This window comes from Bacillus sp. NTK071, from assembly GCF_017303315.1.
Lineage (GTDB): Bacteria > Bacillota > Bacilli > Bacillales > Guptibacillaceae > Guptibacillus.
The window spans coordinates 1-115,343 of sequence record NZ_JAFKOI010000007.1; the positions used below are offsets into that span (position 1 = coordinate 1).

Annotated in this window: 109 protein-coding genes and 1 other annotated feature (1 of these 110 running past the window's edge); of the genes, 38 read left to right on the top strand and 71 right to left on the bottom strand. The window is 40.1% G+C overall.

Annotated features, from left to right (window positions below; all coding sequences use genetic code 11):
- The 13 genes from JI666_RS12330 to JI666_RS12390 all read right to left on the bottom strand — a co-directional run.
- A partial coding sequence (locus JI666_RS12330) for a hypothetical protein (RefSeq protein WP_206892212.1) occupies positions 1-1,355 on the bottom strand: 1,355 nt, incomplete at its 3' end.
- Between the two features lie 241 nt (positions 1,356-1,596).
- Entirely contained in the window at positions 1,597-2,349 is a 753-nt protein-coding gene (locus JI666_RS12335) for a putative hydro-lyase (RefSeq protein WP_206892213.1), read from the bottom strand.
- A 16-nt stretch (positions 2,350-2,365) separates the two neighbouring features.
- Positions 2,366-3,709 (bottom strand): acetyl-CoA carboxylase biotin carboxylase subunit, encoded by a 1,344-nt coding sequence (gene accC / locus JI666_RS12340; protein WP_206892216.1) that lies wholly within the window; start codon positions 3,707-3,709, stop codon positions 2,366-2,368.
- Positions 3,710-3,720: 11 nt separating this feature from the next.
- Positions 3,721-4,194 carry an acetyl-CoA carboxylase biotin carboxyl carrier protein gene (gene accB / locus JI666_RS12345; RefSeq protein ID WP_206892218.1) on the bottom strand — a complete coding sequence of 158 codons (474 nt, stop codon included), beginning with the start codon at positions 4,192-4,194 and terminating at the stop codon, positions 3,721-3,723.
- Positions 4,195-4,210: 16 nt separating this feature from the next.
- The gene (locus tag JI666_RS12350) at positions 4,211-5,164 is read right to left on the bottom strand and encodes a 5-oxoprolinase subunit C family protein (RefSeq protein WP_206892220.1); all 954 of its coding nucleotides are present in this window, start codon (positions 5,162-5,164) and stop codon (positions 4,211-4,213) included.
- Entirely contained in the window at positions 5,157-5,930 is a 774-nt protein-coding gene (locus tag JI666_RS12355) for a LamB/YcsF family protein (RefSeq protein ID WP_206892222.1), read from the bottom strand. Before JI666_RS12355 ends, JI666_RS12350 begins: the two co-directional genes overlap by 8 nt.
- Before the next feature lie 2 nt (positions 5,931-5,932).
- A complete protein-coding gene (pxpB, locus tag JI666_RS12360) occupies positions 5,933-6,661 on the bottom strand; it encodes a 5-oxoprolinase subunit PxpB (protein WP_206892231.1) in 729 nt (242 codons plus the stop codon).
- A gap of 112 nt (positions 6,662-6,773) precedes the next feature.
- Positions 6,774-8,006, bottom strand: coding sequence for an NRAMP family divalent metal transporter (locus JI666_RS12365; protein ID WP_136946264.1), 1,233 nt, complete (start codon positions 8,004-8,006; stop codon positions 6,774-6,776).
- A 138-nt stretch (positions 8,007-8,144) separates the two neighbouring features.
- Complete coding sequence (locus JI666_RS12370) at positions 8,145-9,521, bottom strand: sigma-54-dependent transcriptional regulator (protein WP_206892232.1); 1,377 nt, start codon at positions 9,519-9,521, stop codon at positions 8,145-8,147.
- Entirely contained in the window at positions 9,522-11,204 is a 1,683-nt protein-coding gene (locus JI666_RS12375) for a sensor histidine kinase (protein WP_206892233.1), read from the bottom strand.
- Positions 11,204-12,613 (bottom strand): sodium:solute symporter family protein, encoded by a 1,410-nt coding sequence (locus tag JI666_RS12380; RefSeq protein ID WP_169525216.1) that lies wholly within the window; start codon positions 12,611-12,613, stop codon positions 11,204-11,206. Before JI666_RS12380 ends, JI666_RS12375 begins: the two co-directional genes overlap by 1 nt.
- 530 nt (positions 12,614-13,143) lie before the next feature.
- The gene (locus tag JI666_RS12385; RefSeq protein ID WP_206892234.1) at positions 13,144-14,304 is read right to left on the bottom strand and encodes a galactokinase; all 1,161 of its coding nucleotides are present in this window, start codon (positions 14,302-14,304) and stop codon (positions 13,144-13,146) included.
- A complete protein-coding gene (locus JI666_RS12390) occupies positions 14,301-16,556 on the bottom strand; it encodes an alpha-galactosidase (protein WP_206892235.1) in 2,256 nt (751 codons plus the stop codon). The genes JI666_RS12385 and JI666_RS12390 overlap by 4 nt, the downstream gene beginning before the upstream one ends.
- 231 nt (positions 16,557-16,787) lie before the next feature.
- Here JI666_RS12390 and JI666_RS12395 point away from each other — a divergent pair, with 231 nt between their 5' ends.
- A complete protein-coding gene (locus tag JI666_RS12395; protein ID WP_206892236.1) occupies positions 16,788-17,663 on the top strand; it encodes an AraC family transcriptional regulator in 876 nt (291 codons plus the stop codon).
- A gap of 43 nt (positions 17,664-17,706) precedes the next feature.
- Here the strand turns inward: JI666_RS12395 and JI666_RS12400 are convergent, their stop codons facing one another.
- Both JI666_RS12400 and JI666_RS12405 read right to left on the bottom strand, forming a co-directional pair.
- The gene (locus JI666_RS12400) at positions 17,707-17,958 is read right to left on the bottom strand and encodes a hypothetical protein (protein ID WP_206892237.1); all 252 of its coding nucleotides are present in this window, start codon (positions 17,956-17,958) and stop codon (positions 17,707-17,709) included.
- Positions 17,959-18,024: 66 nt separating this feature from the next.
- Positions 18,025-19,614: a solute:sodium symporter family transporter gene (locus JI666_RS12405; protein ID WP_206892239.1), complete on the bottom strand. Its 1,590-nt coding sequence runs from the start codon at positions 19,612-19,614 to the stop codon at positions 18,025-18,027.
- A 257-nt stretch (positions 19,615-19,871) separates the two neighbouring features.
- On the opposite strand from JI666_RS12405, the gene JI666_RS12410 reads away from it, so the two are divergent.
- Positions 19,872-20,198, top strand: coding sequence for a YciI family protein (locus JI666_RS12410; protein ID WP_206892241.1), 327 nt, complete (start codon positions 19,872-19,874; stop codon positions 20,196-20,198).
- Positions 20,199-20,209: 11 nt separating this feature from the next.
- Here JI666_RS12410 and JI666_RS12415 read toward each other — a convergent pair whose 3' ends face one another.
- Both JI666_RS12415 and JI666_RS12420 read right to left on the bottom strand, forming a co-directional pair.
- On the bottom strand, positions 20,210-20,710 hold the full coding sequence (locus JI666_RS12415; protein WP_286170789.1) for a GNAT family N-acetyltransferase: 501 nt from the start codon (positions 20,708-20,710) through the stop codon (positions 20,210-20,212).
- 11 nt (positions 20,711-20,721) lie between these two features.
- Positions 20,722-21,462 carry an alpha/beta hydrolase gene (locus tag JI666_RS12420; protein ID WP_206892244.1) on the bottom strand — a complete coding sequence of 247 codons (741 nt, stop codon included), beginning with the start codon at positions 21,460-21,462 and terminating at the stop codon, positions 20,722-20,724.
- 138 nt (positions 21,463-21,600) lie between these two features.
- On the opposite strand from JI666_RS12420, the gene fbpA reads away from it, so the two are divergent.
- Entirely contained in the window at positions 21,601-21,759 is a 159-nt protein-coding gene (fbpA, locus tag JI666_RS12425; protein ID WP_349769328.1) for a Fur-regulated basic protein FbpA, read from the top strand.
- A 34-nt stretch (positions 21,760-21,793) separates the two neighbouring features.
- Here fbpA and JI666_RS12430 read toward each other — a convergent pair whose 3' ends face one another.
- From JI666_RS12430 to JI666_RS12455, 6 genes are all read right to left on the bottom strand, one after another.
- On the bottom strand, positions 21,794-22,645 hold the full coding sequence (locus tag JI666_RS12430) for an alpha/beta hydrolase (RefSeq protein WP_206892245.1): 852 nt from the start codon (positions 22,643-22,645) through the stop codon (positions 21,794-21,796).
- Positions 22,638-23,198, bottom strand: a complete 561-nt coding sequence (locus JI666_RS12435; RefSeq protein WP_206892246.1) for a GNAT family N-acetyltransferase — start codon at positions 23,196-23,198, stop codon at positions 22,638-22,640. Before JI666_RS12435 ends, JI666_RS12430 begins: the two co-directional genes overlap by 8 nt.
- Positions 23,199-23,239: 41 nt before the next feature.
- Positions 23,240-23,767 carry a DinB family protein gene (locus tag JI666_RS12440; RefSeq protein ID WP_286170791.1) on the bottom strand — a complete coding sequence of 176 codons (528 nt, stop codon included), beginning with the start codon at positions 23,765-23,767 and terminating at the stop codon, positions 23,240-23,242.
- 253 nt (positions 23,768-24,020) lie between these two features.
- The gene (locus tag JI666_RS12445; RefSeq protein ID WP_349769329.1) at positions 24,021-26,033 is read right to left on the bottom strand and encodes a penicillin-binding transpeptidase domain-containing protein; all 2,013 of its coding nucleotides are present in this window, start codon (positions 26,031-26,033) and stop codon (positions 24,021-24,023) included.
- A gap of 65 nt (positions 26,034-26,098) precedes the next feature.
- The gene (locus tag JI666_RS12450; protein ID WP_206892247.1) at positions 26,099-26,971 is read right to left on the bottom strand and encodes an SMP-30/gluconolactonase/LRE family protein; all 873 of its coding nucleotides are present in this window, start codon (positions 26,969-26,971) and stop codon (positions 26,099-26,101) included.
- A gap of 103 nt (positions 26,972-27,074) precedes the next feature.
- The gene (locus tag JI666_RS12455) at positions 27,075-29,060 is read right to left on the bottom strand and encodes a hypothetical protein (protein WP_206892248.1); all 1,986 of its coding nucleotides are present in this window, start codon (positions 29,058-29,060) and stop codon (positions 27,075-27,077) included.
- Positions 29,061-29,349: 289 nt separating this feature from the next.
- Here JI666_RS12455 and JI666_RS12460 point away from each other — a divergent pair, with 289 nt between their 5' ends.
- Positions 29,350-30,702, top strand: a complete 1,353-nt coding sequence (locus tag JI666_RS12460; protein ID WP_206892249.1) for a dipeptidase — start codon at positions 29,350-29,352, stop codon at positions 30,700-30,702.
- Between the two features lie 60 nt (positions 30,703-30,762).
- On the opposite strand, the gene JI666_RS12465 is transcribed toward JI666_RS12460, so the two are convergent.
- From JI666_RS12465 to JI666_RS12475, 3 genes are read right to left on the bottom strand one after another with little or no spacing between them, the layout of a single operon-like run.
- Positions 30,763-31,101, bottom strand: coding sequence for a hypothetical protein (locus JI666_RS12465; protein ID WP_206892250.1), 339 nt, complete (start codon positions 31,099-31,101; stop codon positions 30,763-30,765).
- A 40-nt stretch (positions 31,102-31,141) separates the two neighbouring features.
- Positions 31,142-31,237, bottom strand: coding sequence for a hypothetical protein (locus JI666_RS12470; RefSeq protein WP_414635142.1), 96 nt, complete (start codon positions 31,235-31,237; stop codon positions 31,142-31,144).
- A 19-nt stretch (positions 31,238-31,256) separates the two neighbouring features.
- Positions 31,257-31,586: a potassium channel family protein gene (locus tag JI666_RS12475; RefSeq protein ID WP_206892251.1), complete on the bottom strand. Its 330-nt coding sequence runs from the start codon at positions 31,584-31,586 to the stop codon at positions 31,257-31,259.
- Between the two features lie 230 nt (positions 31,587-31,816).
- Here JI666_RS12475 and JI666_RS12480 point away from each other — a divergent pair, with 230 nt between their 5' ends.
- Positions 31,817-32,284, top strand: coding sequence for a nucleoside deaminase (locus JI666_RS12480; RefSeq protein ID WP_206892253.1), 468 nt, complete (start codon positions 31,817-31,819; stop codon positions 32,282-32,284).
- Between the two features lie 301 nt (positions 32,285-32,585).
- On the opposite strand, the gene JI666_RS12485 is transcribed toward JI666_RS12480, so the two are convergent.
- Complete coding sequence (locus JI666_RS12485; protein ID WP_206892255.1) at positions 32,586-33,923, bottom strand: cyanophycinase; 1,338 nt, start codon at positions 33,921-33,923, stop codon at positions 32,586-32,588.
- Positions 33,924-34,214: 291 nt separating this feature from the next.
- Here JI666_RS12485 and JI666_RS12490 point away from each other — a divergent pair, with 291 nt between their 5' ends.
- Both JI666_RS12490 and JI666_RS12495 read left to right on the top strand, forming a co-directional pair.
- Positions 34,215-34,973, top strand: a complete 759-nt coding sequence (locus tag JI666_RS12490) for an MBL fold metallo-hydrolase (RefSeq protein ID WP_206892256.1) — start codon at positions 34,215-34,217, stop codon at positions 34,971-34,973.
- 161 nt (positions 34,974-35,134) lie between these two features.
- Positions 35,135-35,422 carry a hypothetical protein gene (locus JI666_RS12495; protein ID WP_286170793.1) on the top strand — a complete coding sequence of 96 codons (288 nt, stop codon included), beginning with the start codon at positions 35,135-35,137 and terminating at the stop codon, positions 35,420-35,422.
- Positions 35,423-35,542: 120 nt separating this feature from the next.
- Here JI666_RS12495 and iadA read toward each other — a convergent pair whose 3' ends face one another.
- The gene (gene iadA / locus JI666_RS12500; protein ID WP_206892258.1) at positions 35,543-36,709 is read right to left on the bottom strand and encodes a beta-aspartyl-peptidase; all 1,167 of its coding nucleotides are present in this window, start codon (positions 36,707-36,709) and stop codon (positions 35,543-35,545) included.
- A 17-nt stretch (positions 36,710-36,726) separates the two neighbouring features.
- The gene (gene yfcC, locus JI666_RS12505; RefSeq protein ID WP_206892259.1) at positions 36,727-38,238 is read right to left on the bottom strand and encodes a putative basic amino acid antiporter YfcC; all 1,512 of its coding nucleotides are present in this window, start codon (positions 38,236-38,238) and stop codon (positions 36,727-36,729) included.
- A gap of 178 nt (positions 38,239-38,416) precedes the next feature.
- On the opposite strand from yfcC, the gene JI666_RS12510 reads away from it, so the two are divergent.
- Entirely contained in the window at positions 38,417-40,459 is a 2,043-nt protein-coding gene (locus JI666_RS12510) for a sigma 54-interacting transcriptional regulator (RefSeq protein WP_206892263.1), read from the top strand.
- 94 nt (positions 40,460-40,553) lie between these two features.
- Here JI666_RS12510 and JI666_RS12515 read toward each other — a convergent pair whose 3' ends face one another.
- Positions 40,554-40,982 carry a flavoprotein gene (locus JI666_RS12515; RefSeq protein ID WP_206892264.1) on the bottom strand — a complete coding sequence of 143 codons (429 nt, stop codon included), beginning with the start codon at positions 40,980-40,982 and terminating at the stop codon, positions 40,554-40,556.
- A gap of 145 nt (positions 40,983-41,127) precedes the next feature.
- Between JI666_RS12515 and JI666_RS12520 the strand changes: the two genes are divergently transcribed.
- Positions 41,128-42,702: a peptide chain release factor 3 gene (locus JI666_RS12520; protein WP_206892266.1), complete on the top strand. Its 1,575-nt coding sequence runs from the start codon at positions 41,128-41,130 to the stop codon at positions 42,700-42,702.
- 20 nt (positions 42,703-42,722) lie between these two features.
- On the opposite strand, the gene JI666_RS12525 is transcribed toward JI666_RS12520, so the two are convergent.
- On the bottom strand, positions 42,723-43,070 hold the full coding sequence (locus JI666_RS12525; protein ID WP_286170794.1) for a winged helix-turn-helix transcriptional regulator: 348 nt from the start codon (positions 43,068-43,070) through the stop codon (positions 42,723-42,725).
- 124 nt (positions 43,071-43,194) lie between these two features.
- Here JI666_RS12525 and JI666_RS12530 point away from each other — a divergent pair, with 124 nt between their 5' ends.
- The 3 genes from JI666_RS12530 (at position 43,195) to JI666_RS12540 (ending at position 45,156) form a co-directional block, all read left to right on the top strand.
- A complete protein-coding gene (locus JI666_RS12530) occupies positions 43,195-44,019 on the top strand; it encodes an STAS domain-containing protein (RefSeq protein ID WP_206892268.1) in 825 nt (274 codons plus the stop codon).
- 294 nt (positions 44,020-44,313) lie between these two features.
- Positions 44,314-44,517 carry a hypothetical protein gene (locus JI666_RS12535; protein ID WP_206892274.1) on the top strand — a complete coding sequence of 68 codons (204 nt, stop codon included), beginning with the start codon at positions 44,314-44,316 and terminating at the stop codon, positions 44,515-44,517.
- Between the two features lie 33 nt (positions 44,518-44,550).
- Complete coding sequence (locus JI666_RS12540) at positions 44,551-45,156, top strand: STAS domain-containing protein (protein ID WP_349769336.1); 606 nt, start codon at positions 44,551-44,553, stop codon at positions 45,154-45,156.
- Positions 45,157-45,425: 269 nt separating this feature from the next.
- Here JI666_RS12540 and JI666_RS12545 read toward each other — a convergent pair whose 3' ends face one another.
- The 4 genes from JI666_RS12545 to JI666_RS12560 all read right to left on the bottom strand — a co-directional run bounded on the left by JI666_RS12545 (position 45,426) and on the right by JI666_RS12560 (position 50,105).
- Positions 45,426-45,863 carry a cell wall hydrolase gene (locus tag JI666_RS12545; RefSeq protein WP_206892279.1) on the bottom strand — a complete coding sequence of 146 codons (438 nt, stop codon included), beginning with the start codon at positions 45,861-45,863 and terminating at the stop codon, positions 45,426-45,428.
- A 109-nt stretch (positions 45,864-45,972) separates the two neighbouring features.
- On the bottom strand, positions 45,973-46,326 hold the full coding sequence (locus tag JI666_RS12550) for a DUF2200 domain-containing protein (protein WP_206892282.1): 354 nt from the start codon (positions 46,324-46,326) through the stop codon (positions 45,973-45,975).
- Positions 46,327-46,587: 261 nt separating this feature from the next.
- The gene (locus JI666_RS12555) at positions 46,588-49,020 is read right to left on the bottom strand and encodes a bifunctional diguanylate cyclase/phosphodiesterase (RefSeq protein ID WP_206892284.1); all 2,433 of its coding nucleotides are present in this window, start codon (positions 49,018-49,020) and stop codon (positions 46,588-46,590) included.
- A gap of 83 nt (positions 49,021-49,103) precedes the next feature.
- A complete protein-coding gene (locus tag JI666_RS12560; protein WP_206892285.1) occupies positions 49,104-50,105 on the bottom strand; it encodes a tryptophan--tRNA ligase in 1,002 nt (333 codons plus the stop codon).
- Between the two features lie 44 nt (positions 50,106-50,149).
- Positions 50,150-50,395: a binding site (T-box leader), on the bottom strand.
- Positions 50,396-50,540: 145 nt separating this feature from the next.
- Here JI666_RS12560 and desB point away from each other — a divergent pair.
- Positions 50,541-51,596 (top strand): Delta(10) desaturase DesB, encoded by a 1,056-nt coding sequence (desB, locus tag JI666_RS12565; RefSeq protein ID WP_206892288.1) that lies wholly within the window; start codon positions 50,541-50,543, stop codon positions 51,594-51,596.
- A 109-nt stretch (positions 51,597-51,705) separates the two neighbouring features.
- On the opposite strand, the gene JI666_RS12570 is transcribed toward desB, so the two are convergent.
- Positions 51,706-51,825, bottom strand: a complete 120-nt coding sequence (locus tag JI666_RS12570; protein WP_084006477.1) for a YjcZ family sporulation protein — start codon at positions 51,823-51,825, stop codon at positions 51,706-51,708.
- Positions 51,826-51,994: 169 nt separating this feature from the next.
- Between JI666_RS12570 and JI666_RS12575 the strand changes: the two genes are divergently transcribed.
- The 3 genes from JI666_RS12575 to arsC are packed head-to-tail and all read left to right on the top strand — an operon-like array spanning position 51,995 to position 54,094.
- A complete protein-coding gene (locus JI666_RS12575) occupies positions 51,995-52,339 on the top strand; it encodes an ArsR/SmtB family transcription factor (protein ID WP_206892289.1) in 345 nt (114 codons plus the stop codon).
- A 13-nt stretch (positions 52,340-52,352) separates the two neighbouring features.
- The gene (gene arsB, locus JI666_RS12580; protein WP_206892292.1) at positions 52,353-53,648 is read left to right on the top strand and encodes an arsenic transporter; all 1,296 of its coding nucleotides are present in this window, start codon (positions 52,353-52,355) and stop codon (positions 53,646-53,648) included.
- Between the two features lie 23 nt (positions 53,649-53,671).
- On the top strand, positions 53,672-54,094 hold the full coding sequence (arsC, locus tag JI666_RS12585; protein WP_206892294.1) for an arsenate reductase (thioredoxin): 423 nt from the start codon (positions 53,672-53,674) through the stop codon (positions 54,092-54,094).
- A gap of 216 nt (positions 54,095-54,310) precedes the next feature.
- Here the strand turns inward: arsC and JI666_RS12590 are convergent, their stop codons facing one another.
- Together JI666_RS12590 and JI666_RS12595 are read right to left on the bottom strand one after the other, a co-directional pair.
- On the bottom strand, positions 54,311-54,598 hold the full coding sequence (locus tag JI666_RS12590; RefSeq protein WP_206892296.1) for a putative quinol monooxygenase: 288 nt from the start codon (positions 54,596-54,598) through the stop codon (positions 54,311-54,313).
- Positions 54,599-54,703: 105 nt separating this feature from the next.
- Positions 54,704-55,021, bottom strand: coding sequence for a hypothetical protein (locus tag JI666_RS12595; protein ID WP_206892297.1), 318 nt, complete (start codon positions 55,019-55,021; stop codon positions 54,704-54,706).
- Positions 55,022-55,178: 157 nt separating this feature from the next.
- Between JI666_RS12595 and JI666_RS12600 the strand changes: the two genes are divergently transcribed.
- Positions 55,179-55,478, top strand: coding sequence for an MTH1187 family thiamine-binding protein (locus JI666_RS12600; RefSeq protein ID WP_211201501.1), 300 nt, complete (start codon positions 55,179-55,181; stop codon positions 55,476-55,478).
- An 83-nt stretch (positions 55,479-55,561) separates the two neighbouring features.
- On the opposite strand, the gene JI666_RS12605 is transcribed toward JI666_RS12600, so the two are convergent.
- Positions 55,562-55,732, bottom strand: coding sequence for a hypothetical protein (locus JI666_RS12605; protein WP_206892299.1), 171 nt, complete (start codon positions 55,730-55,732; stop codon positions 55,562-55,564).
- 70 nt (positions 55,733-55,802) lie between these two features.
- Complete coding sequence (gene bcbE / locus JI666_RS12610; RefSeq protein ID WP_206892302.1) at positions 55,803-57,005, bottom strand: bacillibactin exporter BcbE; 1,203 nt, start codon at positions 57,003-57,005, stop codon at positions 55,803-55,805.
- Positions 57,006-57,242: 237 nt separating this feature from the next.
- Between bcbE and spxA the strand changes: the two genes are divergently transcribed.
- From spxA to JI666_RS12635, 5 genes are all read left to right on the top strand, one after another.
- Positions 57,243-57,638, top strand: coding sequence for a transcriptional regulator SpxA (gene spxA, locus JI666_RS12615; RefSeq protein WP_136946307.1), 396 nt, complete (start codon positions 57,243-57,245; stop codon positions 57,636-57,638).
- 149 nt (positions 57,639-57,787) lie between these two features.
- Positions 57,788-58,204 carry a universal stress protein gene (locus JI666_RS12620; RefSeq protein WP_206892303.1) on the top strand — a complete coding sequence of 139 codons (417 nt, stop codon included), beginning with the start codon at positions 57,788-57,790 and terminating at the stop codon, positions 58,202-58,204.
- Between the two features lie 190 nt (positions 58,205-58,394).
- Complete coding sequence (locus JI666_RS12625) at positions 58,395-59,378, top strand: zinc-binding dehydrogenase (RefSeq protein ID WP_206892304.1); 984 nt, start codon at positions 58,395-58,397, stop codon at positions 59,376-59,378.
- Positions 59,379-59,498: 120 nt separating this feature from the next.
- Positions 59,499-60,161 (top strand): DUF4396 domain-containing protein, encoded by a 663-nt coding sequence (locus JI666_RS12630; RefSeq protein ID WP_206892305.1) that lies wholly within the window; start codon positions 59,499-59,501, stop codon positions 60,159-60,161.
- A gap of 338 nt (positions 60,162-60,499) precedes the next feature.
- Entirely contained in the window at positions 60,500-61,780 is a 1,281-nt protein-coding gene (locus JI666_RS12635) for a histidine--tRNA ligase (protein WP_206892308.1), read from the top strand.
- Between the two features lie 51 nt (positions 61,781-61,831).
- On the opposite strand, the gene JI666_RS12640 is transcribed toward JI666_RS12635, so the two are convergent.
- The 4 genes from JI666_RS12640 to JI666_RS12655 form a co-directional block, all read right to left on the bottom strand.
- On the bottom strand, positions 61,832-62,641 hold the full coding sequence (locus JI666_RS12640; protein WP_206892310.1) for a MeeY/MeeF family manganese export membrane protein: 810 nt from the start codon (positions 62,639-62,641) through the stop codon (positions 61,832-61,834).
- A gap of 453 nt (positions 62,642-63,094) precedes the next feature.
- On the bottom strand, positions 63,095-63,826 hold the full coding sequence (locus tag JI666_RS12645; RefSeq protein ID WP_206892312.1) for a class I SAM-dependent DNA methyltransferase: 732 nt from the start codon (positions 63,824-63,826) through the stop codon (positions 63,095-63,097).
- Positions 63,827-63,970: 144 nt separating this feature from the next.
- A complete protein-coding gene (locus tag JI666_RS12650) occupies positions 63,971-65,332 on the bottom strand; it encodes a DUF4179 domain-containing protein (protein ID WP_206892313.1) in 1,362 nt (453 codons plus the stop codon).
- Complete coding sequence (locus JI666_RS12655; protein WP_206892314.1) at positions 65,313-65,846, bottom strand: sigma-70 family RNA polymerase sigma factor; 534 nt, start codon at positions 65,844-65,846, stop codon at positions 65,313-65,315. The genes JI666_RS12650 and JI666_RS12655 overlap by 20 nt, the downstream gene beginning before the upstream one ends.
- Before the next feature lie 235 nt (positions 65,847-66,081).
- On the opposite strand from JI666_RS12655, the gene JI666_RS12660 reads away from it, so the two are divergent.
- The 6 genes from JI666_RS12660 (at position 66,082) to JI666_RS12685 (ending at position 72,895) form a co-directional block, all read left to right on the top strand.
- Complete coding sequence (locus JI666_RS12660) at positions 66,082-66,720, top strand: spore coat protein (protein ID WP_206892315.1); 639 nt, start codon at positions 66,082-66,084, stop codon at positions 66,718-66,720.
- Positions 66,721-66,722: 2 nt separating this feature from the next.
- Positions 66,723-67,196, top strand: coding sequence for a PDZ domain-containing protein (locus JI666_RS12665; RefSeq protein ID WP_206892321.1), 474 nt, complete (start codon positions 66,723-66,725; stop codon positions 67,194-67,196).
- Entirely contained in the window at positions 67,183-67,647 is a 465-nt protein-coding gene (locus JI666_RS12670; protein ID WP_206892323.1) for a hypothetical protein, read from the top strand. The genes JI666_RS12665 and JI666_RS12670 overlap by 14 nt, the downstream gene beginning before the upstream one ends.
- Positions 67,648-67,900: 253 nt before the next feature.
- Positions 67,901-68,572 carry a YwrJ family protein gene (locus tag JI666_RS12675; RefSeq protein WP_206892326.1) on the top strand — a complete coding sequence of 224 codons (672 nt, stop codon included), beginning with the start codon at positions 67,901-67,903 and terminating at the stop codon, positions 68,570-68,572.
- A gap of 268 nt (positions 68,573-68,840) precedes the next feature.
- Complete coding sequence (locus JI666_RS12680) at positions 68,841-72,056, top strand: M36 family metallopeptidase (protein WP_206892328.1); 3,216 nt, start codon at positions 68,841-68,843, stop codon at positions 72,054-72,056.
- A gap of 329 nt (positions 72,057-72,385) precedes the next feature.
- Positions 72,386-72,895, top strand: coding sequence for a GNAT family N-acetyltransferase (locus JI666_RS12685; protein ID WP_206892329.1), 510 nt, complete (start codon positions 72,386-72,388; stop codon positions 72,893-72,895).
- A 51-nt stretch (positions 72,896-72,946) separates the two neighbouring features.
- Here JI666_RS12685 and JI666_RS12690 read toward each other — a convergent pair whose 3' ends face one another.
- The 4 genes from JI666_RS12690 to JI666_RS12705 all read right to left on the bottom strand — a co-directional run bounded on the left by JI666_RS12690 (position 72,947) and on the right by JI666_RS12705 (position 78,762).
- Entirely contained in the window at positions 72,947-75,403 is a 2,457-nt protein-coding gene (locus JI666_RS12690; RefSeq protein ID WP_206892330.1) for a S8 family serine peptidase, read from the bottom strand.
- 187 nt (positions 75,404-75,590) lie between these two features.
- The gene (locus JI666_RS12695; protein ID WP_206892331.1) at positions 75,591-76,229 is read right to left on the bottom strand and encodes a response regulator; all 639 of its coding nucleotides are present in this window, start codon (positions 76,227-76,229) and stop codon (positions 75,591-75,593) included.
- On the bottom strand, positions 76,204-78,054 hold the full coding sequence (locus tag JI666_RS12700) for a GAF domain-containing sensor histidine kinase (RefSeq protein ID WP_206892332.1): 1,851 nt from the start codon (positions 78,052-78,054) through the stop codon (positions 76,204-76,206). Before JI666_RS12700 ends, JI666_RS12695 begins: the two co-directional genes overlap by 26 nt.
- A gap of 387 nt (positions 78,055-78,441) precedes the next feature.
- Entirely contained in the window at positions 78,442-78,762 is a 321-nt protein-coding gene (locus tag JI666_RS12705) for a YnfA family protein (protein WP_206892333.1), read from the bottom strand.
- Positions 78,763-78,949: 187 nt separating this feature from the next.
- Here JI666_RS12705 and JI666_RS12710 point away from each other — a divergent pair, with 187 nt between their 5' ends.
- Entirely contained in the window at positions 78,950-80,542 is a 1,593-nt protein-coding gene (locus JI666_RS12710; RefSeq protein WP_206892335.1) for an ATP-binding protein, read from the top strand.
- Positions 80,543-80,642: 100 nt separating this feature from the next.
- Here JI666_RS12710 and pruA read toward each other — a convergent pair whose 3' ends face one another.
- From pruA to JI666_RS12755, 9 genes are all read right to left on the bottom strand, one after another.
- Positions 80,643-82,190, bottom strand: a complete 1,548-nt coding sequence (pruA, locus tag JI666_RS12715; protein WP_206892336.1) for an L-glutamate gamma-semialdehyde dehydrogenase — start codon at positions 82,188-82,190, stop codon at positions 80,643-80,645.
- 33 nt (positions 82,191-82,223) lie between these two features.
- Complete coding sequence (locus JI666_RS12720) at positions 82,224-83,141, bottom strand: proline dehydrogenase family protein (protein ID WP_206892337.1); 918 nt, start codon at positions 83,139-83,141, stop codon at positions 82,224-82,226.
- A 297-nt stretch (positions 83,142-83,438) separates the two neighbouring features.
- The gene (locus JI666_RS12725; protein WP_349769330.1) at positions 83,439-84,725 is read right to left on the bottom strand and encodes a PucR family transcriptional regulator; all 1,287 of its coding nucleotides are present in this window, start codon (positions 84,723-84,725) and stop codon (positions 83,439-83,441) included.
- A 201-nt stretch (positions 84,726-84,926) separates the two neighbouring features.
- Positions 84,927-85,718: an SDR family oxidoreductase gene (locus JI666_RS12730; RefSeq protein ID WP_206892338.1), complete on the bottom strand. Its 792-nt coding sequence runs from the start codon at positions 85,716-85,718 to the stop codon at positions 84,927-84,929.
- Between the two features lie 31 nt (positions 85,719-85,749).
- Positions 85,750-87,906: a TRAP transporter permease gene (locus JI666_RS12735; protein ID WP_211201502.1), complete on the bottom strand. Its 2,157-nt coding sequence runs from the start codon at positions 87,904-87,906 to the stop codon at positions 85,750-85,752.
- 10 nt (positions 87,907-87,916) lie between these two features.
- A complete protein-coding gene (locus tag JI666_RS12740; protein WP_206892340.1) occupies positions 87,917-88,417 on the bottom strand; it encodes a DUF1850 domain-containing protein in 501 nt (166 codons plus the stop codon).
- Positions 88,410-89,402 (bottom strand): TAXI family TRAP transporter solute-binding subunit, encoded by a 993-nt coding sequence (locus JI666_RS12745; RefSeq protein WP_206892342.1) that lies wholly within the window; start codon positions 89,400-89,402, stop codon positions 88,410-88,412. Before JI666_RS12745 ends, JI666_RS12740 begins: the two co-directional genes overlap by 8 nt.
- A 280-nt stretch (positions 89,403-89,682) precedes the next feature.
- On the bottom strand, positions 89,683-90,381 hold the full coding sequence (locus JI666_RS12750; protein WP_206892343.1) for a response regulator: 699 nt from the start codon (positions 90,379-90,381) through the stop codon (positions 89,683-89,685).
- Entirely contained in the window at positions 90,356-91,978 is a 1,623-nt protein-coding gene (locus tag JI666_RS12755; protein ID WP_206892344.1) for an ATP-binding protein, read from the bottom strand. Before JI666_RS12755 ends, JI666_RS12750 begins: the two co-directional genes overlap by 26 nt.
- Positions 91,979-92,089: 111 nt before the next feature.
- Between JI666_RS12755 and JI666_RS12760 the strand changes: the two genes are divergently transcribed.
- Complete coding sequence (locus JI666_RS12760; RefSeq protein WP_206892345.1) at positions 92,090-93,145, top strand: DctP family TRAP transporter solute-binding subunit; 1,056 nt, start codon at positions 92,090-92,092, stop codon at positions 93,143-93,145.
- A gap of 16 nt (positions 93,146-93,161) precedes the next feature.
- The gene (locus tag JI666_RS12765) at positions 93,162-93,488 is read left to right on the top strand and encodes a DUF3870 domain-containing protein (protein ID WP_206892346.1); all 327 of its coding nucleotides are present in this window, start codon (positions 93,162-93,164) and stop codon (positions 93,486-93,488) included.
- A 34-nt stretch (positions 93,489-93,522) separates the two neighbouring features.
- On the opposite strand, the gene lhgD is transcribed toward JI666_RS12765, so the two are convergent.
- The 3 genes from lhgD to JI666_RS12780 form a co-directional block, all read right to left on the bottom strand.
- Positions 93,523-94,728 carry an L-2-hydroxyglutarate dehydrogenase gene (lhgD, locus tag JI666_RS12770; RefSeq protein ID WP_206892347.1) on the bottom strand — a complete coding sequence of 402 codons (1,206 nt, stop codon included), beginning with the start codon at positions 94,726-94,728 and terminating at the stop codon, positions 93,523-93,525.
- A gap of 17 nt (positions 94,729-94,745) precedes the next feature.
- The gene (glaH, locus tag JI666_RS12775) at positions 94,746-95,678 is read right to left on the bottom strand and encodes a glutarate dioxygenase GlaH (RefSeq protein ID WP_414635143.1); all 933 of its coding nucleotides are present in this window, start codon (positions 95,676-95,678) and stop codon (positions 94,746-94,748) included.
- Between the two features lie 282 nt (positions 95,679-95,960).
- The gene (locus JI666_RS12780) at positions 95,961-96,569 is read right to left on the bottom strand and encodes a TetR/AcrR family transcriptional regulator (protein WP_206892348.1); all 609 of its coding nucleotides are present in this window, start codon (positions 96,567-96,569) and stop codon (positions 95,961-95,963) included.
- Positions 96,570-96,764: 195 nt separating this feature from the next.
- Between JI666_RS12780 and JI666_RS12785 the strand changes: the two genes are divergently transcribed.
- Entirely contained in the window at positions 96,765-97,931 is a 1,167-nt protein-coding gene (locus JI666_RS12785) for an MFS transporter (protein ID WP_206892349.1), read from the top strand.
- A 40-nt stretch (positions 97,932-97,971) separates the two neighbouring features.
- On the opposite strand, the gene JI666_RS12790 is transcribed toward JI666_RS12785, so the two are convergent.
- Together JI666_RS12790 and JI666_RS12795 are read right to left on the bottom strand one after the other, a co-directional pair.
- The gene (locus JI666_RS12790) at positions 97,972-99,381 is read right to left on the bottom strand and encodes an MBL fold metallo-hydrolase (RefSeq protein ID WP_206892352.1); all 1,410 of its coding nucleotides are present in this window, start codon (positions 99,379-99,381) and stop codon (positions 97,972-97,974) included.
- Positions 99,382-99,618: 237 nt separating this feature from the next.
- Positions 99,619-100,971 carry a S8 family peptidase gene (locus tag JI666_RS12795; RefSeq protein ID WP_206892353.1) on the bottom strand — a complete coding sequence of 451 codons (1,353 nt, stop codon included), beginning with the start codon at positions 100,969-100,971 and terminating at the stop codon, positions 99,619-99,621.
- A gap of 263 nt (positions 100,972-101,234) precedes the next feature.
- Between JI666_RS12795 and JI666_RS12800 the strand changes: the two genes are divergently transcribed.
- The 3 genes from JI666_RS12800 to JI666_RS12810 all read left to right on the top strand — a co-directional run bounded on the left by JI666_RS12800 (position 101,235) and on the right by JI666_RS12810 (position 104,653).
- On the top strand, positions 101,235-101,714 hold the full coding sequence (locus JI666_RS12800) for a site-2 protease family protein (RefSeq protein WP_206892354.1): 480 nt from the start codon (positions 101,235-101,237) through the stop codon (positions 101,712-101,714).
- A 404-nt stretch (positions 101,715-102,118) separates the two neighbouring features.
- Positions 102,119-103,513, top strand: coding sequence for a sodium:solute symporter family protein (locus tag JI666_RS12805; RefSeq protein ID WP_206892355.1), 1,395 nt, complete (start codon positions 102,119-102,121; stop codon positions 103,511-103,513).
- 39 nt (positions 103,514-103,552) lie between these two features.
- Positions 103,553-104,653: a M24 family metallopeptidase gene (locus JI666_RS12810; RefSeq protein ID WP_206892356.1), complete on the top strand. Its 1,101-nt coding sequence runs from the start codon at positions 103,553-103,555 to the stop codon at positions 104,651-104,653.
- Positions 104,654-104,710: 57 nt separating this feature from the next.
- Here JI666_RS12810 and JI666_RS12815 read toward each other — a convergent pair whose 3' ends face one another.
- Positions 104,711-105,346 (bottom strand): YczE/YyaS/YitT family protein, encoded by a 636-nt coding sequence (locus tag JI666_RS12815; protein ID WP_206892357.1) that lies wholly within the window; start codon positions 105,344-105,346, stop codon positions 104,711-104,713.
- Between the two features lie 312 nt (positions 105,347-105,658).
- The gene (locus JI666_RS12820) at positions 105,659-106,471 is read right to left on the bottom strand and encodes an STAS domain-containing protein (RefSeq protein ID WP_286170796.1); all 813 of its coding nucleotides are present in this window, start codon (positions 106,469-106,471) and stop codon (positions 105,659-105,661) included.
- 358 nt (positions 106,472-106,829) lie between these two features.
- Between JI666_RS12820 and JI666_RS12825 the strand changes: the two genes are divergently transcribed.
- Positions 106,830-107,030, top strand: a complete 201-nt coding sequence (locus JI666_RS12825; protein ID WP_048310643.1) for a cold-shock protein — start codon at positions 106,830-106,832, stop codon at positions 107,028-107,030.
- A 54-nt stretch (positions 107,031-107,084) separates the two neighbouring features.
- Here JI666_RS12825 and JI666_RS12830 read toward each other — a convergent pair whose 3' ends face one another.
- The 6 genes from JI666_RS12830 to JI666_RS12855 all read right to left on the bottom strand — a co-directional run bounded on the left by JI666_RS12830 (position 107,085) and on the right by JI666_RS12855 (position 113,420).
- On the bottom strand, positions 107,085-107,501 hold the full coding sequence (locus tag JI666_RS12830) for an RDD family protein (protein WP_206892360.1): 417 nt from the start codon (positions 107,499-107,501) through the stop codon (positions 107,085-107,087).
- A gap of 39 nt (positions 107,502-107,540) precedes the next feature.
- Positions 107,541-107,906 carry a cupin domain-containing protein gene (locus JI666_RS12835; protein ID WP_206892362.1) on the bottom strand — a complete coding sequence of 122 codons (366 nt, stop codon included), beginning with the start codon at positions 107,904-107,906 and terminating at the stop codon, positions 107,541-107,543.
- Between the two features lie 265 nt (positions 107,907-108,171).
- Complete coding sequence (locus JI666_RS12840) at positions 108,172-108,411, bottom strand: hypothetical protein (protein WP_206892364.1); 240 nt, start codon at positions 108,409-108,411, stop codon at positions 108,172-108,174.
- Between the two features lie 201 nt (positions 108,412-108,612).
- Positions 108,613-109,437: an MBL fold metallo-hydrolase gene (locus JI666_RS12845; protein ID WP_206892368.1), complete on the bottom strand. Its 825-nt coding sequence runs from the start codon at positions 109,435-109,437 to the stop codon at positions 108,613-108,615.
- A gap of 173 nt (positions 109,438-109,610) precedes the next feature.
- Complete coding sequence (ltaS, locus tag JI666_RS12850) at positions 109,611-111,578, bottom strand: lipoteichoic acid synthase (protein ID WP_206892369.1); 1,968 nt, start codon at positions 111,576-111,578, stop codon at positions 109,611-109,613.
- Between the two features lie 417 nt (positions 111,579-111,995).
- Complete coding sequence (locus JI666_RS12855; RefSeq protein WP_206892603.1) at positions 111,996-113,420, bottom strand: MDR family MFS transporter; 1,425 nt, start codon at positions 113,418-113,420, stop codon at positions 111,996-111,998.
- 319 nt (positions 113,421-113,739) lie between these two features.
- On the opposite strand from JI666_RS12855, the gene JI666_RS12860 reads away from it, so the two are divergent.
- Both JI666_RS12860 and chrA read left to right on the top strand, forming a co-directional pair.
- A complete protein-coding gene (locus JI666_RS12860) occupies positions 113,740-114,042 on the top strand; it encodes a PadR family transcriptional regulator (protein WP_206892370.1) in 303 nt (100 codons plus the stop codon).
- Positions 114,043-114,060: 18 nt separating this feature from the next.
- Positions 114,061-115,248, top strand: coding sequence for a chromate efflux transporter (chrA, locus tag JI666_RS12865; protein WP_206892371.1), 1,188 nt, complete (start codon positions 114,061-114,063; stop codon positions 115,246-115,248).
- Between the two features lie 56 nt (positions 115,249-115,304).
- Here chrA and JI666_RS12870 read toward each other — a convergent pair whose 3' ends face one another.
- Positions 115,305-115,343: the end of a PP2C family serine/threonine-protein phosphatase gene (locus tag JI666_RS12870; RefSeq protein WP_206892372.1), read on the bottom strand. 756 nt of this gene lie beyond the right edge of the window; only the last 39 of its 795 coding nucleotides appear in the window; its start codon lies beyond the right edge, outside the window; it ends in the stop codon at positions 115,305-115,307.

Consider the following 115,343-nt stretch of genomic DNA (forward strand, 5'->3'; position numbering starts at 1 on the left):
GTCGCTCCTGTTACACCGGTAGTACCTTTTGCTCCAGCTTCTCCCGTGGCTCCCGTATTTCCTGTTGAACCGGTTGGCCCAGTTGCTCCGGTCGAACCTGCTACTCCTGTTGATCCCGTGGCTCCAGTTGCTCCAGTCGAACCCGCTACTCCTGTTGATCCCGTGGCTCCAGTTGAGCCGGTCGCTCCTGTTACACCGGTAGTACCTTTTGCTCCAGCTTCTCCCGTGGCTCCCGTAACACCTGTTGCTCCAGTTTCTCCGGTGACTCCGGTTGACCCGGTGGCCCCAGTAGATCCGACTGTTCCCGTTGCTCCTTTTGTTCCAGTGGCTCCAGTTGCCCCGGTTGTTCCGGTAGCTCCTGTTACACCAGTAGTACCTTTTGCTCCAACTTCTCCCGTGGCTCCCGTAACACCTGTTGAACCGGTTGGCCCAGTTGTTCCGGTGACTCCGGTTGTTCCTGTAGCTCCCGTGGCTCCTGTCGAACCTGCTACTCCTGTTGATCCGGTTTCTCCCGTTGAGCCGGTCGCTCCTGTTACACCGGTAGTACCTTTTGCTCCAGCTTCTCCCGTGGCTCCCGTATTTCCTGTTGAACCGGTTGGCCCAGTTGCTCCGGTCGAACCCGCTGATCCCGTTGATCCCGTGGCTCCGGCTGAGCCCGTCGCTCCTGTTACACCGGTAGTACCTTTTGCTCCAACTTCTCCTGTGGCTCCCGTAACACCTGTTGCTCCAGTTGGCCCAGTTGTTCCTGTGACTCCGGTTGTTCCTGTAGCTCCAGTCGAACCTGCTACTCCTGTTGATCCCGTGGCTCCTGCTACACCGGTAGTACCTTTTGCTCCCGTTTCTCCCGTGGCTCCCGTAACACCTGTTGCTCCGGTTTCTCCCGTTGAGCCCGTCGCTCCTGTTACACCGGTAGTACCTGTTGCTCCCGTTTCTCCCGTACTTCCTGTTGAACCGGTTGATCCTGTTCGTCCCGCTTCTCCTTGTGCTCCTCTTTCTCCAGTCGATCCTGTCGTTCCCGTGGCACCAGTATTCCCTTTTGCTCCAGCTTCTCCAGTAGTTCCCGTGCCCCCCGTAGGTCCTGTCGCTCCTGTTGCACCCGCTGCCCCTCTTGCTCCGGTTGCTCCGGTTGCTCCGGTTGCGCCTGTTGGTCCGGTTGATCCGGCTCCTCCTTCACCTGTTGCTCCTGTTGCTCCTGTTGCTCCTGTTGCTCCTGGTTCAACAGGGAAATAACAATTGCCACACCCACATGAACAACCGCCGGAAGACGTATCGATAAAATTAACTTGCTTGCGATTATAACAGTTGCTTCCACAGTAAGGACAATAAGTATAATTATTACCACCGTTATATCGCATAATTTCACCCTCTTTATATCTATTTTTATTCTTTAATTTTTAAAATGTGAAATAATAGAATACTTATATAATAAAATATATTAATCATTGTGAACCTTAGAAATTGGCAGTTCTCCATCTGCTAATTCAGCTTAGCTGTTTAACATATTAAATTACGTACTAATTCGCGTATTAACTATAAAAAAAGCCTACATCATATATATGATGTAGGCTCCTCTTTGCATCCAGCACTTCTCTTATTTTATTCTTCTTGATCCGTTATCAACATATGACCCGGCGCATGCGTAATCATGATTTCGGGCTTTGCATTCAACCCTACATACTGTGGCGTTACACCGCATGCCCAGAAAACAGGAATCCGTTTACCTTCTTCAAAAGGTGTGAATTCTCCGTAGTCTGGTTGTTCTAAGTTATGAATGCCAATTTCGGTAGGATTGCCGATATGAACTGGTGCTCCATGAGCATGTGGAAACTTCGAAGTAATTCGAATGGTATCTTCTAATTCCTCTTTCTTGATTGCTCGCATACTCACGACCATTTCACCTTTAAAGCTACCAGCTTCCTCACACGATATAGATGTTTGATACATTGGAACAACTTTCTTCATCTCTTGATGAAGTAAACTAATCCCTGCTTCAGCTAATGCTTTCTCGAATGTGAAGCTACATCCTAGCAAAAAGGTTACAAAGTCATTCTCCCACACGTCTTTTAGATCATGCGTTTCTCTCTCTAGATCTCCGTACTTGTAAATACGGTATTTAGGGAGATCTGTTCGAATATCTGCATCCGCAATCCTCGGGACAACTTGACCTGCCTCAAGCACATCAACAACCGGACAAGGCTTTGGATTACGCTGGCAAAATAAGAGAAACTCAAATGCGTACTTTGCTGGGAGTGAGATCATATTCGCTTGGAGATAACCATCGCATACCCCTGAAGTCGTTCCATTTTCAAGGTTTTCCCTGTATTTAAGACGCTGTTCTTTAGGATGCATCCTCATCTCTCCTCTTTTACAGTTCGTAAATCTCTAGGAACTTTGTATTAAAATCACCTTCAACAAACTTTTCATGATGTAACAGTTTCAGATGAAATGGAATCGTTGTTTTCACTCCTTCAATCATGAATTCACGGAGTGAGCGTTTCATACGAAGCATAGCTTCTTCACGTGACGCGCCATATGTAATAAGCTTAGCTACCATTGAATCATAAAATGGAGGGATCACATAGCCTGGATAGACTGCAGAATCCACACGAACACCGAAGCCTCCTGGAGGGACGTACTTTTCTACTTTTCCTGGAGACGGCATGAACCCATTATCAGGATCTTCCGCGTTAATACGACATTCCATCGCCCATCCGGTTAAGTTTACGTCTCCTTGTGAGAAAGATAATGGTTTGTTATCCGCTACTGTAATCTGCTCTTTAATTAAATCAACACCTGTTACCATCTCTGTGACAGGATGCTCAACTTGAATACGAGTATTCATCTCCATAAAATAGAAATGCCCGTCCTTGTCAAAAATGAACTCAACAGTTCCTGCACCTGTATAATTTACTGCCTTTGCAGCTCGAACGGCAGCTTCTCCCATTTCTAAGCGAACAGATTCATTAAGCGCGGGTGATGGAGTCTCTTCAACTAATTTTTGCATCCTTCTTTGAATAGAGCAGTCCCGTTCACCTAAATGAACCACATTTCCGTGGCGATCTGCTAAAATTTGAATTTCAATATGTCGGAAATCCTCAATGAATTTCTCAATGTACACTCCCGCATTGCCAAATGCTTTCGCTGCTTCCTGCTGAGTAACATTAATGGCTTTGATTAATTCCTGCTCCTCTTTGACGACTCGTATCCCTTTACCACCGCCACCAGCAGTTGCTTTAATAATGACTGGGTAACCCATCTCATTTGCAAGTTCAACAGCCTCTTCTTTGCTATCGATAATACCACTGGATCCGGGAACAATTGGGACGCCTGCTTCTTGCATCGTCTTTCGTGCAATATCCTTAATCCCCATTCGTTTAATCGCATGCTTACTTGGACCAATGAAGATAATCTGTGAGTCTTCACATACCTCGGCAAAGTCTGCATTTTCCGCAAGAAATCCGTACCCTGGATGAATCGCATCTACACTAGCATTAACTGCTATTGTCATTATATTTGAAACGTATAAATAGCTGTCTTTCGAAGAAGTAGGTCCAACGCAATAGCTTTCATCCGCTAATTGCACATGCAGAGCATCACGATCGGCTTCTGAATAGATCGCAATCGCCTCTAGCTCTAGTTCATGGCACGCGCGAATAATGCGAACAGCTATTTCTCCACGATTAGCGACTAACACTCTATTGATTCCCATATGACCCTCTCCTATTCTGCTTTCACTTTGAATAGCGGTTGACCGAATTCAACAAGATCTCCATTTTGAACGAGTATATCTATGATTTCTCCGTTCACATCTGCCTGAACGTCATTAAACATTTTCATCGCTTCGAGAACACATACAACAGTATCTTCGCTCACATAATCACCAACATTTACGAATACAGCGTCATCAGGAGATGGTGATGCATAGAACATACCAACCATTGGTGAAGTAACCGTATGCGTCTTACTTTCTTCCTCTAGTGTTGTTTTCACAGGCTCAGACGCAATGTCCTCCTGCCCTCTCTCCTTCACAATGTTTGGAACCTGTTCAGTTGATGAGTCTTGGTTATTACTCTCGCCATTAGGGTTCTGGTTTTTCACTTTTACTACGAAACTCTCATGCTCGTAATGCACTTCATCTACTGTAGATCCGTTCACATATGTAATAATTTCAATAATTTCTTTTGAATTTAACACTTCACATTCCCCTTTACTAACGAAGATTAGAAACCTTCTCTAATGTGCGAATCAATCGATCGTTGTTTTCATATATTTCTTGAGCTTCTTCCACAGATACTTCACGGAAGCGAATTTTGCAACCAGGCATCGCTTGTGAAAGATACGGAATGTCTCCTGAAATAACGGTTGCGATTCTCGTATATCCCCCCGTCGTCTGGCGATCAGCCATTAGAATAATCGGCTGTCCATTTGCCGGAACTTGTATCCCACCAAGCGGAATCGCTTCTGAAATAATATCAGCTGACGTTTCGTGTGCTAATTTTGGTCCTTCTACGCGAAAGCCCATTCGATCTGATTTAGGTGTTACTTCATAAGTTGATGATAGAAACGTCTGAACGGCTTCTTCAGAGAAAGCATGATGATGAGGGCCCATCACAACACGAATCTCCATTTCTTTCGAATAGGTTGGAACCTCATCTCGATGTAACGCTCGTCCACTCTTTCCGCTTATTGTCCCTGTACCATAGAGAACATCACCTTTTTCAAGGGCACGTCCTTCTAATCCACCTATACCAGCTTTTAAATAGGTAGATTTACTTCCCATCACAAATGGAAGATCGAATCCTCCTGCGAGGCTAATGTAAGCGCGAGCGCCTTCAAGTGGCTGTCCGAATTCAAGGGTATCTCCTTCGTTCACTTCAAAGCTTTTCCACATCTGCACTTTCTCACCGTTCACTTTTGGAGAGAGATTGCCTCCACAAATCGCGATAACAGCATTTCCTATTATTGCTAGTTTTGGCCCCATCACCGTCACTTCGAGAACCGCTTCATCCCTCTGATTTCCGACTAGAAAATTAGCAATGTTCATGGCGAAAGAATCCATTGCACCTGAAACAACAATGCCATACTGCTGGTATCCGACTCGACCATGATCTTGTATCGTCGTTAAAAGTCCTGGTTTAGTGACTTTGAAGATGGCATTAGACATTGGCATTCACTCCAACAGATTGAATTCGAATTCCTTCTTCTTCTAAGCGGTTCTTCAACTGCTGCACAAATCGAAGGGCTTCAGGTTCGTCCCCATGAACACAAATGGTATCAGCCTGAATTGAGATATCCTGTCCATCTACAGCCGTTACTTTCTGTTCGTTCACCATTCGAATGACCCGTTCAACTGCAGTATCAGCATCATGTATCATCGCATTCGGTTCTAATCTAGGCGTTAACGTACCATCGGGCTGATATGTACGGTCTGCGAATACTTCCTCTGCAACGGATAAACCGACTTCTTTCCCTTCACGAACGAGTTCACTTCCAGCTAACCCATATAACACAAGTTCTGAATCCACAGAATAGATAGCGCTTGCAATCGCGTTTGCAATTGTAGCGTCTTTTGCTGCTCGATTGTAAAGCGCACCGTGTGGCTTTACATGTTGCACACGTGCTTGGTGAACATTCGCGATACCCTGAATCGCTCCAACTTGATAAGCAACTAGATTAAATACCTCATCAGCAGAGAGGTTCATATCACGACGCCCAAAGCCACCGAGATCAGGAAATCCTGGATGTGCACCAATTCCTACTCCAAGGGAATGTGCTAACTTCACTGTTTTCATCATGACATTGTGGTCGCCTGCGTGATACCCGCAAGCGATATTAGCAGATGAAATAAACTCAAGTACATTCTCATCGTTTCCGATCGTATACGCGCCAAAGCTCTCTCCTAAATCACTATTTAAATCAACTGACTTCATTTTTATCCCACCTTTTTCTCCTCTGTTTGAACAACGTATTCACCACGTTTGATTGCTTCTTCAATTTCCTTATATTCCTCTTTGTTAATCGACACAAATCGTAAATAATGGCCTGACTCCAATAGAATTGGTTCTTCACTTGATGGATCATATAGTTTAACTGGCGTTCGACCAATGATTTGCCAACCACCTGGAGATTCGAGTGGATATATACCTGTTTGAGAACCTGCAATTCCAACTGATCCAGGATGAATCTCCGCACGGGGATCAACGCGTCTTGGAGTTGCAATCTCCTCTGGCATTCCTCCTAAATAAGGGAATCCAGGAACAAAGCCCATCATGTAGATAAGATAGTCCTTATTAGCATGAACGTTAATCACATCTTCCTCACTCATACTGTTGTGTTCGGCCACAAAAGATAGATCTGAGCCTTCTTCTCCATAATAAGTTGGGATGATATAAACAAGAGAAGCAGACGCTGCTTCTCTTCCATGTTGTTGTTCACTCATCGCTTCGAGCTTTTCTTGTAATACTCCGTACGATATTTTGTTTGGGAGATAATAAATCGTTAATGTTGTATAAGCTGGAACCCATTCCACAACACCGTCAATAGGATGGTTATTTAGATCTTCAGCAAACATTCTTATCTTCTGATTTGTTTCTTCTGAAATCTCGGATCCGAATACAAGTTGAATACCTGTATCTCCGAGTGGATGATAATCAAGTTTCACAGATGTTCCTCCTAACCTTTAAGAAATGCTTTTTGTATACTTTGTTGCTATAAGAAGTGTGGTTCTCCATATAAAAATCATTTAAAAACAACAATTTTTTCATAATAGAGCCTTAAGAAAAGAGCATTGGTACTTTGTCAATTAGGGTCACAATCGCTAAATAAGCTGTGATTATAAAGACAAATCCACCGAAAATCGTTAACCACATCGGATGCTTATAGTCACCTACAATTGACTTCTTGTAAGCAGCGATTAAGAGTGTTCCTAACGCAACCGGCAAAATTAATCCATTGAACGCTCCTGCAAGAATCAGTAATAGCACTGGCTTACCGATAAAGGCAAAGATAATTGTCGATACCAAGATAAATCCGATCGTAACGCCTGAATGATGGCGATCCACCTTTTTCGATAATGTACGTAGAAAAGATACAGATGTATAAGCTGCCCCAACGACTGATGTTATTCCTGCTGCCCATAACACAATCCCAAACATCTTATATCCAATTGCGCCTGCTGCCTGTTGGAAAACTGATGCAGGTGGGTTAGACGGGTCCAATTTGAATCCTGTCGCCACAACACCTAGTACTGCTAGAAATAGAAAGACACGCATAATAGAAGCAATTAAAATACCTGATACCGAGCTTTTTGTTACTTGATGAAGGTTCTCTTTTCCTGAAATACCAGCATCTAGCAATCGATGCCCTCCAGCAAACGTAATATAACCGCCAACTGTACCACCAACTAACGTAATAATGGCAAATACATCGATTTTATCCGGTGCGAATGTATGAACAATTGCGTCACCCACTGGCGGATTACTTTGGAATGCTACATAAAGTGTGAGTAGAATCATTAACCCACCAAGAATGCGAGCGATTTTATCCATCGCAACGCCTGCTTCTTTCGATAGGAAAATTCCGATTGTAATAACGCCTGTAATTGCTGCCCCAATTCTTGGATCAATGCCGAACAAAACGTTCATACCAAGTCCAGCACCACCAACGTTACCGATATTAAAGGCAAGACCACCGAGCGCTACTGCAAATGCTAAGAAGTACCCAAGCCCAGGTACGACCATGTTCGCTATATCTTGTCCTCTTTTTTTCGATACCGCAATAATCCTCCAGATATTCGCTTGTACACCAATGTCCAGGATAATGGACATTAAGATAACAAACCCAAAGCTTGCGAGTAGCTGCTCTGTAAAGACAGCTGTTTGTGTTAGAAATCCTGGACCAATTGCAGATGATCCCATTAAGAATGCAGCGCCAAGTATGACACCCCATTTACTTTTCGTTGGACCGTTCTCTAATGGTTCAATTGGTTTTTTATTTTCAATTCCCATCAAATACCCCCTTATGACTATCATTTAACTTATAGCTGAAACGATGCAAACTATCTCTTACCTCTACGATATCACGTAATTTTCAGAAAATAATACAAGATTCCGCACAAAAAAACCGCCCATATCGGGCGATTTCGCTCACGTTATATTATATTTTTCAATTCTGCGTTGTAACGCATACCGACTAATTCCTAGCAGCTTCCCTGCCTGTGTGATGTTCCACTTTGACTCTTGAATCGCTTTTTCAATATACTTCTTTTCGATTGATTCGATATGATCTTCTAGAGAAAATGATTCGTCAAAGACAACATCATCAATCGACTTCGACCCTTCAACATTGCCCTCCACAGGATTAAGAAAGTCAAAGTGATGAGCAGCTAACTCACTTTCCTGATGCAATATGGCAATTCGTTCAATTGTATTCTTCAGCTCTCTTACGTTTCCCGGCCAACCGTAATTTAATAACCGCTTTTTCGCGTCAGCTCTTAGTATTGGTGTTTCTTTCCGCATCTGCTGACAGAATTCATCAAGGAAATGTTCCGTCAGCATCACGATATCGCGATCTCTTTCGCGCAATGGAGACAATCTAATCGGAACAACATTCAACCGGTAATAAAGATCTGACCGAAATTCCTTCTCCTCAATCATTTCTTCAAGCGAACGATTCGTAGCAGCGATTACACGAACATCCATTTCAATATCGTGGACACTTCCAATGCGCTTAATCTTTTTATCTTCCAAAAAGCGCAGAAGCTTTACTTGAATATCCAGCGATAGATCGCCAATTTCATCAAGAAAGAGCGTGCCGCCATCTGCCCACTCCATCAAGCCTACCTTGGGATCCGAATGATCGGTTACTCCATTTTTCTCTCGACCGAATAATTCAATCTCTATTAAGTCTGAGGGTATACTTGCACAGTTTACTGCTACAAACGGTCCATCAGCCCGTTTACTTTGTTGATGAACACTTCTTGCAACAAGCTCTTTTCCTGTCCCAGTTTCGCCTCTAACAAGGACGGTCGTATCATTGCTTTCAGCTATGAGTGAAATCTTCGCTTTTAATTCATTCATTTGTACGCTTTCACCAATCATTTGAACAAGTTTTGTCCGCCGTTCTTCTTCTCTATACCGTTCAACTTCTTTCTCAAGATGATGCTGCTTGATCCACTTCTCAAGTGTAATTTTCAGTTCTTCTAGCTCAAATGGTTTTGTTAAATAATCAAACGCGCCTTCTTTAATCGCCCTTACAGCCGTTTTCGCATCACCAAAGGCGGTTAACATCATGACGGCCATTTCTGGATACCGTTCTTTCAATTCGTGAAGCGAATCAAGACCGTTTCCGTCTGGCAATCGAATATCTAACAAGAGGACCTGTGGACTGAATTCATCGACTAACTTCCAGCCTTCTTCAAGTGTAGCTCCCGTCCGCACGTCGTATCCTTCATCTTCTAAGAACATTTGGAGTGTTAGACGTAACGTTGTTTCATCATCAACAATTCCTACTCTTACAGCCATTTACTCCTCCTCCTTTCTTGATGGAAATGTAATAAAGAACGTTGTTCCTTTACCTGCTGTACTTCTAACATCAATTTCTCCGTTATTCTGAACGACAAGTTGGTGAACAATGGATAGTCCAAGACCAGTACCTTCAGCACGAGTTGTATAGAATGGATCAAATATTTTCTCCATTACAGCATCGCTCATACCAATCCCGGTGTCTGATACGGTAATCGTTCGATCATTCCCCGATTTTTGACACTCGATGGTTAGATCTCCACCTTCAGGCATCGCGTTCATTCCGTTTATCATTAAATTCAGGAGAATTTGACGCAGATGATCACGATCTACCATTACTTCATAATTGCTTTCAATCTGATGCAATCGAACATTTTTCTCGTTCGCCATTCTATCCATAACTATCACAAGTGATCGAACGGTATCATCTACTTTAACGACTGCTGGATTAGAATTCATTGGACTAGAGAATTGAAGAGTATTCGTTATGATCTTATTTAATCGATCAATATCAAGCAGCATATTCTCCGTTAAGGTTAACTGGTCATTACTTAAATTCAACCTTCGAATGAGTAGTTCAGTTGTCGCTTTAATCCCCGCGAGTGGATTGCGTATTTCATGAGCTATACCTGAAGCCATCTCGCCTAATGAAGCTAATCGAGACATGCGCTCAACACGTAGCTCCAGTTTCCTACGGTGCGTAATATCTTCGAACGTCATAATGGATCGCTTTCCAGATCCTCCTATTACCATATAGTTTACCGCATAATAGACTTTCTCTTCATTTAACTTATGATCCCATATTACTTCTTCTCTCTTGCTCGTTTCATGAATCGTGAAATCTTTTACACGTCTTTTTAGAATCGAGTCTTGACTCATCATCTTATGAGCTGCTTCATTATAAACGAATTCAAATCCTTCAGTAATAAGTACCATGCCAACATGCACGCTATTTAGAATTGTTTCATTAAGCTGTTTGATTTTCTCAATTTGGATATTCCGTTCATCAAGTGTTTGCACCATTTCTTTTAAAGAGGTTGATAGGACGCCAATTTCATCTTTACGCGTTTCTTTTATGTCAAGATCCTTAACCTGACCTCCTAGAGCAATCTGCCTACAAAAAGCAGCTAGATTCTTAATTGGCTTTGAAAGATTATAAGAGAGAATGATCGTGAACTGAACAGCAATGATACCAGTGAAAATACTAATTAGTAGCGTATATTTCTGAATATCAGGAAGGGATCCAGAATAAAAAGAGAACTCAATAGGAGAATAGAGCATCCAATTCCAGTCCTCCAGCTGTTCCGTCAGTACTTTACGTTCAATAAACCAGCTATTTTCAACCTCACCATTGTACCAATCCAGTTCACTAGAACTTATAACCTGGCCATTTGAAGTAAGCTCCCCCTCCTCATCCTCTACATATAAACCTTTCGTTTCATAAATCATCATCTTGATGAGTGCTTTTGCATCTCCTTCACTCATGGTACCGTTTTGCACTCGGCTAGCTAAATTCTCAGCATACCGATCCAAGCTTTTAAGGTGCTCACTTGCCGTTGCTTGTTTTAGCTGTTTCTCAGATTGGTAACTCGACCACATTGATACAGCTCCGATAATAAAGCTTGGCACCAGAACAATAATAAGAAAGGGGAATAATATTTTACGTTCTATGGAATGACGCATTAGGATGGACGACCTCCTTTCATTAAGAAGAGAAATCCAGCCACAGCTATGGAAGGTAACACTGGATGATAAACAGGCTGTATTTCCCCAGGTATAAGGAGAAATGCGAGCAAGTATGTAACACTTCCACCGAATGTAGAAAGAAGAGCATTATTTCTAGACGCCTTTGTAAATAATCCCCCATATAAAGGAAAAAACAATGAAACAGCAATGATTCCCCATACATGACCACTAAACTGTACAATTCCTTTTGGAGGTGTAAAAGCGATAAGAAGTGAAAATGTAGCAAAAGCGAAAATCACCCAACGGGTCCAAGAAATGATTTTGTGATCCGCTACTTGTTGCTTACGTAGTGGAATTGTAATGTCATAAACAAAGCTACTTGCCATGATCAAAAGCTGAGAGTTAGCCGTGGAAATCGCAGCAGCTACAACGCTTATTAACAAAATTCCCTTCCAGGGTGTTTCAAGTAAGTATGTAATAATGTATGGATAAATTTCATCGGTACTATTAAATTGAAGGTCCGGATCTATTATTCTTGATCCGATACCAATTACAAAGATCGAGAAATAGATTAAGACGAGGAAGAACGCACTGAGAACAATCATCTTCAAAGCAATACTCTTCGAACGAGAGGATAGAATACGTACAGCATACTGAGGATTAGCAGCTACACCTAGTCCTAGTGAGAAGAAAGCACTTAACAAGGTCCAGAACGGCAAACGACCTTCAGGTAATAGTGATAAATAAGCATCAGTCCCTCTATTCCCAAATGAAGCAATACTTGAGACAACATCTGATACCCCACCGATTTCATTTACAATCAAAATAGCCCCAAGAATGGTTCCAAATAGAATTAAACAGAAATGAAAAATATCTGTTCTAGCAACCGAATGCAGACCGCCAAATGTTGTGTATAGGACAAAAATATAAATTAAAAACACACTAACCGTATAGGGCACTTCTAACATTTCGCTTACAACAATTCCGAAGCCACGAATTTGAATGACCACATATAAAAGATAGCTTACGCTAAGAACAATGCCGATCCACACTTGAAGTAGCTTCGAGTCATACCGAATTAGGAAAAACTCGGGAACGGTAACGACGTTATATGTATATAGTTTGGATGATAGAAAGAATAGACCAACAATCCCTAGTAACCACGCAATAGCGGTTGTCCAAATAACAGACACCCCTCCTGCGTAGATTAACCCTGGTAAACCAAGGAGTGATGCAGCACTAAACCACGTTGCGCAAAAAGAGGCGATACCAGGAAATAACGAGAGGTTTCGGTCAGCAAGAAAGTATCCTTTTAACTCATCTGTTTTATCAAATCCGTGTTTTCCAAGAATTAAGATCGCTATCGTATAGAGTAGAAAAACACCTAAATACAGCAATTCATCCATAATCGTCCTCCTTTCCCTCTTCATTAGTTCAGGTTTCATTATATACAAAACTATGGACCTGCACCAAGTATGGTCGGAACAAGCATGGCGAACGCTAGATAAAAGGTCTGTTTTCATAAACATTGTTGCTATTAGCGTGGGTTAATTTCCGCTCCAGGATCCTCGCTTTCCGCGGGGCGGGCGGTGAGCCTCCTCGTCGCTAACGCTCCTGCGGGGTCTCACCTGTCCCGCTTGTCCCGCAGGAGTCGAGGATCCTTCCGCTCCAATTAGCTAAGTGTGGTTTTCAAAATAAAAATTCTTTCAAAAGCAACAATCTTTTAGAAAAGAGCCTTCAGAAAAGAGGCTTTAGAAAAAGCCACTAAAAAAACCGCTACACGTTTGTATAGCAGTCTTTCTAATTACCACAATTGGTGAAGAAACCTTCCAAATGCTTTTTGTCCAGCTTCATCGCGATTAAGTCGCTCCTCTTGTGGGGTGGTAAGACTTTTTCATTTTAATTAAAAAAATGATACATCGCGTTACGAATATAATCAACATCCCAATTTTCTTGCGCCATTACCGATCTCTACCACATAAAACGACGCCTCAAGATTGGTTTGGTTTCTGTATATTTCACCCACGTTTTTGATAAATCTATCCACTTTCTCATTATCCACGATACTGATTATACATCCTCCAAAACCAGCCCCTGTCATCCTTGATCCGATGGCGCCTTCTTCCCATGCGGCTTCAACCATTGCATCTAATTCTTGTCCAGTTACTTCATAATCATCTCTTAATGAAACATGTGATTCATTCATTAGTCTTCCGAAAGCTTCAATATCCCCTTCATTTAAATAGTTAACAGCTTTCATCGTTCGTCGATTCTCATACACAGCGTGGCGAGCCCGCTTTAGTGCCAGAGGGTCCTGAATCAACTGCTTATTCTCCTCAAACTCTTTTTCCGTCAAATCACCGAGTGATGCAATTGAGAGTTTCTTCTGTAATGCGATAAGTGCTTCTTCACACTGATTTCTACGCTCATTGTATTTCGAATCCGCAAGTCCACGTCGCTTATTTGTATTTGCAATAATCAAGGACTGATGTGCTAACTTAATCGGCGTTTCCTTGTATTCTAATGTGTCACAATTAAGGAGAAGTGCATGATCTCGCTTCCCCATTCCAATTGCGAACTGATCCATGATGCCACAGTTTACTCCAACGAATTCATTCTCTGCTCTCTGTGAAAGCTGAACCATTTCAACCATATCAATAGAGAGTTCAAAGAGATCTTTTAACACAACTGACATTACAAGTTCGATCGAAGCTGAAGAAGATAGCCCTGCCCCGTTCGGAATATTTCCATAGAACGCGACATCAAGGCCAGATGGGATGTTGTAACCCGCTTGTTGGAACATTGCGATTACACCTTTCGGATAGTTCGCCCAATCATGCTGCTCCACATACGCTAGGCTAGAAATAGAAGACTCAATGACGCCTTGTTCTGGAAAATTCATTGAATAGAACCGCACCACATCATCTTCCCTCTTTCTTGCAACAGCATATGTGCCAACACTTAATGCGCATGGAAAAACATGTCCGCCATTATAATCTGTATGCTCTCCTATTAAATTAACTCGTCCCGGTGCGAAGAAAGTCGCCTTCCCATCTGAACCGAATTGTTCGCTATATGTCTGTTCAAGCTCTCTCATGACTTTTCACCTCTATCTGTAAGTTGACCTGATTCTGTTAGAACAAATACTTGTGAAGAATAGTCTCCTGATTCTTCTAATCCACCAGTTTGTGATCCATCGTAACCACTCGACAATTGAAGACCAGCACTCATTAGTTCATCGCCAAAATAAGTTCCCTCATAACCGCTCACACAGTACTCCTGCTCTGGATTAAGTCCATGTAAGAGAAGTCGTTTGAATCCTGGATTAGGCTCAGCTAGAACCTGATAATAGCCGACAATCGCGTTCTTTTGATCTTCTGACACAACCATCCAGCTTGTCTCATTCCCTCCATTTTGAAAAGGACTGAGCAGTCTATAGAATGTTCCATACTGAAGCAATGAGCGATACTGTTTGTACCAATTAATCTGATTTTTCATCTGGCCTAGTTCATCATCACTCATTTTTGTTACGTCTAGCTCATATCCAAATGCACCAAAATAAGCAACATTTGCTCGTGTATCAAGAGTTGTAACTCGCTTCACTTGATGGTTTGGTACTGCCGAGACGTGCGCTCCCATACTGCTTAACGGATACACCATCGACGTTCCGTATTGTATGCTTAGTCGCTCAATCGCATCTGTGTCATCGCTTGTCCAACCTTGAGGAGCATAGTAAAGCATCCCTGGATCAAATCGAGCACCTCCACTTGCACACGATTCAAATAGAACATGTGGAAACGCTGTAATCAGACGTTCATATAAGTCGTAAACACCAAGGATGTAGCGGTGTGGCACTTCAGCCTGCTGATTTGAATGCAATTGAAGCGAACCAACTTCTGTCATATACCGATTCATATCCCATTTCACATACTCAATGTTCGATTCCTTTAGGAGCTCTGCCATTCGATCATATATATAATCCACAACTTCAGGATTAGTGAAATCAAGAACAAGCTGATGTCGTCCAACAGAGTGGCTTCGTCCTGGCACTTGAATCACCCATTCTGGATGTTTTCGATATAACTCACTTTCTTTCGAAATCATCTCTGGTTCGAACCAGAGCCCAAACATCATCTCAAGATCATTGATTTTACGAACAAGAGTTGGCAATCCGTTAGGAAGCTTTGCAGAATCAACGAACCAATCACCTAAGGACGTTCTATCATTATTTCGCTTTCCAAACCATCCATCATCAAGAACAAATAGCTCTATCCCTGTTTCCTTTGCTTTCTCAGCTATGTTCAACAGTTTTTCTTCATCGAAATCAAAATACGTAGCTTCCCAGTTATTGATTAGTACAGGACGTTCAGCATCTCGCCACACGCCTCGTGCTAAGCGACTTCGATAAAGCTCATGATAGGTTCTGCTTAATTCATTTAATCCATTAGCTGAATACGCCATCACAACTTCAGGTGTTTGGAAGTGCTCTCCCCCGTTTAGTTTCCATGAGAAATCAAAAGGGTTAATTCCCATTGTTATTCGTGAAGTATGATAGTGATCCACTTCTACTTGCGCAGAGAAGTTTCCGCTATAAACGAGACTAAATCCATAAACTTCTCCTGTATGTTCTGTTGTCATCGGTCTCTTCAGGGCAAGAAACGGATTGTGCTGACTGCTACTCGTCCCTCGAGTACTCTGGATACTTTGCACTCCAGGCGTAAGGCGTCTCTCATGAACATGCCTCTCACGTGACCACGAACCAGATAGCTGGAGCATTTCATAATCAGCATCAGGTAAATCGACTGATGCACTATGCGCTCGCTTGATCTCATGAGTTGAATCCCCATTATTCTTAAAATAAGCGGAACGAACAATCACATCACGATTGTGATAGACCGTATACATAAGCGCTAATGATAATTTCGCATATGCATCTTCTAAATAAACCACAAGTGTCTCTGCCTCATCTTCATTCTCTACGTAAGTTGCAGGAAGCCCTGGAAGTTCCGGCTTTCCGTTCATTAATTCATACGATTGATAGGTGAAATTCGAAATCCTACTTCCATCTGGCTGTTCAATTTGAAACGCAGGCTCTCGATAATCTGAGGTTCCGTAGCCAGGGTATTCCTGCTTAATTAAATCGAGCGAAAAAGATGGGTCGTCTTCTATATAAGAGGATGCGACACGTGCCTCTTTCTTCGATAAGTGGCTAAAGTCAGCTCGATCGCGTAGCTTTTTTCCGAAATAAAGCTGTCCGAGTTGTCCGTTTTCCATAACATGAAAAATATAGCTTACATTCCGACCATGCAGGTGGAACTGCAGACGATCATCATTAATCATTACTGGCATAGTTATAACCTCCGAATCTCAATCGAAAACGTTTCCATTTCTTTGATTTCTTGTCCACCTTTAGTTTAGAAAATCGATTCACCTCATTCAATGGTAAATAAAAATAGCATTTTTGCCTTTTCTTGCTTAGACATAAGTCTTCACATCAGCTAAACTAGTAAAAAGAAAGTAATATTCGTCCTTTTTCTTTTTTAATCAATTGCACTATTTTGCTTACGAAGGAGATTTACTATGGGAGAAAAGCCAACATTATACGGAGCATATGGCTATCGTTTCTCAGATCCAATGCTTCAAAACATTGCTCAAATTTGGTCGCTCGGTTGGGATGAGCAAACTTCTTCTCTCTATGATTGGGATGGAACAAATCGTAGAGACACCGGAAAGTATATTTTTCAATACACCATTTCGGGAAAAGGTTGTATTGAAATCGACGGTCTTACGCATGAGCTCACGCCAGGCCAGGGGTTCATCGTTAATATACCAGGAGATTACCGCTACTATCTCCCAGATGATAGCGAACGCTGGGAGTTCATATACATCACCTTATACGGAGATGTGGTGAAGAAATACTGGAATGATATTCAAGAGGAAATGGGACATATTATTCACTTCCAGCCCGATTCTGAGCCTGTTCTTTACGTATTAAATTTAATTGAAATGGCCGCATCACAGCAAATAGCAAACGCTCACCAGGCATCAGGTTATGCGTATCAGTTTACGATGAAGCTCTTCAATTACTGTTCAAATCTTGAGAAGAGACTTTCGCAGTGGCCCGAAGCTATTGTAGAAGCGTCTATGTTTGCAATGAACCATTATGGAGAAGAAATTGGACCTGATGAAATGGCGGCTTCATCCGGCATGTCTCGCTACCATTTCACTAGGCAATTTAAGCAATATACCAATCAGACGCCAATTCAATACTTAACGGATATTCGCATTAAGAAGGCTAAAGAGCTCTTGTTGAATACCAAATATTCCTCAGAAGACATTGCAGCCCTGATTGGGTATAAAAATGCAAATTATTTTAACAAAGTTTTCAAAAAGGTAACCGGCACGTCACCTGGTAAATATCGATCAAGCACAAACCTTTCACTCCATACAACCTAGCCCATTATGAACAACAAAACAGGACCGCTTTCGCGGTCCTGTTTCATTTGGAAACCTCAATTGTAATTGTGCGCTTATCATAATTGATTGTCATGCTTTTCCCAGATGCTACAAAGTTCTCTAATACGTCTTTTGAAAGCTGAAGTGCAAACTGCGTTCGTTCAAGCTTCTCTATATCAGCTGGATCTTTTGGATCAAGCTTTTCGTCTAGATCATTAACTTTAGACTGTAGCTTTTCTAATGATTCGTATACGCTATGATATAGCGATTCGATTGGCTCACTCGCCTTACTCATCACACATCATTCCTTCATTCCATTTGACATTGCTCCTATTATATCAAATGGACGTACAAGGGGACATTACGAAATGATTCCAATTGGTGAAAGTAAGATATAAATAACAATCATTGCTACTGAAGCTGCTATTCCAACTGGGTAAAGGAGCTTCCATGGTGACATATCCACCTTCGCATTTTGTTCAAGTACAAAATCTTTATCACGGGGCGCAATTCTACCAATCACTAACATTAGAATCGTACATACCACAAACAAGATTCCTAGTATGTGTAAGAAGTGTATTCCCGTATCCCAAACGAGCTGTGTCATAGCGTAAGTTGAGATAAACACAAACAGCGCAATTTTCGCTGCAATGGAAGGAACTCGTTTTGTTAAGTAACCAACAATTAGAATTGTAAAGATTGGAACGTTATAAAATCCATTTACAATTTGCAAGTATTGAAAGAAGCCTTGAGGTACCATATCGATCAGTGGTGCGATACACATTGCGAATAGAGCAAGAATAATCCCTACAAACTTCCCTTTTCGAACAACAACCCGATCAGGTGCTTTCGGATTAAAATATGGCTTATAGATGTTTAGTGCAATCAACGTAACAGATGAATTGAGCGCTGAGTTAAAGGATGAAAGAATCGCCCCAAACAGAACTGCTGCGAAAAACCCAACAAGAGGTTTCGGCAATACTTCCGTCACGAGTCTTGGGTACGCATCTGTTGGCTCAAGACCCGGTCCAAACATGTTATAAGCGATAATCCCAGGCAGAATAAGAAAGACTGGTCCAAGCAACTTCAAGAACGCTGCAATCAGTACGCCCTTCTGTCCTTCCTTTAAGTTCTTAGCTGCAATGGCACGCTGCATAATATGCTGCGCAGTTCCCCAGTAGAATAAGTTAACGAGAAGCATTCCTGTGAACATGGTACCAAAAGGCACAGGGCTATTCTCATCTCCAACCGAATTTAGCTTCTCAGGAGAGTTTTCTACGATCGTATTAAATCCACCTAAGATTGATCCATCACCAAGAACATACAATCCGATAATCGGAATCATTAATCCACCAATAAGCAAGCCAATACCATTGATCGTATCGGATACGGCTACCGCTTTCAGTCCACCGAAAATCGCATAAATTGCTCCAATAATTCCAATTGCAAACACCGTAACATACAAACTAGCAATTCGACCTAACCCTAGCATTTCGGGGATATCGAACAGTCCATTCAGAGCAACCGCACCAGAATACAGTATCGGAGGAAGCAAGTTGAAAACGTACCCAAAAAGAAATAGAATAGTAACAATTTGCTTCGTTCCAAAATCATACCGCTCTTCTAGAAAATCAGGAATCGTGGTAATCCCACCCTTAAGATAACGGGGAAGCAAGAAGAAAGCGACAATCACTAACGAAATGGCTGAACCAACTTCCCAGCCCATAACAGCGATTGTGTCAGAATACCCTTGAGCATTTAATCCAACCAACTGCTCTGTTGATAAATTGGTCAACATCAGCGAGCCAGCAATGACCCATGCACCTAGACTTCTTCCTCCAAGAAAATAACCGTCCTGTGTTTCTAAATTTTCTTTTCTCGTAAACAGATAGGAGATTAATGCAACCATACCTGTAAAGAATAAAAATGATCCGATTGTAAATATATTCATCGCTGCCACTCCTTTATGTAAGCGGAATCAAAGTTGCGTACAATGCTATGTATGCGTTTTTATGTCTGTGTTTCATTCTATACCGCTATGTGTAAGCGTTTCAACGGTAAAAAAACGAGGAATTCTTGCACTTTTTTGCTTATCTTTATCATGAAAAACAAAAAAGCCGCTTCCCATTAGAGGAATAGCGACTTATTGCAGGAATTCAAAGCGTTAACAAGAAAAAGGTAATATCCCCTATATTCTGGAGGTTTTTCATGAAACAATTTCTTTATAAACTATCATTAATACCAGCGCTTTTGGAAGAAAGCAATTGGACCGAGAAAGAAAACAGCATTGTAGCAGAGCATTTCCATTCACTTCAGCAGCTGTTAAAGAACAACACCCTAATTATGGCGGGCAGAACAACGAATGAGGATCCGTCTTCTTTTGGAATCGTTGTCATTCAGGTTTCGTCAGAACACGAAGCCCAAAAGCTCATGAGAAATGATCCCGCCGTTCGTGGTGGGATCATGACAGCCGAGCTATTTCCTTATCGTGTTGCCCTCTATAACGAAGAATTCACAATAAAGCAGACGTCATGACGTCTGCTTTATTAAAGAAATTGCACCATATGCTCTTCATCAAGAAATGTCCCTTTAACATATAATGATTTCTCTTCGATCAGGATTGTCTTGAACCCGAAGCTTTTGTACAACGACTTTGCTCGTTCGTTGGTCGTTACAACAGACACACTTAACTTCAACAAGCCATCCATGCTTTTCGCATAATCTAGCACATGAGAAAGTAGATCACGTCCGACCCCTTTACCTCGTTGATCTGGCGTCACATAAACAGCGAAAAGATCTGCTTTATGTCGGATTTTCATTCCACTACCTCTTACCAATGTAACAACTCCTACAATAGTGTTATTGACAAAAGCACCAAACGTGTAACTAGACTTTATGTTTCTAGCTGTTTGCTCAATAGGGTGGTCCTTCTGTATCGCTTCTTCGTAGCTTGCCGCATAAGCTTCGGGATTCTTCTTTAATGCTTCTAACCTTAGCTCATAATAGGCTTCAGCATCGTCAGCAGTCAGTCGTCTAATTTCCATCATTCTCTCCTCCGCTATCCAATTAATTTCTTTATAAACGCTTTACACTTCTCAGCAATTTCTTCTTTATCATGATCAAGCGTTGCCACATGATAACTATCAGTCAGTTCAATGATCTCTTTATCCTCAGATGAAATTTCTTCATAGATTCTCTCTGTATTTTCTGGTGGCACAACATGATCCTCTAGTGATTTAAAAAGTAACGCTGGCATTTTAATTGAACCGAGCTCTTTCTGAGTAAAATCGATTAACTGAAGGATTTCCTGGATTGATTTCATCGGCGTTTTTTCGTAAGCCAGTTCCTCTACACCCTCTGCCTTAATATCTGAGCCAATTGCATCAAGAAAACGCGGTTCTTTCATTCCTCTCATTTGTTCAAGCTCTGGCAAGTTAATCGCAGCATTGATTGGCATAATCCCTTTCACTTCAGGGTGCTGCTCTGCTAAATAAAGCGTCAAGGTTCCCCCCATTGAAAGACCTGTGATAAAGATTTGTTCACATCGCTCATATAGCCATTGATAGCCTTCTTCTACAGATTGAATCCATTCTTTGTAAGTACTTTGTTCCATGTCTTCATAATGCGTACCGTGGCCTTTCAAGCGCGGCCCACATACGGTGTACCCTTCAGATGCCAATTCCTCACCAAGCCCTCGCATGCTCTGTGTTGACCCGGTAAACCCATGAAGAACAAGCACCCCAATCTCATTTCCCTCCATATAAAATGCTTCGGCACCTTTTTGTATTTGATTACTCATCTATGCTCCCCCATCCCCAAAATAACTTTCGCTAAGAAACAGCACATTCCTTTTTCACCCAATATGCACAACGATGTTTAACTCCCCTATTACGGTGGAACATACTATCTGGATATAACTAACAGGAGGAATTTTACAGTGACAAATCTAAAATCAATCGACAGAATGAACCAACAGAAGCAATCTTTCATCCAACGTCTATTAGACCGTGGCGTTTATAGATTAAAAGATAGACAGCTATACGAATGCACGATCGAAGAACTACAAGCACTAATGGGGCAAGTTGATATGAAATAATACCTGCAGAGAAGTTAAATCTTCTGCAGGTTTTTTATAGTTGTAAGAAGGTTTTAATATCTCGTAAAAGGAGTGTATCGCTCCAGTGCACGTAGTGACCGCTCTCAACAGACCGGAACGTGATTGGAAGCTTTCTTTTCTTTAACTTTCGAACATGCTTACGAGTTCTCCGCTCTTCCTTTTGATCAATTCCTTTAAACATTGCATAGGCGAGATAGGTTGGTACATTCAATTGTTTCAATAAATTTGTCTGATTCAAATTATATAATCCGAACATTAGATTAAGAGAATTACCTGACATAATAACTTGGTTTCTTATTGCTGTACGTACATACTCCGTTTTCTCAATAGATACTACTTTACAAAACGCATCAACCTTATCTTCAAGCTCACAATTACTTGTGCTAAAAAAGCCCGCAACCTTCTCAGTAAAAGGTTTGCCAATCGCTTGAGCCATTGCATTCATTAGTGGAAAAGCAAATGCAAACGGACCGAATTCAGATACAGGAATTCTTGGAAAGGGTTTATGTCCTTGATCGAGAAGGACTAACTTCATTACTTTATCCGGATAATGTGTTGCAAAGCTGAGAGAAACTGCACCACCAAGGGAATGTCCAACGATTACTGCTCGGTTAATCTTTCTTGCATCTAAATAATCCCTCAACCAATTCGCCATATCTAGCGCTGACACTCGATTATCTAGTCCGGATCCTCTTCCCATACCAGGTAGATCAAGCATGTGAGTTTCATAGTCTTCTTGCAAGTAGTGTGCGATATTCATCCCTTCATTACCGGGGAATCCTCCCGCAGGTAGAAAAATAAGCGGATCTCCTTTTCCTATACGCTCAACATAATAGTCAAATTGAAGTGCTTCTCCTTCAAACATCGTGCTTCCTTTTCCAGTCCTCAGCAAGCATACTGTATACAACATGATCATAGAACTCATCATTTACTAGCTCCATTTGACGCAGTATTCCTTCTTCATGAAAACCTAAACGCTCAGGGATCGCACGGCTCTTTTTGTTACCAAATGCAGCGCGAATTTCTATTCGATTGAGTCCAATGTCATTAAAACCATACGTAACAATAGCCCGACAAGCCTCTGTTATGATTCCCTTTTTTTGATACTTTGCACTGAGCCAGTAACCGATCGATGCATACTTATGTGTGCGATTCACTTCGTTAAACCCAACCGTTCCTACTAGCTCACCTTGATAAATGATCGCAAGCGTTTTCGGATAACCACCTGTTTCGACCAAACCCTTAAATATGCCCTGAATCCATTCTTTAGACGCTTCAACGTCCGTATTGTAATCCACCCACGCTAGCCACTCTTTCAAGTGGTCTCGTGATTCATCAATTAAATGATAGAGTGCAGCTGCATCGTCTACTGTGTACATTCGTAAATAAAGATCTTCATTAACCTGGTATTTAAACATGGGTCCGTTCCTCTCTCTTCCATTGATGACTGAATGATTTCTTATGTAGTTAACCTTCTTTTAATTAATCGAATTTGTCCTCGATGACTAATTTCATCTTCCATTACGTGAAACCATTTAAAATAATGGTTTGCTCGTTCATCCCATCCAAATGGGGTAACGCCTTCAAGCCAGTCGTCATCCTTTTTGCGAAATTCATCACGTGTCTCAGCACGAACGAGACTTAGTTCACTCCAATAATAATCTAGATCATGACCATGTACCTCGCGCTTCGCCTTCTCGTCAAGATGAAGTCCTACGCTAAGTTCGTTCCATTCCGTATCATTCATTTCACGCTCCTGGAATGTCATAATTTGAAATGCTTTTTCAGTGGCCGCCATATGCTGGAGCAGCATTCCAATCGAATTACCTTTGTCGTCAAGTCTGAAATCGAGCTGCTCAATCGTTAATCCTTTAATCTCTTCTTCTGTTGTATGTCTAACATAATCCATCATCGAAATCAGCCTGCCAATTTCAGGTGTGAATCCTTCTTTTTCACCTATTAAACAAAGGCTATGGTCATTCTTCATGAAACATCCGCCTTTCTTATCCTTTTTTATCCATCCTTTACTACTTTCTTTTTTCGACTAATGAATTCCTCTTCGATTACAAAAAAAGGTCCCTACATCGTCAATACGAATGAGTAGGGACCTTTTTCGGGATTTAGACAATAAAATCCGATTTTGGACAATATAATTGATTTTTGGCTAATATATCCGCATTTTGGACAATAAACCTGATTTTCACATCAATAACCACCACAACAAAGCTCATCACACCCGCTTAAGGCTGCATCCCGGCGAAAACCTTCTTCACTTTACCAGTAATATCGTGACTTGATGCGTTTTCAACCATCATTGCGATGAGTAAGTCTTTACGATCCGTGTTATACGCGACGAACAAACCGTTTTCCTGTCCGGTTTCTTCACCCGCTCCTTTTAACTCAGCAGTTCCAGTTTTCCCTGCAATCGAGATTCCTTTCACAACCGGGTCATGTGCGGTTCCTTCAGGACTCGAAACTACTTTTGAAAGTGCATCATTCACAACTGATGCAACCTCAGGAGAAACTACCTCCACTGTTTGAGGAGAATCTTCATCCATTTTGAGCGTTGGTTTAATCATCTTCCCTTCATTAGCAAACGTTGTATATGTCATTGCGAGGTGATAAGGCGAGACCTGTAGTTGTCCCTGCCCATAGCCGGAGTCTGCTAATAGAATGCCGCTACCTAACTCTTTGTTCGAAACAGAAGAGTTCTCCGTAGGGAACGGGAAGTCAACGTCTTGACCAATTAAGAATGACTCGAGGCCTTTTTCAAATTTTTCAGCTCCAAGATCAAGTGCTTTCCTAGCAAAATAGATGTTATCTGAGTGAATGAGGGCTTCTTCAAGAGTCACTTCAGGGTCAGCTGGTTTCACTCGTGTCACATGATACCCCCCCCAGCTAGAGTCCTTCTGCCATTCTAACCCATCAATTTTCTCTGTCGCTTTCGGATCAACATCTCCATCTTGCAAGGCAATCGCAGCAGTTAATGGTTTAACTGTAGAGCCCGGTGAATAGGTTTTATTAAATTTCGCAGAGAAGGGTTGATTCTTATCATCCGCAAGCGCTGCATATTCTCCTTCATCAAATCCAAGAGTGAAATCGTTTGGGTTATATGAGGGAGAACTTGTTAAAGCAAGCGTCTCACCAGTTGTTGGATGTAGAGCAACAGCTGTACCAGGTTCACCGTCAAGTTGTTTATAAAGCATCTCCTGTACGGTCGAATCAATCGTCACCTGGATGTTCTCGCCATCCACTTTCGGTTTACTTGCAATCACTTTATCTGATTCCGAATCTTTTCCTTTTATTGCAATTGTCCAGCCAGTTTCCCCATGTAGCTTCTCTTCGTATACTTGTTCTAGCCCAGCTACACCAATTTTCTCGTAACTTGAGTACCCTTTTGCAGCATATTCTTCTAAATCCTCTTTCTGTAGATTGCGAATATAGCCGGTTAAGTGTGCGGCGCTCTCACCGAATGGGTAAATCCGCTCGGTCTTTTCACTAACCATCACGCCTGTAATATTCTTTGCTTCCTTTACAAGCTCTTTCTCTGATTTCATCACACTTTTAATGGGAACAAATTGTGTAGGATCCGTCTGTACCCAGCTCTGGTTCAAATCTTTTTCCAAATCCTCGACACTTACTTTCAGTACTTCACTTAACTCTGAAAGGATCTTGTCCTTATCTGATTCGATTTTCTCTGGAACCACACCGATCTCGTTGACAGCCCCATTAACTGCGAGGTCTGCACTATTTCGATCCGTTATCTCACCACGAGTTGGAACGGCAGAATTAATGCTCACTTCTTCTCCTTCTTTTAATTCCTTAAAAATAAAAGAGGGATTCCAGTTCACACCGTAAGTTTCTGAATCCTCTTCTTCAGTAAGCACAAGCGTTGCCTCGTTTTCAAAAGCGACTTCTCCAGCTAGCGTCTGCATAGATACAGAGAATGGAAAACTCACTTCTCCTTCTTCATTTGGTTCAGGCTCTTCTTCAGGTTTCTTGAACGTTACCTTTAAATCCCGTGCCTCTACATCTTTATAAATGGTTTTGTACCGCTCAACAAATTCTTCTTTCGAAATCGACTTCTGTGTAGCAGGAGATAATTGATCATACATACTACTAAACTCCTGTTTATTCCAGTCCTTAACATATGTATCAAACGCATCGATCGCAGATGGGGGGCTCGAACAACTAGCTAGAAGTAAGATGAATAGCGCCACCATTATGAATGATCTATAATTCAATTTCAGCATTCCCCTCTATTCCTTTATTTTCCTATAGTATAAAAGAACTTGCTACGAGAAAAAAGAGTTAAGTCTTACCCTTTGAAGGCGTAAGTGCGGCTTCCCTTCACATCCGTTTTCACTCGAAAAACGCCTCCTGCATAAGGGAACTTCTTCAGTTCATCTTCACTCGTATTTGTTCTAGCCGTTGTAATATAAAGTTCATTGCGCTCCTTCCCACCGAACGTACAAGACGTTACATTTACAGCAGGTACACTCACTTCAAGCAACCGTTCTCCATTATCAGGATTCCACCTCGTTACCTTTGAACCACCCCAATGGGCAATCCACAAATTCCCTTCTTCATCACTTGTCATTCCATCTGGCATTCCTTCTCCGTCAGGAATTGTAATCACCTCTACTGGATTTTGTATATCCCCTGTCGAGAAATCATAATCATAGCGAACAACTTTTTTTGTAGGGGTATCAATGAAATACATATAACGCGTGTCTGGAGACCAGGCAATGCCATTTGATGTACTCACATGATCAACCTTCTTTGTCACTTCAAGGTTTTCATCGAGACAATAGAGAGCACCTCTTTCTTTTAAACCTTCTAAATGCGTCGTTCCTGCCCAAAACCTGCCCGCTGGATCGCACTTCCCATCATTGAAGCGATTCTCAGGCAAATGACTTTCTGGATCTGTGATTGCGTCCACTTGTTCAGTTGAGAGGTTCATAGCATAGAAGCCTCCAGACATTGCGAGAACCAAACCTCCAGATTCTCTAGGGGCAATCGTACCTACCATTTGTTCTTGTTTCATCTCGATATTACCTGCTGTCATCGGGTTATAGGCATGGACCTTTTTCCCTTCAATATCAACCCAATAGAGAAGTTGACGTTTCTCATCCCAACAAGGACCTTCGCCAAGTATTGCACGCGCATCAATTACTAGTTTCGCTTCCATTCTACTTCCTCCTTCAGTCAGTATGGTGCTCTTGGTCTATACTTTACCTTTTAATAAGAAAAGGGTCCACCTTCTCACTACGAGAAGGGAACCCACTATTACATTAAATTAGAAAAGGATTTGCTAGATCAGCCCATTGATACTTTTGACCCCAGCTTTCTTTGGCTAGTGTTGTCACTCGTTCAATCACATCAGACGGCACAGCCGATAAATCTCCCATTTCATTCGGATTATAGTGATACGCATAAACACGTGATAGGAATTGATCAAATGGGAGAGAAGCTTCCCCTTCCTCTTCACCATTATTTCTAACGGTCGATTTAATGCCTTGCCCCCAATCCTGGCCACTATCATTGTTCGGATTGTAGAAATAAACTCTCACATCGCCAGATGCATCTTGTGCAATTCGCTGAATTGAGATCGCATGCAGGCCAAGTAGGTCAGCGTTTGCCGTTGTAACAAAGATCCCCACCGGGTTTGGATAAATTAGCTGATGCCCTTCATTAAAATCAGGATGATGCGTTGCGTAAAACAAGCGGGCAAAATTCTCGTAATCAGACACGCCTCCTGTAACCGGGTTAATGACTGATGAAAACTCTTTCGAAATCCACTGACCATAGAATTCAGGGTTAACAAATTTATGTCCATCTTCCCCGCGAAACGCACTTCGCTTCATCATTTCATCATAAACGCGATCAAGGTGAGGTACGAGAATAAGTGAAACTGCGTCAAGCTCTTTATGAAGATCTGGCGCTAGCCCACCAACGATCAAAGAAGAATTGATTTCTGCTCCTTCAAACGAAATATCCACTTCACCATCACGACATGCTCTCGCAACTAGTTCTAAAAGGAATCCTGGATCATGCTGAGACCATAGACTAATTCCTCTTGCAGACTGACATGTTGGGTTCATTCCCTGACCAATGCCGAGCGGCTGGCCAAGAACGCTCAGAATGCCTGAGAGCAAGATTCCAACTGGCGTCAAATCGTCTGGGTTATTACGAGAATCCATTAAATCCTTCTCCACCTCAGGTAACATATCAATTTCGATGATCCTCTCAAGACCTGGAATAACAGGTGGTGATGATAGTACACCACGCTCAAGCATTCTTGCGAGACCATAGAGAGATTGAGCAGTTGTAGGGTAAATGGCTAATGTTATGAGCTCTTTCACTAATGAAAAATGCTCATTTAAGTTCGCTTCCCCTTTTTCAGTCAGGCCAAGTGAAAGGACAAGTAAATGACTCGCATCTTCTTCTGCTAAGGAACGGACCAATTTCGCGTGTATTGGTGATACAAGTCCTGTTTCTCGCATAATGTCAGCAAATCTTTCTGCCTCTAGCTCCTTCTCCATATCGGATAAAGCATCAAACTCATTTTTGTATTGTGTAAAATCTGGATAATTTCTGCTTAATTCTGTTGGTGCAGTTACACTATCGAGATAGCGTTGAATATTCTCACGACCCTGTGGATCTAGATCGTCTGAAGAAAGAAGATTTTCAGCAAATCCTATCATCTCATTAATCCGCTTTACCATAATTGGACGCTGTGCTGTCAAACGATCGATTTCGTTTACGAACGTTGAAGATAATGCCCCTAAGGATAATTGATTTGCGAGAAATTGGAAAAGATGAATGCCTCTTTTTTGCTGTTGACTCTGATTTATTCGCGCCTCCTCCGTTTCAGGAGGAAAAATCATATCAAGATTAAGCGCCATAATTTTATTTAGAAAGGTTCTAGCTTCGTCCGCCGTTAGATTGGAATGCTGGTAATCACTCTTAGCGATCGCAAGCACTCGAAGCTCACTTAATACTTCTAATATTGAATAGTTCCCTTCGACTTTGAATGAACCACCTACAAGCGGTGCCTGTAGTTTACGAGGGTTTTCCCAAGGTCCACCTTCAAATATCCCTGCTTGATCATACTCCGCTGCCAACTGGTAAAGATCTTCTAATTTATTTTGATCAATGAGAACGGCAGCATCTGATAAAAGTTCTTCTAACACAACTGGATTTTGACGATTTTCCTTAAATGACTGAAGAGTACTCGCAAACTTTTGCTGTTCTGAATTTGAAAATGATGTTTCCATTTCCATACATCCCCCAATATTTTCAAGATAGCTATTTGTACCCCAATACCAGGAAAAGAAACCGCTTCTAATTACCTATTTATTTTCGATTATGGAGGAAATCGCGGATATATCGAGATTATCGCGGATATCTCACCGTTTTCGCGGATAAAAATATATTTTCGCGGAAATATTCAAGAATTCGCGGATATGTCATTAAATCTGAACCATTCTCGCTCACGTCTTATAATGGGCAAAGTCCTCTCGCTACCTTATAATAAGGACAACGAGTATTAAGGAGGGCTTACTAATGAAGGAAATCATTGACCTACATAAGGACACATTTCTAGACGAACTTCAGGAATTCTTACAAATCCCTAGCATCTCAGCTATACCAGATCATAAATCTGATGTTGAAAAAGGGGCGAAGTGGGTTGCAACTGCTTTAGAGAAAATTGGCATGGAGAATATCGAGGTTATTGAAACGGATGGTCATCCTATCGTTTATGCGGACTGGCTTCATGCAGAAGGAAAGCCAACTGTACTCATTTATGGACACTACGACGTGCAACCAGCTGACCCGATTGACCTTTGGGAGACGCCTCCTTTCGAGCCTGTTATTCGTGATAATAAAATTTTTGCACGCGGCGCAACGGACGATAAAGGACAGCTATTTATTCATATAAAGGCCATAGAAATTTTAATGCAAGAAGACGGCACGTTACCTGTTAATGTGAAGTTCTGCATTGAAGGGGAGGAAGAAATTGCGAGTCCTCATCTTGGACCCTTTATTGAAGAAAACACCGACATGCTTGCAGCTGACGCCGTCGTCATTTCAGATACCTCCTTTATTAAAGAGGGATTACCAGCGATATGTACGTCGCTACGTGGCGCACTTGCAATGGAAGTTAACGTAAAAACAGCTAATACAGATCTACATTCAGGCGTTTATGGTGGAGGTGTGCCAAACGCGGTTCACTCGCTTCTTCGTATTCTTGATAGCCTTCACAATGAAGATGGCACAATTGCTATAGAAGGTTTTTATAAGGGAGTGCCCGAAGTAACGGATGAGCTAAGAGAAGAAATTGCTCAGATTCCTTCAGATGTGGAAGCAATGAAGAATGATCTTGGTTTAACCGCATTGTTTGGCGAAAAAGGATTCACGTTCAAGGAGCAAACTGGTATCCGGCCAACACTTGAAATCAACGGCATTTCAGGAGGCTATCAGGGAGATGGAATCAAAACGATTATTCCTTCTGAAGCAAGTGGCAAAATTAGCTGTCGCCTCGTTGGCAATCAGGATCCACAACACATCTATGAACTGATCGAAAAACACCTTCATGAACATTTGCCTGCAGGTGCATCCGTTTCTGTTAAACAGTTTATTAAGGCAAAGCCAGTTTCCCTGGACTCAAAGGATCCAATGATTCAAAAAGCTGCTGACGCATATGAGAAAGTCTATGGGGTTCGAGCCCTATTTCCTAAAGAAGGCGGATCTATTCCAATTGTAGAAGTCTTTGCACGAGTACTTGACGCACCAGTTGTATTAATGGGCTTTGGCTTACCGTCAGAGAATTTACATGCACCCAATGAACATTTTCACATTGAGAATTTCACAAAAGGGATTGAAACGGTTTGTACCTACTTCAAATCCCTGTCATAACTATTCCTTCTTAGCGAAAAGAGGAGGAGGAGGCTCGATCATGAGCCTCCTCCTCTTTGTTTAGAATGTGAGATATCCTTTTTTTACTCTTTTTCCATTAGAGGGCTGCTCCAACCACTTAATATGCTGAAGCTTTTCTTCCAATTTTGCGGCAATCTTCCACTCAATTCGATGCATCATTATTCTTGCCTTATAAGGTGAGATATCAAAACGATTCGCTGCTTCATGATAAGGAGAATACTTCTTCAAAAGGTTAAGGTATTGATCTGGTGTATCCGCTGATTCAATTAACCTTACTTCCAGTTCATCTATGAACTGATAGAGGGCTTTCTCCTTCTCAGGGAGTTTTGCCACGATATCGCGAACGAGCATCTTTACTAAATGTTCATTGCATTCCATTCATCTTCCCCTACCCTTTTACCAGCTTTACTCCAGGGGTCTACCCCTTATGAGCATATTCACGAAATGCAATTCTAGACATTCTAAACTTTCTTAAGTAACCCTTCTCAACTGATCTGATGACATTTGATCTCACTTTTTAATTAACTTTTGTCTTATTTACTTTTCCTATTTCTCCCCATATGTAAAGCGAGTTTGTTAATAAAACCAAGAATAAGACCAATTCCTGTAAATAAATAAATGATTGTGAAAATCTTTCCGAAATCAGTTTGTGGACTAAAATCGCCAAACCCTACAGTTGTTAACGTAACAACACTAAAATAGAGAGAATTTAGTACGGACCAATGCTCTACCGTGTGATAGAAAATCGTGCCTGAGACGAGCGTAATTGTCGTTAAAAAGAAAAGAACCTGGAACTCTTCATCTTTTATCGCTCTCCATAACGCTGACAGCATTCTCTTTAACGTGAGAAGAAATGAAATCATAGTTATCTCCTTTTACATTCATATTTCACTATTTAATGATAAAAGATTATTTTAGCATACTCATCACTTAACAAATGACGTCATACACTTTTTGATGGCTGCTTCTATAAGCGTAGTGGTCATTGAAAGACGAGCCTTTTAATTTCCCTTCCACTCTTGAAATTTGTTTCTCATCATAGGGAATGATGATAGGTATGTCTAATTACTTATAAGATTGGAGAGTGGTGAAAATGAACGAGAACGATTGGTTAAAAGCAGCTATTCAATTGGCTTCAAAGAGCGTAAAGAAAAAAGGCGGTCCTTTTGGCGCCATTATTATGAAGGATGGTAAGGTCATTGGTGAAGGCATGAATCAGGTAACCACGAAGCATGACCCTACCGCTCATGCTGAAGTTGTCGCGATTCGTAATGCTTGTAAAAAAATTGGCTCACATCAGCTTGATGGCTCCGTTATTTATACAAGCTGTGAACCGTGTCCCATGTGTCTTGGAGCGATTTACTGGTCTCGACTTGAAAAAGTCTATTTTGCGGCAACTAGACACGAAGCTGCTGATGCTGGTTTCGATGATGCCGTGATTTATCAAGAAATAGAGAAAGAACCAGAACAACGCAAGATCCCTTTTCACCATCTCGAGATGGAAGACAAATTCGAACCTTTCGATACATGGAAACAGCAGACCGAAAGAATCGACTATTAACCAAAAAGAGGCTGGGACAAAACTAAAATACATGAAGGAAATCGCGAATTTGAATGGTAAGAGTAAGACCTTAGCGTAGCCAACATACGTAGACTCCTGCGGGAACAGCACGAGTCCGAAGACCCCGCAGGAAAGCGTTTTTTGCTTTCTGAGGAGACTGAGGCCGTGCCCGCGGAAAGCGAAGTATGTTGGCGAAGCGGTTGTTTCCTATCTGTAAATTACGAAAGACCCGATCTGATTCAAATGAATTGTTCGGGTCTTTCTCATGGTTATTTACTTATGTCCCAGCCTCTTTTACCATTTACTTTGGAAACTTCTCCATTTTATTTTCCTTCACTTTATCTTCCTTCAATTTAATCTCAATTGGGTTAAGATCAAGAGATACATTGATCGCGGCATAGGATTCAACTCCATTGATTTTACCCCAGTATCCCTTCGTGTCTTGTTCTTTAGAGAAAACCAGCTTAAATCCTTCCCCTTTCTTCTCACTAGTCAAGACATAATCAAGGCCAATCGCTTGATCCGTTTTACTATCAACCAGGTCATACGTTAGCAATTGTTTCAATGCATCTTCACCAAAAATACTATTATTGACAGAAGAAGCTGGATAGTAAGGTTCTTCAATGCTAGGCTTGTCTCCTGTGATGTTATATTTTTTCGTATCCCAGAAATAGCGATCTCCTTTTTCAATGTAGCTAATGCTTACATCTTTCATGGCAGAAGGAAAATCCGTCGTTTTCTTCGCTTTAGACAGATCCACAATGACAAGACCACTTTCTCCAACCACTTCAATTGATTTCTTCTCATTGCGGATAATCATCGCGCTATTCTCATCGATACCATAAGCCATTTCTTTACCAGCATCCCATGCCCCAACGATAAGTCTTCCAAAACGCCCGCGCTTTACAAAGTGCTGATCGACCATCCCATTCTCAAAGAAGCCTAGACCCTTCGTTAAAAATACGCGATTATCGTCTTCATCACCATAGTTATCTTCATATGTTACACCACCATTAAGTGCACCAAGACTTGTCCCAGCACCAATCATTGGATCACTCATGATAGCTGCGCCTGCACTTGAACCACCAAGAACAGCACCACTATGGTAAATATCTCGAATGGAAGTAAGTACAGGAGTGTCCTCTCCATTAACCAACAAGGAATTTGTATAATCCAGTTGGTTTCCACCAACGAACCAGATGGCATCATATTCTGTCACTTTTTGAGCTAGCTTCTTATCATATGCACCATTCGCCCATTTGGATTCATCCTCATCTGTCGTAGGATCATCACTTACTGCAATAGGAATGATATCGATGTTCTCTTCATTTGCTCCGTACGAAATGAAATCATTTTTATAAGATGAAGCACTTTGGAATGGTTCAGAACTAGCAGTGGGCATAATGCCAATCTTCACTTCTTCTTTTGTTTTGTTTCTGAAGTCTTGTGCTAATGATAGAAACGACTCATACACGTCTGCATTATCAGAGCTTAGCGCTCCACCTACAATCACTAGTGATCCTTTCGCTTCCTCAGCCGGGGTGGCATTTGACTCAGATTGAGTTACACTTTGAACGCCTAACACAGAACATACGATTAACACTGCCGCTACCGCGAAAGCGTATTTCCATTTCCGCATTTACATCACTCCTTCGTTTTGTTACTAAACAAATATGCAAGTTTCATTCCAACCAAGAAAGACTGATACGAAAAGGCTCCCGCTTAGACTCTTATGATACTGGTGGTTAATTGAAACCAATAACAACCCAAAAAGAGCAACTACTGAAACACGTAGTTACTCCACCTTCATCTGCTAATGATTGTCATTTAGCACAAACATAACCCCCAAAATTTTTGAGCGAATCTTTGTATTCCATCTCACCATTTATATTATTCTATAGGAGAAGCATCTCAAAGGAGGAAACCTATTATGAAGATTCAACTCATCCGAAACGCAACGCTCGTTCTTCAATACGCAGACAAGAAATTTCTAATTGATCCTTTCCTATCCGACAAAGGAGCAATGCCACCTTTTCCTAACACCCCAAACCAGCATCTTTCTAACCCTACAGTTAGTTTCACAACTTCTATGGAAGAAATCCTTGATGTGGATGCTGTTATTGTCACCCACTTACATCCCGACCATTTCGATAACAAAGCGAAAGAGCTACTACCTAAAGAGATCACGGTCTACGCACAGAACAAGGAAGATATGGAAGTAATTAAAGGAGAAGGTTTTCAAAATGTCCTTTCACTTGAAGAGGATTCAGTGTTTGAAGGCATTACACTATCTCGGACAGACGGGAAGCACGGTGCAGGAGAGATTCTAAAGCAAACTGGACAAGTTTGCGGCATCGTCTTTAACCATCCAAAAGAAAAAACGCTCTACGTAGCAGGTGACACTCTTTTCAATGAAGATGTTCAGGATGCTATTCAAACACACCAACCAGAAGTGATTGTCGTAAATGCCGGCGCCGCTCAATTTCTTGAAGGTGGTCCCATTACAATGACAAAAGAAGATGTGGCAAAAACTTCTCAAGAGGCTACTAGCGCTACAATCGTTGTTTCCCACATGGAAGCACTTAACCACTGTCTATTAACAAGAGATGAGTTAAAGCAGTATATCGAAGAGAAAGACCTTTTAAATAACATTCTCATTCCAAATGACGGAGAAACACTCTCATTTTAATAGTACAATAACCCCGCTCCAAATGTGGGGTTATCTTTTTTTGTTCACTCCTATTAATCACTTAATCATATCCTCACATACCATCTGTACATTCCAAATTCATATTTCCTGAAATCCGTTCATAAGCATAGTGATGTATCAAATTCGCAAAGGAGGGGTTTATGATGTCTGAGAAAAATTCAACAAAAGAAGATAATATTGTTAAAAAGACATCTAAGCAGGCAAGTGACCTTGTGAATAAATCCGCTGACACAGCGAATAATATCGTAAAATCTGTTAGTGGAGAAGGCGGTCTCGTTGGCAAGGCGGCTGACGCTTCGACAGACTTTGTAAAAAATGTAAGTAAAACAGGAAATAAAGTGGTCGGTAAATCAGTTGATACTGCATCAAACGTTATTAAAGGAGCTTCTAAAAAGGTATTCGGTAAGAAAAAAGATAAAGATTCATAAACCAATATCCTAATGACTCCGGATTAATTCGGAGTCATTTCATTTACATACACTTGCTTCCATCTAACATGCAGACTTATCAAAAGAATCCAGCCCATATGAGCCGGATCCACCAATCACTTATTCAAATGTTCCTTTTACAATCGTTTCCTTTCCCCTCACCATAACCTGACCTCGTGCTACTACTGTATCGATCTCAAGATCAGCATCAACTATAACAAGGTCTGCATCCTTCTCTACTGCAATTTCACCTTTTTGGCTCAACCTCAAAAGCGACGCCGGGTTTTTTGTAATCACTTTTATCGCATCCGAAATCATTACCTTATCTTCTACAATCGCATCACGTACTTCTTTATACAACGAAGCAACCGAGCCTATTTGCAAACCCTCGAATTCTCCAGACGCACTAAAAGCTGGCAAGCTTGCCTGTCCATCTGATGTAAATGTCATTCGTTCTATGGGAACTCCAGCTTCGATCGCCCGTCTTAAGCCAGTACTGCACTTTACTTCCCCTTCTTCTAGAAACTGAGGAATGGTGCTTGTAGTGAAATCAATATATCCACCTTTTTTCGCATATGCTAAACCAGCGTTAAACAGCTCCTCTGTTCTATTAATATGCGTTGGATGGAATGTTTTAATCGGAATATCAGTCGTTTCAACCACTTGCTCAAGCAATGACAGTTTAGACGAACTATCTCCTAGATGAATATTTACGATCCCAGCTTTTCCCGAAAGCATTCCACCTATTCTCGCAGCAGAAGCAATTTTAGCCATTTCTTCTACTGTAGGCTGAGACGATCGATGATCACTAATAGCAATCTCTCCCGCTCCTATCACGCGATCAATCAAGATAATGTCATCTTCAATTTTACCCGTTAATGTTTTAACAGGTACCTGATAACTACCTGTATGGACATAACATGTAATGCCTTCTTCCTCAAGACCTCTTGCTTTTGCGATTAAATCCGGCATTGTTCGTGTTGTGCCATCCGTACCAATAACCCCAACAATCGTTGTTACTCCTGCTTTTGTCGCTTTTGATAACGTTAATTCTGGTGTTCGTGTCCGAAAGCTACCTTCCCCACCACCACCAGTTATATGAACATGAGAATCGATGAATCCTGGAAAGACGATTTTTCCTTCAGCGTTGATTTCATCATGCGGAAATACTTGCGGTAGTTCGATTTCATCTTCAATCATCGCAATTTTATCAAACGCTACTAAGATATCTTTCTTTCCCAAATATTCCGGACTATATATTTCTGCATTTCTTATGACTGTAAACATTGTATTTCCTCCAAGCCTTACTGAAAGTTCATTAATGATGCGGTTATAACAAAGATCGACGCTAACACAAACAACAGAACTTGAAACTTGAGAATAAATTTAACCCACGTTCCCCAATCCATTCTTGCTGCTCCTAATGTACCCATTAGAGCTGCTGATGTTGGCACGATAATATTCGTGAGCCCATCACCAAGCTGAAAAGCAAGTACAGCGACCTGCCGCGACACACCTGCTATATCAGAGAGAGGTGCCATTAAAGGCATTGTAAGCGCCGCTTGACCTGATCCAGATACTACAAAGAAGTTAAAGATAGATTGGAAGAGGAACATAAACCAAGCTGACATCGCTGCCGGAAAGTCATCTACTAAGTTCCCTGCACTGTACAGCATTGTATTCAGCACAGAAGGTTCACCAGCTGCATCGCCTCCAAGAATAATAACGATCCCTTTTGCCATACCAACAATTAATGCCGCTGGTAGTAAGTCCTTCGCTCCCTCTGTAAATCCTTCTGCAATATCATTTATCTTCATACCATTTAATTTAAAGATAACTGCGATTACACCCGCAACAATACCAATGGTAAAGAACTGTGTAGCGATTTCTGGGATGTAATAAGCATGCTCAATAACTCCCCAGATAATCCAGCCAATTCCAGCTACAAGAGTTAGAACGACAAGTCCATGTCCCAGCGTGAACTTACTACTCAAATTCTGATTTTGATTGTATTCTTTGAAGTAGAGATTCGCTTCACTACTAAGCGACTTCCCTGGATCTTTTCGAACACGATTCGCATACCACATCGTATACGCAATCCCAATGATCGTAAACACAACCCACATGACCATTCTAAATGGTGACCCCGACAATACAGGAATTCCAGATACCCCTTGAGCAATCGCTACACTAAATGGGTTCATCCATGAAGTGGCAAACCCGATTTGCGTTGCTACATAAGTAATCATCACTCCTGTAATGGCATCATACCCCAGTGCCACAACGAGAGGTATGAGAATCATCGCAAAAGCAATCGCTTCCTCACCCATTCCAAATACAGCACCACCGAGAGAGAATAAGAAGAACATAATGGGGATAATCAGAACTTCTCTCCCCTTTGTCTTATCAATGATCGAGAGAATCCCCTGATCAATCGCCTTCGTACGCATAATAATACCGAAAGCACCGCCAATTATCAGAATAAAGGCCACAACCCCTACGGCTGATCCCCATTTATCCCCTGAGACTAGTCCTTCAAACACATAATTTAGAAAACCTGTTCCACCATAGGGTTCAAATAATGAAACTCCTTCTCTGACAGCATCTCCACTATCATCTGTTACATATGTAAAACTGTCTGGTACAAGAACGGTTTTCGTTTGCTCTTCTCCCTGCTGTATATACGTGACATCCTCTGTTTCAAATGTTCCTTTAGGTATAAAATACGTTAAAGCTGCTGCTGCAAGTACAACGAAAAAGACAATCACAAACGTATGAGGCATTTTCATTTCATTTTTTCTTTTCTCTTGTTCCATGTTTCCCCTTCCTCCCGTTTTCATAGTGTTAAACCTCGCCCTTTATATACGCAAGTTCTGTGCCAATTCATTTCCGCTTCAAAATTCCGAAAAATGATACTTTACTACAACTTATTGGGTTAAATTGATTCTTTTGGGTGATATAATAGAACCCAAACAAAAGAAATGGGTGATGAAATTGGAACGACCGACCTTAACAATTATTGCAGGTAGTAAACAAACAATGGAGGTCCTCCATGAACAGCTTGAACAATTAACCGGTGACTATCTTTCGATTAAAGCGTTCGCTGTTGATGAAGGACTCCCTCTAGATGTAAGAGACAATATTATTCTGTATTCGTCAGCAGTTGCAAAAGCCGAGGCAAATAGCCTTTCATCTATTCAAGGAAATGAATCCTTCGTTGGAAAGAGAACGATTAGGCACCAATATATCGAGAAGCTGTTAACCATTCCAGCAGACGAAAAAGTCCTAATGGTTAATGATGATGATCAAACCACAATCGATGTGATCGAATCCATCTATCAGCTTGGTATTAATCATATTAAATTCGTGCCATACAAACGTGGACAGATGTTCTATGAGAATATCAACACAGCTGTCTCACCTGGAGAAACTCACCTTTTCCCCAGTTATATTGATAACGGAATTGATATTGGAGTTAGACCGTTTGATATGGCAACCATCCTCAAACTAATTGACCACTTTTCTCTTGATGATTCGATCTCTTCGAAAGTATCCGAACGCTATCTTCGAAATATGATAGGTCTTCATCGAAAAATTCTAGTCGCTGAACAAGAAGCGATCAAAACAACCAGACACTACCAAAACGTTGTTGATACAGTCGATGATGGGATTTTAGCCATTAATGAGAATAAAAGTATTACGCTGTTTAACCATCGCCTCGAAGCACTTTTTCAGAAATCAGCTAACGAAGTTCTTCATCAACCTTTACGAGAAATAGTTAAACAGGAGCTTTATGATTTCATTGTACATAGTACGGATGACAATAAATTTTTCTCTATGAACGGTGTCGATGTTGTAGCCTTTCGCCAGCATATGATTAAGGAACAAACCGTTGTTGTAACGTTTAAAAGCGTTCACCAAGCATTCGAAATTGAAAAAACAGCGCAGCGCGAGCAGTACAAGAAGGGATTCTATGCGAAGTATGATTTTGAGGATATCCTAGGTGATCATCCCGTTTTACTTGACTGTGTTCGAATTGCCAAAAAGCTAGCAATCGCTGAACATCCGATTCTAATTCATGGAGAAACGGGTGTAGGGAAAGAACTTTTCGCACACTCCATTCATCGAACTTCACTTCGAAAAAACGGTCCATTTATCGCTATTAATTGTAGCGCTTTAACAGAAAGCCTCTTAGAAAGTGAACTGTTCGGCTATGAAGAGGGAACCTTTACAGGGGCGCAAAGAGGAGGCAAGAAAGGATTATTCGAACTTGCAGATAACGGAACCATTTTCCTTGATGAAATCGGTGATATTAGCCCCGCCGTACAGGCTCATTTACTTCGCGTTCTTCAGGAAAGAGAGATTAGAAGAATTGGAGGAAGAGAAATCACGCCTGTTAATGTCAGGGTAATCGCTGCTACTAATAAAAACCTTCAGCAAAAAATAGCGGATGGAAGTTTCCGTTCCGACTTATTCTATCGCCTGAATGTTCTTCACCTTTCAATTCCGCCGTTAAGATATCGTCTAAGTGACATTAAGCAGCTTACTAATTACTTTATAACGAAAAGCGGAAATTGGATGAAAGTCGAGGATGAGGTAATCGAGACATTCCTAACACATAGCTGGCCTGGTAACATTCGAGAACTTAAAAGTATGATTGATTACGCACTTGTTGTATCGGATGGTACGACAATAACGAAAGAGGACTTACCTCACGATCGCCTCTTAAACAAAGGGCTTAGCTCAACTGATTATGCAAAAATGCCATCAAGCAGCATGGAAGCGAAGGAGTACTGTCTTATTCTACAAATGATCAAAAAACGAAACGATGAAGGAAAGCCAGCTAGTCGGAATTATCTTTCAAAAGAAAGCGATGACTTTAATCACCCTCTAACACCTCAACAAGTTCGACATCGTTTGAATGATCTTGAGGAGCAAGGTTATGTTCTCAAGGGAAGAGGAAGAGCTGGAACCCATATTACACTTGAAGGTGAACATTATTTATCGCAACTTACTGCACATAGTAAGAGACTTTAAGGTCCTTCAAGGGGGCACTGTCTAGCTCCTCTCTATTCAAACTTGCAAATGCACATTAAGTCTCCAGATCACTAGTGTCATCTGGAGTCCAACACTAGCCATTTCCGTCTTTAAATTGGAGCGAAGACATATTCTTAATAGGTACACCAGCTTCTATATAACTTCTTACAAGCTTCCAATTTCCTTGTACACCTTTTCGAAATGTATCAAAGAACACATTTCCAGTCTCACTTTGTTCTCCATCCACTTTAATCGAAGCATGAATAATCGCAAGCATTTCATTTCGACGAAGTGGCGTAACGGCAACCTGTTCTAGAACCCAGACGGTTCCATCTTTCTCAAACGCATCGAAGGCTTGCTCCCAGCCCTGAAGTGATTCTTCATAACGAAAATCATAGACCTCTGATTGACTTGTCACTTCTCTAGCTTGATAACTCTCACTTATATAAGACTTTAATTCGTCAATGGATGAGTTTCTCCAGCTAGTAAGAAATTGATTGAGAAATTCTTGAAATCCACTCATATCGATTGATCCCCTTTCACTTATTATTTTCTATAGGAAAGTGTTGCAATCCTTTCCCTCTTTCCCTTCCCTACATGCAATAGGAACAACCTTAAGAATATGTTATATTACATAAGAAGTGATATTGAAAGGACTAAATGACATAATGACTAACCATAAAGAATTACAAGAAGAAATAAAGAAGAGACGGACATTTGCAATCATCTCTCACCCCGATGCTGGTAAAACGACATTAACCGAAAAGCTGCTATTCCTTGGCGGACAAATTCGTTCAACAGGTACCGTTAAATCAAGAAAGTCTTCCAAGTATGCAACATCTGACTGGATGGAGATTGAGAAACAGCGTGGAATTTCTGTTACTTCCAGTGTAATGAATTTCAACTACAAGGGACATACCATTAACATCCTTGATACACCTGGACACGAAGATTTCAGTGAAGATACGTATCGTACACTTCTAGCTGTAGACAGTGTTGTAATGATTATTGACGCCGCTAAAGGGGTCGAGTCACAAACAAAGAAACTATTTAAAGTTGTAAGTGAGCACGGCATTCCAATCTTTACTTTCATTAACAAAATGGATCGTCAGGGTCGTGAGCCACTTGAGCTTCTTGAAGAAATTGAAGATGTGCTCGGAATTGAATCATACCCAATGAACTGGCCAATCGGAATTGGGCAATCTTTCCAGGGGGTTTATGATCGCCATCAGAAAGCAGTCGAATTCTATGATACAGAAGGCGACAACAAGCAGGCGATGCAGATTTCAGACCTTGAAGACCCTGTGTTAAAAGAAAAAGCAGGAGACGATCTTGTTAATCAGCTTCAAGAAGACGTGATGTTACTTGATGAAGCTGGAGCTACTTATAGTGAAGAAGCATTACAAACAGGTAAGCAAACACCTGTCTTCTTTGGTAGTGCAATTTCTAGTTTCGGTGTGCCTACATTCTTAAACCATTTCCTTGATTTAGCCCCTTCTCCAGCACCACGCGCTAGCTCTGAAGGTGAAGTAAAGCCGGATGAAGAAACATTCTCGGGCTTTATCTTTAAAATCCAAGCAAACATGAACCCTGCTCACCGTGATCGCGTAGCGTTCTTACGTATCGTATCAGGTACATTTGAAAAGGGTATGGAAGCATGGCTTGAACGTACAGGTAAAAGCCTGAAACTATCACAAGGTCAGCTTTTCTTCGCTTCTTCACGAGGTAATGTTGATAAGGCGTATCCTGGTGATATTGTAGGTCTCTACGATTCTGGAACATACCAAATCGGCGACACACTCGTAGGTTCGAAGAATGTTTATTCCTTCGGCGCATTACCTACATTCCCACCTGAGCATTTCGCTAAAGTTCGTGCGCAAAAGGCGATGAAGCAGAAGCACTTCTATAAAGGTGTACAGCAGCTTTCTGAAGAAGGTGCCATTCAGGTATACCGAACTGCGCACTGGGATGAAATCGTAATCGGTGTTGTTGGTCGCCTTCAGTTCGAGATCTTCGAATACCGAATGAAGGGCGAATATAATGTCGATATTCAATTTGATACAATGCCTCATCAGCATGCCCGTTGGATAGAGACAGATAATCCTGAAGATAAAGTCGATAGCATCCGCAACATGCTTGTTTATGATCAGCTTAAGCGCCCTGTTCTTCTGTTCCAGAATGACTTTGCCCTCCGCTGGTTCCAAGATAAAAATCCTGATATTCCATTAAGAGAATCCAGGTAATACGAAAACGAACGTGTACTCTAGTGTACACGTTCGTTTTTTTGCATAAGCAACTTTTCACTCCGAATTCCGTGATTTCTCCCCCACTCTTCCATAGTATGAAGAAGCGTTTTGAGAGAATGACCATATTCAGTCAGTGAGTATTGCACCTTGGGTGGTATATCATCAGATACTTCTTTATTGACTAATCCATCTTCCTCAAGCTCTTTCAGATGCTTAATTAAGGTCTGATGTGGGATACGAGGAATGACTCTCTTGAATTCGCTAAAACGAAGAGGTTGCTTTACTAATTCAAGTAGTATAACAGCTTTCCACTTCCCACACACAGCATCGAGTGTCGTTTTCATATTCTCTACAGAGCTGTTCAACTTGTCCCTGCACCTCCAGGTATATAACAATATACTTCTTCACAAAAAAGTGAGATATAGTAAGATAAGTTTATATAACTTTTATTTTACCACAAGTTGATCGTTGAGTTAGAAGGGAGTTTCTATGTCCGTACATTTTTCAAAATCTGTTCATATTCTAGGACAGTCTATTATAGAGCATAAGGACCAAATTACAGCAAACGCCCGATATTCCAGCGAAATTGCAAGTAATGAACAAAATCTACCAGACGTCGTTCCAGACGCATTCTATGACCATATCGTTGTTTCACTTGGAGAGTCAATTGAAGCAGGCGAAGTGGCTTACACGAATGACGACTTGCCATTCTTTGAAGAAGCACGAAGAATGACTGGTCTTCTTGAATCGATTCTAATGAGTATCTCTTCCATCAAACAAGCTCTTTTTAATTATATTGATGAGTATAGTAAAGACATTGATTTAACCGTATCAGAAGTCATTTCAATAACTAAATTGATCGACCCGCTTATTAATCAATACCTTCTTTACTATACGGAGAATCACTTGATGCAAGCAGCACAAAGTCTTCAAGCCGAGTATTACCAATCAGATGAGCTTTCTGTTCCAATTATTAAGATTTCGAATCGAGTAGCCATATGTCCAATTATTGGTGATATCGATGAGAGACGCGGCAACCTGATCTTAGAGCGAACGCTCATGGAGTCTAGTACAAAGAAAATCCGCACGCTCATCCTGGACTTATCAGGTATCGGAACACTCGACACAATGATGACACAGCAACTTTTCAAGATTGTCGATTCGCTTGAATTGATGGGTGTAGAAGTTATTGTAACAGGTGTTAGCTCAGAAGTAGCGATTGGTGTCGTCTCACTTGGACTTGATTTAAATGCATTAACAATTAGACAGAATCTTTCAGATGCTCTTCAGGAGCTAGGGATGATTGAATCGTAATCATTTCATTCTAATTTATAGAAATACAAAAAGGACCAAATTGGTCCTTTTTGTATTTGCTTCTAAAATATTTCATGTATTCAGAAGTAGCAAGAAAATAGGCAAGCCTTCTCTCTTCTTTCTACCCTATTAGGTTTAGTAGCCTGTATAAGGCTGCACTAAAGCTAACAAGTAGCCTTTCAATCTGAACAACTCTTTTTGGTTAAATATATTAAATACATTTTCATTCTGACTGTAATGCGTTACCATTAGGTTAGACTAATAATGGAAACAGCTTATGAATGAGGTGATTAATTGAACAATTCAACTCTCCCTACTTATGCAACGATTGAAGAAGCATCAAATGATGTTCTAGAAGTTATGAGTAAATTCGTTGGGGTAAACACGTTTTTTGTGGCAAAGAATGATTTACAGGATGTAGATATTGTCTCATCTTATAATCGAGATGAGATCATTCTAGATAGTAATTTTGAAACTCTATATCGTGATTCTTACTGACAATTCATCGTAAAAGGCGGTCGTGAACCCCTTATCATAAATGATCTAGCTTCAAACGAAGAGACGAAAAATATGGAAGTTACAAAGGATCTCGGTGGAGGCTCTTTAATTGGTGTACCTATCTATTATCGCAATGGAGAAAACTACGGTACCCTCTGCGGATTAGATACTAAGCCTTTTCACTATACTGAAGATCATGTTGATTTATTTAAAGCTATGGCAAATCTACTCGGAAATGTGCTGGAATTAGAAAGAGCCAATAACCAAATTCAATCGTTGTCAGTTCCAATCGTACCGATCTCAGATGAAGTAGCCATCCTTCCTATAGTAGGTAATGTGGACGAAGAACGTACAGAACGAATCATGGAAATTGCACTAGCTGAAAGTGCTAGTAATAATGTCGAATACCTTATCTTTGATTTATCAGGGCTTACTAACATTCATTCAAACAGCGCCATGAATCTATTAAAAATTGGTCAATCACTTAAATTAATCGGTGTGCAAATGATCGTAACAGGAATACGTCCTGACCTTGCTTTAAAAGCCGTTCAATCACATAGTGACTTTGATCAAATCATTGTTCAATCAAACCTTAAACAGGCATTAAATTGGATCGGATACAAATTAGTGAAAGAGTAAATGAAGATTGTTTTTCGAGTACTATAAGAATGAATAAGGGATTGCCCACGGGCAGTCCCTTTTCAAGTTAGTACATATTTAATCGGCATTTCAAATTTTTTCTTCTATTACCTTTTGTACTTCAGAGGTACAAAGCATTGCTTGAATTATCAGCTTTTCTTAAGATCATCACTATTAAATAAACACCTATCCACCGTTTTACGCGCAATGGATAGGTGTTTATAAATATTGTCTGAATCAATCAAATTTAATATAAGATGAGCTTAAGCTCATCTATAAACACTTGCACATGTTCCAGCTGCTGGTTCATAATAACAATGGTTTTTATATTGACCAGCAAAAGGTTGACCGTACCATGTCTGAGGACACGGCGCATATGGATTGAAATACCAAAGAGCATATTTCCCTGGATGTTGTCTCCAATAATCCAAGTTCTTTTTAGCTAATCTTTTCTCAACGGATCTCGCTCTATTGTAAAATACATTACCCTTTTGAACAGCTTCAAAAGAATAATTTCCTCCTTGTACTTGATATATGACTTGCGGAATTGTCCTTAAACCTACAAAGTCTAGACACTCTGCTTGAGCACGGTTAACAATGACATTTCCAACATACAGCATTCCTTGTTGACCTTCACCTTCTGCTTCCGCTCTCATCATTCTTGCCATTAAGGCAACATCTGCACTTGTATATTTTACTCTTGGCATTTTCTCACCCCAAAAGTATTGTATGAAAAAAGACTACATTGATGTCATTCTTTTTGTACCTTTATCACTTTTTTTATGAAATCAATTCATAAATATAGGATATGTTAGCTTACAATCTCCGCAAAATCTTCTCCATCGCTTTTCCCTTTGCTAACTCATCGATCAGCTTATCCAAATAGCGAATTTCCTGCATAGTTGGTTCTTCGATGTCTTCCACTCTTATACCGCAAACTACACCTTTAATCATGTTCCGTGAAGGGTTCATTTGGGGAGCTTCCGCAAAGAAGTTTTCAAAGGTTGTTTGTTTTTCCAAGTGCGCTTCTAACTCTTCTTGGCTATACCCTGTCAACCAACGGATAATTTCATCAACTTCTGTTTTCGTACGTCCTTTTTTTTCCGCCTTCGTAACATAATGGGGATAGACACTAGCGAAGCTCATTGTATAGATTCTATGTTTGGTCATTATCCAACCTCCTTTAGTGATTTTGTTAAATTGATTACACTAGATCAAACGCTTGCTCTTTAATAAATGGCCATGTTAGTGAGCAGTGTTGATTTTTGGCTCATTCGAGTGAAATTAAGGTTTCACTCGAATGAGCCAAAAATTGAGAAATCAACAATATGAGCTAACATAGCCTATTAAATAAACGCTCCTCGATTGCTTATCTATTTTTTCGAACAATATACCCAAAGAAGTGAGAAATATAACAGTCTTTCAATCAATTCAAATCATTAAACAGTATTGACCGGGTGTTAAATATGTTGATTCAATATGTTCAGACGTGACAGGCTTACTAAAGAAATAACCTTGTATACTGTCACACCCCTTATCTGATAAGAATTGCGCCTGTTCAATGGTCTCTACTCCCTCAGCAATCACGTGAAGCTTTAATTGCTTGCTCATCGCAATGATCGCGCTCGTAATTTGATCTGACTTTACATTGTGAGTCAATTCATCGATAAATGACTTATCAATCTTTACCTGATTAATGGAAAAATCTTTTAAATAGCTAAGCGAGCTATGACCGGTACCAAAATCATCGATTGAGATGCTAACACCAAGATCTCTTAAAGAAGTAATCATCCATGATGAACGTGTTGAGTTCTCCATTGTCATGCTTTCTGTCACTTCAAGCTCAATTAATGAAGGATCGAGATGATAACGTTCAATTGTGTCTTTCACTGTCGTTATAAGCTCTTCCGTCTGAAACTGCTTTGCTGATAAATTAACTGAGACACGAATCGGTTTCCCCATGTTGCTCCATTTCTTCGCCTGTGCACATGCCATATCCAGAACCTGACTCCCGAGTTCAATGATTAATCCAGTCTCTTCTGCAAGTGTTATAAAATCATTCGGATACCTTAGTTTACCTTCCTCTGGTTGCCAACGAACGAGCGCTTCAACACCAGACAGTGAACCGTCCTCACATTTCACTTGTGGCTGATAGTGCAGAACGAACTCCTTGTTTTGGAGAGCAGTTCTAAGCGAACTTTCTTGAATTAATCTTAATTCGCTTTTTTTACCCATTGAAGTAGAGTAGAATTGGTATTTCTGCCTATTTCGTCCCTTCGCTGAATACATAGCGATATCAGCATGCTTCATTAAAGATTCCACATTTTTCCCATCATCAGGGGTCAGGGCAATACCAATACTGACTGATGTTGAAAGCTCATGAGAGCCTACAAGGAACGATTCTTTAAAGCATGCGATAATTTGATCCGCTAGTTCGTCAGGATATATCTTCTGAAAATCATTAAGCACAATGACAAACTCATCCCCTCCAAGCCTCGCCAGAAATCCATAGGGCTCGATGCAAGATTGGAGACGCTGTGCAACAGCTACAAGGAATTCATCCCCCGTATTGTGTCCGAGTGCGTCATTAATCACCTTAAACCGATCAAGATCAAGCATCATTACCGCAACACCATGACGATCTTCTTTGCCATTTAAGACTTTCTCCAGAAATTCACCAAAGAATCGACGGTTCGGTAGAAGGGTTAGTGCATCGTAGTATGCCATTTGTTGCGTTTCTCGCTCCGCTTTTCGTTGTTTCGTGATGTCTTTCGTAATCGCATATATCCGATCTAGCTTATCGTTTAAATAAATCGGAACAAATGTAACATTTAACTCATTTACATCACCTTGAAAAGTATAAACTTTCGTATTCAGGCTGACTGCTTTTTTTGTTTCATGCACTTTACGAAAATGCTGTCGCATTTGTACGTAATCGTCTTTCTGAAAGAAATCCATCGGATTGATGCTACTTAACTGTTCTTTCTTAACGCTAAATAACTTTTCCCCCGCTGGGTTAAGAGATCGAATCCTCCCCTCAACAGATAGCGTCATGATCGCATCGATACTATAAGATAGAAGAGAGCGAAGGCGATAATCATTTCCTTTCAGCTCGATCGATTGTTTAATAAATCTGCGCTCTGTCACAATACCAAAGATCAATATGGTTTGGATGCATAAAGTACACATCGCAATAACGATTGAGAGTGCGGAAGTGTTAAGGCCTTCCATATCTTCATCATTTACTGCTGAAGATAAATGAAATGTTGCAGCTTCAACCCCTACGTAATGCATACCTGCAATTGCAAGCCCCATAACGCTAGAGCTTATGACTTTCCACAAAAACACATGTCTCGTTGGAGTAGCTTTCGAAAACGCAAATGATAGCTTTAGAGCTATAAAAGAAGCTGCTACTGAAATGATTATTGATAGAGCTAGAAGCCAGCGATTGTATGTAATCACTACCATGTCCATTGCTTCCATACCGATATAATGCATAGCTATGATGGCACTCGCCATAAAAACTGTACCTATTATGAGCCTACGATTTGTTAACTTTTGACTACCTACTGCTAGAAGAGCGATGAATGCTCCAACAAAAGATGCCCCAATGGAAAGAAAGACAAATGACAAATCATACGTTACTGGTACTGACATTGAAAATGCTAACATGCCTATAAAATGCATGGACCAGATGCCAATTCCCATCGCTCCTGCTCCTCCAATTACCCATATCCACTTACGAATACCTTTCGCAAGTGACACTCTCCCTCCAAGATCGAGTGCACTATAAGATGCAATAATAGCGATGATTATGGAAAGTATCATGATCGATATATTGTATTGTCCGGACATTTGAATCATATAGTTGTTCCTCCGATATTATCTAATGATGTTCTACTCTCATCTTTTATCGGACAGTCTTTGACAAAACTTAAGACAATACTTCATGACATACGAATTCCAAGCTTTCTTTTAATCTCATTCAGAAAAGGACGAGCCCTTTCTCGAGCTTTCCTTGCTCCTTCTTCAAGAACTAAGTCTAGTTCCTCTGTATGCGACATGTAATAGTTATACTTTCTCCGTGGCTCCTCAAGGAAAGAGTCCATTGCTCGAAAAAGTTCATTTTTGGCATCTCCCCATCCTATTCCATGCTTAAATCGTTCACGCATTCGTTTTATATCCATATCACTCGCAAACTCTTGATACAGTGCAAACACTACTGAATCATCAGGATTTTTCGGTTCATTTGGGAGTGAGGAATCCGTTTTAATACGATTAATTAGTTTACGAAGTTTTGTAGATTCTTCAAATAAAGGAATCGTATTATGATAGCTTTTGCTCATTTTCCTTCCATCAAGACCTGGTATGATAGCAGTTGAATCCTCCACAAAATAATCGGGTATCAATAATGTTTGACCATAATGCTTGTTGAATCCTTCAGCAAGATGACGTGCAATCTCAACATGTTGAATTTGATCCTTTCCAACTGGGACAAGGTTAGATTTGAAAAGTAGAATATCAGATGCCATTAGAACCGGATAAGTGAATAACCCCATGTTTACACCTTCATCTGGCTCTCGTCCTGTTTCATTATTACGGTCAACAGCCGCTTTATAGGCATGAGATCTATTCATTAAACCTTTTGAACTGAAACATGAAAGAATCCACGATAGTTCAAAAACCTCAGGTACGTCAGATTGGCGATAAAAAATCGATTTCGATGGATCAAGACCTAATGCAAGCCATGTAGCTGCAATTCCATAAGAAAATTCTTTCATCTGTTCAGGGTCTCGTACGCTCGTTAATGCATGATAATCAGCAACGAAATAAATCGCCTCAAGGTCATCATTCTTGGCAAGATTCAGGGCAGGCTTGATCGCCCCACTATAATTACCAAGATGAACTTTACCCGTTGGTTTAATTCCAGTTAGAACTGTCTTCTTCATCTCTTCTCCTCCGTTTTAGACAACACAAAAAGGCCTACCCATCCAAAAAGGACGAGTAACCCGTGGTGCCACCTTTATTCGCTTACAAACGTAAACGCACTTAACACTTACAAGAACAATAACATTCCGATAAGGTGTCTTTTGTATCGGTAAGACGCTCCGCCGAAGCCTACTATGTGTTCAGTTCGGTAGCTCAGAAGCCCATTCCTTTTTCGCGCACACTGATTCTCACCTATCATCAGCTCTCTGAAGTGCTACTCGAAAGTACTTTTCTTCCTCATTGCTAGACTATTTTTTTATAATTCTAACTTTATCCAAAATAAAGATCAATACTTTTCCATCCTATAACTGAATAATTTAAACCTCCTCCGTACATTATGGAATTATATGACCATCCTAAATGGCAGCAGCAGATCAAAATGGGAGGATATAACGATGAACGAATTACATTCATTCAGCTGGTATGCTGCTCGTATTAAAAAGCATATGCCTACTGAAGCTTTTAAACCCGTCCCGAGCAGATTAATTGGGGGAATTACATATTTAGTGATAACAATAAGCTGTTTTCTTGTGATCGGACTGTTTGATTTACACCCACTATTGAACTTGGTAATCTCCATTATTATTGGTGCTTCCTTTGCAGGACTTGGCTTTCTAGGCCATGAAATTCTGCATGGGACCGTAGTCCGCAACTCATGGCTTCGAGACTTTCTAGGCGCTATTGCCTTCTGGCCCTTAAGTACTGGACCACAGCTTTGGAGAAAATGGCATAACCTTAACCATCACGTTCATACACAACACGATGAAAATGATCCAGATGCTTGGCCTACGCTTGAGAGAATATCAAAATTAAAAGGATTTAGGTGGATCTATCAACTACCATTGTTTATACGTGCATCCTTCGCCTTTGCATCCCTTGCTGTTCAATTTACGGCTCATTCACTCAGGATGTTTACTGTGTATGTAAAAGAATTTAAGCCACGTAAGCAACCGAAAGTATGGTTACAAACAATTCTCCCCTGGATGACATGGTTTGGCCTTATTTTCTTTATTGGCTTTACCAAATGGCTATTTGCCTTTCTTATTCCACTATTAATCGCTAACTTTATTGTAATGGCCTATATATCAACAAATCACAGACTGAACCCACTAACTCCTGTGAATGATCCACTTGCAAACAGTTTAACGGTGACCGTTCCGAAGTGGGTAGATACGATTCATTTCAATTTTTCCTACCATACGGAGCATCATCTTTTTCCTGGAATGAATCCAAAGTATTACCCAATCGTTAAACAACATATTAAAAACATGTGGCCAGAGCGGTACCATGAAATGCCTATGTCGCAAGCTCTTATTGCATTATGGAAAACACCGCGTGTTTATTTCGAGCACAATGAGCTAATCGATCCTATGAACAAGAATGCTTATGGATCTCTAGGAAACAAGTTAAACCCAAAAGCCATTCTTCCACGTAAGCTGACAGATAAATAGCGCACAAGAAAAGGCTGATTAAATGAAATCAGCCTTCTTGCGCGTTTATTATTCAACCCATGCTCTATCGACAGAAAGATTCTGCCTCATACAGCCTATGTTCAGAGAATTAGTAGCCTCCTCCAACAAAAGCTGCACCTACGATGATAAGGAGAATAAACAGCACTACAATTAGAGCAAACCCACTGCCGTAACCGTATCCCATGGAGTATGACCTCCTTTCCATCATGGATTACTACATACTATGCAAGACTCACAGTAATGGATGGGCGTTCGCTCAAGTTTTTGGTTTTACTTTTCGATCAATGGATGGAACAATATCGCTCAGTCCTCTTTCGTTCAATTTCCTATTGCGTATATAAGGATATACTTATATACTAATCCACGGAGGTGAAGGGATGGAGAAAACATTAATTGAAATCGATAAAGCAGCTGCTGTCTTTAAACTACTTGGTGATAAAACACGCCTAACGATTATCGGTCTACTTAAAGATGGTGAATGCTGTGTTTGTGAATTCGTTGAAGTTCTTCAAATTAGTCAACCCTCTGTTAGCCAGCACCTCAGGAAATTACGTGATACTGGTCTTGTGAAGGAAAGAAGGCGCGGCCAGTGGATTTTCTATTCATTGAATCAGGAACATGACGCTTTTTCAATTGTAGAAAGCGTACTTGCACTTATTCCTGAACAAATGGACAAGCTAACTGAATTAGAGAATAAAGGATTACGCATTTGCTGCGATTAATGGGGGAATTGGATTGACTTCTGTCTTACTAGCTATACTTATATTTGTACTTACACTAGTGCTTGTCATCTGGCAGCCAAAGAATCTTGGGATTGGCTGGTCTGCCTGTGGAGGCGCTATACTCGCTCTGATGGTCGGAGTGGTTGATTTTCAAGATGTTATAACCGTAACAGGTATCGTCTGGAATGCTACATTTGCATTTATTGCGATTATATTAATCTCACTCATTCTTGATGAAATCGGGTTCTTTGAATGGGCTGCTCTCCACATGGCTCGTGCAGCTAAAGGGAACGGGCTTCGCATGTTCATTTACGTTACATTGCTTGGCGCAATTGTTGCCGCACTTTTTGCGAATGATGGAGCAGCACTTATCCTTACGCCAATCGTTCTTGCGATGGTTCGAAACTTGAATTTCAAAGAAAAAATGATTCTACCGTTCATTATGGCGAGTGGATTTATTGCAGATACAACGTCCTTACCACTTGTTGTTAGTAACCTTGTAAACATCGTATCTGCTGACTTTTTCAATATTGGGTTCGTTGAGTACGCGTCTCGTATGATTGTACCGAACTTCTTCTCTCTCGGTGCAAGTATTCTTGTGCTATACCTCTTCTTTAGAAAAGATATACCAGGAAATTATGATGTGAATGAGCTACGTTTACCAAATGAAGCCATTAAAGACCACAGGATGTTCAAACTTTCATGGTTCGTTCTCGCGGTTCTACTTGTAGGGTATTTCGCAAGTGAATTCATTGGCGTACCTGTTTCAATTATCGCTGGTATTGTTGCCATCTTCTTCCTGCAAATGGCAAGACGAAGCAAAGCTGTTGAAACAAAAAAAGTGATTCAAGGTGCACCGTGGGCTATTGTTTTCTTCTCGATTGGGATGTATGTTGTTGTTTATGGTTTAAGAAACCAGGGCTTAACAGATGTGCTTGCAGGCGTTATCCAGACTGCTGCTGATCAGGGTTTACTTGCTGGAACATTATCAATGGGTTTTATCGCAGCAATCCTGTCATCTGTGATGAATAATATGCCAACTGTTATGATTGATGCGCTTGCAATCCAAGCGACATCAACATCCGGAACATTACGCGAAGCATTAATCTATGCAAATATTATCGGATCAGATCTTGGACCTAAAATTACTCCAATCGGATCACTTGCAACGCTCTTATGGCTTCATGTTCTATCGTTAAAAGGTGTGAAGATTTCATGGGGTTACTACTTTAAAATTGGAATTGTCCTAACGGTTCCAACACTGTTTATTACACTACTCGGCCTATACCTGTGGCTGATTATAATATAAATTGCACTTAAAAGGAGATTATTATGTCTAACAAAAAATCAATTTATTTCTTATGTACTGGAAACTCTTGCAGAAGCCAGATGGCTGAAGGATTTGGAAAGAAGCACCTTAGTGATAACTATAACGTTTATTCTGCTGGAATTGAAGCTCATGGGTTAAATCCAAACGCTGTGAAAGCGATGAAGGAAACAGGGATTGATATCACCAATCAAACTTCTGATATGATTGATAAAGAAATTCTGAACAACGCTGACCTAGTTGTTACACTCTGTGGAGATGCTAATGACAAGTGCCCAGTGACACCTCCAAATGTTAAACGCGAGCACTGGGGTTTCGACGATCCCGCTAAAGCAGAAGGATCAGAAGAAGAGAAATGGGCATTTTTCCAGCGTGTTCGTGATGAAATTGAAGATCGTATCGCTCGTTTTGCTAAAGAAGGTAAATAAAGAAAAGAAAAAGGCACTTCAACCTTCGTTGAAGTGCCTTTTTCTAGGTATGGACTCAATATATCCGCGAAATTTTTGATATATCCGCGAAATAATGTTTTTATCCGCGATTTTTCGGTTATTTCCGCGGAAATGAAAATATATCCGCGATATTGAATGCCAGACTCTAAGAGAAGGCCCTTCCACATCGTTAGTGGGAGAGCCTTCTTTTCATGCTTAATCGAGCTTTTTCATTTTGTATACGTCTCTGCTAGTTATGAGGTTTCCAATATCATTACGATATTTCTCATAATGATCTGAGTTAATGTGTGACTCTACTGCTCCTTGATTTTCCCATACTTCATAAATCACAAACGTTGTATCTTCTATGGATTGATGAACGTCATATTGGACGCATCCTTTTTCATTCCTCGAACCATCTAGAACTTCTTGAAGTACCTTCCTAACGTCATCTTCATGACCTTCTTTCGGCTTCAAAATAGCTGTTACTGCAAGTTGTTCCATATACCCTTACCTCCAATTGTCATTTACGATTAGGATAAGCATAGTAGGTCCAACTTATGAAAGCAAAAAAAGTGCTTAAGTCTACCTAGTGAGAATAGCAATTCCTTATTTCTTTTCCTGGTTGCTACTTTGTTTTGAGATCGGTTTTAAGATCGTCCGTTGAAGAGGTACCCCACCCATGGATATGTTCCTTTCAATAAAAGCATACTGTTTTTCATCAATTAGAAAACGACGATGGCCTATGTATTCAACTTCCTTACCCTGTGACTCTAGCTCCGCTTTAATGGCATGGATGTACTCATTAAAATCAAAATATCGCTCATCAAAATCAATTTGTATATGGTTTTTACGATATCCCATCAACCAGTTAAATCCCGTTAAGGAAAGAACGATACCTCCAATTATAATAAAAACACTCCACATGTTTTGTACCTCCTTTATTATGTTATACGAACAAAAATTCATAATAGTTTCAACTATTTATAATTATATGGAACATTCCGAATGTTCGTCCCGTGTTTTAAATTCTACAAAAAGGTAAATAACACATTTAGAACCTTAAAAACAGGAGGAGATTATAATGGCTTTACTAGAAATTAGCGTCGCCCCTATCGGAACAACTCAAACAAGCATGAATCATTATGTAACGGATGCTATAAGATTGGCAGAGAAAGAAGGGTTTACTTATCACATTGGTCCAACCTCAACAGTGTTTGAAGGTGATGTAGATGAACTGTTCGAACTAGCAAGAGATATTCACACTAGTGCGTTAAAGAACGGTTCAGATCGTGTTGTTACGAATATGAAAATTGAGGATCGTGAGGACAATGCACTAACGATTGATGGACAAGTGAATGAAGTGAAAAGTTCGATTGGATGAGGGAGGATGGAGAACCATTCTCCTCTTTCATTACAAAAATTAGAGCACAAAAAAAGATGAAAACTCACTCCAGAGTTTCCATCTTATTTGTCTCCATTATCATGATTATTTAATTGATGTCCTTGTTCGTACTCGGCAAGTTCAAGTTGCAGACGCTTCTGCGTGCGCTTTTTATCGTAATTCAGAAATAAAGCAGCTACTGCAATAAATCCTATACTTAACATTAGAAATAGTAAAATTAAATCAAATGACATTCTACATAACCTCTTTTCTCTTTTTTTATAAATTCTGGGGGAATATTTATATACCCTTTCTGGAGCAAGGTTAAACATCCCCCTCTGCTTCAGGTTTAATCGCAAAGAACCCAAGGAGCATTGCGACGGCGCTTATGCCTGCTGAAACATAGAAAACTGATTCATGGGATTGGTTCATTAGTATGGCGTAAACTGGTGGACCTGCCGCTACACCAAGAAATCGTGTTGAGCTATAAAGTGAGGTAATGGTTCCCCTTTCTTCTTTTTTGACACCTTCAGTTATGAGTGCATCAAGGCATGGGAGAGCCGCACCAATCCCTATACCAGCAAGAAATAGAATGAGTAGCATTAGCCATAGCTTCTCAGTAAATGAAACCATTAACGTAGATGCAGATATGAGTAATAATCCAATAAATATACACCACTTCATCGTCTTTTTCTCTTCACCAATTCGCTTACCTGTTATAAAAGAAGTAAGTGACAATGCAACAAGCGGAATAGCGATGACTGCGCCTTTCTTAACCCCAATAATTTGAAACTCATTCTCAAGAAAGCCAGCAAGGTAAAAAAGCACACCAAAAAGAACAAACATAATAATTCCACCAATTGCAAAGATAGCCGTAAGCCATTTGCCATCTTGATGAAAAATTCCTTTTAAACAAGTGAGGAAACAAGAAAAAGTTTGTGGTTCCTCGTTTTTTTCTGGTGATTTAACAAGGAAAATCACAAGTAATATTGAAATAAGTGAGAAAACAGGAATTGATAAGAATGGTAAGTACCACAGAAATGATGCTAGAAGTGCCCCAAGTATGGGACTTAGTACTTTTCCAACTGTATTCGACGTTTCAATAAGACCTAGACCAGCACTTACATCTTTATCACTTTTAAACAAATCACCAACAAGAGGAAGCACAACCGGTGCTGCACCGGAAGACCCTATTCCTTGTAATACTCTTCCGATGAGAATCATGACATAGGGATCTTCAAGTGACCACGCTGCCCACCCTGTCACAAGTCCACCTACTCCTGCAATAAATAAACTCGGTATGATAATTTTCTTTCGACCGAACCGATCAGATAAATAGCCTGCAATTGGAATTAACAGAATGGCTGCAATTGAATATACCGTAATGATCATCGATACTTTAAAGGATGTGATGCCTAGCTTCTTCTCAATGATCGGTAGAACAGGTATAAGCATTGAATTACCAAGTGTCATAACAAGTGGAATGGATGCAAGCGAAATAAGATCCCACTTCTTTTTATCGTCCATAAGCTTCCTCCAGTAAAAACTGCACTTCTCAAGTAGTTTGCCTGCTCTTGTTCTCGGGTATACGTAAGTAACCTGGCTATTTCTATACTTAATTACACTTTAAACCATTAGACAAAATGCACTTTAAACATAGATAAACGTCAAGAATGTGTAACATTACTTACAGTCACAATGCCCACTCATACTGTATACTACATGGAGATGAGCCATGTAACATTCCATTTGGAGGTCAAACACATGATCACACTTTATACTTCACCAAGCTGCACATCGTGCAGAAAAGCAAAAGCCTGGCTTGAAGAACACAACCTTCCTTACGAACAACGAAACATGTTCTCAAAGCCCTTATCGGAAGACGAAATTAAAGCAATTATTCGCATGACCGAAAAAGGGACAGAGGAAATTATCTCTACACGTTCGAAAGCTTTTGACGCTCTTGATAAAGAACTTGATGAATTGACGTTACAGGAGCTCTACAGTCTAATTAAAGAAAATCCTGGCATTCTTAAACGCCCTATCCTTCTTGACACTAAACGTCTTCAGGTTGGTTTCCATGAAGATGAAATCAGAAGCTTCCTACCAAGAAAAGTAAGAGCATTCCAGCTTGAGCAAATTCTTCAAGAAGCCCAATAGAACTCATAAAAAGCGAGATTTTCTCTCGCTTTTTTTATTTGATATGCGGTGTTATTTAGTTAAAGATTGGTCTGATTGAGTTTCACCTTTTCCGGGTATGAACTAGAAAGAGAGTTAATTTAAGTTACAATGTCCGGAGGTTTTTAGATATGTATGAAAACATCATGCTTGCATCTGACGGCTCAGCAGATTCAAACAAAGCAGCTGAACAAGCGTTTCAACTAGCTGACTTAACAGATGCAAAAGTAGAAATTGTCTATGTCGTTGACGGTGAAACGTCAAAGCATGACGTATTACGAAATGTGGATTCTCTCGGTATGGATGAAGAAAGAAGGGACAAACTCCGTGCTGCAGAGGAGAAAGCTGTAGAAGCAAACGTAACCTATGATGTCACCATTCTTAGAGGCAATCCTGCGAGTAAGATTGTGGAGTATGCAGAAGAGAAAAAAACCGATCTTATCGTAATGGGAACGAGAGGTTTAAACGTGCTACAGGAAATGGTAGTCGGCAGTGTTAGTCATCAGGTTATCCAAAAATCAAACTCCCCGGTTCTCATTGTAAAATAGACCGGGATAGAGAAAAGACTCCTTAATAGAAATAGGGAGTCTTTTCGTTTATTATATCAAAATAAGATTATATTCATTAATAGATAAAAAAGCGCATGGTTTACAAATGATTATCCCGGTGAAACCTACTCTAGTATGATAAATCTTACATTCATTTAGAAGTAATCATTTTTAAGAAGGAGGAATTACGATGAAAGCTCTAGTACTTAAAGAAAATGGTTTATGGAATAACATGACAGTAGAAGAAATTGAAACACCTACACCTGGAAAAGGTGAGGTCCTTGTGAATATTCACGCAGCAGGATTAAATCCTGTTGACTATAAGACAGCAACCAACAGAAATCCTAATTGGGAATATCCACATGTTCTAGGGTTAGATGGGGCTGGCATCATTGAGCAAGTAGGTGAGGATGTAACCGAATGGAACCCTGGTGATCGCGTCGTCTATCACGGAGATCTGACAAAGAAAGGAACGTTTGCTGAATACGCGATAACGTCTGCCCATACGATATCACCTCTCCCTGATGCAATCTCTTTTGAAGATGCAGCTGCTATTCCTACTGCTGGTTATACAGCTTATCAAGCACTTTTCCGTAAACTGCATATTCACAAAGGACAAAAAATTCTTGTTCACGCGGGTGCGGGTGGTGTTGGCGGTTTTGCAATTCAAATGGCAAAATACATGGGCTTAACGGTCATTACAACTGCATCCAAACGCAATCACGAGTATGTCAAAAAGCTTGGTGCTGATTATGCCATCGATTACAAAGAGGAAGATTTTGTTGAAAGAGTGCTTGAGATAACAAATGGAATTGGAGTAAACGCTGTACTAGATGCGGTAAGTGGTGATAACGCAACAAAATCACTTGATACCCTTACGTTTAACGGCCAAATCGCCTACATCGCAGGTGCACCTGACTTTACTCAAGGGGTTTCTTTCGCTCGTCCCCTTTCCTTCCACCAAATTGCACTCGGCGGAGTCCATCAATCTTCTAATACTGCGGAACAAGCTGATCTTGCAGCGCTGGGAGATGAAATGATCAACCTTCTTCTTGGTGGGTATGTTGATCCAATGATTCAGCAAATTGTTTCCCTTGAAGATGTTCCACAGGCGCTAGTTGAATTATCAGAACGCCATGTGACTGGAAAGATTGTTGCTAAGGTAAAAGAGTAAACTATAGATCGTCCTCGTATTTTGAGGACGATTATTTGATGCAGTTCAAAAAAACCATGTTAACTCAATACCCCTAATGGGTAATGGAAAGTATAACTCCATTGTACGAGGTGAATGTTAATGACAACTTTAGAACTAATTTCAATTATCGCTCTTTCCATTGGGCTTCTCTCATCACTCATTATCTTGATCGATGTCATTCGTCATCCTCAAATGATGACAATTATGAACGTCGTATGGCCAATCAATGGCTGGTTTTTCGGTCCATTTGCCATTTGGTCTTATTATAAATGGGGCCGTTTGAAAGCGAAGAATTTGGATTACGAAGATAACCGTGGCACCCCCGCCAAAGTGTTTATGTCCACTAGTCACTGCTCAGCTGGTTGTACACTAGGAGATGCAGTTGGCGTACCAATCGTTGCTCTAACAGGATTTGCACTTATGGGCTCCATCCTTTATACACATTACTTAGTTGAGTTCATACTTGCATATGGCTTTGGAATTCTTTTTCAATTCTATGCTATTTATCCGATGAATAAAGAAAAAGGTGCATGGAATGCCATTAAAGAAGCTGCAAAGGCTGATACACTCTCCCTTATCGCATTCGAAATCGGCATGTTCGGTTGGATGGCAATCGTTCATTTTGTTCTTTTCACTGAACCTCCTAAACCAGATTCTTCCGTCTACTGGTTTATGATGCAAATTGCGATGATCTTAGGATTTGGGACAAGCTACCCTGCGAATTGGTGGCTTGTGAAGAAAGGCATTAAAGAAGCAATGTAGAAAGTCGGGTCTAATCCCGGCTTTTTTTATACCATAGAGGAATCTCTGGTACCCACTTCCAAACCTTTATATTGGAATTATTATCTCGCAAAAATATCTAAAAAAAGAAAGATTGTCACAACAATTCTGATATGCTACTATATTCTGAAATAAGAGGTGAGCGATATGATTAACTTGAATTTTGTCGTACAACTTCATCATCACAGCTAGCCTTGCTATCCGATTCCTTAAAAAATCGCGCATAGGAAGGCTATTACCCGTAACCGCATGAACCTGAAGAGCATGATTCTTCATTCAATGCGGTTTTTTTGTATTCAAAAAACGAAAGGATGAAGAAAATGAGAAAGCTAAAGGATCAGAACGTTAAAGGCACAATGGATTATTTACCAGAACAGGAGGTCACTCGACGTAACATAAGAAGGACACTAGAAGACAAATTTATTCAGTACAATTGTCTCCCACTCGAAACGCCTATCTTAAATAAACAGGGGCTATTGGCGTCTAAATATGCTGGTGGTGCAGAAATTCTAGAAGAAATGTATACCTTATCTGATCGTGGTGAACGAGAGCTTGCTCTTCGGTACGATTTAACAATACCCTTTGCCAAAGTGGTTGCAATGAACCCAGGTTTGAAAATGCCTTTCAAACGTTATGAAATCGGGAAGGTTTTTCGAGATGGCCCTGTGAAACCGGGTCGATTCAGAGAATTTACGCAGTGTGATGTTGATATTACAGGTGTGGACTCCCAACTAGCAGAAGCAGAGTTAATGGAGATGGCTTTCGATATTTTCGATGAGCTAAAGCTTGACGTTACGATTGAATATAACAACCGCAAACTTCTCGCTGGTCTGCTTGAATCCATCTCAATTCCAGATCCACTTTTGAACGACGTTATTTTAACACTCGATAAGCTAGAGAAAATCGGGATCAAAGGTGTTAAAAAAGAACTACAGGAAAAAGGGATTTCGTCTCAATCAATCAGACTTGTTGAAAAGGGAACACAGGAATGGGTGAACAAAGACATTAGCTACTTTAAGCAGTTCTCTTCTTTTAATAAAAAGGTTGAACAAGGTTTGCAGGAACTCGAAGAACTAACCTCCTATCTTGAAGGACTAAGTTTGCAAAATCGATGTAAGTTCAATCCGTTTCTAGCCAGAGGACTCGACATCTACACAGGTACAATTTATGAAATCTTCTTAACCGATCAATCCATTACATCTAGCATCGGGAGTGGAGGTCGCTATGATAGTGCGATTGGTGGATTACTTGGAACGGGTGAACCCATCTCAACAGTTGGCATTTCGTTTGGGCTTGATGTCATTCTGACTGCAATTAAGAGTAAGGAAAACTCTCTATCACTAGACGAGAATCCAGATTATCTCATCATTCCTATAGGAACAAAACGTGAAGCTCTTATTGTAGCTTCTTCTTATCGAGAGAAGGGTTACAGAGTTGAACTCGATATGAGTGGTAAACGGACTGGCAAATCACTCGACCGTGCCAATAAAAGAGGAATCAATCAAGTCATACTTGTTGGAGAACAGGAAGTTAAGCGCAATGAAATTATCATGAAATGTCTAGTTGATGGGAAAGAAGAACGCGTTCCATTTCAGTTTTAGTTCAAATAAAGAAAAAGCGATAGATCAGATGATCTATCGCCTTAAAAAATATTATTCTTCCTCATGAAGTTTATTAACACTTCTCGGACTATCTTCTGTAACATCTCCTTCTTTTCTCTTTGAAAGAAACCATCCGCCAACGGCAATGAGTATCAAAACACTATAGAAGGTCGCCTTCCAAGCTACAGATTTTGCAAACGCCTCTGGTAATACACTTAATTCAGGATGTGACAGGGTGTAAACGGATAGCTTAACACCAACCCAGCCAACAATCATAAACGCCGCAATCTCTAAACCTGGCTTTGCTTTCAACAATGTAACAAAGTAGTTAGCTGCAAATCTCATAATAATCAAACCAATAAGACCACCTGCGAAGATTACTAGGAATTTCCCTCCATCTAGTCCACCAATTTGAGGAAGAGGGGTATTCGGGAGAGTTACCGCTAATGCAACTGCTGCAAGGATTGAATCTACTGCAAAAGCAATATCTGCTAGTTCAATTTTAATGACAGTGCCCCAGAAGCTGGCTTGTTTCTTTTCTTTGTTTTCCTTTTCTTTGTTTATCGTTTTCTTAAAAATCGTTTTTCGAACAATATGATTGATCGCAATAAACAATAGATACAGTGCTCCTATTGCTTGCACCTGCCACACATGCACCAGAAACGAAATGGCGAATAGTGATGCGAAACGAAAAACAAAAGCACCTGCTAATCCGTAGAACAAAGCTTTTTTACGCTGTTCCTCGGGTAAGTGTTTAACCATAATAGCTAATACTAGAGCATTGTCTGCTGCTAGTAGGCCTTCAAGTCCGATTAGAAGTAGCAAAACCCAACCATACTCAAGTAAAATAGCAAACTCCATTTTCATCCCCCTTGTTCTTATTTTTTATAGAAATACTAACCACAAAAATAACCTTTACCCGCAAGTGGTAAAGGTTATAAATATAGACCTTTACCATAAGTAAAGGTCTTGCTAACAACAGTTAAGTTGCCAACAAAGCCGAGAGTGTGAACACTCTGGAATGACGACTTTGTTGTAAAAGCTACTCCCCTTTAGGAGTCCGATTATTAGATTGTTAAGATTATATTAAATTAAGGACTAGCTATCAGTCAAGATCTTTTTTAATTGGCTTTTTTCTAAATGGTAATTTTCTAAAAGATTGTTACTTTTTAAAGATTATTTATAGAGAACACCACTTCATAGTTGATTGGAGCGGAAGGAGGCTCACCGCCCGCCCTGCGGAAAGCGAGCACCTGAAGCGCAAATCAACCTCTACTCTTATAGCGACATTGTCTACGAAAATAGCCTTTTAATTTAAGGCTTCTTACAAGAAAAAAGTAAAAATAACGGGATTCTCTTTCTTCGTTCATACTCCTCTTCACTTTCAAAGTTTTCTCTTAGAGGCGTTCCTTCGCGAAGCGCTTGAACCTCAAAACCAACCCGTTGCAAAGATATGAAATATTCTTCAATGGTTCGGTGATACTTAACAACTTCCTCACCAATCCAAGGTTCAATTCTTTTCCCAAGAGAAAAGTAATCATCCACAATCCAATTAGAGCGCTTTCCCCCTTGCATACTTCTAAACGAAGCTGTTACCACAGGATGTTGAACACTAAAAACAAATTCCCCACCTGGTTTCAATGTGCGATAAACCTTTTTCATAACTTGCTCAACATCTTCTATGTAATGTAGAACTAATTGAGAGACAACACGATCAAACGAGTCCGCTGGATACTCGTATTCTTCTAAAGAGGAGTGTTGAACATTGCCTTTTGCTCCCTCTAACTTATGAGCAGCTCTTTCGCACATGTTCTTAGACCCATCAATGCCTAAATAAGAAGAACAATTGCGCTTCAATAACTCTTCACCAAGTGTTGCATCACCACAACCCAGATCAAGAATGCTTAAATCATTGATATCCCCTAGAAGGTCGAACAGTGCTGGATTCTCAATCAGCTTGTTTGGACTTTCATCCCGATGTCGTCTTACCATATAGTGATCGTAGAACTCCTTATTGTCATAAACAGACGAACCTTTATACTCCAATACTGTTTCCTCCCTCATTTTGAGCATTCTGCATACTATTCGCTAGTAGGTCTCAATCTCCTTCAGGTATTTCACACGACCTTTTATTTCTCAGCAAAAAAAGGAAGGATTGTTTGAGATCTCAAACAATCCTTCCTACCATAGTTAATTCAACTCAACTTTCACAGGCTCCAATTCAACAGGCAAATTGCCGCTTAATCCTCCTAAACTCACCCGGACCACATAGTTATCTTCATTGAAACTTTCCACTTTGCTAACATCAAAGGTACTTCTAAAAATAAGCTTTTCTTTATCTAACACTTCAACAGAATGCTTTAGTGGTTTTTCGTATATTTCTTTCCGGCTTTCTTCAACTAACACAACATCATTTCGAGCAATGCCTTGATAGAAAACGAAACCTCTATCAGAACGTCCATTATTAATTTGAAAATCAAGCGCAACTTTATCTCCTTGAACCTTCATCCTGTTTACTGAAATGACGTGATCCTGTCTTTTAGATTCAATTTCCACGGGTAGTTCTTCAGAAAGGTGAAGATAGTGATCTCCCTCCCCACTGACTGCTACTTTAGGGTGTATTTCTACATAATCCGTTTTATCCTTAAGATTCTCAGGAATGATACTTCTTCCCTTTACAATGACATGCTTATTTTCTTCATAGCTTTCTAGGTCAATTCCATCCATTGATATGTGAACCTCTTCCCCCTTATCGTCAAATACTTCTAGACGAACTTGATCATTTTTCCCTTCAAGTGGGAACGTCCCAGTATAATCGATCGCTGTTGACGCCTGGCCCTCTATAATGGAATCAAATTGGACAGCAACACCTGCTTTTTCGTTATGTCTTGATTGATTCACTTTCATTTCTTCATATGGGAGTTGTTCAATTGGTACATCGAATTTCCAGGAACCTTCTTTATCTCCAATTCTTTTAAACTCTAACGGAAAGGTCGTATTGGCTGGAAGTTCTTCCTTCGGATAAGATAACTGTATTTTTCCAACATACCCATCGCCACTTTCTTCCATGGCAACGATCTCTTTACTATCACTGATTGCCTCATTGCCACCGTATATCTCATAGAAACCGTTAATTTCATTAAACTCATTTTCTTTTACCTTTCCTTCCACTCTAAAAGAAACACCTACAACTGCACCATCGTAATACGCACTAGTCATTTCAACGTCAATTCCTTTATCACTCGTTTTCTCATCGAGCTCTGTTATTAAATGTTGTGAAGTTAAATTCCGCCCAACCAAATCATTGAATATATGATAGGCTTCTCCAATAACTGGGACATCCGCTAGGGCATTAGACATACCTGATGAAAGGAATGTTGCTGATAGAAAGACCGCCGCTGCAGTTGATAGAATTGATCGTTTCATTCTTCTTTGTCGTCTAAACGAACTTTTGCTATCTGCTTTATCAATTCCTGATTTGATCGAACGTAATAGCTCATCCTCAGGTACTTCGATTTTGTCATATTGATCTTTATAAAGATTTTCCTTCATTAAACCCAGCCCCCTCTAGAATCGTTTTTAATTGTTTTCTCCCTCTTTGGAGATACGTCTTCACAGTATTTTCAGGTAGTTCGAGTACGTTAGCTACTTCTTTAATCGACAGATCATGATAATGAAATAGAACAATTACATCTCTATAATGATGTTTTAGTTCATTTATCGCATTTGCTAAATCCATACATTCATCAGAACTTTTCTCTACCCTAGACAGAATTGGCGTTATTTTTTCTAATGCCACCTCATCTTTTCTTTTCCTAAGTGAATCGTAGGCGCAGCGAATCAGAATTTTTGTTAACCATGTGAGAAAGAACTTCTCTTCTTTTAATGTGGTGATCGCCAAAAAGCTCTTAAAGGCGGTTTCTTGAACAACGTCCAATGCATCTTCTCGATTTCTTACATAAAGGAATGCTGTTCGATACAATTGGTTTCTATGTAAGACAAGTAGTTTTTCGAAAGCCTCCTTGTCTCCTTTTATCGCTTTCTTTACAAGTTTTGCTTCATTCATGATTAACCTCCTTTAGCCATTAGAGTGAGTGGCTAGACAAAAAGTTTCATTTCTAATAAATAAAATTATTCCGAACGAATCCTTACCTATTTTTCTACTAGTTTCACAGTCCATTAAATGCTTGGACAAACACACATTTTACCATTATTGGACAAATATACGTGTCTTTGTCCCTCCATGATACGTACAATGCCATTACAAGTGTTTATATAAAATTTTGAAAGGATGTATTAAATTGCAGGCTAACTTTTCTCATATGAAAGATTATATCGGTCACAATGTACAAATCAATCGCGGGGGGCCAGAGAAACAAATTGGAGAATTACTTGATCTTCAAAATGATTTCTTAACGGTTAAAGGAGAGAACGATGTTGTTTTCTACTATCAGACAACTCACCTAAAAAGTGTCACGGTTAACACGAAAGAGGAACTTGAGGTAACTGTGACACCTATTCCCGAAAAGAAGGTTGTCACATTCGCAAAAGCTGATAACTTTAATGACTTGCTAAAGAACTTTCAATATAGCTGGGTTCAAATTAACCGCGGCGGACCAGAAAAAGTAGAAGGTGCACTTCTTTCCATTGCTGAAGATCATGTGATTCTTGCGAAAGATGCAGAGTTAATGCACATCTCTATGTTTCATATTAAAAGTGTGAGCAATCCCGTTAATAACAACCAGGAAGAAGACTCTAACGAGAACACAGATTCTAATGACAAGCAAAATGGAAACGAGTCTAAAAATGATGAAAATAAAGAGAAAAACAATCAAAAAAATAGCAATAAGAGAACATCAAGTAGTAACAACAGCCTCTTCTCTAACAACTGGAAACCAGTACAAAGAAGAAAGTCTTCTTCAAGCAAGAAAGGGTGCTAATAATGGGAAGTAACTTCACGTATTTAGATGACTTCATTGGGCGTGTTGTTCAAGTTGATCGTGGTGGACCTGAGTCCCAATCAGGAATATTACTCGCAAATCGAGAAGACTTCTTCATTCTAAAAGGTGAAAACGAAGCCATTTATTATTACCAACATACTCATGTAAAGAGCATTTCCACACATTCTCAGGACGGCTTTGGTCTAACTACTGTCCTCATAGAAGAAGATTTATCAGAAGGAACTACTTTTACAGAAGTCCTAAATGAATTGCGTCACAAATGGGTGAACATTAACCGTGGAGGTCCATCAAAGATGGAAGGTTTGATCGATAGCGTTAAAGGCGATGCCTTAACACTCATCTATCAGAACACACTCCTTTTGGTACCGATTTTTCACATCCGTAACGTCACTTTAGGAGCTCCAAAAATCGAGGAAAACGAACAACCGGGAGGAAAGAACAATGACAAATTTTAACAGTGAACATTTGGCTGATTTGAAAGGAAAAACATGTCAGGTCAACCTTAAAGGGCCGGAAGCAAAATCTGGACTACTTCTTAACGCTGAGGAAGACCATCTCATGCTACAAACAGAAAATGAAATCGTTTATTACAATCTTGATCATGTAAAAAGCGTTTCAATTGATACAACAGAAACGACTGAAACAACAGAAGAAATGTTTCTAAATCCTATTAGCGAAAAATCATTCGGAGAAGTAGCAAAAGCAATGGAACACAAATGGATTACAATTAATCGTGGTGGACCTGAGCATATGGAAGGCGTTCTTGTCTCTGCTGAAAGTGACACTATCCTAGTATTAAAAGACCGAGAACTAGTTCGCGTAACATTTTTCCATATCAAAAGCTTAAGTACAATTCAAACCAAAATTAAAGTAGTACCTGAGAAAGAAGAATTAAACAGAGCATAATTCTTATATTGTGAGATGAGTGGAAAACAATGATAGCAGCACTAACAATCTCATTATCCGGCTATTTCATGAACCAACTCATTAAACTACCTATGCGATTAATTATTGGGCCGGTCGCTGAGGTGAAGTTCATTTCATTTTGTGAAGAGGAAACGACATGCATAATCCTTCTATTATATTAACGATCGTCGTCTTCCTCCTCACAATTAGTATTTTCTTTTGGTTAAAACGTTTGAAAGAAAGGGGGTCTAACGTGAGCGATTTGACTGAATTAATAAATGAAACCATTAAGTTAAAACTGAATGGAAACAGTGATTTGAAAGGAGTTCTAATCGACTCAGGAAACGATGTTCTTGTCCTTTATGATGGTGACAATTTCATCTATGTCTCGCAGTTTCATGTCCATTATCACGAGGTTTGCACGAATGATAGTGACAAAGTCGCTAAACCAAAGGGTTCTTTATTTACTGAACCTGAGGCATTAAACTCAATCTCATTTCGAAAAACCTTGCAAGAATCTCGAGGAGTTTTTACTGAAGTATTCGTTTCTGGTCATCAAAGCATACATGGTTACATTACAAGTGTAATGAATGATTATATCGTCTTCCAAAGTCCTATCTACAAAACGATGTATATTTCACTCAAGCATTTAAAGTGGCTGATACCATATCCTCAAAATGTACGACCCTATGAGCTTACAGATAGGGAATTTCCTGTCGTCCCGATCGGTTTGTCATTAGCTCGCACATTAGAAGAACAATTAAAAAAATTGCTTGATCAGGTGGTCATTTTCGACCTAAATGAAAATCCTAATAAAGCCGGAAAACTAACAAGTATGCAGGGTAATCAAATTACGTTAACGAGAGCTCGCAACAAGCCTGTTTTTCTAAATTACCACCATATTAAAACAGTCCACTTTCCATAACCGCCCCCTCACCCATTCATCCGTTCCTCGATAGATATGTTCGTCCGTTATCTTCTAACGGACATTTTGTCTTTACCTTCCTTCCGTTTCTTTATCTGATTCCTTCCCCCTATTACCTATCCCATCTATATCTTTAGTTCTATTCGGCCATAGTTCCAACAAACAAAGCTGATAGGTAGTTGTCAGTATTTGACGTGTTTTGCAAAGGAGATCGAAATAACCTGAAGAAAACCCTACTTATGCTAAATATAAGGGGGCTTCAACCATAATGAAAAACGGAAAGTTATTTTCGACTATAGGAGCAAGTTTACTCGCTGGTTCATTACTTGTATCTGGGGGAGCTAGTGCTAACGTATCAGGTCCAATTGTTGAAACAAGTGTGTATGACCACGTTGAACTTAATTCAGCAAAGATGGATATGAGAAATGTATTAAACAAAGTGTTACCTACAGGAACACAACTAAATGCTGCAGATGCTCTAATTAGCCAAGCAGGCGCAGGAGTTAAAATCAAATGGAACTCCCTTTTTGGAACACCATCTATGATCATGAAAGACCAGGGGTACCTTACAGAAGCGTCAAACAAAAATGCAGAAACCATTGCGCGAAACTGGTTAGAAGAAAACGCTGCGCTATTTGGAGTGAAAGCTTCTGAGATTGCTAATTTAAAAGTAACTCGAAATTATGCTATGAAGGATACTGGTCTTCAACCTGTTACATTCCAACAAACGTTTGATGGCATTGAATCGGTTTATGGAGGTCGTGTTATCGTTGCTGTTAACAAAGAAGGTAAAATTCTATCTGTTACAGGAAACATGAGCCGCTCCACTTCTCTTGCAGACAATTTCGACCTTACGTCTACTGAAGCGCTAAGCAAAGCAATTGAGCTACAAAGTCCATCGATTTCCTACACGCCTAAATTAATCACTACTGATAAAGGCTGGGACGTATTCGGTGCAGACGTTCTCCCTGCTAAACAACGAGTGAAAAAAGCAACATTCATTACGGAAGACGGCGTTCGTCCTGCTTACCGCGTCTTATTCATTGAAAAGCTAAATGAAGGATACGAGATTGTGGTCGATGCAGCGACAGGCGAACAATTGTACAAGCGCTCCCTTGTTGACTACCTAGCAGATCCAGAAGGACTAATTTTTGAAAACTTCCCTGGTGCGCCAAAGGGTGGAACACAAACTGTAAAGTCATTTAATGGTGACCCTAAGGCATCACCGAATGGCTGGTTATTACCCGGCACTCCTCTTGGTGTTACGACATTCGGAAACAATGCAAATACGTTTGCGAACTGGAGCAACTTTATCGCACCTGCAGATCAAGCAGTAAGGCCAGTTGCACCACTTGGCGAATTCAGCTTTACATTTAAAGATTCTTGGAATAAGACCAAAGGACAAACGGTTCCTCCTTCTTACGCTGATGATGTAAATAGTGCATCAACAAACCTTTTCTATCACCATAATCTTTTCCATGATTATTTCTATAACCTTGGTTGGGTAGAAGCTGCGGGTAACTTACAGCTCTCTAACTTCGGCAAAGGCGGTATGGATGGGGATGCCATTCTTGGTCTTGTCCAGGCAGGCGCAGCATCAGGTGGCGCACCAACTTATACGGGCCGTGACAATGCCTACATGCTCACGTTACCAGACGGGATTCCAGCATGGAGCGGAATGTTTTTATGGGAGCCAATTGCGGGCGCATTTGAAGGCTCTTATGCAGATGGAGACTTCGACGCAGGAATCATCTATCATGAGTACTCACACGCCTTATCCACTCGACTAGTAGCTGGTGGTGAAGCACTTGGAAGTCACCAATCTGGTTCGATGGGAGAAGGATGGGGTGACTGGTATGGTATGCATTACTTGCTTAAAAAAGGATTGCAGGATAAGCCGGTCGTTGGCGGTTATGTAACTGGAAATATGGAAAATGGAATTCGAAGCTATGCTTTAGATGACGCTCCTTATAACTACGGAGACGTGGGGTATGACGTGGGTGGTCCTGAAGTTCACTCTGATGGAGACATCTGGGCAGCAATTCTATGGCAAGTAAGGGAAGAGTTAATTGAAACATACGGTAAAACAGAAGGTGAATCCATTGCCGAGCACCTTGTTATTGATGCGATGCCGATTTCAGTTCCAGAGCCTTCAATGGAAGACATGAGAACAGCCATCATTGCATCGGACTTTGAGCGTTACGGCGGTGAACACTATGATGCACTATGGAAAGCATTTGCACAGCGTGGTTTAGGTTCTGATGCTTATTCAAATGGTGGCGATGATACCGATCCAATCCCAGCATTTAACCACCCTGATGGAAAACTCAATGGACAGATTTCAGGAACTATCATTAATTCAGCAACGAACAAGCCAATTAAAGATGCTCGTATCATTGTTGGTGAATTCGAAGCTAGAACAAGCCCACTATCTGTTACAACTGAGGAAGGAAAGTTTGCGACATATATGGTGGAAGGTACGTACGACATCACTATACAAGCAAAAGGATTTGGTTCTAGAACAATTCGAGATATTACGATTAAATCAGGTAAGAAGAATAACCTATCGTTTAAACTATCACCAAACGTTGCTTCATCCTTTAACGGTGCTTCGATCGCAAATGTTTCAGGTGAATCTGACAGTAACCCAGTGAAGTTCGCGATTGATGATACTGAAGCAAGTGTATATGCTACTGATACACAAGAGAACGGATTCAAAGGATCAGACTTTGTTGTTGATTTAGCCGGTGACGAAGCAGTCGATATCTCTCACATCCAGGTAAGTGCAATGAAAGATATTTCGAAAGCTAGATTTGCAACGCTTAAGAACTTTACCGTACAAACATCAATGGACGGGAAGAACTGGACAACTGTCGTAAGAGAAAAATTCTCTGCTCAAAAACCTAGACCGACTGTAGCTGATCTCCATTACAAAGGATTTGACTTAGACCAGCCTGTGAAAGCTAAATTCCTTAAATTTATTGCACACGATTCACAAGATAATTCTAAAGGATACGTTCAAGTTGCTGACGTCCAGGCTTTCACATCTAAGAAAGCACAAATTGAGCCAGTTACACTCCAACCAGAAGAGCCATTTATCGCTGAAGGTACTGTTCAAGCAGGAAACGCCGGAACTGGAATCGGAAACCTTGCAGACGTACCAGCCACTCTCGCTGTAACGGAGAATGAATTCGTGACGACTCAAAATCCACAGCCAGCTTCTCAAGGTGCTGATGGTTATGTCGTTACACTCCCAACACAATACGGAGATGGCATCCATAACTTCACACTAGAGGGCCTGAGCAGCACCGAATATGATTATGATGTTTATTTCTACAACAAGAACTTCGAACCAATTGGCGGCGTCGCAACTGCTGGTGCTAATGAAGCTGGAGTCATTCCTGGAGGCACAAAATATGTGTATGTAGGATTATACTCAGGAGCAAATGTACCGTTTACGTTTACAGCAACGAGCCCATATTAAAATATAGTAGATTATAATACAAAAGCGAGCTTGCATGTTAAGCTCGCTTTTGTGTGTTTTCCTTCTGATGTTTGAAAAAATGTGTCTTCCGTTACTAGATCTGTGAATGACAAATGTAACTTCTTTTTTTAAAATGGACCTTTTCTTAAAGATTGTTGCTCATTAGAACTGTTGTATAAATACCACACTTCGCTAATTGGAGCGGAAATTAACCACTATACTCTAGCAACATATACTTACCACTGTTTGGATCATTATTGTTGAAATATCCTATCTACTATGCGATAAACGATACAGTTAACTACCAATCAGAGGAGAATTATCATTCTATGAACATCACCATACGCAATGCAAAAAAAGATGAACTACATGCGATACGAAGACAACGAGTAGAAGCTTACGCTGATCATAAACAAGCTATTCCTGAAGCACACTGGGGTGCCTTACGACAAGCAATCTCTTCAGAAGCAGATCAACAACCTGGCGTCGAGTTACTAGTAGCCGAGTTGGATGAGAACATTGTAGGAAGTGTCGCTTTGTTTCCAGCAAACACAGATGCATACGAAGGCTTTGTTGACGAAATGAATTATCCTGAAATACGTGTTCTTGCCGTTGCTCCAAGTGCGCGTGGAAAAGGAGTAGCTACAGCTCTACTTAATGAATGCATTCACCTCGCAAGAGCTCAAGGATTCCATGAGATTGGTCTCCACACTGGCGAATTTATGAAAACGGCCATTGCTTTATATGAACGGTCTGGCTTTAAGCGATTGCCTCAACACGACTTAGAACCAGCGAATGATGGCGTTATTGTAAAGGCTTTTAAACGTTCCATTTCATAATCCCCTAAACTCAAAAATGCACGGCTCCCGATGGGAACCGTGCTTCTATTATTATGGCATAAGGTATGTTGCATAGTAACGTGTAATCGCTACTGCAAAATCTCCTCTTGTAACTTTTTCAGTTGGCTTAAACTGTGCTGTGATTTTCGGCTCAAGATCATATGGTCCCTGTGTAATATCAAAGTAGGCATTAAGAATATTCAAATCGAGGGCAAGCTGAACATATCCTTTAAGCTCTGCAGGAACTTCACCACGATCTGAAAGCTTAATCCGCTCATCTTTATATTGAACTGTCAATTCTCCATTAATAGCTTCAGCTTCTTCCTGCAAGCCAAGACTCTGTACAAGAGAATAAGCTAATTCAGCTCTCGAAACATTTCCCTTCGGTGAGAACTTACCACTTACTGCTTTCATAACACCATTGTCATCTTGTTCAATGTCTTTTAAAGCAGCGCCTTCCGCGATAACGGCTTCCACATATGGAAGGTCGGTGTTATTCACATCAGAGAAAGTCTTATTGGTTGGAAGCGACTGTACAACGCCTGACCCCATCGTTAGAAACTTCGCTAGGTCAATTCGTTTGAGTGATTCATTAGGACGGTAATCTCCATTACTTTTGCTATCTAGCAATCTTTCAGAAACACCTGCTTGAATGGCTGCTTCTGCTGGATGTCCAGCAATATCATTCAATCCACTAAAGCCATTCGCTTTCTTAAACGCCAGTTCTCCTTTAATAGCTTCAGGAAGCGCTAAACCGTTTAGTCCTCTTAGTTCAACTGTCCACTTTCCTGGTAATGGTGCAGACACTTGAACAGTACGATTCGTGTATAAACTGAATAGGGCAGAGATTCCTGAAGAGTATTCTGTTCCATCTGGTGCTGTTAAAACAAGATTAATCGTATTGCCTGTTTCACCTAACAATCCTTTTGCGTTAACCCTTGCAACAACCTCAGTGACACCTTCTTCAACTTGGAATTCCTTCTTATTATTATTTGCTGCACTGTAATCAATTGTAAAAGCCTCGCGATTCACTTGCATATCTACATTAGAATTGAACGTATTTGTCATGTTCACTGTCTTGCCATAATTCTTCGCCATATCTAGCGCTTTATCAACTGCAGCATAAGCATTAGCATACCCTGCACCGACTTCCCAAGCTTCATAACCTGGCATATTAGTTGCAGTATCCTGAACAATTTGTTTCACTTCTAGTGGAGATAGTTCAGGGTTTGCATCTAGTATTAATGCTACAATACCTGCCATGTGTGGTGCTGCCATTGATGTTCCACTCATAGTTGTGTAGTAAGGTAGATAAGCTGGTTCAATTAATTCAACATCTTTATCTGCACTTAGACCTGTTGTTGGTGAAATAACACGTGTTGAAACAATATCTTTACCAGGCGTCGTAATCGTCGGTTGGTCAATCCACTCGAATGTTTCTCCATCAACAGTAACTTGGCCACCTTTTTGACTTACACCTCTTGAGGAAAAGTCAGCGAGATTCCCTTGCTTGTCCCCTGCTGCTACCGTAATAACCCACGGCGCTTTTTTGTAATTCCCTGAGATTGTCGATTCTGCAGGTCCTGAGTTGCCCGCTGAGAAAACTGTTACAATTCCACGATCATAAAGCTTTTTAGTAGCAATATTGATTGGATCTTCAGGGTCAAAGTCAGTTCCTGCATCACTTGTTGCGCCCCATGAATTTGTGATGACGCGAATATTGTAATCATTCTGATGCGTTAGAGCGTAATCGAATCCACCCAGTGTATCTAGAATAGCAAGCCCTGCACCAGAGCCATAACCAATCAAGTTTGCTCCAGGCGCTACGCCTTCATGCTTTCCAGCAGATTTAGAACCGTTCGCACCTACAATACCAGCAACGTGAGTACCGTGACCGGAGTTGTTATCTGTGTTCGGTACGTCCTCTACATACGTAATTGGCAATAAACCATTTTGAGCATGAAGATTGGTAGAGCCGAGAACGTTTTGTACAAGATGGTCACCGAACTTAATATCACCATGTGTACCATCTACTCCGCTGTCGTTAACAACAACACCAATTCCTTTTCCTGAAACCGGTAGTCCTCCATTTGCTTTTCTCATCTCATCGTCCGAGCGAACAGCATCTACACCCGTTAGAGCAGTTGCTTCCGCATTCTCATATTCTAATTGATCGTTATAATATACCGATCGAACTTCAGACTGCTGAGCGAGCTCTTGAATTTGATCAGCAGTAGCGATAACACCTGTTATCGGAAGATTTTGTAGTGAAAGACCTTTTGTAATCCCAATGTCTTCAAGTAACGTTAGTTGAGTTGCGGTTGGAGCGCCATCACCATAGAACGTTACAATTACCTCTAAACCTGTCGTTTGCGATTTCATTAGATTCTGCAGTTTGGCCCCGATCGTTGTCTCTCCACTTTGAGCTGATACACTATGTAGTGGTAAAGAACTAAGAACTGATGCAGCTACTAACAAAAGTGCTAGTACAATAGACTTTAATTTCATCCTTACTCCCCCTGTTCAGAATGTTTTAACTAGTATACTTATTATCCCTAATGTAGTCAGGCTTAGCTATTCCACTTAAGATATAAATTCGGGGCTATAAGAACTATAGGACAACTAGTACTAATGGTGTAGACACAAAAAGCCAGGTCCCTTACATGAAGGTTCCTGACTCTAATATAGTAGAAGGTTATGGTAATGGTACTAACTGGTGTTGCACCGCATAGATAATCGCTTGAGATCGGCTTTTCACATTCAGTTTTTTGTATATTTTGCTCACATGAATCTTTACCGTTTTATCGCTAATGTAAAGTTCTTCCCCAATTTCTTTGTTACTCTTCCCACTAACGAGACAGATAAGGACTTCCTTTTCACGTTCTGTAAGTTCAGAAGGACTAGAGGCTTCCTGCTTTTGGTTATAGAATCCTAGCAACCTTTTCGTTAGCGTCGGATCAATGATAGACTCTCCCTTTGCAACTGTTCTAATCGCTTCCACTACCTGATCTGTTGGAAGATCCTTAAGTAGATATCCGTCAGCCCCTTCTCTAATTGCAGCCATGAAGTATTCATCGTGGCTGTGCATCGTTAGCACAAGTACCTTTACAGAAGGGTAATCCCTTTTCAACATCCCAGTTAATTCAATTCCGTTTTTATCTGGAATATTAATGTCCATAAGGACAACATCCGGTTGACACGTTGTGACGACACTAACAACCTCATTTCCATTAACGGCTTCCCCTACTACCTTAATATCATCTTCCATTTCTAGAATATTTTTTAGACCATCACGCAACACAGCATGATCATCCACTAGCATGACGTTGATCATGATCCATTCCCCCCTCAAGACCAAGCTTTGGTATCGCTAAACTGATTTCTGTACCTTCGCCTTCTCTACTATCAATTTGTAGAGTAGCCTCTATTTTCTCTGCTTGTTCATTCATACTTAAAATACCAAAATGAGGATCTTTCTTGGCTTTCACCATTGCCCCTAACAATGAGAATCCAACGCCATCATCTGTCATTTTCAATAAAACATGCTCTTTCTGGTAGCTTAGTAGGATGGTAACACTAGTAGCTTCCGCATGCTTGATCGTATTTTGAACACTTTCCTGAAAGATATCAAACATCACTTTTTCTACCATCGGACTTAACACAATTGGCTTTCCGCGCTCTTCGAATGAAAGCTTCAGCTTGGATTCTTTCTTGATTATATCAATTCTTTTTAGAATTGCTTGTTTAAGGCCAACGCGTTCTGTTTCATACGGTCTTAGAGCATAGATCGACTCTCTTATCTCTTTCAAGCTGTGCCTAAGTTTGCTTAAGCTATCAACAAGAATATCATTTGCTTCAACAGGCTTTTGGTAGAATTTCCTGTTAGCTGTCTCAAGCTTTAAGACGGCTCCTGCAAGAGACTGGGCCACTCCATCATGAATCTCTCTTGCAATTCGATTACGCTCTTCTAATACAGTTCTTTTCTCCTGCTCAGAGATTAACATTCTTGTTTTGATAACGACCGCTAGCTGGTTTGCGAGCGTTGCAACTGATTGAATATCTTCCTGTCTGAAACTATGAGTTCTGCTTCTTGCAACAACAAACATACCAAGGGATTTACCTTCAAGAATAATTGGTGCATATACAAATGCTTTTAATGCTTTATCAAAGCATGACGGCACAATCCCTGGATTTTTCTTTCGATCTTGATAAACTGCCGTCTCGGTAACATCATCAAAACCTTTTATTCCTTGTGGTGCCGTACATTCTTCTTTAACAACCTGACCATGAGAGAAACGAACTTTCCAATGCTCATTTTCTTTAACCCACAGAACGCTTGCATCAACATCTACGAATTCATTGAGACTTGTCTCTATCGAGTCCACCCAATCTTTTGAAGGTAACCATCTATTTAATTCTGTTGAAATAGCAAACAAAGCTTTCAGGCGATTCCGCTCAGTATGAAGCCTAACAATAATCGCGCTGAGCAATGCAAAACCGACAAGTGGTGAGAAAAAGAAAAAGTAGGAGAACACATCTATAACGCCTCTGTTCTGATTCGAAACGTAAAACATGACCCCTATGTATATGATGGAAATCACAGCACTTATGAGTTCGGTTATGAACTTTGTTCTCCAGATTTGTATCGGATAAGTTTGTGGGCGAATCATTAATACAAGATCTACAATGAAATTGTTAATGATATAGTAGAAACCGGTTAATAGAATTACGGAGATGAATGAACTGTTCTCTAATGGACCATAGAATGGCTCAAGAAAACGTGTGATTGATACAGCAGCTAAGAAGCTTAATACAAGCTGAGAAGGATTAAATAGAACTATTCGAAGCGGTCTTCTCCGGAATATATTCACCAAAAGTACAATTAGTGCGTACACAACGATTGCTAACGGCAACCCTTCTACAACATAGATCGTATAAATTAAAGGAAAGCTTAGTGACGTATAACCTTTCCAAACTGCAATGGGATAGTATTCTGTAACAAATAAAAAGCCGACTAACAAAACGAATACCCCAAAATTATCTGGTTGTTGCATATGCAAAGACATCCAACCGACAGATAACCAGCCAATAAGGGATATAAGCGTTAGAAACCACCTTGCGTGCCTTTCTCTTTTCTGAATAGGTGCTTTATGATTCATTTCGGCCTCCGTTCGATATTGTCTGAATTTTCCCTCTACAATTAGTTTACATGACTTTTTATGTTTTATAAAGAACTCAAATCAGTTGATGAGTGTTTTTCAAATTAATTTATCTCCGCGATTCTAGGTTAATATCATAAAAAAAGAATCCTCCACGAGAGGATCCTTTTAGAAGTTATAGACTAACCCGGAACTAGTCGAAATGGAGATCCACTAACCAATCCCGGGGCCAACCCTTTGATGTAAGGGTTTGATACCTTTCATTATGACAAACATCTGTCCTTTTACCAATTCACCTAAAGATATAACTATTCATAGTACTTTGGTTGTATAACACAAATGATACTTCTATCTTCCAGGACTTTCTGCTCCAATTCCCAATCGTACTTAATTTCTTGGAGCTAACATAATCGTCACCCCGACTAAACAAATAATGGCACCAAGAACATCGTATACATCAGGCGTTTTCTTATCAATTCCCCATCCCCAAAGAACTGACATAATAATAAAGACACCGCCATATGCCGCATACACTCGGCCGAATGAGGGAAACACTTGCCACGTAGCGATGATCCCATAAAGAACTAATGCAACACCTCCAGCTAATCCAAGTAGACCTGAATAACCCTCCCTTAGCCAAAGCCATATAAGATAACCTCCTCCAATTTCTGAGAGGCCGGCCAATACAAATAATAGAATAGCTTTCATATACGAATCACCCCTTATTTATAAGCTTTATGAATACGATATATCCATTTTTTGAGTTAAAATAAAACAAATCAGTACTTAAGTATGATAGTCTATTACAAAATGATTACTAGAAAATAGGTTTCAATGTTTTTGGAAACAGCTGCAATGTTACATCTATTACTATTATCAGGAGAAGAGGATACCCATGACGCAACGTGATTTATACATACAGAAATCAAAAAACACCTGCGAGCATGTTTATGGAATGGATCCCAACTCAATTCCTGTTTTACATGTGTTACTTACAGAAGAAGAATTAGAACGACGTTTACTAACATATGATAGCTCACTATCTACCATACGAAAATTCATGAAGAAGCTCCTTAGCTACCTTTCTGACACGCCTACTATTATTGTCACTACAGATCATGAAGGATACATACTTGATTCTTATGGCGATGAAAGCTTTAAAAACATGACTGATTCACTTGGGATTCATAAAGGCGTTCGTTTTGATGAATCTACTGCAGGAACAAATTCCATATCACTTGCACTCGAGCATAAAGAACCCTTTCATTTAGTCGGTCATGATCATTATCACAACTGCTTTGAACAGGTAGCCTGCTACTCAGCTCCATACGCCTACGAGGATGGACAATTAATGGGAACCATTTCTCTCATGACAACGAAAGAATACGCATCACCGCTCCATCTTGGGTTGCTTTCATCTGCCATTGATACAATTGAACGCGAAATCAAATTGAATCAGCAATACGATCAGCTGCATCTCTATAATCAAATGTTAATGAGTGCCACGCCACTTGGAATTATTATTACCGATCAAGAGGGCCAAATCCGTGAATACAACTTGAGCGCTGAGACGATCACTGGCAGAAATAAGCGAGACATGATAGGACAAACGATCACATCAATTCCAGAACTTGCTCCTTTTTTCCAACACGTATGCACTAAAAAAAAGAGCCTTGAGAATATCGAGTTAACCTTCTCTTCATTGGATGAAAAAAGATGCTTCCTTGATATTTTGCCTCTTTTTGATGACACTAACAACCAACTGATTGGTGCTTTTGCACAATTTCGAGACATGACATCTTATTATCAGTTGCAAGACCAGGTAATCCAATCTGAGAAACTATCGGCTATTGGGAAGCTAGGAGCAGGATTTGCACATGAAATTCGTAATCCCCTTACCGCCATTATCGGGTTTACACAGATGTTAGATGTGGATGATGAGCAATCAAAATACGTATCGATCATTAAAGATGAATTAGAGCGAATGAAAAACCTTGTTAATCAATTTGTTATGATGGGAAAACCAACAATTAGCCAACGTAGAACAGGTAACTTAACAACCCTTATTTCAGAAACGGTCGAATTAATGAATAGCAATGCCCATTTATTTAATGTTGAAATTCACTTCGATCCTACGGAAGATTTATTCATATGTATGGACGCGTCACAAATTAAGCAAGTGCTCATCAACTTCATCAAAAATGCAATAGAAGCAATGTCAGAGGGCGGACAAATTTGGGTTAGTCTTCAAAAGAACAACAAAAGTCTCACTGTTATCGTTGAAGATAACGGGCAGGGTATGACTGAGGAAGAATTGAAACAACTGGGCACGCCTTTCTTCAGTTCTAAAAGAAGCGGGCTCGGAATTGGCCTTTCGATTTGTTTTGATATTATCAAAGCACACGAAGGGAAGGTTACGGTTGATTCAACAGAAGGTAAAGGAACCAAAGTACAGCTTACCCTGCCATATCAGAGAGAAGAGGTTTAGTACCTCTTCTTTTTTATACTTTAATTAATACGAAACAAAACCTGCCACCTAAAGGAGATCCTTTAAGTGGCAGGTTTGTTATAGTTCTATTTCAATTCAACTAAAACATTTCTGAGACAGTTTTTGCTTGCATGTGAAGTCCAAGGTAATCAGGTCCACCTGCTTTAGAATCGGTACCGGACATTTTGAATCCTCCAAATGGGTGGTACCCAACAATTGCACCTGTACAGTTACGGTTGAAGTATAGGTTACCTACGTGGAAGTCCATTTTCGCCTGCTCAATGTGTGCACGGTTATTCGTGATTACAGCACCTGTTAAGCCGTACTCTGTATTGTTCGCAATCTCAATCGCTTCATCAAAGTTATCTGCTTTTGTTAAGCAAACAACCGGTCCGAAGATTTCTTCCTGTTGCATGCGTGATTTCGGAGCAAGGTCAGCAAATACTGTTGGCTTGATGAAATAACCTTTGGAATCATCGCCTTCTCCACCAGCAACAAGACGTCCTTCTTCTTTCCCAATTTCAATATAGCTCATGATTTTATCAAATGATGCCTGATCAATGACTGGTCCCATGTACACATCTGGGCCTGTTGTTTCGCCTAGTGTAAGCTCATTTGTTAGTTCAACAACGCGATCACGAACCTGATCATATACCTCTTTAAGAATGACCGCACGTGAGCCTGCAGAACATTTCTGACCAGAGAAGCCGAATGCTGAGACAACAATGGCTTGTGCAGCAAGTTCAAGATCAGCATCCTTATCCACAACAATTGTATCTTTACCACCCATCTCAACGATTACTCGCTTCAAGTGTTGTTGACCTGGCTGTACTTTCGCAGCACGCTCATAGATACGCGTTCCAACTTCACGAGAACCAGTGAATGTAATGATTGATGTTTTTGGATGATCAACTAGATAGTCGCCTACTTCTGCGCCACTTCCTGGCACAAAGTTCAGCACGCCTTTTGGAAGTCCAGCTTCTTCAAGTACTTCAACGAACTTCGCAGCTACAACTGGTGTGGCACTTGCAGGCTTAAGAAGTACTGTGTTTCCAGTAACAAGTGGTGCTACTGCTGTACCAGCCATAATCGCAAACGCAAAGTTCCACGGTGGGATAACAAGAGCTACTCCGCTTGGTGTGTATACATAACGGTTTTGTTCGCCAGGGCGACTTTCAATTGCTTTTCCTTCACCAAGCTCGATCATCTGACGAGCGTAATACTCCATGAAATCAATTGCTTCTGCTGTATCAGCATCTGCCTCTTTCCACGGCTTTCCTGCTTCGTAAACAAGGTATGCAGAGAATTCGTGCTTACGGCGACGAACAATTGCAGCTGCGCGGAATAGAAGTTCAGCACGAGAGCGAGCAGACCATTTTCTCCAGCCTTCAAATGCTTCGTCAGCAGCTTGGATCGCTCTCTCCGCATGCTCCTTCGTTGCCTTAGATACACGCCCAACGATTTGTTCCTTGTTCGCAGGGTTAATGGAAACGATTTTATCTTCTGTGCTAACACGCTCACCATTGATGAGAAGATCATGATCTTTTCCAAGTTCTTCTTTTACTAGTTTAAGAGCCTCTTCAAAAGCCTTCTTGTTTTCCTTAACAGTAAAATCAGTAAACGGTTCGTGTTTGTATGGTACTACCATGAGTAAATTCCCCTTTCGAATTTTAAAATTATATTATTTTTTAAACAATCCATTTAGCGCAAAGGCGATGTTCGCAGGTCGTTCCGCTAACCGCCGCATGAAATACCCATACCAGTCATTTCCGTAGGGCATATACACTCTAACTGTGTAGCCTTCAGCTAAAAGTTCTAACTGTCTTTCACTGCGCATTCCATACAGCATCTGGAATTCGAATTGATCTTTTGCAATGCCATGTTCTCTGACCAATTCTTTTGTATACTGGATGATTACGTCATCATGGCTCGCTATCGCTGTATAATTTCCATTCAATAGATGCTTCTTAATTAGCAATTTCAAGTTATGATCAACATCAGATTTGTCAGGGAAAGCTACCTTCGCTGATTCCTTGTAAGCGCCTTTAACAAGTCGTAAATTGGGCTTAACTTCGTTTAAATCATCGAGGTCCTGATCTGATCGATATAAATAAGATTGAATAACAGTTCCGATGTTGCTGTACTTCTTCTTTAGTGCTTTGTAGAGATCGAGCGTTGCCTGCGTTCTTGACGAATCTTCCATATCAATTGTTACAAACACACCATGCTTCTCGGCTTCATCCATAATCTTTACCATATTTCCCCATACAAGATCAGGATTAATGTCCAATCCAAGTGACGTTACTTTTAGTGACAGTTGTGAATTTAAATCATGAGCACTGATCATTCGAATTGTCTGTAAACACTCGAGCGTTCGTTCTCTTGCCTCAGCTTCTGAAGAAACAAACTCCCCAAGATGGTCGACCGTCACGCGTAACCCCTGACTATTCAAACTCTGAATAAGAGGTACAGCATGCTCAAAGGTTTCCCCGCCAACAATTTTATCAGCCCCAAATTTACTACCCCATCGCTTTGCAAATCGATCGAGTGAAGGCCTGCTGGCAAGAAAAAGGAAAAAACTCTTGTTGAGGGCTTCCAACGCTACCACGCTCCTTTAACCTTTATCTACAATCATTCATCAAGCAGTAAGTCGTATTAATATTTTCTTTCTTGTGAAAATTATATCGATTTTATAGTCCATCTGACAACGTAGTGGAAACACAATAGTTCCCACCAATTTTTGTGGTTTAACCACAATAGAAAAGCGGAAGCGGCTGATTAGGCCCGGCAGGCACTGGAGCCTCCCCACAAAAAAGAAGCTGCCATCGGCAGCTTCTCGGTTTGGACAATATATCCGAATTCCGGACAATAAACAAGCGAATTCATGAAACTCCAGCTATTTCGAGGCGCCTTTTTGCTCCTCTACAGCTGCCAGGTATCGATTATAGTAAGATGGAATGTTGTTTAGTAACAACAATTCAATATAGATGTGACTTTTCATATTAAAATCTTCAAAATCGATATCCGTTAAATCCTGAATTTGCTTCATGCGATAATTAAGCGTATTCGGATGTATAAAGAGCTCAGAAGCCGTATGCTTTCCTTTACCATTGTTTGATAAGTACACTTCAAGTGTTTTTAACAAACTGGAATGGCTCACTGAATCTTTCTCCATTAGGTTTAATAAGTTCTGATTATAATAGTGTTCTGTATTATTCTTCTCATAAAGTGCAGCAAGATACCTGTATACGCCAAGCTTCGAGAACTCGCGCGGCATGACGTCGGGCCTTGGTCCGATAAAGTCAGCAGTTTCTATCACCTCAAGCGCTTCTAGAAAACTCTTTCTCATATCAATAAGCTCAACATACTCTTTTCCAATCCCGATTAAGAAAGAATAGAACTCTTGATGAGTAAGTGCGCTTTTCACGTATTCTATGATCTCGCGACTATTTTCAATTGCCGAACCTTTCCGTTCTTTATTCCCTGCTATCACAGCGACAACTTGCAAATCGGTTTTAAGTACTTGTAATTTATGGCGCTTAAATCTAGATAGGAGCTCAACGACTTCATTAAGAAGTGGTTCCTGAGCAGGTTCGGCGATCGACATGACGAGGATAGAGAAACGATCAGGTAATGGCAAACTCACTACCTGTGCCTTCCTCCTTATTTGATTTTCACTTTCATATTCATGAAGAAGCACATTCCACAGAAGCTTTTCTTGCTTTCCTTCATGTTCCTGTCCTTTCCGATAGGATTTATGAATAAGCTTTCCAATATGCGGAGTGATTTCAGTTAGAAACGTTACCTCTTCATCAGATAAAAGCGTATTGGTTTCTTGCACCCATACATAACCCATTGTCCGCTCTTCATAAATCGCTTTCACAACAATCCGTTGATAAAAACCGATTTCTTCAATTGGAGCAATTCGAATCGGCGCTTCGTTGCTCTCCAACTGTTGTACAATGCCTTCCTTTTTCAGTCGATCAATAATGAAAACAGGACACTTTTTATATAGAATGGTTTTCTGTTGGGTTTGATCAAAACTTTCAGATGCTGTGCTATAAGAAATGAGCTCGAAATTCTTATTTTCGATAATCACCGGTTTGTTTATAGCGATGCTGATTACTTCTGTTACTTTATGAATATCAGTCGCTTCTAAGATCTGTTCTTTTGCATTTATCACAATCTACCCCTCCATCTCTGTACCGCCATTAACATTGAAACTAAAGGGTTTAGCAATACTAGATTACGTCTATGTTCATCCACTCTTATTATAGCGATTTCTCCACAAAAGAAAAACGTTATGGGAACATTTACATCATTTAGTAAAAGCACTTTCATAAACAAAAAAAGGACGCATAAACTTTTGCGTCCTTGCCAGTTCTTAAAGTGCCTTCACAAGACCTCCGTCAACAACGAGCGACTGGCCTGTCACATACGTATTTGCACCTGAAGCTAGAAATACAACCATTTTCGCAAACTCTTCAGGCTCACCATAACGTTTAATGGGGATTGATTGTTCAACCTTGCTTTTCAAATCATTCGTCGTCATCCCTAATTGCTCTGCTCTTATTTGATCAAGTTGTGCTACCCTGTCAGTTGCAATCCGGCCAGGACCGACTGTATTAATAAGAATATTATGCTCAGCATATTCCTGTGACAAGCTTTTCGCAAAGCCAACAATTCCTGCACGAAATGTATTGGATAGTATCAAGTTATCCAAAGATTGTTTAATAGACGAAGAAGCGATATTTACAATGCGACCGCTCCCCTGACTTCTCATATAGGGAATAACGGCTCTGGATGTACGAACAAAGCTTAATAAATTCAATTCAAACGCATGCTGCCACTCCTCATCACTAAACTTCTCAAACCCACCCGCAGGAGGACCCCCTGCATTGTTAATGAGCGCGTCAATGGTACCATTCGTATCGGCTGCGAACGTCATGAGTTCGTTAATATCATCTCCTTTGGTCACATCACAGACCTTCCACGTCACCTGGGTATTCCCAGTTTCTTGAATGATTTCTTCACATGCCTTCTTTAGTTCACCTGCACTCCGACTTGATAACACAACACTTGCTCCTTCTTCCGCGAAAGCAAGGGCCGTTGCCTTACCAAGACCTTTGCTAGCTGCTGTGACAACAACTGATTTTCCTTTTAAATTAAGATCCATATCGTCATTCCTTTCTATTTTTAATTTACTATCAGGTCGACATTGATTGTTCGATAGCATTTCTTTTTATTAAATAATTTCTCGCCATTAAGAGAAGAAAGACAAGCCCACCAATAATATCAGTTACAATACCAGGATAGATCAATAGAAGTGCACCGATCCCTGTTAGTAGTCTTAGCCACGTTGGTAATGCCGTAACGAAATAACCTTCAGCCGTAACGGATAATAGAAAGACACCGATTAGAGATGTAACTGCTATTAGTAAGACATTCATTACCGTTGCATCTATCATTAGCATCTCGTGAGAAAAAACGAACATAAATGGTACGATAAAACCTGCAATTGCAAGCTTCATTGCCTGGAAACCTGTCTTATTAGGATCACCACCGCTAATTCCTGCTCCTGCAAAAGCTGCTAGTGCAACAGGTGGTGTGATATTCGCAAAAATACCGAAATAGAACACGAACATATGCGCGACGAAAATCGCTGTTTCCGGAGATCCTGCGAGTTCACGGAACAAAGGAAGCTGAAGCAAGATAGGTGCTGCCATCGTACTCGTAATAATATACGTTGGTATGCTTGGAAGCCCCATACCAAGAATGATTGAGGTGATCATCGCTAGAATAAGTGTAATGATTAACTGAATCAATGGACTATCTACCATTGAACCAATGCTTACAATACTATTCGCGATTTCAAGCGCTACTCCAGTAAGAGAAGCAACACCTACGACAATACCAACTGCCCCACATGCAATTGCAACTGGAATCGTTGTTTTCGCGCCTTCTTCAAGTGCCTCGATGCTATCCATTACCCCAATTTCTTCTGCTTCAAGGTTAAGAATCCTTCTCCAAACATTAATAACAAACGGGAGAACCACTATAATTAGAAGTTCCCACCAGTCCCCTCTTACATTCGGTAAAGGACTTCCTGATAGAAGAGAAGAGATTTGAGGTTGGAAAATCAAGAAAAATCCTAACAGCATAATAAGTGGAAGCATTTTTCTCGATGCTGAAATAATAACCGTCGCAATAATCGACCAGAATGCTGCAAAGAAAGGCGTTTTCCCTGAGAATAACAGGTAAAGAAGAAACAGCATTGGAATAATCAGATGTCCACGTTCAATCAGGACATCTTTTACTGTAGGTAGCTCGCTCTTCGGTAGCCCTTTCAATCCTTTCTTAGCTGCTCGTAAATGTACCTGCAAGAGAATTCCGATATAAAATAAGACGGCAGGGATAATACCAGCTAAGATAATTTTCGTATAAGGAACATTTAAATTCTCTGCCATAATGAAAGCTGCTGCGCCCATAATCGGTGGGAGAATTTGTCCACCGACACTGGCTGCAGACTCTACAGCACCAGCAAAGTTTCTATGGTAACCGATCTTTTTCATCAGAGGAATCGTAAATGCACCAGTCGTCACCACATTTGCGATAGCTGAGCCATTAATCGATCCGAGAAAACCACTTGCAATGACAGCAACTTTCGCCGGCCCTCCTTTTGTATGGCCCGCAACGGCAAGTGCAAGATCATTAAAAAGCTGCCCCATTCCAGATCTGCTCAAAAATGCGCCAAACAAAATAAAGAGAATGATATAACTAGCGGATACTCCGATTGCTGTGCCGAGAATACCTTCCGTAATAAAGACCAGCTGGGAAATGATTTGTTTCGATACACTTAATAGGACTGACTCCGTTAACTGAGGATAAATGGAGAGTTTTACGTAGAACCCATAAACGAGAAAAGCTGCTCCAAGTAACGTAAGCCCCCAGCCCGTAATTCTTCGTGTAATATCAAATAACAAAAGGACAATCACAATCCCAATGATAAAATCGAGGGAATTAATTTGCCCACCTGACTGAATGATTCGCTCAGCTGTAAAGAGCATATAAATCCCGACAAACAGAGATAGCATGAACAGGATATAATCATAAATTGGAATTCGTTTGCTAGCATTTTTTTTCATAAAAGGATAGATTAAGAATCCAAGCGCCATTAGTATATATAAATGAATACTTCGCTGTTGAATGTCAACAAGTGATCCTGCATAAGACGTATATAAGTGGAACAGTGCTAGCCCTGCAGCTAAAAGTGTTACAACTAATTTCACCTTAGAATGATGGATTGAACGTACATTACTCTCTCGATCATATTCTGTTGCTTCGATATTTTTCTTCTCACTCAAATTGATCACCTCATATTCTTCGTATTTTATATAGCAAAGCTTGTATTAGATTAAGTTGCTTAACAGTCATATAGTAGGAACTGTTTGCCTTAAGCTTATTGCTTTGTCCATCGATTATTATTCGGTGTTCTGTCGTCTTCCCCGTTCGAAAATCAAGACGATTGCCAATCGATCGGTCAATCCCCGTCATGTACACCCAGCCATCTTTAATAAACGTCTCAGTTCCTACATCACTTGGCACACCTGCTCCAAATGTTTTAAATCGAGTCTTTGAAAGTAAAATGTCTCCTTCATCAATGACATAGAACTCTTCCCATTCTTCTTTTTCAACAGAATGCTGCCAGCGTATCGAAACATTAGAAACTCCTATGTAGGTGTTTGCCGTTTCCTGTCCTATGACCGTCAGAACCTGTAACGGATATAAATACACAATGATGCATGGCAGAACAAGTATCATGCATTTTCGAAAAAAGAGAGCACCGATTCGATGCTCCCGATTTTGACTATTCAAGTACTCCCTGCTCCTCATAAAATGCCTTGGCTCCTGGATGTATTGGGGCAATTAAACCTTTTGCGATTTCATCACGATCAAGCTGCTTCAAAACACCGACTGCTACCTCATCTGATCCAAGATAGTCATAATAACGTTTCGTTAGATCTTTAACTAGTGCCTCATCTAAATCTGGAGAAACAACAATCATGTTTTGAATTCCAACAGTCATAACTTCATTTTCAAGGTTATATTTCGCTTCATCACCTGCTGGAATTTCATAATCTTTATAGAACGGATACTTTTCTTTGAGTGCTTCAGCAGTATCGCCTTTAATTTCCACAAAAGTAATCTCATTCTGCTGCATTAAGTCTGTAATGTTGCTGTTCGGTACTCCTGATGTAAAGAAAGCTGCATCCAGGTTACCGTTTTTCATTTCCTGAACACTGTCTGCATAGCCCGTGTGAGTAACTTTAGAAAGATCATCATACGTTAATTCAACTGCTTCTAGTACTTTCTGTGCACTTTGTTCAACACCTGAACCAACTTTTCCAACGCCAACCTTCTTACCTTTAAGATCTTCTACCGACTCAATTCCACTTTCCTTCGTTGCTACAATTTGGACGACATTAGGATACATACCAGCTAATGCCTCAACCTCAACTTTCTTACCTTCGAATTGGCCCTTACCTTCAATCGCATCATACGCAACATCACTCATCACAACAGCCATTTGATTGAGACCGTCCTGGATATTTTGGATGTTTGCTACAGATGCGCCAGTTGATTCAACAGTAATGTTTCCTATCGAATCACTTTGTTCAAAAATAGGTTTCAGTGCTCCACCAATCGGATAATATGAACCTGAAGTTCCACCAGTTCCAAATACGAGGGATTGCGATGAGCCAGATGAATCTTCGCCACCACCAGCTGAGTTACCGCCGCCACATGCCGAAATGATCATAGCTAGCGCAAGTATAAGTAATGCAAGACCTTTTGTTCTCAATTTCTATTCCTCCGCTTCGTTGTTTGCTACCTTCATGGTAACGCTTACACATTTATTTTAGAATATTTAGAACATATTGGACGTTTTGGTCTTTTTGGTCATAATAAAAAGCTATTTACGTGAATTGTTGCTTTTGAAAGGAACGTTGTATAAAGAACCACACTTAGCTGATTGGAGCGGAAAGCGAGCATACTGGAGCGGAAATCACCTCTACTTTTAGAGCAACAATGTCTACGAAAAGAGCCTATAGAAATGAACCTAAATAAAAAGAGTTCTTCTACTAGTTAGAAGAACTCTTAACAAGTGAATAGCGATTGAGTGGTCTACCAACGCCTCCGTATTGAATATCAAGTTGGACTTTACCAGATTTCTGGAGATAATCAAGATACCGTCTTGCGGTCACCCTTGCGATGCCGATTCCATCTGCTGCTTCTTCGGCAGAAAGTGACTGCTGCTGAAGTGCCATATAAGACATAATTTGTTTCATCGTTTGATGATTGAGACCCTTTGGCATCACTTCTATGTCGATAGGCTTGTCAATATGAGTTTGCATAGAATTCAATTGATCTAGCTCTTTCTGAGTGAGTTTCCCTTCTCCATCTATGCTCGATTTGTATAGTAGAAAATTGTTCAAAGCTTGTTGCAACCTTTCAAATTTAAAAGGTTTAATAATATAATCTCTTGCCCCATGATGAAGCATCGTTCTGATCGTCTTGCGATCGTTTGCTGCTGTCACTGCAATCACTTCTACATTTATTCCTTCCTGTCTTAACGCTTTTAACGTTTCCACACCATTCTTTGCTGGCATGTAAACATCGAGTATAATCAAGTCAGGCTTAACTATTCTTGCTAGTTGAATTCCTTCTTCACCTGTATGTGCCGTTCCAATTACTTGAAATCCATCAACTCTTTCGATAAATTGACGATTAACTTCCTGAACCATTGGATCGTCTTCAATTAATAGAACGTCGATCTTCACTTCGCTCAGCCTCCTCCCTCTTCATTGGTAGCTCTAACTCGATACTCGTTCCTTCCCCTTCATGGGAAATCAAATTCATCTTACCTTCGCCTTTATCAATTGTCTGCCTTACAAGGTATAACCCAAGCCCACTTCCTTTTTCTCTTTTTGTCGTAAATCCTTTCTTCATTATTTTTTCCTTAATCTTCTCGGGCACCCCACACCCGTTATCCTCGATCGTTATCATTAATAGAGCGTCCTCCTGAAGTAAACTAACCTCAATCAATTTCTCAGCACGATCAATCGCCTCGAAAGAATGAAACGCATTTTCAATTAAATTACCAATGATTAGAATAATATCATGACTATCTAGAAAATAAGGGAGAGTTTCTAATCTACTATTTTGATTAATTGTGAGGTTAATCCCTAACTCTTTCGCTCTTTTCACTTTGCTAATTAGCAATCCAGAAAGACGATAATCCTTAATGTGCTTACTTAAAAATCCCGATAGCTCTTCATCTCTTTGGGAAAGATCGAAAACGTAATTCAATGCCTTTTCTTTCTCATCTAACTGAATAAGCCCAGCTATTGTATGCAATCGATTCATGGATTCATGATTTTGAATTCTGAGAGCATCAACGAAATTTTTAACACCCGTTAATTCTTCTGCCATACGTGCGACCTCTGTTCGATCTTGAAAAACAGCGACAGCTCCTACAGTCTCATTTTCTACACATATAGGCACTTTACTAATGACTAGAACTTTCTTTCCAGATGTCACTTCTTCTCGATCATAAGCACCCTTGGAAGTTAGTATCGCAAGTAACTTTGAACTTATTAACACATCACCTATAGCCCTGCCGACCGCATCATCTTCAACACCGAGAATTGTTTTCGCTTTATCATTAAAAATCATAATTTCATCTTTAAGATTAATCGCGATTACCCCTTCATTCATCGCCTGGAAAGTGGCGGTTCTCTCAACCAACATCCTTGAGATTTCGTAAGGCTCAAGTTGAAATGTTTCTTTTTTGATTTGCTTAGCAAGTAACCAGGAACCTATCATTCCAAATCCAAGCGAAAGGAGTGTAATCAGAATCAATTGAGATTTAATGCTTAAAAGGACGCTCTTCAAACTTGGAAGCATATGACCAACAAGGACAACGCCGATTTGTTCGTGTTGATCGTTCATAATTGGGACGAAAGATCTGATAGCAATACCCATATCTCCTTTTGCCTTTGAAACATAGCTATGCTCTGCAAATGCCGCTCCTTCATCTTTACCTGATGATACAGTACCCAGTTTCTCTTTCACCGGATGAGAGTAGCGAATCCTGTTCAAATCAAGAACAACAATATAGTCCGCTCCGTTGATTGTTCTAATTCGGTTCACAATCGGGTTAATTCGATCCCATCCTTCACTTTCCATTAAATACTGTTGTACTTCAGGTAAGTTAGCAACGATACGCCCAGTTATTAAGCCCCTCTCTCCCAGATCGTTCTCTTTTTCTTCAAATATCTTACCAGAAGCAATGATCCCAGCAATGATGATTGAGAAGAATACCACACCAAATGATAGGATCATAATCTTAGTTTTAATTGGTATTCTCCTTGCCATTGCTTAAACAAACCTCCATATGTATATTCGCTAATTAATTGTAATTGGATTGCTTTTACACGTTATGATCTATGATAAACTATTGGAAACGCTTTCGAAATAGGAGAGTCTATGAAAACATTTGCAACGATTACAACGTTCATTCTGATAGGGGTGCTCACAGCTCTTTTCTCTGGCTTCAATCTTTCAGCTACTACTCTTGATTACGATGACGAGCAGGAAGGAATTAGTGAGCAGGTCATTATCCGTTTCAGCCACGTAGCTGCCGAAAATACACCCAAAGGCATGGCCGCTCGTTATTTCGCAGAGTCAGTACAAACGAAAACAAATGATGAAGTCACTGTTGAAATCTATTCGAATGGTGAAATCTATCAGGATCAAAATGAGTGGGAGGCGCTGATCAGCGGCAAGGTCGAAATGATTGCGCCAGCGACGGCAAAACTATCACAGCTGTTTCCAGACTGGCAAGTACTTGACCTTCCATATGCTTTTCCGACGGAGCAAGCTGTTCAAGAAGCTTATGAAGGAAAGATTGGCGATGAGCTTTTGAACGATCTGAAGCGCTCGAACGCGAAAGGGCTTGGTTTCTGGTATAACGGATTTAAACAGTTTACCAATGATCAACATCCTATCATTGAACCAAAAGATATGGATCAACTTCATTTTCGTACCATGCCGGGACCTATAGTAGAAGCTCAATTCGAAGCCGTTAATGCAAGTACGAGTGAACTTTCGTTTAATAAAACATACCGAAACCTTGAAGTTGATTTCATTGATGGACAGGAAAACACCGTATCAAATATTTACTCTAAGAAGTTCTACCAGGAACAATCGTTTCTCACAATCAGCAATCACGCTTATTTAGGCTATGCCGTTCTCATTAATCAATCGTTATGGGGTAACCTCTCTAAATCGCATCAAGAAGCAATCAGTTCCTCAATGGAAGAAACAACTGATTGGGTTAGACGGCATTCAATTGAAATTAACGATCGTCACATTCGCGATTTGAAGCGCACGTCAGATATACAGATTGATGTCCTTACAAATGCCCAAAGAAAGGAATGGAAAGAAGCATTTCTACCAGTCTACATACAAGCTGAAAAATCCATTTCACCTTCACTCTTACGTGAGATGGAGCGGATTCAATATCATTATACACACCAATAATTAGGAGGTTACCAATATGAACACCCTATTCGTCGCTGGACACTCAAAGCTACCAACAGGAATGGCAGCGAACAATATTTCAGAAACCCTCACACTGACGCTTGAGGTCGATAAAAAATATGGAGTGATCGTTGATGCTTCTTGCACGCTTGCAACGGAGCATAGTAAACAATTCGTCCGACAGTTGCTGAAAGGCTTTAGTCTAAAAGATGGATTCGATGAACCACTTCAACGTTTAAAAGAAGGCTACCTTGGCAAAGCAGGAAATGCTCTTGCTGCTGCACTGAAGGATGCTCATAAACAATATGAGATGCATCCAGAACCAAGTGAAATGCAGAAATAAAAAACAAAACCGCCTTTCTCGGCGGTTTTCCAATTCATACAATAATCTTACTCATAAGATCAGGTACTTTTCCTGCAATAACATTCCCAATTTCTAACGAAGCTGTCGCAGCAGGTGACGGTGCATTACATACATGGATCGAGCGTTTACCTGGAATGACGAAAAAGTCATCCACTAACTGTCCATTTTTTAATAGCGCCTGAGCTCTTACACCAGAATGAGTAGGAACAACGTCTTTTTCTTGAATCTCAGGAACAAGCCGTTGAAGACTTTTGACAAAAGACTTTCGGTGAAAGGAACGAACCATTTCCATTAACCCTTCCTTCATGTTACTACCTGCCATTTTCCAGAATCCATCAAACGTTAACACATCAAAGGCATCTTTCATATTAAATGAAAGCTTGTTGTAGCCTTCACGCTTCAAACTCAGAACGGCATTTGGCCCCGCATGAATCGTTCCATCCATCATTCGCGTCAGATGAACACCAAGGAAAGGAAACTCCGGATTCGGGACTGGATAGATTAAGTTCCGGACAAGATAGTTTTTCTCATCCTTTAACTTAAAGTACTCTCCTCTGAATGGTACTATTTTAAGATCCGTATATATGTCAGCTAACCTTGCAATTCGGTCACTATGGAGACCGGCACAGTTCACTAGAAATCGTGTTTTAAGGGTGCCATGTGAGGTATCCACAACGGCTTCGTCTGAATACTCTTCAACATTTATAACTTTTGTTCCTGTTAGAAGATCAACACCTCTTATTGAAAGAAGCTCTGCTAACTTCTCTGTCACCTGTTTATAATCAACGATTCCTGTTGAAGGAACTCTGATCCCCTCTACTCCGTTCACATGAGGTTCAATTTCAAGCAACTCTTCTCTTGAGAGTTTCTGAACTCCTAATCCATTTTGAATACCTCGATCATACAACTGATTAAGATTATTCTTCTCACGATCATCTACAGCAACGATTACTTTTCCACAAACGTCGTGGGCAATGTTGTTCTCCACACAAAAACCTACCATCGATTCACGGCCCTTTTTGGCAAGAGTGGCCTTCATACTGCCGGGCTTATAATAAATACCCGAATGAATGACACCACTATTTCGACCTGTTTGATGACTCGCCCAGCTTTGTTCTTTCTCCACAACGGCGATCTTTGCATAAGGATATTTCTTGTGAATGGAAAAAGCCGTTGATAACCCAACAATGCCCCCTCCTATAACCAGATAATCATACATTTCTTTACTCCCCTTAATTAGGCAAACCTGCCACGCTGACGTAAAAGCTCACGATGGAGTCCTGTATTCTCCTCAAATGCCTCTCTACCATGTAACCAGAAATGATTGTTTAACATAATTAGTTCTCCTGCAGGAAGCTCTAGTCCTGTAGTTGCCGAAGCATTTTCCATGGAGCTAGATAAGTCCTTCAAGTAATTAGCCTGTTCAATGTTTTCTGGATGAACAAATTGATCAATAAAACATATACACGGTTCATTATTTTGTTCATAGAACGTTGTGCGAAATACCTCTTTTACTACATTTTTGCTAGGAGGGGCTTTATAGACAAGGCGCTGAGAAGCCATTGGATGTTGATAAAATCGATTCAACTCATCCCAATCATCCAGGTGAAGAAGTCTAGACCGTCCACCAACCGCATTCTGTTCATCAAATTTCATCATCAGTAACCAATCCGTCGCTTCATCCACATATGTTCCATCTGTATGGAGCGTAAAGAGACGATAAGCCTGACGCAAATAAGAGTCGCTATTGTCCGTGTGCTTTACAGAAAAACGAGCATAATAGTTTCCTGACATAGCATCGAAATTTGGAATTCCTACGAGGTGTGAGAATGCAGTAGAGAATTTGACGTAGTCTTCAGGATTTGTCGTTTGCTCATTCACGCCAACTGTAAAACCACCAGTGTTACGATCGTGTAGTATTGCTCTAACAGACTTCTGAAAACCATCGTCTAGAAGACTTACAAGCTTATCAGTCACAACAAATCTCATGTACGGAATGTACTCCAACTGTTGACTACTAATATCACGAACTTCCTCGAAAAAACGTTCAACCACTTGTTTCTCAAGCTCAATGACATATAGCCGTTCATGGTGTGGACTAGGTTTGATTTGATAACCTTTCCCTGACGCAACTCTGTTAGTTAGTTCTGTACTAGACATGGCACACATACATTTCTCTCCCTTTTCGTATTAAAATCCAAATAAAAAGCCAGCACACTCCTCCCACATTCCCGGAAAAGCATACTGGCTTTAAACTGCGTGATTACTCATGTAAGAGTTTCAACAGCTTTAACAGTTAGTTTATATTATGGTGTTCCTTTATTCGGCTCTTTCGTCCTGATTTTGAAAGAAGGGATCTTTCTAAAGGGACGCTTAAGCTGATACTTTTAAGATTACAATGAATACAATTTTCTGTCAATAATAAATGTGATTAAAAGAATAACTGAATCCCTAGGACTGATCATCATTTCTTACATGCATTTTCAATATCCCGGTTGGCCCCTTTTGATTAATAAAAATCATCTGTTCAACCATCTCTTCCGGTGTATAAGGCATGTCATTCTCAATCCACCAAGAAATCATACCTGTATAAGCTGAAGCAATATAGCTCGCAATGATCTCATTTGGAACAGGGAGTGTCTCAAAACTTGCTTTCGAGATGCGGTCATCATAAAAGTTAAAGAAAAAATTACGCATGTGATCAAGAAAATTCGGCATTCCCTTCTTAATTAACATCACACGAAAGAATTTATCGTACTGTGCAATACTTGAAAAAATATGTTCTGCGATGTACCTTTGCAACTCATCAATCGGTAAATTTCCAGGGGGAATATGGAGTGCTTCACCAAAAAGCTGGCGAAACATCTCATCCACGGTCTGCGTTAATAAATCTTCTTTATCTAAATAATGCAAGTAGAAGGTGGCTCGATTAACTGTCGCATAACTCGTAATGTTGGCAATCGTAATTTTCTCATATTCCTTTTCTGCCATTAGTTGAATAAAAGCTTCTTGTAAAAGTTTTCTTGTGCGAATAACCCTCGGATCTTCCTTCTCTCTCACCTAAATTCCCCCCATTTTTCTTATGTTACACAACAATTGTGCTCATTGTGTTGTTTAGTCTACAAATCAAATAAACTTGCGTATTGAGCATTTCATCCATTATGCTACACTACTTTACGACACATGTTGCATAAATAACAAATGTTGTTCTTGATTTCATCATGTAATCCAATTTAATATAGGAGGTTCATTTAGATGATAAATGAAAAAAAATTTACTAAAGCTAGATGGATTACCATAGCAGCCACCTTTCTTGCATTTATGGGAATTGGGATTGTAGACCCTATTCTTCCAACTATCGCCGAACAAATTGGTGCAAATCACTGGCAAGTAGAAATGCTATTTACTGCCTACATCCTAACCATGTCCCTTATGATGATTCCAGCAGGTATTTTTGCGAGTCGATTTGGTGATAAACGAATGATGGTGTTTGGTTTATTTATCGTTACCGTTTTTGCTTTGTTATGTGCTTTATCGAACGGAATCGCTAGTCTATCCATTTTCCGAGCTGGCTGGGGATTTGGTAACTCTATGTTCTTTGCAACAGCCATGACACTATTGATTGCCTTATCGAAAGATCCTCAAAAAGCAGTAGGGTATTACGAAGCAGCGATCGGTCTTGGAATGGCGGGTGGTCCTCTAGTTGGTGGTATTCTTGGAGGGTACTCTTGGAGATTTCCTTTCTTTGCAACATCCATCCTCATTCTAGCCGCTTTTTGTCTTGTTCTATTCTTTGTATTTGAACCAAATGGCAAACAGAAACGGAAACCAGTTGGGATGAGTGAATTAAAAGGACTCTTCTCGTATAAACCTTTTATTACATCTGCTTTAGCAGCAATGCTTTATTACTATGGATTTTTCGTAGTCCTAGCTTATACGCCTTTGATTATTGGTCTTAATGCGATACAAATTGGATTTGTTTTCTTTGGATGGGGATTAATGCTCGCCTATGGATCAGCCATTCTAAGTCACCAACTTGAGAAAAAGTTTCTACCTAAAAACATACTTCCATACAGCCTATTCATTTTCGCAGCTTTATTAGTGTTATTATTCAGCGTACAATCTACTGCACTTCTCATTACAATAGTAATCGTTTCAGGATTGGCGTCAGGCTTAAACAACGCACTATTTACAAGCTATGTAATGGAAGTATCACCTTATGAAAGAAGTATTACTTCGGGTGGATATAACTTTCTGCGCTGGCTAGGTGCAGCAATAGCGCCTGTTCTGTCAGGTCTTATCGGCCAGAGTGTTTCTGCTCATGCTCCTTTCCTAGTAGCAGCTGTTCTGAGTGCTGGTGGAATAGGACTTATGCTTTTGAAACCAAAACCAGCTACGGTAGAGACCGAACTGAGCGCATAGAAAAGAGAGCGTAAAGCAAATTTGCTTTACGCTCTCTTTATTACTTCTCGATTTTATCAGTTTCTTTCTCCCATTTAGCAAAACCACCGCTAAAGTTCAAAATATCTTTAAATCCTAGTGATTGGAGCAAGCTTGTTCCAATGGCTGAACGTGTACCCGATTGACAGTGAACAACTACCGTTTTGTCCTCCGGAATTTCCTCAGCTTGATCTTCTAAATAACCTAGCATATGGTGGTTCGCTCCTGGAATATGCCCATTGTTCCACTCATCCTGCTTTCTGATATCAACCACATAAACGTCGTCTTGATCATAGACATCCTTTAACTCCTCTGCAGAAATAAAGGAATATCCTTCAAGATCATTCCACTGTGAAAGAAGCTCAGGACCTGCGAATGCTTTGAGGTTATCAATTCCAATTGAATGCAATGCTTTCACGATTTCATTTTTCTTGTCTTCCTCTGCAATTAGAAGCAAGTCATTATCATAATCAAGTACCCAACCTGACCAGTTGGTGAATGCTTTATTAAATGGAAGGTTGATCGCACCATCAATGTGCCCAGCTGCAAAATCAGTTGCAGGACGCGTATCAACTACAGTTGTATTTTCCTTTGAAGCAAGAACATCAAACTCATCAATGTTCGTGATTTTTTCAAGTTTTTCTCCAGTTAATACGTTAGGTCCTTCTTTATTTACCTTCTTCATGACCGCAAAATAAGTTGGGGCTTCAGGCTGTTCGTTTAGAAGTTCTTCCACAAATGTACCTTCATTCTCTTCTTTCAATGCCCAGTTATTGCGGAGCTCATAACCTACAGTAGACTGAGGTACTGCACCTAACGATTTACCACATGCACTTCCTGCACCATGACCCGGCCAGACTGTGAGATATTCTGGAAGTTCCTTAAACTTTTGAAGGGAACCGAACATCGATTTTGCACCTGTTTCCGCCGTTCCTTTTGCTCCAGCTGCCTTTTCAAGCAAGTCCGGACGACCGATATCACCTACAAATACAAAGTCACCTGTGAAAATGCCCATTGGGACTTCAGAACCACCGCCTCGATCAGTTAGAACGAATGAAACACTTTCAGGGGTATGCCCTGGGGTATGCATAACACTAAGTTCAACGTTACCTACATTGATCGTTGAACCATCATTCACTAACTCAACATTCAATCCATCAAGATACCCGTATTTCCAATCTTGATCTCCTTCATCTGACAAGTATAATTTCACATCGTGCTTTTCTGCGAGCTGGCGTGCACCCGATACAAAGTCAGCGTGAATGTGCGTTTCTGCTGCTGCAGCTAAATGAAAGCCTTCCTTTTTGGCTACTTCTAAATATGGTGTAACATCACGAGCAGGATCGATAACTAGTGCTTCACCTGTTCGCTGACATCCAATTAAATAAGAATATTGTGCGAGCTTTTCGTCAAAAAACGTTTGTAAATACATTCGTTATTCCTCCTGAATTTAAATCATTAATTACCCTGCGGGGTATTTAAATCCATCATAGACTCTTTAAAAGCTTTCTTCAACCATTGTGCTTTTATACCCTATAAGGTAGTTCATTCTATTAATTCTTTATAACCTAACAGAAACCTTTCTAAACTTTGAATTCCTCTAATTTGTAATGACCAAAACCCGAATAGTGGTTGCGATCACTATTCGGGTTAATCATATGGCCTATTATTATTTTACTCCTGCAATAGCTGCAGTTTCACCTGCTTGCTGTACAGCCTTATAAGCATCTACATAGCCAGCTCCAACCTCGTGATAATCATAACCAGACATTGTTTCTGCCGTATCCTCTAACGTACTTAGAGCTGCATCAGGTTGTAGATTAGGGTTTGCTTCTTCCATTAATGCAAGGACACCTGAGATGTGAGGTGTCGCCATGCTTGTTCCACTGGAAGTTGTGTAATATGGAAGGTACTCAGGTGCAATGTAATTCACATCTTTCATTGTACCTAACGTATTAATGATAACTCCTGTAGAGGATTTTGTAGCTACTATATCAACACCTGGTGCTGTGATATCAGGATGCAGAAGATTATGACCAGCTACGCCTCTAGAAGAAAAGTCAGCGAGTTGTTTATCTTTTGTCCCAGCAGCAACTGAAATCACCCATGGAGCTGCAGAGTATGGATTAAGCGTGTCATCTTCTGGCCCTTCATTTCCGGCTGCAAATGTCACAGTCATTCCATTATCGTGCGCGATTTTACTTGCTACATTGATTGGGTCATTCGGAGAGTATTCTCCAGTTGATCCCCAACTGTTACTAATAATGTCAATTCCGTATTCTTCTTGATGTTCAATAACATAGTTAAAGCTTTCAAGAGCCCAGAGAATATTTAGACCTTCACCAGCACCAAGTCCAACTAATTTAGCGTCAGGGGCAACACCTGTGTATAAACCATCGCTAGCTTCACCAAGACCAGCAATCGTCCCAGCTACGTGTGTGCCATGACCTGAACTTGTATCTGTATTTGGAACGTTCTCAAGATAAACGTCCTGGCCACCAAAAATACTACCGCCTACTAACATTTTTACGTTTTGAACGACTTTAGAACCGAACGGAAGGTCAGGATGTGTTCCGTCAATACCACTGTCTATTACGGCAACTGTAGTACCCTTCCCAGTATAGCCAAGATCAGCCCACACTCTTTCCACACCGATTAATTTTCTACTATCTTTCATTAAGTAGTCTAATTTTTTGTTCTTATAAATAGATACTGCTTTTGTATGACTATTTAATAGAGAATCAATCTCTAATGCTGTTCCCGTAATTCCAACGATCGGCAACTCACTAAATGTTTTGAGTGATAGACCTAATGATTTCAGAAGATCTAATTCCTCGACAGTAGGTTTAGTATCATATGTAAGAATTGCTTCAACCTCTGTCCAACCTGTGACTTTGTTAAGAATGTTGTTTAGTGTACTGTCAATCTCAAGGCTACTTGCCTGAGTTGTTTTGGCATGACCAGGTATAAGCATGCCCAATACTAGAACTGCTACCAATGTAAGTTTGCTTAGTAATTTCATTAAATCCCTCCGTCTGTAAAAAGTAATTGAATGATACGCATTTCTCTTATATTATAAAGAACATTCTGAATTTTTTGTATTGGGAAATGTGAACGAATCCCTTCAACTTAAAAGCATTAAATGCCATATCATTTCCCAACAACCTAAAATTTACTAATCATTTAAATAGATCAATCCATTAATTTATGGTTATAAAACAAGAAGATTGGGGAACATCCCTTAAAGTGTGTTTCGGCATACGACATGATTACGGAGGTTTTCTAATGTTTACGTTAAGCGATATTCCAATGTTCTTTGTGAACTTTTTTGTTATATTACCAATTATTACGCTCATACATGAAGCAGGGCACGTTCTTACCGCACGACTATTTGGCGGTAAAATCAAATTTTGTATAGGTACAGGAAAAACTATCTTCAATATCGGTCCGCTCGAAGTCAAAAAGAAGTATTTTATGGAAGGATGGTGTCAATACGAAGATCTAACATACAACAAAACATGGGCACATGTCGCGATTTATGCGGCAGGCAGTTTCTTCAACATTATCGTCATTCTAATCATCAACGCATTAATTTACGCTGATGTTCTGCCTGTTGACCTGTTCTTCTATCAATTCACCTACTTCTCTATTTACTTTATTTTCTTCTCTCTTATGCCCTATCGAAATGACGCCGGAAAGCCAAGCGATGGCATGGCGATCTTCGATGTATTACGTTATGGAAAAGCTGAAGATCCAATTGATTAAGTGAGTTCTAAATTCAATAATAAAAAGGGTATCAGAAGTTTCCGCTCTGATACCCTTTTTATTATGATAATGCAAAGAAAGTTGCATTATCCTAGTCATTCATTCAGTGATTTTTAAATCCCAAGCCTAAATTACTAGAAAATTGTAAATAATAGCGCTTTTACAAAGTACCACCTTTGCGATAAATTAGTACATTTTTACCATAAACAAAATTGATTCACTTATATATAACCAATTTATCACAACTAAAGGTGATAATAGTAACAGATTTCATTGAACATAATAAGGCTTATTACTAAAGTATTCCATTGCAAAATCTAGAGCTTTTTTAATTAATGTTTTTATTGTGGTAGCATACTTATCGGTGCGCACCTCAGAAAATACACAGACAAGGAAGTGGCGTAATGGAAATTACACATAATCCGAACCTTCTATGGTTTGTCATCGCATATGGCATCCTGATGGTTGGTTTAGGGATTTATTTCTCAAAAAAGGTATCAAATAGTGAGGATTTCATTCTGGCTGGTAAGGGATTAGGTGCCCTCGTTCTGACAGGAACCCTTCTAGCTACTTGGACAGGAAGCGGAAGTATATCTGGTGGAGAAACATCTATGGCCTACAGCTATGGAATTATTCCCGCTTTTCTTATGGCCATACCAACAATCGTAGGTATTCTAGTCCTTTATATTATAGCTCCAAGAATTCGAGCATTTGGTAAATATACAGTTTCTTCAATTCTAGAAGAAAAGTATGGTTCATTCGCGAGGATGTTAGCCGGCATTATCATCATTCTTGCTTATGTCGGAATTGTTTCTTATCAAATGAAAGGGTTTGGATTCATATTGAATCTTACAACCGGTATTTCTGTTGAAACAGGGACAATCATTGGGGCTGCTCTTATTATTTTCCTAGCTACAATAGGTGGTCTGCGTTCAGTCGCTCCTACTGACGCAATTAGTGCTATCCTTATGGTTCTAGGATTAGCCATCACCTTACCAACCATCTTTGTTATTGCTGGAGGTTGGGACAACATCCTGGCGAATGTGCCAGAAGATCATTTAACATTCAGCGGTCAATTATCAAACATTCAACTCCTTGGATATTTATTGCCATCACTATTCTTATTGTTAGCTGACCAAAACATGTATCAACGATTGGCATCTTCGAGTGGCGATCAGTCATCAAAGAAAGCACAAATTGGTTGGCTTGTAGCTATGTTACTTATTTCACCAACGATCAGTTTGATTGCATTCGCTGCACGCTCTCTATTTCCAAACATTGATCCAGGAATGGCATTAATGGCTACAACTGTTGTCATGCCGACGTTTGTAGGAGGTATTCTTTTAACAGCAGCAACTGCATTTATCATTACAACGGGAAACTCCTACCTACTATCGGCCGCTACAAACGTGACGTACGATATTTTTGGTAAATACCTGAATAAAGATGCGACAGATAGACAATTGTTAGTTATGACGAAGTGGTTCATTGTCATTCTTGGAGTACTCGCTTACATTATTATAAGTTTCTTCCCGACCGTGTTATCTGTTCAAATGTATGCATATACCGTATACGGAGCAGGAATAACACCAGCTGTTCTAGCTGTCTTCTTCTGGAAGCGCGTGAACATTTATGGTGGTGTTTCATCTATGATCGCAGGTGTTGTCACTACACTTGTTTGGGAAATTCCACTAGCAAAACCATTTGAACTAAATAGTGTTCTCTTTGCTGTACCGGTCGCTGTCATTGTATTGATTATCGTAACGCTTGCGACTTCGAACAAAACACAAACTGTATAATATTTAAGTAGAATTTTTATAGAATAGGTTGTGAGTAAAATGAATCAACGATTAGAAAAATTCTCTAACTGGCTAGATGAAACTGAACAAACCTTTGCATTTGTTCATTCATCTTCCAATGTATTCTACCTTTCAAACTTCGAATGCGAACCTCATGAACGTTTATTAGGTCTATTTATTTTCCCTGATCATGAACCATTTCTTGTTTGCCCTGGAATGGAAGTCGGTCAGGCAAGAGATGCAGGATGGGAACATGAAATCATCGGTCACGGTGATGCAGATAATCCATGGGATATGATTCACACAGCTTTGAAAGAAAGAGGAATAACGGATGCTACAAAAGTTGCCATTGAGAAAGAAACTCTCTCTTATGGACGGACTGAAGAAGTGACCACACGTTATCCTTCCGTTACGTTTACTAACGCTGAAGAAAAACTTAACGAGCTTCGCTTGATTAAAGATGATAAGGAATTAGAGATCCTCAGGAAGGCTGCTTCTTTAGCTGATTTTGGAGTTGAAACAGGTGTGAAAGCACTTAGCGAAGGGTGTACGGAAATGGAAGTTCTGGCAACGATTGAATACGAACTAAAGAAAAAAGGCATTCGAGAAATGTCCTTTTCAACCATGGTTTTATTTGGTGAAAAAGCGGGACAACCACATGGTAACCCAGGCGATCGTAAGCTAAAAAGAGGTGACCTTGTACTATTCGATCTTGGTGTTGTGTTAGATGGGTATTGCTCAGATATAACAAGAACCGTTGCCTACCAGAAAGTAAACGAAAAGCAAAAAGAAATTTATGATGTTGTATTAAACGCTCAGCTTCAAACGCTTGAGATATCAAAACCTGGAACGAGACTAGGTGATCTTGATAAAACCGCAAGACAAGTGATTACTGAAGCAGGTTACGGTGACCACTTCCCTCACCGAATTGGTCACGGTATCGGTATAGATGTTCATGAATATCCTTCAATGAGTGAAAACAACGATTCTCTCTTAGTTGAAGGTATGACCTACACAATTGAACCTGGTATTTATCTCCCTAAGGTTGGTGGAGTCCGAATTGAAGATGATGTACTTGTCACGAATTCAGGATATGAGACACTTACCAAGTATCCGAAAGAGCTACAAATCATTAAATAATAACAAAGGAACGACTCGTTTACTGAGTCGTTCCTTTGTTATATGGGTTGTTTTATATTATAAATATTCTTCATGTGGTGCATGTGTCGGATACAACACATAATACATGGGATACGCTCTTTCATACCAGAATTGAATAATTGGACCTAGGAAAAGCACAAGTGCAATCGTTCCTATACCAACTGGCCCACCTATGAGCAATGCAAGTGTTGCCATGATAACAGCAACGATTGTCTGTCCCATTTGCAAGCTAAGATTAAAACGGGAACTTACAACGAGGAACAATTGATCAAAAGGAGCTCTCGGAAACTGTGGAAGTATATAGATTGCAACTCCAAGCCCAATTGTCACCATACCAGCAATAAGAATAAAAACTTTTGCCAGCATTGGAGCAGCCGTTAGATTAACAGACGCGAAGACAATTTCTAACCAAAAATCAAGAATGAAACTCTCAAGCACAATCGGCAATACCGCTAACCATTCTGGCTTTTGTCTCATAAGACTGCTGTTTATGAAGATGACTAGGATTTGAAACACCCCATACCAAAAACCAACAGTTAAACCTACTAAATTTGAAATACCAATAAAAAAAGACGTCCAGAAACCTGCGCCAAGAGTAGCATGAATAATTAATGCTACACCGAAAAAGTTAATAAACATACCTAGAAGGTAAATCGTAACTCGATAGAACATTACGATCTCCTCCCTTCCTATAGAATAAAGAAAATCTGGTAGAGTGAAACTCCCTCTTATGATTGGATTAACCAATCAGTACACTTGAGGCTTCCGCCTGTACTTGACGTTTTCATTACGCTTTACTGTCAGCCGAGGTCCTGTCTCATCGTTTGGAAGAGAGGATACTTTCTACGATTTTTCGAGTTCATTTTATTAGCGATTGGACAAATCGTCAATCGATTTTACTCAAAAAAAGATTCCATTTTTTTCACATACTCTTCATTTCCACTCACAATACAAAAATGCTGCCACAATGGACAGCATTTACGTTTAATTTAAAATATGCTTTGCAAGCGCCTGCTTTAGTGTACTGTGTGTTTGGATCGAAGAAAAATCAATCCCTAGATGAATCATCGTTTGTGCTACTTCAGGTCGTATCCCTGAGAGAATCCCTTTAACACCAAGAAGTTGAAGGGAATAAATAATACTAAAGATGTTGTTCGCTACCATTGTATCTACAATCGTCACTCCAGAAAGGTCAATAAACATATGAGTTAGACTTTTCTGAGTAGATTCCCTTAAAGCCGTTTCCATTAACAAACTTGCGCGATGTGTATCGATATCTCCGACGATTGGTAAGACCGCAACACCTTCGAGAATAGGAACAACAGGAACAGAAAGTTCTAGAAAAACTTCCTGTGCATGACTAAGTGAACTTCTATAGGAGGCTACATAGGCCGTACTAAAAGCATAAACAGCCTGATCAATCAAGGGATCAATAATACGCGAAACCTCAAATACGGTTTTGATGGAATAATTGTTCTCCATTGAAGCTTCTTCAATCACATTCCATATAGCCTGTCTAAATTGTGATGTGTTCTTCAACAATACATCTAGCTCTGATCCATAGTTAACTGCATATTCCCCTGTCTCACGTGCCCATTTTGTTATACGATCTTCGGCATCGTTCTTTCCAATAAGAATAGCATCAGCACATAGTTGTACTATTTCCTCACTTAACTTTAATGCCTTGTCATATTCAAACTCATCCGAAAGAACTGATTTTGCTATTTCGAATTTACTTTCCTCAATTTGCTTACCGATCATTAGAACTTCTTTTTCTATGACAGGGTGTGCTTTCATCCTCTAACCTCCGATAGTATATCGAATCTCTCATTCATTATAGAAGAAAGAAATTTATTTTACATTAAAAACTTCGTCGTCTATCTCTTTTTTATATACTTTACCCTTGTTATAAAAGCTTTTACCTAGATTTAGATGGAAATCACTTCCTTTAAAAAAGCTTTATACCTTTCCTTTCCAAAACCTTTTTCCAGATGATGTTTGCATTTTTTGGAGGACGTGTTATACTAAGGTTAATTATTGTTGTTCGGTACTGATTATTAAAGAATAGGCTACTTCAGAAAGTACTTACATCTCAAATGATTATGTAGAGCAGTAATAGTAATATTTGTGCAAAATGCACTTGGAGGATACACACATGAATAAAGGTACAGTAAAATGGTTTAACGCAGAAAAAGGTTTTGGCTTCATCGAAGTTGAAGGCGGAGACGACGTATTCGTACATTTCTCAGCTATTCAAGGCGAAGGCTTCAAAACTCTTGAAGAAGGTCAAACAGTTACTTTTGACACTGAGCAAGGTAACCGCGGACCACAAGCTACTAACGTAACTAAAGCGTAAATAGCATATATTAAAAGGCTTTTCCCTTAGGGGAAAAGCCTTTTATTTTGCTTTCTATTCATTGACTGGCGACGCTTTTGTCACATATGTGCCTGCAATTAAATCATGTAGAGCACGATGATCTGCACGGGTTGCCACCATTATGATACTTATTAGAAATCCAATTCCTATCGTTAAGACATATACAATAGTACCCACAACAATTCTAAGAACCATCGTTAGGAATCCAGGCGGCTGACCATTCATTCGTACTATTCTTATCCCTAATACCCGCTTTCCAACCGTATAGCCATACCAGAGAATAGGCAGGAGAAAATAATACACAAACTGTATCAATCCACTCACTTCTTCTCCAGATTGCCCTTGGATAACATAACTGTTTAAAAGGGATAATGGTACACCAAGTAGAACAGCATCGACTAAACAGGCAGCTACACGCGGCCAAAACCCAACTGTAACCGTATGATCCATTCTAATGAGTCCCTTCTGAAAATCAGTTCTAACCAAAACTTATGATGTTGCTTCCTCTTTTATACTCATAAATTTAGCTGGATCCAATTCACCCTCAATTGCGATTGCAGTCAGTCCTTCCTCAGTTGTCGTTTCATGCCACTCATCTTTATCCCAAAATACAGCATCCCCCGCTTTTACTTTCACGAGCTCATCTTCTTCCCCTCTCACCCATCCTTCTCCGCTCAGAATTAAGAATAGCTGAGGTGTGACAGCCTGGTGATAGCCAATGATATTCTCTTTATCTAAATACATCGCTCCGATATGTACACTTGAATCCGTCTGCGTAATACGTGACATGACAAATTGAGAGCCAAATTTAGTTATTTCTTTACCTGATGTTCGATTAAAGCTGTAAATTTCCATTTAGAAACCCTCCTATGATCGCATATAAACACTAGTTCAATTAAAATCGATTACCAAAGATTCTATTTAAAGGCTCTTTTCGTAGACATTGTTGCTATAAAAGTAGGGATGATTTCCGCTCTAGGATGCTCGCTTTCCGCGGAGCGGGCGGTGAGCATCCTTCTGCTCCAATCAGCTTCAAGTGTGGTTCTTTATAGAAAATTTCTTTCAAAAGCAACAATCTTTTAGAAAAGAGCCTTTATAAAAAATTGGTGCTTCTCAAAGATTATTCTATAGCGAAAAACTTGGTGCTTGTGAATAGAGGAAGTTTGTTTTCTCCATTAATTGTTTCACTGCCGAAGTGATATACGATATGAAAATGACGAGCGAGTTTTTGATTGAAAAAGGCAGCTTCATTAGTATCGTTCCACTTCTCTGAATTTCCAAAACCTGCAAACCATTCAATACCTTGATCAACGAGAGCACTTCTTAGGTTTCTTGCTTCCACAATGGATTTTTGCTTCAAGATGACTGTCTTTCTTAAGCAATCCTCTACACAAGCGAAATTTGTCTTTGGGTTCTACTATCTACAATCTCATTCTTTCTACCTAGTAACTCTATTCTCACTCTTTGTATCCAATTCCTCCTATTAATAGTAAGTACCAACCTCTAAAAGACTTACAGTATATAGAATCAAAAAAACAGCCTCTTTCTGAGGCTGCTTGATTTATGTATGGAACAATTGTCCTTCTAGTGCTTGAATGTATCGATCTGCGGAATTCTGTACCGCACGATCTGCTCCATTCTCAACGATTTTATGAAAAGCATTATATATCCTATTAAATGTGAGCGGCTTTAACTTGTCTGCCATCTCTTTAACTTTGAAAGCAGGTAGAGGAATTAAATTAGGATAGCTGTACATAAAACTCACCCAATCTTGATCGGCAACAACCTGTATAATATCGCCTGTAAGAAGCAGTCCTTTTCCTTCGCTTCCCATTTCATTATGAAGGACTGCACCACCTAGGAAATGACCCCCAAGACGATAGATTGTTAATCCAGATGCAAGCTGTAGCTGCTCACCGCTCCAAAAACGTATATGCTCACTTTCTCTCATTACCCACTGTCGATCGTCTTCATGTATATAGATGGGGACATTGAAAGCATCAGCCCACTCAACTTGTGTTGAATAATAGTGCGGATGGGAAAGAGCAATAGCATCTATTCCACCAAGTCCAATGATCTGGTTTATTGTTTTTGAATCAAGGTATGAAATACAATCCCATAGAAGGTTAAAGTCACCTTGCTGAACAATGTAAGCTGTCTGACCAATCGCAAATGACGGAGCAGTCGTTATACTATATAGTCCTTTTTCTTCTTCTATCAATTGATTCTGAAATTCCTCCCCTTCTTGCATCTTCTCAAGGGTTGTCCATTCTTGCCCCTCTGGATTCACATATTGACGCTCTTCGCTACAGATTGGACATGATTCTGGATCATTCTTCATTAAAGAATATTGCGTGCCACAGGTAATGCAGATCGATCGTTTCATGCGTATCATCTCCTTTTCATTTATTATCACTCTGGAATAAATGCCACATGGAAATTATACCCTTAATTCTCTTAATATGCCTCAAGCGATTGCCTTATTTTGGTCTACAACTTTCGTAGGACTTTTCCAACCATCAAAAAAGCACCCTACCATTATGGTAGAGTGCTTTTTCATCACTTTTGTTCTTTTTGTTGTTCAGGTACTTCTTGCTCTGGGTCAATTTGATTGACATTATAGTTGTAGTCATCTCGATTAACAGGTGTAAAACCTTCTGGTTCATAGAAACGAAGCAGATCACCGTAGACAATCTTATCAGAAAGATCTAGTGATTCCTTTACGAAATTTCCTGGTTTTTCACATGCTTCTGAATCAACTTTTTCTCCAGTCGGGTTGGCATAACACTTTTCGTTAACTGATGTTACTTCAGGTGTAACGAAATCTCCATTACGGAATGGAACAATCTCACGATGATCTTCAGAAAGAAGATCTGAACCAAATGAGATGAATTCATCTGTTTCAACACCTAGAAGGTGAAGAACTGTATCTCGAATATCCATCTGTCCACCAAATTTATGGACTTGCTTTCCTTCAACACCAGGCGCAGTAATGAACACTGGTACTCGCTGCATTTGTGCGTTTTCGTAAGGGTTCATTTCTTTCCCCATCACTTTTTCCATCGCTTTGTTGTGATTGTTTGAGATACCGTAATGATCACCATACATGACGATCACAGTGTCTTCGTACAGTCCAGATTCCTTAAGATCATTAAAGAATTGTTCAATTGATTCATCCATATACTTCGCAGTTTGGAAGTAACCATTTACCACTGAATCTTCTGTTTCAGGAGTAGGGAAGTCGACATCCCCCTCATCCATCGTAAACGGGAAGTGGTTCGATAATGTTAGCATCTTAGCATGAAACGGTTCTTCAAGACTTTCAAGATATGGCATGGATTCCTCAAAGAATGGTTTATCTTTTAGACCATAATTATGAACATTTTCCTCATTCATATCATAATAGCTTGAATCAAAGAATTTCTGAATACCAAATGATTTATACATCTCATCACGGTTCCAGAATGTTTTACCATTACCGTGGAAAGATGATGTCGTATATCCTTTTTGTTCAAGTATTGCAGGTTGAGCTTGATACGTATTACGCGCTTTTTCCATTGCGACTGAGCCACTTGGTAGCGGGTAAAGAGAGTTCGCCATCATAAATTCGGCATCAGACGTTTTCCCCTGTCCAACTTGACCGAATATGTTATCAAAATAGAACGTATTTTGATCTTCCACAAGACTATTTAAGAATGGCGTTACTTCCTGACCATTTACTTCTTTTCCAATAACGAAAGTTTGGAAAGATTCAAGTGAAATATAAATCACATTTTTCCCTTCCGCTTTACCGAAATACTCCGGATTTGGTTCAGTGCGATTTGCCTCTACGAAGTTTCTTACATCTGTAAGATCATCGCTGCTTGCAAAAGCACTCTGTGAATTCGATTTAATTGTCGTAATCGCATCGAAAATCTGATAGTTAAATTGTCCAAGATATTTCACAAGGTACGTACGGTCAAATGCACGTGTAAGAAGTTCCGGACGATCGGCCTCAGCAAGACCAAGATTCACTGTAAAAAAGACAGCTGCTGAAGCAAATACTAACGCGATCTTCTTCCTTTTAACTGATGCCTGTGGTTTAACTACCTTAAACAGAATCAATCCAAGTATAAGTAGTGTATCAACAAAGTAGAAAACATCTGAGAACTGCATTAAAGCAAATGCACTGTCTTTTAATTCTCCAGCATCATTTGTATGCATAACTGTTGGTAACGTAATAAAATCATTAAAGAAACGATAGTAAACGATATTTGCATAAAGAACAAATGATAGCAAAAAATCAATAATTAGAATTGCCCATGCTCGTTTACGTCCTTTAAAGAATAAAGCAAAACCAAAGAATAACAGTAACGAACTGATTGGATTTAGGATAAGTAGAAACGATTGAATGCCGTTCTTAATACCCAATTCAAATTCAGTTTGATAGACTGCGTAGGTTTTTAACCAGAATAATAGAATGACGCCAAAGAACAATGTCCACGGCTTATTCAACTGACCTTTTAATTGTTCACGCATGACTGTCATAAACCTCCTTACGGGAATTTCCCGCTTTATATATGTTCTATTAATTGAATGTAAATTTATTGTTTTTTATACGCTAATACTCGAGTATAATACGCCCAAATTAATTTAATGTCAAATTTCACTTGAGGGACGTAATTGACGGTAACTAGAGTTGGAAACGTTATTTTAACGTCAATTAAGGTAATTTCAATGATTGTAACGCTACAGTAAAATATAGGACATACAACCTCACAAAACGTTGTCATTATATGAAGGCATTCGGCAAACACAACCAATTATCCAAGAAATTTGTTAATGTTATCCTTTCTTTTAACAAGCATATTACGTTTACGTTCCAATATATAGAGTAGGAAAGTAGGATATTCGTTACAAGGTCGTGACAAACCAAAAAAGCGCCTCAATAGAGACGCTTTTCCCTCATTCATTTACGGCTGATTGCGCTTCGTTCTGATCATTCCTGTCTTCAGGAACAGCTTTACGTATAAACAGAGAGACAAACAACCCAACTATGGCGAAACCAAAAGCAACAAGATAGACAAGATCGACCCCAGAAACGAGAGACTGACTGATTGTTTCTGCGTTTCTAGGGTCACTAGCTTGATCTAAATAAGCTTGTTGTCGATTTGTCATGATACTGATGAAAACCGAGACGCCTATTGCACCAGAAACGGGCTGCAGCGTGTTCATAATGGCCGTACCATGTGGATACAAGTGCTTCGGCAGACCATTTAACCCATTCGTCTGGGCAGGCATCATGATTGCTGATATCGACAGCATTAATAGAACGTAACTGACGATGATGAGCCAAATCGGTGTAGTTAATCCAATTGTACTGAACGTGAACATTACTCCCGCAAGTACAACTGATGCGGGAATAATTAATTTACGAGGACCGAATTTATCGAACAACTTCCCCATCACTGGTGACATTAGCCCGTTCAATAGACTTCCAGGCAGTAGAATTAACCCAGCTGTTGCGGCAGTTAAACCAAGTGGTCCCTGCATATACATAGGCAAAATAATCTCAGATGAGAACATCGCCATGATGATAATAATAAATAAGACAGCAGCCACCGTGAACATCGGGTATTGGAAAACTCGAACATCAAGTAATGGTTCTTTTAATTTCAACTGTCTAAGCACGAAAAAGATAAGTGCAACTACCCCAATGACCAGTGGTAAAAATACTTTTGGAGTGAGATAGCCGACATCGCCCTCGCCTGCAAAGCTAAATCCAAGTACAACTCCTCCAAAACCGAGTGTAGAAAGTACAATGGAAGGAATATCTACTTTTGGTTTCGTAACCTCCCCCACATTTTTAAGAAACTTGTAGCCGAATCCAATTGAGAACAGCGCAAATGGAATTACTGTAATAAAGAGGTACCTCCATCCTAGATGTTCCACAATTAAGCCAGAAAGGGTTGGGCCAATAGCAGGCGCAAACATTATGACAAGTCCTATCGTCCCCATTACTGTTCCACGTCGTTCTGGTGGGAATACAAGTAGAAATGTGTTAAATATAATCGGAATCAGCAAACCTGTTCCAACCGCTTGAAGCAGTCTACCACCTAATAGAATACTGAAAGTCGGGGCGATAGCACAAATAACCGTTCCAAACGTAAAGATCGTCATCGTACCTAGAAACATTTGTCGAGTCGTATAAGATTGAAGCAATAGGGCTGAGATCGGCGTTAAGATTCCCATCACTAACATGAATCCAGTTGCCATCCACTGCACAGTAGCAGGGGTAACACTGAATCTCTCCATTAACGTCGTTAACGCTATATTCAATAACGTCTCATTAAGTATGGCAAAGAAAGCTCCTATAATGAGAGAAATCATTACGGGCTTTACATTAAACTCCGGATCCTCTGCCAGAAATTCGTATGTCTTTTTATTTTCCACCTTTAAGCGCCCCCCTTTTTCATATCATAGATTAAATCCTTAGAAGTGATGGGCATATTATGATTTACCATTATTAATGCTCAATACATCAGAAAATATCTTACTATATATCATGTCCTATTGAAAGAATATACCTCTATGCGCTATGTATTTAAATGATTGGTTAATTTCCTATCAATCCTTGACCAGCAATTATAAACAAATTACAATTATATCGAAATTCGATATCGATATACGATATTAGGAGGATGGTTATTTGGATAATAAAGTACTCCGCAAGCTTTTTCTAGGTTTTATTCAAATCCATATTCTTCATCATGCGAAGGAAGAAGCCATTTACGGGTCTTGGATGCTTGAGGAACTCATGGAGCATGGGTATGAAATCAGTGCTGGTACCCTTTATCCTATTCTACACACGATGGAAAAGGATGGATTACTTAAGAAAGAGGAAGCAAATGTGAACGGAAAAATACGAAAGTACTATCAAACAACAGATAAAGGGAGTCATGTATTAGATGAAGCCAAAACAAAGGCATATGAACTTTTTAAAGAAATATAAAATTAAAGGGAGGAACCAATGTCTAGTAAATACTCAATGAAAACGTTAATCGAAATTTTCCTAGTATCCTCAAGACTCGGTCTAACATCCTTTGGTGGACCTGTTGCACACCTTGCTTATTTTAAAGAAGAATACATCGATCGTAGAAAATGGCTTGATGAGAAAATGTATGCCGATATTATTGCTTTGTGCCAGTTCTTACCTGGCCCAGCAAGTAGCCAAGTGGGTATTGCCATCGGAATGATGAGGGGAGGTATGCTTGGAGGAATTATATCCTGGTTCGGATTTACGATGCCGTCAATTCTGATTCTTTTGATCTTCGCATTGCTGTATCAAACCTTCTCTCTCGGAGAAGGAACATTCATACATAGTTTGAAAATCGTGGCAGCGGCAGTCGTTCTTCATGCGATTATTGGACTAGGGAAGAAACTAACGCCTGACAGAACGAGAATAGCGATTGCACTATCTGCTGCATTCATTATGTTACTTTATCCTTCTGCCTGGATGCAGCTGCTCGTTATTTTTGGAGCTGGACTACTCGGATTAAGACTATTTAGCAATAAAACGGAAACGAATGTTAAACCATTTCCCGTATCGATTTCAAAGAAGACTGGTGTTTTTTCGCTCCTAACGTTAGGATCACTTCTCATAGTATTTCCAGTTATTAATCGTTTCACCGATCATGAACTGCTCAATTTGTTTGATACGTTCTTCCGAGTTGGTGCGCTCGTATTCGGTGGTGGCCATGTTGTCCTCCCTATGATTGAACGTGAAATCGTTCCTCAGGGAATGCTAACAGCTGATCAATTTCTTGCGGGGTATGGTATGGCTCAAGCTGTCCCGGGTCCACTGTTTACGTTTGCTAGCTATATCGGTACGATGCTAGAAGGCGTAATCGGAGCAATTGTCGTTACCATCGCCATTTTTCTACCTTCTTTCTTATTAATAACCGCAGCACTTCCTTTTCTAAATGAGCTACGAGAACGAGCAACTTTTCAAAAAATACTAATCGGTGTAAACGCCAGTGTCGTTGGAATCCTGTTAGCAGCCTTCTATGATCCTGTTATTAAAAGCTCCATTCTCGCTCCGGAGGATTTCGCTTTAGCTGCCATTCTTTTTGCACTTCTCTCCATCTGGAAATTACCGGCATGGATGATTGTTGGAATTGGTATTTTAGGTGGATACCTCATTCAGTGGATTAGTTAACCAAAAACGAAGACACCTCAACTCGGTGTCTTCGTTCTATCATTGATAAGAATAAGTTAACGATCACTTGGCATTGTTGCATTTTCTTCTATATC

What these genes read in the sequence shown, in the direction of transcription:
- JI666_RS12625 (WP_206892304.1), top strand. Translation starts at nt 58,395, where the DNA reads ATGAAAGCTCTAGTACTTAAAGAAAATGGTTTATGGAATAACATGACA.
- chrA (WP_206892371.1), top strand. Translation starts at nt 114,061, where the DNA reads ATGTCTAGTAAATACTCAATGAAAACGTTAATCGAAATTTTCCTAGTA.
- JI666_RS12520 (WP_206892266.1), top strand. Translation starts at nt 41,128, where the DNA reads ATGACTAACCATAAAGAATTACAAGAAGAAATAAAGAAGAGACGGACA.
- bcbE (WP_206892302.1), bottom strand. Translation starts at nt 57,005, where the DNA reads ATGGACGATAAAAAGAAGTGGGATCTTATTTCGCTTGCATCCATTCCA.
- JI666_RS12450 (WP_206892247.1), bottom strand. Translation starts at nt 26,971, where the DNA reads ATGGAAGCGAAACTAGTAATTGATGCGCGTGCAATACTTGGCGAAGGT.
- JI666_RS12490 (WP_206892256.1), top strand. Translation starts at nt 34,215, where the DNA reads ATGAAGATTCAACTCATCCGAAACGCAACGCTCGTTCTTCAATACGCA.
- JI666_RS12370 (WP_206892232.1), bottom strand. Translation starts at nt 9,521, where the DNA reads ATGGCTGTAAGAGTAGGAATTGTTGATGATGAAACAACGTTACGTCTA.
- JI666_RS12595 (WP_206892297.1), bottom strand. Translation starts at nt 55,021, where the DNA reads ATGTGGAGTGTTTTTATTATAATTGGAGGTATCGTTCTTTCCTTAACG.
- JI666_RS12555 (WP_206892284.1), bottom strand. Translation starts at nt 49,020, where the DNA reads ATGATTCAAATGTCCGGACAATACAATATATCGATCATGATACTTTCC.
- JI666_RS12855 (WP_206892603.1), bottom strand. Translation starts at nt 113,420, where the DNA reads ATGATTTCTCTCATTATAGGAGCTTTCTTTGCCATACTTAATGAGACG.
- JI666_RS12845 (WP_206892368.1), bottom strand. Translation starts at nt 109,437, where the DNA reads ATGAAACGATCGATCTGCATTACCTGTGGCACGCAATATTCTTTAATG.
- JI666_RS12635 (WP_206892308.1), top strand. Translation starts at nt 60,500, where the DNA reads ATGAGAAAGCTAAAGGATCAGAACGTTAAAGGCACAATGGATTATTTA.
- JI666_RS12805 (WP_206892355.1), top strand. Translation starts at nt 102,119, where the DNA reads ATGGAAATTACACATAATCCGAACCTTCTATGGTTTGTCATCGCATAT.
- JI666_RS12825 (WP_048310643.1), top strand. Translation starts at nt 106,830, where the DNA reads ATGAATAAAGGTACAGTAAAATGGTTTAACGCAGAAAAAGGTTTTGGC.
- JI666_RS12400 (WP_206892237.1), bottom strand. Translation starts at nt 17,958, where the DNA reads ATGAGTAAGGCGAGTGAGCCAATCGAATCGCTATATCATAGCGTATAC.
- JI666_RS12350 (WP_206892220.1), bottom strand. Translation starts at nt 5,164, where the DNA reads ATGTCTAATGCCATCTTCAAAGTCACTAAACCAGGACTTTTAACGACG.
- JI666_RS12530 (WP_206892268.1), top strand. Translation starts at nt 43,195, where the DNA reads ATGTCCGTACATTTTTCAAAATCTGTTCATATTCTAGGACAGTCTATT.
- JI666_RS12515 (WP_206892264.1), bottom strand. Translation starts at nt 40,982, where the DNA reads ATGAGTGGATTTCAAGAATTTCTCAATCAATTTCTTACTAGCTGGAGA.
- lhgD (WP_206892347.1), bottom strand. Translation starts at nt 94,728, where the DNA reads ATGTATGATTATCTGGTTATAGGAGGGGGCATTGTTGGGTTATCAACG.
- JI666_RS12695 (WP_206892331.1), bottom strand. Translation starts at nt 76,229, where the DNA reads ATGATCAACGTCATGCTAGTGGATGATCATGCTGTGTTGCGTGATGGT.
- JI666_RS12435 (WP_206892246.1), bottom strand. Translation starts at nt 23,198, where the DNA reads ATGTTTAAATACCAGGTTAATGAAGATCTTTATTTACGAATGTACACA.
- JI666_RS12440 (WP_286170791.1), bottom strand. Translation starts at nt 23,767, where the DNA reads ATGAAGAATGACCATAGCCTTTGTTTAATAGGTGAAAAAGAAGGATTC.
- JI666_RS12460 (WP_206892249.1), top strand. Translation starts at nt 29,350, where the DNA reads ATGAAGGAAATCATTGACCTACATAAGGACACATTTCTAGACGAACTT.
- JI666_RS12550 (WP_206892282.1), bottom strand. Translation starts at nt 46,326, where the DNA reads ATGACCAAACATAGAATCTATACAATGAGCTTCGCTAGTGTCTATCCC.
- JI666_RS12705 (WP_206892333.1), bottom strand. Translation starts at nt 78,762, where the DNA reads ATGAAAGCTATTCTATTATTTGTATTGGCCGGCCTCTCAGAAATTGGA.
- desB (WP_206892288.1), top strand. Translation starts at nt 50,541, where the DNA reads ATGAACGAATTACATTCATTCAGCTGGTATGCTGCTCGTATTAAAAAG.
- JI666_RS12690 (WP_206892330.1), bottom strand. Translation starts at nt 75,403, where the DNA reads ATGAAATTAAAGTCTATTGTACTAGCACTTTTGTTAGTAGCTGCATCA.
- JI666_RS12755 (WP_206892344.1), bottom strand. Translation starts at nt 91,978, where the DNA reads ATGGCAAGGAGAATACCAATTAAAACTAAGATTATGATCCTATCATTT.
- JI666_RS12830 (WP_206892360.1), bottom strand. Translation starts at nt 107,501, where the DNA reads ATGGATCATACGGTTACAGTTGGGTTTTGGCCGCGTGTAGCTGCCTGT.
- spxA (WP_136946307.1), top strand. Translation starts at nt 57,243, where the DNA reads ATGATCACACTTTATACTTCACCAAGCTGCACATCGTGCAGAAAAGCA.
- JI666_RS12380 (WP_169525216.1), bottom strand. Translation starts at nt 12,613, where the DNA reads ATGGATGAATTGCTGTATTTAGGTGTTTTTCTACTCTATACGATAGCG.
- glaH (WP_414635143.1), bottom strand. Translation starts at nt 95,678, where the DNA reads ATGTGTGCCATGTCTAGTACAGAACTAACTAACAGAGTTGCGTCAGGG.
- JI666_RS12375 (WP_206892233.1), bottom strand. Translation starts at nt 11,204, where the DNA reads ATGCGTCATTCCATAGAACGTAAAATATTATTCCCCTTTCTTATTATT.
- JI666_RS12395 (WP_206892236.1), top strand. Translation starts at nt 16,788, where the DNA reads ATGGGAGAAAAGCCAACATTATACGGAGCATATGGCTATCGTTTCTCA.
- JI666_RS12600 (WP_211201501.1), top strand. Translation starts at nt 55,179, where the DNA reads ATGGCTTTACTAGAAATTAGCGTCGCCCCTATCGGAACAACTCAAACA.
- JI666_RS12485 (WP_206892255.1), bottom strand. Translation starts at nt 33,923, where the DNA reads ATGCGGAAATGGAAATACGCTTTCGCGGTAGCGGCAGTGTTAATCGTA.
- JI666_RS12410 (WP_206892241.1), top strand. Translation starts at nt 19,872, where the DNA reads ATGAAACAATTTCTTTATAAACTATCATTAATACCAGCGCTTTTGGAA.
- JI666_RS12670 (WP_206892323.1), top strand. Translation starts at nt 67,183, where the DNA reads ATGACAAATTTTAACAGTGAACATTTGGCTGATTTGAAAGGAAAAACA.
- JI666_RS12640 (WP_206892310.1), bottom strand. Translation starts at nt 62,641, where the DNA reads ATGGAGTTTGCTATTTTACTTGAGTATGGTTGGGTTTTGCTACTTCTA.
- JI666_RS12835 (WP_206892362.1), bottom strand. Translation starts at nt 107,906, where the DNA reads ATGGAAATTTACAGCTTTAATCGAACATCAGGTAAAGAAATAACTAAA.
- JI666_RS12365 (WP_136946264.1), bottom strand. Translation starts at nt 8,006, where the DNA reads ATGGGAATTGAAAATAAAAAACCAATTGAACCATTAGAGAACGGTCCA.
- JI666_RS12455 (WP_206892248.1), bottom strand. Translation starts at nt 29,060, where the DNA reads ATGGAAACATCATTTTCAAATTCAGAACAGCAAAAGTTTGCGAGTACT.
- JI666_RS12795 (WP_206892353.1), bottom strand. Translation starts at nt 100,971, where the DNA reads ATGAAATTACTAAGCAAACTTACATTGGTAGCAGTTCTAGTATTGGGC.
- yfcC (WP_206892259.1), bottom strand. Translation starts at nt 38,238, where the DNA reads ATGGAACAAGAGAAAAGAAAAAATGAAATGAAAATGCCTCATACGTTT.
- JI666_RS12480 (WP_206892253.1), top strand. Translation starts at nt 31,817, where the DNA reads ATGAACGAGAACGATTGGTTAAAAGCAGCTATTCAATTGGCTTCAAAG.
- JI666_RS12760 (WP_206892345.1), top strand. Translation starts at nt 92,090, where the DNA reads ATGAAAACATTTGCAACGATTACAACGTTCATTCTGATAGGGGTGCTC.
- JI666_RS12355 (WP_206892222.1), bottom strand. Translation starts at nt 5,930, where the DNA reads ATGAAGTCAGTTGATTTAAATAGTGATTTAGGAGAGAGCTTTGGCGCG.
- JI666_RS12685 (WP_206892329.1), top strand. Translation starts at nt 72,386, where the DNA reads ATGAACATCACCATACGCAATGCAAAAAAAGATGAACTACATGCGATA.
- JI666_RS12665 (WP_206892321.1), top strand. Translation starts at nt 66,723, where the DNA reads ATGGGAAGTAACTTCACGTATTTAGATGACTTCATTGGGCGTGTTGTT.
- arsC (WP_206892294.1), top strand. Translation starts at nt 53,672, where the DNA reads ATGTCTAACAAAAAATCAATTTATTTCTTATGTACTGGAAACTCTTGC.
- JI666_RS12390 (WP_206892235.1), bottom strand. Translation starts at nt 16,556, where the DNA reads ATGCCAGTAATGATTAATGATGATCGTCTGCAGTTCCACCTGCATGGT.
- JI666_RS12405 (WP_206892239.1), bottom strand. Translation starts at nt 19,614, where the DNA reads ATGAATATATTTACAATCGGATCATTTTTATTCTTTACAGGTATGGTT.
- JI666_RS12495 (WP_286170793.1), top strand. Translation starts at nt 35,135, where the DNA reads ATGATGTCTGAGAAAAATTCAACAAAAGAAGATAATATTGTTAAAAAG.
- JI666_RS12765 (WP_206892346.1), top strand. Translation starts at nt 93,162, where the DNA reads ATGAACACCCTATTCGTCGCTGGACACTCAAAGCTACCAACAGGAATG.
- JI666_RS12800 (WP_206892354.1), top strand. Translation starts at nt 101,235, where the DNA reads ATGTTTACGTTAAGCGATATTCCAATGTTCTTTGTGAACTTTTTTGTT.
- JI666_RS12730 (WP_206892338.1), bottom strand. Translation starts at nt 85,718, where the DNA reads ATGGATCTTAATTTAAAAGGAAAATCAGTTGTTGTCACAGCAGCTAGC.
- JI666_RS12655 (WP_206892314.1), bottom strand. Translation starts at nt 65,846, where the DNA reads ATGAATGAAGCAAAACTTGTAAAGAAAGCGATAAAAGGAGACAAGGAG.
- JI666_RS12545 (WP_206892279.1), bottom strand. Translation starts at nt 45,863, where the DNA reads ATGCCAAGAGTAAAATATACAAGTGCAGATGTTGCCTTAATGGCAAGA.
- JI666_RS12385 (WP_206892234.1), bottom strand. Translation starts at nt 14,304, where the DNA reads ATGAGAGAGCTTGAACAGACATATAGCGAACAATTCGGTTCAGATGGG.
- JI666_RS12620 (WP_206892303.1), top strand. Translation starts at nt 57,788, where the DNA reads ATGTATGAAAACATCATGCTTGCATCTGACGGCTCAGCAGATTCAAAC.
- JI666_RS12335 (WP_206892213.1), bottom strand. Translation starts at nt 2,349, where the DNA reads ATGCATCCTAAAGAACAGCGTCTTAAATACAGGGAAAACCTTGAAAAT.
- pruA (WP_206892336.1), bottom strand. Translation starts at nt 82,190, where the DNA reads ATGGTAGTACCATACAAACACGAACCGTTTACTGATTTTACTGTTAAG.
- JI666_RS12680 (WP_206892328.1), top strand. Translation starts at nt 68,841, where the DNA reads ATGAAAAACGGAAAGTTATTTTCGACTATAGGAGCAAGTTTACTCGCT.
- JI666_RS12650 (WP_206892313.1), bottom strand. Translation starts at nt 65,332, where the DNA reads ATGAAGGAAAATCTTTATAAAGATCAATATGACAAAATCGAAGTACCT.
- JI666_RS12465 (WP_206892250.1), bottom strand. Translation starts at nt 31,101, where the DNA reads ATGGAATGCAATGAACATTTAGTAAAGATGCTCGTTCGCGATATCGTG.
- JI666_RS12605 (WP_206892299.1), bottom strand. Translation starts at nt 55,732, where the DNA reads ATGTCATTTGATTTAATTTTACTATTTCTAATGTTAAGTATAGGATTT.
- JI666_RS12415 (WP_286170789.1), bottom strand. Translation starts at nt 20,710, where the DNA reads ATGATGGAAATTAGACGACTGACTGCTGACGATGCTGAAGCCTATTAT.
- JI666_RS12630 (WP_206892305.1), top strand. Translation starts at nt 59,499, where the DNA reads ATGACAACTTTAGAACTAATTTCAATTATCGCTCTTTCCATTGGGCTT.
- JI666_RS12810 (WP_206892356.1), top strand. Translation starts at nt 103,553, where the DNA reads ATGAATCAACGATTAGAAAAATTCTCTAACTGGCTAGATGAAACTGAA.
- JI666_RS12560 (WP_206892285.1), bottom strand. Translation starts at nt 50,105, where the DNA reads ATGAAGAAGACAGTTCTAACTGGAATTAAACCAACGGGTAAAGTTCAT.
- JI666_RS12420 (WP_206892244.1), bottom strand. Translation starts at nt 21,462, where the DNA reads ATGAGTAATCAAATACAAAAAGGTGCCGAAGCATTTTATATGGAGGGA.
- accC (WP_206892216.1), bottom strand. Translation starts at nt 3,709, where the DNA reads ATGGGAATCAATAGAGTGTTAGTCGCTAATCGTGGAGAAATAGCTGTT.
- JI666_RS12710 (WP_206892335.1), top strand. Translation starts at nt 78,950, where the DNA reads ATGACGCAACGTGATTTATACATACAGAAATCAAAAAACACCTGCGAG.
- JI666_RS12590 (WP_206892296.1), bottom strand. Translation starts at nt 54,598, where the DNA reads ATGGAACAACTTGCAGTAACAGCTATTTTGAAGCCGAAAGAAGGTCAT.
- JI666_RS12785 (WP_206892349.1), top strand. Translation starts at nt 96,765, where the DNA reads ATGATAAATGAAAAAAAATTTACTAAAGCTAGATGGATTACCATAGCA.
- JI666_RS12445 (WP_349769329.1), bottom strand. Translation starts at nt 26,033, where the DNA reads ATGCTGAAATTGAATTATAGATCATTCATAATGGTGGCGCTATTCATC.
- JI666_RS12575 (WP_206892289.1), top strand. Translation starts at nt 51,995, where the DNA reads ATGGAGAAAACATTAATTGAAATCGATAAAGCAGCTGCTGTCTTTAAA.
- iadA (WP_206892258.1), bottom strand. Translation starts at nt 36,709, where the DNA reads ATGTTTACAGTCATAAGAAATGCAGAAATATATAGTCCGGAATATTTG.
- ltaS (WP_206892369.1), bottom strand. Translation starts at nt 111,578, where the DNA reads ATGACAGTCATGCGTGAACAATTAAAAGGTCAGTTGAATAAGCCGTGG.
- JI666_RS12430 (WP_206892245.1), bottom strand. Translation starts at nt 22,645, where the DNA reads ATGTTTGAAGGAGAAGCACTTCAATTTGACTATTATGTTGAGCGTATA.
- JI666_RS12815 (WP_206892357.1), bottom strand. Translation starts at nt 105,346, where the DNA reads ATGTTCTATCGAGTTACGATTTACCTTCTAGGTATGTTTATTAACTTT.
- JI666_RS12570 (WP_084006477.1), bottom strand. Translation starts at nt 51,825, where the DNA reads ATGATGGAAAGGAGGTCATACTCCATGGGATACGGTTACGGCAGTGGG.
- JI666_RS12475 (WP_206892251.1), bottom strand. Translation starts at nt 31,586, where the DNA reads ATGATTTCATTTCTTCTCACGTTAAAGAGAATGCTGTCAGCGTTATGG.
- JI666_RS12790 (WP_206892352.1), bottom strand. Translation starts at nt 99,381, where the DNA reads ATGTATTTACAAACGTTTTTTGACGAAAAGCTCGCACAATATTCTTAT.
- JI666_RS12820 (WP_286170796.1), bottom strand. Translation starts at nt 106,471, where the DNA reads ATGAAAGCACACCCTGTCATAGAAAAAGAAGTTCTAATGATCGGTAAG.
- JI666_RS12700 (WP_206892332.1), bottom strand. Translation starts at nt 78,054, where the DNA reads ATGAATCATAAAGCACCTATTCAGAAAAGAGAAAGGCACGCAAGGTGG.